This is a genomic window from Methylobacterium sp. 1030, assembly GCF_040544715.1.
In the GTDB taxonomy this organism is placed as follows: Bacteria; Pseudomonadota; Alphaproteobacteria; order Rhizobiales; family Beijerinckiaceae; genus Methylobacterium.
The window spans coordinates 112,809-220,325 of record NZ_JBEPKM010000002.1 but is presented as its reverse complement, the minus strand read 5'-3'; the positions used below and the strand labels follow the sequence as shown (position 1 = coordinate 220,325).

The window sequence follows — 107,517 nt, the reverse complement described above, 5'->3', positions numbered from 1 at the left end:
ATCGTCACCGAGCAGGGCGGACCCGGCGGCTTCGTCCGCGACCTGTTCGGCCGCGTGACGCCGGAGGATCTCGCTCCCTACGATCCCTCTGTCCTGGCGGATCTCGCCGCCCGCGCCCGCGCCTTCCTGTCCGAGCCGCGGAGGCCGGGCGACCCGGCGCGGCTGCGCCTGAGCGACAGCCAGCTGGTGCGCGACGGCCGTGCGCGCGAGACGACGGTCCTGGAGGTGATCAACGACAACCGTCCGTTCCTGCTGGACTCGACCCTGGCCGAACTGACCGAGCAGGGCCTCGCCCCGCAGCTCGTGGCGCACCCGATCCTCGGGGTGGAGCGGGACGGCGCGGGCGGGCTCATCCGGGTGGTCGGGGAGACGACCGCGGACGCGCAGGGCAGTCTCGCGCGCGAGAGCTTCATCCACATCCACCTCGACCCCGTGGCGGCCGAGACCGGCGAGCGGCTCCTGAACGCGCTCGCGACGGTCTACCGGGATGTCGCCCTGGCGAGCGACGACCACGACGCCATGCTGGCGCGCCTCACCGACCTCGCCGCCGATCTCGGGCGCGGGCCGACCCCGATGCCGGGACCGGAGACCGAGGAGGCGCGCGCCTTCCTCGAATGGCTGACCGACGGCCAGTTCCTCATCCTCGGCCTGCAGGAGCACGGCATCGCCGGCGACGCTCACCCGCTGGTCGAGGGGTCGAGCCTCGGCGTGCTCCGCGATCCCGGCGCGACGCCCCTGCGCCGTGGCCGGACGCCGGTGGACTACACGCCGGAGATCCTCGCCTTCCTGGAAGAGCCGCAGCCGCTGATCATCACCAAGGCCAGCGTGAAGTCCCGAGTCCACCGCTCGGCCTACCTGGACTATATCGGCGTCAAGCTGTTCTCCGGCCTCGGCAAGCTGTCGGGCGAGGTGCGGATCGTCGGCCTGTTCACCGCCTCGGCCTACACGAGCCCGGCCCGCGAGGTTCCGGTCCTACGCCGGAAGGTCGAGGCCGTCGTCCAGCGCGCCGGCCTCGACCCGACGAGCCATGCCGGCCGCAGCCTCCTCGCCGTGCTGGAGAGCTACCCGCGGGACGAACTCTTCCAGATCGACGGCGAGCGGCTCTACCGGTTCACCCTGGCCATCGCCGCCCTGGCCGACCGCCCGCGGGTCCGCGTGCTGTCCCGGCCCGACCGGTTCGGCCGCTTCGTGTCGCTGCTCGTCTACGTCCCGAAGGACCGCTACGATTCCGCGATCCGGGGACGGATCGGCAGCTACCTCGCCGAGACCTACGGCGGGCGGCTCAGCGCGTCCTACCCCGACTACCCGGAAGGCTCGCTCGCCCGGATCCACTACATCATCGGCCTGCCCGATCAGGGCAGCCCCGAGCACGATCCCGCCTCCCTGGAGGCCGGGATCGTCGCCCTGGTCCGGACCTGGGGCGACGCGCTGCGGGCGGCGCTGGCCGAATCCCAGGGGGGCGACCGCGCGCGGCAACTCGCCGCCCGCTACGGCGACGCGTTCTCGGCCGCCTATCGGGACAATTTCCAGCCTGAGGTCGCCGTCGCCGACGTGACGATCCTCGACAGCCTCGGCGAGACTCAGCCGCGGGCCGTCCATCTCGATCGGCGGCCCAGCGACCCCGAGGCGCAGGTCCGCCTGAAGGCGTTCTCGCGCGGCACGGCGATCGCGCTGTCCGACCGGGTCCCGGCGCTCGAGAATCTCGGCTTCCGCGTCATCAACGAGCGCACGTACCAGATCGCGCCGGCCGGGACGGACGAGGCCGCGCGGGTCTGGCTGCACGACATGCTGATCGAGCGGGCCACCGGCGCCCCGATCGACCTCGCGGCGCTGGAACGCCCGCTGGAGGCCGCGATGCTCGCCATCGCGGACGGCATCGCCGAGTCCGACGGGTACAACCGGCTCGTCCTTGAGGCAGCCCTCCCCTGGCGGGAGGCGGCCCTGCTGCGGGCCCTGGGCCGCTACCTGCGCCAGCTGCGTATCCGCTACGGGCAGGACTACCTCGCGGGCACGCTGAGCCGCCACGCCGGGATCGCGCGCGCGATCGTGGCGCTGTTCCGCGCCCGGTTCGACCCGGCGCTCACCGGTGACCGGACCGCGCAGGAGGCCGAGGTACGCGCCGAGATCGAGACGGCGCTCGCCGAGGTCACGAGCCTCGACGACGACCGGATCCTCCGCCGGTTCGTCAACCTCGTCGAGGCGGCGGTGCGGACGAACTTCTACCAGACAGGCGCCGACGGGCAGCCGCGAGAGACGATCAGCTTCAAGTTCGCCTGCGCCAAGGTGACGGCGATGCCGCTGCCGCGGCCGTTCTTCGAGATCTTCGTCTACTCGCCCCGCGTCGAAGGCGTGCACCTCCGCTTCGGCTACGTGGCCCGCGGCGGCCTGCGCTGGTCCGACCGGCCGGAGGATTTCCGCACCGAGATCCTCGGCCTCGTGAAGGCCCAGCAGGTGAAGAACGCCGTGATCGTGCCGGTGGGCGCCAAGGGCGGCTTCTTTCCGAAGCGGCTGCCGCCGGCCTCCGACCGCGCCGCCTGGATGCAGGAGGGGACCGAGAGCTACCGGATCTTCATCCGCACGCTGCTCGAACTGACCGACAACATCGTCGACAACGCCATCGTGCCGCCGCCCGACACGGTGCGGCACGATCCCGACGACGCCTACCTGGTGGTCGCCGCCGACAAGGGCACCGCCACCTTCTCGGACATCGCCAACGCCCTCTCGCTGGAGAAGGGCCACTGGCTCGGCGACGCCTTCGCGTCCGGCGGCAGCCAGGGCTACGACCACAAGGGCATGGGCATCACCGCCCGCGGCGCCTGGGAGGCGGTGCGCCGGCATTTCCGCGAGATCGACGTGGACGTGCAGACCGACCCAATCACCACGGTCGGCGTCGGCGACATGTCGGGCGACGTCTTCGGCAACGGCATGCTCCTCTCCGAGAGCATCCGCCTGATCGCGGCCTTCGACCACCGCGACATCTTCCTCGACCCGAACCCGGACGCCGCGGCGAGCTTCGCCGAGCGGCGGCGCCTGTTCGATCTGGGGCGGTCCTCCTGGGCGGATTACGACAAGAGCCAGATCTCGGAGGGCGGCGGCGTGTTCCCGCGCAGCCTGAAGACCGTGCCGCTCTCGGAGGCGATCCGGTCGGCGCTGGGCTTCGACCGGTCCGAGGCGACGCCCACCGAGCTGATGCAGGCGATCCTGAAGGCGCCGGCCGACCTGCTCTGGTTCGGCGGAATCGGCACCTATGTCCGGGCCACCACCGAGACCGACGAAGATGCCGGCGACCGCGCGAACGACGCCCTGCGCATCACTGGGCCGGAGCTGCGCGCGAAGGTCGTCGGCGAGGGCGCCAATCTCGGCCTGACGCAGCGCGGGCGCATCGAGGCGGCGCGCGCGGGCGTCCGCCTCAACACCGACGCGATCGACAACTCGGCCGGCGTGAACACGTCGGATGTCGAGGTGAACATCAAGATCGCGCTGATGACGCCGGAGCGGGACGGCAGGCTCAGCTACGAGGCGCGCAACACCCTGCTCGCCGACATGACCGACGAGGTCGGGCGCCTCGTGCTGCGCAACAACGAGTTGCAGACGCTCGCCCTGTCCCTTGCCCAGCGCGGAGGGCTGGGGGAAACCGGTTTCGCCATGCGGACGATGCAGGCACTGGAGGCGGAGGGCCGGCTCGACCGGGCGGTGGAGTTCCTGCCGGACGACGGCACGCTCGCCGAGCGCATGCGGCGGAACGAGGGGCTGACCCGCCCGGAATACGCCGTGCTGCTCGCCTACGCGAAGCTGTCGCTGCACGACGCGATCCTCGAGAGCGCCGTGCCGAACGACCCGTACTTCGACCGGGAGCTGCAGCGCTACTTCCCGAAGGCCCTGCGCGAACGCTTCCCCGACGCCGTCAAGGGACACCGCCTGCGCCGCGAGATCATCGCCACGGCGCTCGCCAACATCATCGTCAATCGCGGCGGCCCGTCGCTGGTGACGCGCCTCGTCGACGGCACCGGCGCGGACGCCGCGACCATCGCCAAGGCCTACGCGGTGACCCGCGACGCCTTCGGCCTGATGGAGCTGAACCTCGCCATCGACGGCCTCGCCGGTCGGGTTCCCGGCCAGGGCCAGCTCGACCTCTACGCCGAGGTGCAGGATCTGCTGACGAACCGGATCGTCTGGTTCATCCGCAACCTCGACCTGGGCGGCGGCCTCGCCCCGGTGGTCGCCCGCTACCGGGACGGCATCGCCGCCGTGGAGGCCGCCCTACCCAACGTGCTCGGCGACGAGGCGCTGGCGACGATCGGCGCCCGCGCGGCGGAGCTGACCGGGCACGGCATGGCCCCGGCCCAGGCGCGGCGCCTGGCCTCGCTCAGCGCGCTGGTCTCCGCCCCCGACATCGTCCGGGTCGCGGAGGCCAGCGGCCGGCCGGTCGAGGAGGTCGCGGCCACGCATTTCGCCCTGGAGCACGCCTTCCGCCTGGACGACCTCGCCGCCGCGGCGCGGACCGTCCCGGTGGCCGACACGTTCGACCGCGTGGCCCTGGAGCGCGCGGGCGCCGGCATTGCTGCCGCGCACCGCAAGTTGACGGCCGAGGTCGTGGCGGATCTCGGCGCCGGGCCGGAGGCGGTGGAGGCCTGGATCCGGGCGCGCGGCACCTCGCTCGCCCGGATCCGCGAGGCCGTGGACGCGATCAGCGCCTCCGGCCTCACGGTCTCCAAGGCGACGGTGGCGGCGAGCCTGCTCGGCGACCTCGTCCGGGCCGACTGATCGATCAGGCCCCGGGCGCGGATGCCGGTATGACGCTCCGGCGTCCGCGGCCGACCGCGGTGAGCACCAGTCCGAGCCCGGCGAGCGACACCGCGGCGGCGATCAGCGGGAGCTGGCCGTAGCCGGCCCCGAGGGTCAGCGCCGTGCCCCCGATCCAGGCGCCGGTGGCGTTGCCGAGGTTGAACGCGCCCTGGTTCAGCGTGGAGGCAAGGTTCGGCGCGTCGCTCGCCGCCTCCACGACCCAGATCTGGAGGGGCGAGACCAGGGCGAAGACCAGGCCCGACCAGAGCACCACGACCGCCACCGTGAGCGCCGGATGGTGCGCGACCGCGGCGAGCACCAGCAGGGCCGCCACGATGCCCAGGAAGCTGCCGACGATGGTGGCCATCGGGCCCCGGTCGGCCAGATGCCCACCGAGGAGATTGCCGACGGTCAGGCCCGTGCCGGCGGCGAACAGCACGCCGGTCACGCCCTGCGGCGTGAAGCCGGTCACGCCGGTCAGGAACGGCGTGATGTAGGTGAACACCGTGAAGAAGCTCACCGAGGACAGCGTCGAGATCAGCATCGGCCGCAGCACCGGCCAGCGCCCGAGCGCGCGAAACTCGCTGACGAGCCGGCCGCGGGTCCCGGGAAGCCCGTCCGGCACGCAGAGCTGGATCGCGAGCCCGGCCGCGAGCCCAATCACGACCACCGCCCAGAAGGTCGAGCGCCAGCCCGCCTCCTGCCCGAGGGCGGTGCCCAGCGGCACGCCGAGCACGTTGGCGAGGGTGAGGCCCGCGAACATCAGCGAGACCGCCTGCGTGCGCTTCTCCCGCGGCACGAGATCCCGCGCCACAACGGCGCCGATGCCGAAGAACGCGCCGTGCGCGAAGGCCGTCAGGATCCGCGCGGCCATGAGCAGGGCGTAGCTCGGCGCCAGCGCGCAACCGAGATTGCCGGCCAGGAACACCGCCATCAGCGCCAGCAGCGCGGTCTTGCGCGGCAGGCCCGCGGTCGCGATCGCCACGATCGGCGCGCCCACGACCACGCCCATGGCGTAGCCCGAGACGAGGTAGCCGGCCTGGGGAATGGTGACGCCGAAGCTCTGCGCCACCTCCGGGAGCAGGCCCATGATGACGAATTCGGTCGTGCCGATCCCGAACGAGGCGACGGCGAGGGCGAGGATCGGCAGGGGCGGCACGGGGACGTCCTTCGGCGCGGGCTGAGCTCGATGGTGCAGAGCAGCATCGCAGCGCGTTCGCCGATGGATAGCGTCGGAGGCGCGGCGCACAGTTGCGCGGCGCGCAAGGGCCGCGTCGCGGATACGACGCGGCTTAGCCCCGGCTCGGACCTCTCACTCAGCCGGTACCTTCTTCCGTCTCCGCGCCTTCGCAGTCGGCGCAGGGGGCGCCTCGATGGCGGCCGCGGCCCCTCCGCGGGTCTTCCGGCGCTGCTGTCCGAGCCCGAGGGCGCGTGCCAGCTCAGATCGCTGCGCCGAATAGCTCGCCGCGGTCATCGGATAGTCCCGGGGCAGGCCCCACTTCTCCCGGTAGGCTTCGGGCGTCAGGCCGCGCAGCGTCAGGTGACGCCGGAGCGTCTTGTACGGCTTCCCGTCCTCGAAGCTGACGATGTGATCATTCGTGACCGATTTGCGGATCTGCGACGGACTGAGCTTCTCGACGCTCGAGTTCGCGGCGCGACCTTGAGTTGTCAAACTGTTCAGCGCCGCGTGGATACCGCCGATCAATCCGGGAAGTTCGGAGACCGGAACGGAGTTGTTCGACACGTAAGCGGCGACGATATCGACCGCGAGCCCGATCGCCGGGCTGAGCTCACTGCCTGCGTTCTCACTCACGGCAAACCTCAAGAGTTACAATCATTCAGGCCGATCAATTCCTCTCGGAGTCGATCGAAGTCTGCACCTATGTAGCATAGTGCACGAATTAGCTCAAACGTATTCGTGATCGACAGGTGAGATCGGATCGATGGGCCGCAAACCTTCCGCCCCACCGCCGTTGACGGGGCATTAACCACGTCGCCGCTAGGGTTCGTTAACCATACCGGCACTGTTCCGGGGTGGTGTGACCTGCAATCTCCGCGCTCTGGTGCCGGGGACTTTGGCGGAGACCGGGATCAGGTGCGGACGGCGGCTGACCGGTGGGAACGGCGGAGGATGCGGCTCGCCGCCGCGGCGCTCGGCGTCACGCTCGCGGCACCGGCGGCAGCCCAGCGGTTCGACGCGACCAGCCCGGTTACCGGCCAGCCCGACAATCCCGGCATCGGCCAGGACACGGGCCCGAATGGCCTGCCCACACTCAAGCGCACGATCCCGGACGGCCTGAGCCGCGACCAGAATCGCGGGGCGCTCGGCGGCGACGCGGCGGGCGGCGAGCAGACCGGCGGTGACAGCCTTCGGTCGCCGCTCTCGCCCCCCGCGCAGACGCAGATCCCGGGTCAGCCCGGCGTGTCCCAGCTCAGCACCCGCGTCACCACAGGGGGACGGCGCACCGGCGGATCTTCGACGGCACCGGCCAATCTCGCGCCGTCGACTCTCCTGCGCACGCGCGCCGCTCCGCCGCGGCGGATCGGCTCGGCGACGCGGCGGGTCACTCAGGACGTCACGCAGATCCCGCCGCCGGCGCTGCGGCTGACGCCGGTGGTCCAGCAGGCGGTCGTCGGGGTCCCGAACCCGCAGGTCGTGACGCCGATCCGGCCGATCCTCCCGTTCCAGTCGATCGCGCCGGCCCTCGGCCTCCTGACCCCGGGCTTCATCCTCGGCACCGACCTAGCGCGCGCGATCCCCACCGATCCGGCCTACGCGCCGATCGGCTATCAGGTCGGCACCTTCACGGTCCTGCCCACCTTCGCCCAGAGCGTCGGCTACGATTCGAACCCGGACCAGACCACCCGCCAGATCGCCAAGGGCTCGGTCGCGCTGCGCACCGACGCCACGGTCGACTTCCGGAGCAACTGGTCCTCCAGCTCGCTGCAGGGCTCGCTCCGGGGCTCGTACCTCGAGACCCCGCAGAACGAGGCCGCGAGCCGCCCCGCGGCAGACGGCGTGGTCCGGCTGCGCATCGACGCCAACCGGGACCTGCGCATCGACGCGGAGGGGCGGTTCTTGGTGGACACGCAGCGCACGTCGAGCGCCAACCTCCAGGCTGCCACCGCCACGACACGGCCGCTCCTGGCCGTCTACGGCGGTTCGCTCGGGGCGACGGAGACGTTCAACCGCCTGTCGGTCACCCTGCGCGGGTCCGTCGACCGCTCCGAGTTCGACAATGCGCGTTTGGCGGACGGGACGATCGTCAATCAATCCGACCGCAACCTGAACCAGTACAGCCTGCAGCTGCGCACGGCCTACGAGATCAACCCGGATTTCAGCCCGTTCATCGACCTGCTCGGCGACACGCGCGTCTACGACCGCCGCTTCGACGCGACGGGCGTCCGGCGCGACTCGGACGGCATCGCGGTCGCCTTCGGGACGAGCATCGGCCTCGCGCGCTCGGTGACGGGCGAGATCTCCGCCGGCATCCAGCATCGGACCTACGTCGATCCGAGCCTGCGCGACATCAACGCGCCGTTGCTCAACGCGGCCCTGGTCTGGGCGGCGAGTCCGCTCACGACCGTCCGTCTCACCGCCGCGACCGGCGTCACCGAGACGACGATCCCGGGCTCCAGCGGCGTGCTCACCGAGGTCGCGACGCTCGAGGTGCAGCACGACCTGCTGCGCAACCTCTCGATCGTCCTCGGCGGATCGTATCTCCGGAACGACTACCAGAGCAGCAGCATCCGTGAGAACGGGTTCTCGGCGACCGCGCGGCTCGACTACCACTTCACCCGCTGGCTGACCCTGCGCGGCACGTACATCTATCAGAAGTTCGACAGCACGGTCGCCGGGTCCAGCTTCCGGGAGAACACCTTCCTACTCGGCCTGCGCGTGAATCCCTGAGGCGGCCTCAGAACCGCTCCGTCCAGGGACGCAGTTCCAGTTCGGAGGTCCAGGCGCTACGATCCTGGCGCAGGAGGTCGCGATAGGCCCTGGCGATGGCGTCGGGATCGAGATGGCTGTCGGGGGCCTCCGGCGGCTCGCCGCCGCGGGCCGGATTGCGGATGGCGCCGTCGATCACGATGTGCGCGACGTGGATCCCGTGGGGCTGCAATTCCCGGGCGAGGCTCTGACCCAGTCCTCGCAGCGCGAACTTCCCCATCGCGAACGGGGCCGATCCCGCGAAGCCCTTCACGCTCGCCGAGGCGCCGGTGAGCAGGATCGCGCCGTGGCGATGCGGCAGCATGCGGCGCGCCGCGGCCTGCGCCACGAGGAAACCACCGTACGCGGACACCATCAGCGCCTGGGCGACCGCGTCCGGGTCGAGATCGGCGACCGGGCCGCGGAGACGACCGCTCGCGTTGTAGACGACGACGTCCGGCGGACCGCCGAGCGCCGGCTCCAGGCGGGCGAACAGCGCTTCGACCTCAGCGGGCTGGCTGGCGTCGCAGGCATGGACAGCCGCGCCCGTCTCCGCCGCCAGTGCGGCGAGCTTGTCGACGTTCCGGGCGGCGAGGCCGATCGTCATGCCGTCGGCGGCGAGCAGGCGCGCGAGCGATGCGCTGAGGCCGGCGCCCGCCCCGACGATCAGGGCTCTGGAATAGGTCGGGATCATCCTCTCCTCCTCTGCTGACCCGCCCAGGGCCGATGGGAACCTGTACGCCCGCCCCGCGTCAGTCGCGGCGCTGCGCGAAGAACGCCCGGAGCAGATCGGCCGCCTCGCGCTCGCGGAACCCGCCGTAGACCTCCGGCACGTGGTGGCAGGTCGGCTGATCGAAGACGCGCGGCCCGTGCTCGACCCCACCCCCCTTCGGATCGGCCGCGCCGTAGTAGAGTCGCCGGATGCGCGCGAAGGATATCGCGCCCGCGCACATCGGGCACGGCTCCAGGGTGACGTAGAGATCGCAGCCGACGAGGCGCTCGGTGCCGAGGGCCGCGCAGGCCGCGCGGATCGCCAGGATCTCGGCGTGCGCCGTCGGGTCGTGCAATTCGCGCGGCCGATTATGCGCCACCGCCAGGATGACCCCGTCCCGGACAACCGCGGCGCCGACCGGGACCTCCCCGGCAGCGGCCGCGGCGCGGGCGGCCGCGAAAGCGTGATCGAGCGCGGTCAGCGGTCCGGACGTTTCCGCTCGCGCCGGATGGATCGGATCGGCAGCCAAGCTGTTCTCATCCCACTGACGCGACGGACCCGGGGCGGCGGGCTGGCCTGACCCAAGTCAATGTTAAGGCCTGGAACATTCCGCCGACCGTGACCGTTTCAGGAACCAGTGCGGCGCCGCCGCAGATCGAACAAGAGGACAACGCCATGAGCAGCACCACCGACAAGATCAAGGGCGTCGCCAACGAGGCCGTCGGCAAGGCCAAGCAGGGCATCGGCGACGTGACCGGTAACGACAAGCTCAAGGCCGAAGGTGCCGCCCAGGAACTCAAGGGCAAGGCCCAGGGCACCGTCGGCGACGCCAAAAGCGCGGTGAAGTCCGCCACCGACAAGCTCTGATCGTCGAGCGCGACCGGAACGGAACCCGCCTCGGGCAGGTTCCAGAACTGAACCGACCCGAATAACGCGAGGATGCCATGATCGGCTGGGCTGTCACGTTTCTCGTCGTCGCTCTTGTGGCGGCGCTCCTCGGTTTCGGCGGCATCGCCGGCACGGCGATGGAGGCGGCCAAGATCGTCTTCTTCGTGGCGATCGCTCTGTTCCTGATCTCCGCCGTGTTCGGCGTGATGCGCGGGCGCTCGCCGAGACTCTGACGAACGCGGGTCTTCGACCCGCCATCCAAGTCTTCGAGGCGGTCCCGACGGGCCGCCTCTTCGCGTTGAGGCGACTCGCACCGGTGCACAACCCGTCTCGCCTGTCGGAACCGGCTCTGATAAGCGGCAGGCATGAGCGACTTGCCGAACGACGATAAGCCGGAGGGGACCGCCCGTCCGGCCCCAGAGTCAGCGCGCACCGAGAGCTGGGCACCGCCCACCGATGCGGGCCGTGCCGATGCCGACACCGAGCGGCCTGCCAGTTCTGCCGCGAAGAAGACGGCGCGGAAGGCCAAGCCGCAGCCCGCCCCGCAGGCGGAGCCTCTGCCAGAGCCGCAGCCGGAGCCAGGCCCCGAAGCGTCCGCGGACGCCGAAGCCCTGATCGAGACGCCGCCCGGCGAGCGCATCGCGAAGGCGATGGCACGGGCCGGCGTCGCCTCGCGGCGCGACGCCGAGACGATGATCCTGGCCGGACGCGTGAGCGTCAACGGCGAGACGCTGACATCCCCGGCCCGCAATGTCACTGAGAACGACCGGATCCTGATCGACGGCGAGCCGATGCCGTCGCGGGAGCGCAGCCGCCTGTGGATCTTCCACAAGCCGCGGGGCGTGGTGACGACCGCCCGGGACCCGGAGGGCCGCCAGACGGTGTTCGACGTGCTCCCGGAGGATCTGCCCCGGGTCGTGGCGGTCGGACGGCTCGACATCAACACCGAGGGGCTGCTGCTGCTCACCAATGACGGCGGGCTCGCCAAGGTGATCGCGCATCCCGACACGGGCTGGCTGCGCCGCTACCGAGTCCGCGCCCACGGCGACACCGATCAGGCGCAACTCGACCGGCTGTCCAAGGGCGTCGCCATCGACGGGATGGAGTACGGCCCCGTCGAGGCGACCCTCGACCGCGTCCAGGGCGACAACGTCTGGCTGACGCTCGGCCTGCGCGAGGGCAAGAATCGCGAGGTCAAGCGCATCCTCGAGCATCTCGGACTGTCGGTGAACCGGCTGATCCGGCTCTCCTTCGGGCCCTTCCAGCTCGGCGACCTGGAGGTCGGCCTGGTCGAGGAGGTGCGGACCCGCGTCCTCAAGGATCAGCTCGGCAAGAGCCTCGCCGAGCAGGCCGGCGTGGATTTCGACAGTCCGGTCCGCGAGCCGATCTCGCCGTTCGGTGGCACCCGCCCGGCGGATCGGGACGCCCAATCGGCGCAGCCGGCATCTTCCCGGCGCAATGCCGCGCGTCCCGCGCCGGCGCCGCGCGTCTCGACCGGGGGCACCGGTCCCGGACCGCGCAACTCCGCGTGGCGCGACGAGGACGCGGCCAAGCCGCGGGGGACGCGCATTCCCCGGCGCGGCGCGGATCCCCGGGCCGCGCAGGCGGCCGCGGCAGAACGCGGCCGCGAGCGCGTCGGCTCGATCCGGGCCGGCGACCGCCGGGTCGTCGTCGAGCGCCTGTCCGCAACGCCGGCGGAGCCCGAGCCCGTCGCCAAGCCGAAGCGCCGCTTCGCCGACCGGGGGATGCCGGAGCGGCAGGAGCGCCCCGCCGGTCGGCGCGATGAGCGCCGCGGCGATGAGCGCCCTCGCCGCGAGAGCGCGCGGAGCGAGGCTCCGCGGGACGAGCGGCGATTCGACGAGCGCGGGGGCAAGCCCGGGGGCCGGCGCGACCGACCGTTCGACGCCGGGCCGGCGGAGGGCGCGTCGCGGAAGCCAGGCAGCTTCCGCGGCCAGAAGCCCGCTGCCGCCGGGGGCAAGCCCGCGTTCGGTGGCCCGAAGACCGGGGGTGCGCGTCCCGGCGGAAGCCGCCCCGGTGGCAAGCCCGGCGGTTTCGCCGGCAAGGGGGCTGGCCAGGGTCGGCGCAACGGACCCGCGGGCGGGTCGGACACGGGCGGTCGTCCTGGTGCTCGTCCCGGTGCGCCGCGCGGGGGCGCCAAGCCCGGCGGCGGCCGGCCGCCGCGCGGGACGCGGTGAGGATCGTCGGCGGCGCGTGGCGGGGCCGCAGGCTCGCCACGCCGCGCACCGACGCCATTCGGCCGACATCGGACCGCCTGCGGGAATCGTTGTTCAACGTGCTCGCCCACGCCTACGACGACGCCGTCGCCGGCGCCCGGGTCCTCGACCTGTTCGCCGGTACGGGTGCCCTCGGCTTCGAGGCGCTCTCGCGGGGCGCCGCCTACGCCCTCCTCGTCGACGAGGGCGCCGAGGCGCGCGCGGTGATCCGCGAGAACATCGAGGCCCTGGGTGCCGAAGGCGTGACGCGCCTGTTTCGGCGGGACGCGACCCGTCTCGGCCCGGCCTCCACGGCGGGCACCTTCTCGCTGGTCTTCTGCGATCCGCCCTACGGCCGTGATCTCGCGCCGCGCGCCCTGAAAAGCGCCGCCGAGGGCGCCTGGCTGGCGCCCGGGGCTCTCATCGTCGTCGAGGAGGTCGAGGCCGCGCAGGTCGTCTGGCCGGCCGGCTTCGCGGAACTGGAGCGGCGCGTCTACGGGGATACGGCCGTGGCGATCGCCCGATTCGCCGCCTGAATCGTGCTTAGTCCCGATCGCGCGAAGCCGGATCCGTAGCGCCGACCTGAGACCCGAAATGGATCGCCAGCCAGACGGTGGGTGAGTCGGTCCACTCCACCCGGTGCCGACGATGCGGCGCGATCAGCATGGCGTCGCCCGCGACGAGGCGACGGGCCTCCGCCTCGTCGGCGAACCGAAGGTCGGCCGCGCCCGTCAGGACGGCGACCCACTCGGTATCCGGCTGGTCGTAGTAGAATCCCGGCGGGCTCGCCTGACCGGTCGAGACGATGCGCTCCACCCGCAGGCCCGGCTCGGAGACCAGGACCGACACGATCTCGTCGTCCGCCCGGAGCGGCAGGTCGGCGAGCAGGTGGGTCACACGCGTCGGGAGAGAGTCCATGATCCCGCCTGCATGGACCGCACGGCGCCGGATCGGCGCCGGGCAAGGCCCGGATGTCAGGAGTTGCGCGGAGCGCCGCCCGCCTGCGGTGCCGCGCCGTCCGACGTCTTGGTCTGACCGATCCGCGCCGCGGATTTGACGAGGGAGAGCACGTCGCGGCGCATCTGATCGTCGGCGATCTGATTGTAGGCCCGGAGCAGTTCGACGGCGCCGGCGACGCGCAGCAGCGCGGGACCGCTATCCGTCGTCGCCTCGGGCTCGGGCTCGAAGAAGCTCGAGACCGGAACGCCGAGCCGCTCGGCGATCGCCTGCAGGCGGCCGGCACCGACACGGTTCTTGCCGGTCTCGTACTTCTGGACCTGCTGGAAGCTGACGCCCAGCGCGCTGGCCAGCGCGGACTGGCTCAGTCCATTCGCCGCCCGAAGGAACGCGATGCGGCTGCCGACCCCGTGATCGATGGCTGTGGTCTGCTTCGGCTTGGGGGTTGGGTTCGCCATAGTGGGTAGTCCGGATGTTCTTGCTGTCTGCAGGCTTGCTCGCCCGGATCCAGGGCGCCAATCACAACCGACAGGTGCAACATTGCGCGGCCAAGATCCAGACCTGACATCTGTTAGTGCCACAGGTCAGCCGCGCGTGCAACGAATGGTTACGCTCTCGAAATCTTAGGTCCGGAAGACCGCAATTTGGGCCCTCCAGTGCCCGCCGCGAGAACAACTCAAATACCGGGCCCGATCAAATATAAGTGAGCGAGATCAGCTAAAAATTCACTCTCGAACACTGCCGGGCGATATCGGGTTGCCTGCGCCGCGTTGGGCCCGCCGGGCCGATCCCAGCGAAATCCGTACGACAGCAAACGGTCGACTCAGGGCTCGATGGCGCGCGCCGGCGACGGAATCACGCCGCCGGGCCGAGCCAATCGAGGACGATTCGCAACTGGTCGTCGTCGAGCAACGCGGGCGCGTGGCCGCAATCGGGAATCTCGACGCGGCGCGTCGGCGGTCCCCGGCGCGTCATCTCGTCGGCCGTCGAGGCGAGGAGGAGTTCCGAGTGCTCGCCGCGGAGCAGCAGGACCGGACAGGTGATCGCGTCCCAGTCGCGCCACATGCTCACGCTGTAGACGCGGCCCGGTCGGAAGGCGTCTCCGATGCCGGGATCGTAGTGGGGCCGCCAGCCGCCGTTGGGCTCCTGGAAGAAGCTGTGCTTGGCGATGTGGCGCCACTGCTCGTCGGTGAGCGGGCCGAACGCGCCCAGCACCGTGCGCAGACGCGATTCGCCCGAGGCGAGGTTATGGTGCAGCCGGGGCGCGTCCCGCAGGCGCGACCCGATCTCGCGGATGGGCGCCCAGGGCAGGAACGGGCCGATATCGTTGATCACCATCCGGCGGATCGGGGTGCGGGCGGCCGCGGCCAGGACCATGCCGGTCAGGCCGCCGAGAGACGTGCCCACCCAGTCGATCTTCCCGGGGACCCGGAGATGGGCGATGAGCGCGGCCATGTCGGCGGCGTATTGTGGCAGGCCGTAGAGTTCCGGGTCCTTCAGCCATCCGCTGAGGCCGCGCCCAGGCAGGTCCGGGCAGATCACCCGGTACCCGAGCTTCGCGAGGCGATAGCCGAGGGCGTCGAAATCGCGGCCCTGGCGGCTGAGACCGTGGACGCAGACGACGACGTGCGGGCTGTCCGGGTCACCCCATTCCACGTAGGCGATGCGGTGGAAGTCGTGGGGCGCGTAGGCCAGGAAATGGCCGGTCCGGAACGGCACGTCGGCGCGGCTCAGGTCGTCGAGCCGCGGCGTCGCCTCAGGTCCGGGAGCGGGCGCCGCGGTGCCGGCCGTCACGGGGTCTCCGTGCGCGCGGCGGCCTCGCGGGCGAGACGGCCGGTCGTCTGATGGAGGTCGACCATCTGGTCGGTCAGCCGGCGCGCCTGCTCCTGCAGGAACGCGATGTTCAGCGCCGCGACCTCGCGGGCATCTGCCGCCTTGGCGACGCGGTCCGCGAAGTCGAGGCTCGCGCGGACATTGGTGTCGGAGGCCACGAGCATCCGGTGGCCGATCTCGCGCATTGCCGCCATGGCGTGAACCGCGTTGTCCTCGAAGGCGTTGTAGAGGCGGGCGCCGGCGGCGTCCCACTGCTCGCGCACCCGGCGGGCGCCGGCCACGTTGCTGTCGGTGAGTTGGTGCGCGGTCTCGCGGCTGGAGCCCATCACCGCGCGCCAGCCCTCGAAGCTCTGCGCCATCGAGGCCTCGAAGGCGTTCAGCGCCATCTCGCCCGCCTCGGCGAAGCGCTCGTACGCCTCGCGCGCCCGGGCGACGCCGCCCTGGACCGCGGCGCGGCCGGTCTCCCCGGAGATCGCCGGCAGGTTGTCGTTCCCCACAGTCGTCTCCCGCAGATGGGCCGGTCGCACGCGGTCCCGACGGCGCGTGGCTGGAATACGGGCATCCGCCAGGGGCGATCTCGCGTCAACAGGGCCCTGTAACAGAATCCGCGCGCGGCCCACATTGTCACGGCGGCCGCGATTGACAGGCACGACGGCCGCGAAATCTTCGTCGCGCGGAGCGCACGCCACGCCCGCCGCCCGATCAGAAGGCTGCACGATGACGGACATCCGTCCGACCCAGACCGAGGTCCGCGAGACGGGCTCTCATCCGTTCGAGGCCGGGCTCGCGCGCCGGCCGGCCAACTACATCCCGCTGACCCCCGCCAGCCTGCTGGCGCGGGCCGCCGCCGCGGCGGGCGGGCGGATCGCCGTGATCGACGGTCACCGCCGCCTCACCTACGCGGACCTCTACGCGCGCTGCCGGCGCCTCGCCGCGGGCCTCGCGGCCCGGGGGGTCGGGCCACTCGACACCGTGGCGATCCTGGCGCCGAACGTCCCGGAGATGATCGAGGCGCACTTCGCCGTGCCGATGCTCGGCGCGGTGCTGAACCCGTTGAATACGCGCCTCGACGCGGCGACGATCGCGTTCTCGCTGCGGCACGGGGGCGCCCGCGCGCTCCTCGTCGAGGCCGAGTACGCCGCGCTGGCCGCGCGGGCGCTCGCGGAACTCGCCGAGCCGGTCCTCGTCGTGGCGATCGGCGCGACCGGGATCGACGGGGCCCTGCCCTACGAGGATCTGCTGGCCGAGGGCGATCCCGACTACGCCTGGCACGGCCCGGAGGACGAGTGGCAGTCGCTCTGCCTGCTCTACACGTCGGGGACGACCGGCGATCCCAAAGGCGCCGTCTACAGCCATCGCGGCGGCTATCTCCAGGCGCTCGGCAACGCCGTCACGTTCGGCCTGACCGGCGAGAGCGTGTATCTCTGGACGCTGCCGATGTTCCACTGCAGCGGCTGGTCCTACCCATGGGCGAGTGTCGCCGCCTGCGCCACGCAGGTCTGCCTGCGCAAGGTCGAGCCGGCGGCGATCTTCAGGCTGATCGCCGAGCACGGGGTGACGCATCTGTGCGGCGCCCCGATCGTCCTCTCGATGATCGCTCACGCGCCGGCGCAGGACCGTGTGCCGTTCCCCCAGCGCGTGCGCTGCGCGGTCGGCGGCGCGGCGCCGTCCTCGACGATCATCCGCACCATGGAGGAGCTCGGCTTCCAGGTGACGCATCTCTACGGCGCCACCGAGAGCTACGGCCCCGCGACGGTCTGTCTGGCGCAGCCGGACTGGACCGCTCTCCCCGACACCGAGCGACACGCCCGCATGGCCCGCCAGGGCGTGCCGCTGGCCACGCTCGAGGCGGTGAGCGTCGCCGACGTCGCGAGCGACGCGCCGGTGCCGCGGGACGGCACGACGGTCGGCGAGATCCGCCTGCGCGGAAACACGGTGATGAAGGGCTACCTCGGCAACCCGGGCGCGACCGAGGAGGCCCTCGCTGGCGGCTGGTACCGGACCGGCGACCTCGCGGTCTGGCATCCCGACGGGTCGGTGGAGATCAAGGACCGGGCGAAGGACATCATCATCTCGGGCGGCGAGAACATCTCCAGCCTGGAGGTGGAGGAGGTGCTGATGCGCCATCCCGCCGTGATGCTGGCGGCCGTCGTGGCGCGGCCAGATCCGACCTGGGGCGAGAGCCCCTGCGCGTTCCTGGAGGTGAAGCCCGGCGCAGCGGTGCCGAGCGACCAGGAGTTGATCGCGTTCTGTCGCGAGCGCATGGCGCGGTTCAAGGTGCCGAAGACGGTGGTGTTCGGGCCGCTGCCGAAGACCTCGACCGGCAAGATCCAGAAATTCGTCCTGCGCGAGCAGGCGCGGACCCTCTGACCCGCGCCCGCCCCGCGAAGGGAGCCGTCCGGGGCGATCGCTACAGGCCGGAGACCAGGTGACCGCCGTCGACCGCCAGGACGCTGCCGGTCATGTAGGCGCCGGCCTCCGAGGCCAGGAGCAGGAGCGGCCCGTCGAGTTCGGCGGCCTCGCCCAGCCGGCGCTGCGGGATGCGCCTGATCAGCGCCCGGCCGGCATCGGACTCGAAGAAGGCGTCGTTGAGCTCGGTCTTGATGTAGCCCGGCGCTAGGGCATTCACGCGGATCCCGTAGCGGGCCCACTCGAGCGCGAGGCTCTTGGTAAGCTGGACGACCGCCGCCTTCGAGGTGGCGTAGGGCGCGAGCCCGCCGGTGACCCGCAGCCCGAGGATCGACGCGATGTTGACGATGCTGCCGCCCGCCCCGTGCCGGACCATGCGCCGGCCGGTGGCCTGGGCGACCTGCCAGACGCCCTTGAGATTGGTGTCGAGCACCGCGTCCCAGTCGGATTCCGCGAGGTCGAGCGCCGGCTTCGTCGCCGTCACGCCGGCGTTGTTCACCAGCACCGCCACCGGTCCGAAGCGCTCTTCGGCGGCGTCGAGCGCCCGCTCAACGCTCGCGGCGTCGGTGACGTCCATGACGACGGCGTGGGCCTCACCGCCCGCCGCCGCGACGCGATCGACGGTCTCGGCGAGAGCGTCGGCCCGGCGGGCGCCGAGCGACAGGCGCGCGCCGGCGCGGGCCAGGGTCCCGGCGAAATGGCGACCGAGACCGCTGGAGGCCCCGGTGACGAGGACGTGGCGGCCGGCGAGGTCGAACGGAGCGGCCATCTCAGCGCACCGCGGCGACGGCCGAGGCGTGGCTCCTCGGAGCGGCCCGGCACGGGCCGGTGACGACGGGATCGGTCATGGCTCTGCGCCTCCCCTGCGCGCGCCGCCGGTCTTCGGGCCGCGGCGCCGACGTCCGTTGTGGACCGGCTCCGCCGGGGCCGCCAGCCGGCAAGGAGCCCCTGCCCGCTCATCGGCGGCCGAACAGCCGCTCGATGTCAGCGAGCTTCAGTTCGATCGAGGTCGGGCGACCGTGGTTGCACTGTCCGGAATTGGGCGTCGCCTCCATCTCGCGCAGCAGGGCATTCATCTCCTCCGGCCGCAGGCGTCGCCCGGCCCGGATCGAGCCGTGGCAGCTCATGCGCGACAGGACCGCGTCGAGGCGCCGCCCGAGCGGGCCGCCCTCGGTCGCCGGCTCTCCGCCCTCCTCGTCGCCGCTGGCCTCCAGGGCGTCGAGGATGTCGGTGACGAGCTTGCGCGTCGAGGCGCCGATCAGCGCGGCCGGCACCTCGCGCACGAGCACCGCCCCCGGCCCGAACGCCTCGATGGACAGTCCCAGCCGGTCGAGGTCCGGGGCGGCCGCGACCAGCCGGTCGGCCTCCTCGGGGCTCATCTCGACGACGTCCGGGATCAGGAGACCCTGGCGGGCGATGCCGCCTGCCTCCCGCTCGGTCTTCATCCGCTCGTAGACGAGGCGCTCGTGGGCGGCGTGCTGGTCGACGATCACAAGGCCGTCGCGGGTCTGGGCGAGAATGTAGGTCTCGTGGATCTGCGCGCGGGCGGCCCCCAGCGGATGATCGAGCGCCTCCACAACGTCGGCGGCAACGCGGGTGTCGGCCTGGGGCGGGGCCGCCACGGCTTCGGGCTCGGGCCCGGCCCAGACGGCCTGAGCGGCCTCGCCGAAACCGGTCGGCTCGACCCGCGCCGGCTGCGGCGCCGGCCTCCACGCCGCCGAGGAACGGTAGCCGGGCGGCGCTGCCACCGAGGGTGCACCGCTCGGGAAGGGGCCCGGCCGCGTCGGCCGGAACAGGCTCGGCGCGGTGGCGCCGCTGTGGGTGGCGAGCGGCGCCCCGGCCGGGCGCAGGGCGTTGAGGGTCCGCGCGGCGCCGGTGGTGGCCGAGCGGGCGCCGCCGCGGCGCAGGGCGTCGTGGATCGCGCTCACGATCAGCGCCCGCACGAGGCCCGGCTCGCGGAAGCGCACCTCGGTCTTGGCCGGGTGGACGTTGACGTCGACGAGGCCGGGGTCGCACGCGACGGCGAGGCCGAGCACCGGGTGCCGGTCGGAGGCCAGCGTGTCGGCGTAGGCGCCGCGGATCGCCCCGAGCAGGAGCCGGTCGCGCACGGGGCGGCCGTTGACCGCGAGGTGGATGTGCGTCGCCGCACCGCGATGGTAGGTCGGCAGGCCGACATGACCGGCCACCGCGAAGCCCTCCCGGGCCAGGGAGACCGGCAGGGCGTTGGCGAGGAAGTCCTGCCCCAGCACCGCCGCGAGCCGGCGCAGCTCCGCCTCGGCCCCGGTCTCGGCCGGCAGGACCAGGGGCTGCCCGGCATCGGCCCGCAGGGTGAAGCGGATCCCGGGCTGCGTCGCGGCGAGGCGGCGCAGCGTCTCGGCGATCGCGGCGTTCTCGGCCCGGTCCGACTTCAGGAACTTGAGCCGCGCCGGCGTGGCGGCGAAGAGCTCGGTCACCTCGATCCGGGTGCCGCGCTGGGCCGGGGCCGGGCGGACCTGACCCTTCAGCCCCGCCTCGACCGTAAGACTCGCCCCCGCCTCGGCCTCGGGCGTGCGGGTGACGATGGCGAGGCGCGACACCGCGCCGATCGACGGCAGGGCCTCGCCGCGGAAGCCGAGGGTGTCGATCGCCGTGAGGTCGCCGCCTGGCAGCTTGGAGGTGGCGTGCCGCTCGACCGCGAGGTCGAGATCGTCCGGCGTCATGCCGCGGCCGTCGTCGACGACCCGGATCAGTCGGCGCCCCCCGGCCTCGACGGTGACCTCGATCGCCCGGGCCCCGGCATCGATCGCGTTCTCGACCAGCTCCTTCACGGCCGAGGCCGGGCGCTCGACCACCTCGCCCGCGGCGATGCGATCGACGAGGACGGGGTCGAGGCGGCGGACGGACGGCGCGGACAGGGAGGACATCGGCGCGCAGGATAGTCCCTGCGCGGCGGCGATCCAATCGGCCGGTCGTGCCGACCCGTCAGGCGCGGCGCTTCGACCCGCCCAGGGAGATGCGGCCGGCGCCCCCGCGCGGTCCGTGGCTCGCCGCCGCCACGGGACGGCGGGACAGGTCGTAGAGGACGTTCCCGACGAGGCCCGCGGTCCGCCGGAGGGTCGGGCCCTCGCAGGTCGCCGCGACGCGGACGCCGATCGCGTGGGTGTGACTGCGGCCGTAGAGCCAGACGGCGAGCCGGGCGCGCGTCGCCTCCGGGATCCCGTCGAGCAGAAGCGCGGCCCCGTCCGGGTCGGCCTTGATCAGGCGGCCGACCACGTCCGGTGCGACCGGGCAGTCGAGGGCCGGGTCGTCGATGCTGAGCGTTCGGTCCTGGGTCATGGTGGCCCTGACAGCGTGGAGCCGTCAGCGTGGGCAGTCTTGGTTAACGAAAGCTCACCACAAGTCGCAGCCCCGATCCGCCATTGCAGGTCGCGACGGGGGCGTTGCCGCGCTGCAACCGCCACCCGCCCCGGATCCCGCGTCCTAGAGCGGCCGTCGGATCAGCCGGGCGATCAGGCCGACGATGCCCTCTCGGAACAGCAGCACGCAGAGCACGAAGACGCAGCCCTGGATGATCGTCACCCAGGCACCGAACTGCGCCAGGTAGGTCTCCATCGTGACGATCACCAGCGCGCCGACGATCGGCCCGAACACCGTCCCCATGCCGCCGACGAGCGTCATCAGCACCACCTCGCCGGACATCGACCAGTGCACGTCGGTGAGCGAGGCGAGCTGGAACACGATCGCCTTGGTGGAGCCCGCGAGGCCGGCCAGCGTCGCCGAGAGCACGAACACCGCGAGCTTGTACTGGCTGGCGCGGTAGCCGAGCGAGATCGCCCTCGGCTCGTTGTCGCGGATCGCCTTCAGCACCTGCCCGAAGGGCGAGTGGATGATCCGGTAGATCAGCAGCATCCCGGCCATGAACACGACGGCCACGACGGCGTACATCACCCGGTCGTCCGCGAGGCTGATCGCGCCGAACAGGTTGCCGCGCGGCACCGCCTGGATGCCGTCCTCGCCGCCGGTGAACTTCGCCTGCAGGGAGAAGAAGAACACCATCTGGGCAAGTGCCAGGGTGATCATCGAGAAGTAGATGCCCTGCCGGCGGATCGCCAGGGCGCCGAAGACCAGACCCAGCAGGGCGGCCGTGACCGTGCCGGCGAGGATCGCGAGCTCGGGCGTGAAGCCCAGGCTCTTGGCCGTGTACGCGCAGAGGTAGCTCGCCATGCCGAAATAGGCGGCGTGGCCGAAGGAGAGCAGGCCGCCGTAGCCGAGCAGGAGGTTGAAGGCGAGCGCGAACAGCGCGAAGCACAGCACCTTCATCAGGTAGACGGGGTACAGGACGAGCGGTGCCACGACGAGCAGCACCGCGATGCCCACGAAGATGAGGCGGTGGAGCGCCTTGTCGTCCCGACTCGTCGGCACGGCGGCGGCGATCGGGGCGGCGTCGAGGGCGGCGGTGTCGGCCATGGGGGTGCCTCAGATCGCGATCAGGCCGTGCGCCCGAACAGGCCGGCGGGTTTGACGAGCAGCACCAGCACCATGATCACGAAGATCACGGTGGCGGACGCCTCCGGATAGAACACCTTGGTCAGTCCCTCGACGAGGCCCAGGGCGAAGCCCGTGATCACCGAGCCGATGATCGAGCCCATGCCGCCGATCACCACCACAGCGAAGACCACGATGATGATGTCGGCGCCCATGTTGGGATTGACCGAGTAGATCGGCGCAGCGAGCACCCCGGCGAAACCCGCGAGCGCGACGCCGAACCCGTAGGTCAGCGTCAGGAACAGCGGCACGTTGACCCCGAACGCCTGGACCAGGGTCGGGTTCTCGGTTGCGGCGCGCAGATAGGCGCCGAGCTTGGTCTTCTCGATCACGAGCCACGTCGCGATGCAGACGGTCAGCGAGGCGACCACCACCCAAGCGCGGTAGTTCGGCAGGAACATGAAGGGCAGGCGCTGGCCGCCGGACAGCTCGGCCGGGATCGCGTAGGGCAGACCCGACACGCCGTACTGGTTGCGGAACAGGCCCTGGATGATCAGCGCGAGACCGAAGGTCAGCAGCAGGCCGTAGAGGTGGTCGAGCTTGTAGAGCCGGGCGATGAGCACCCGCTCCAGCACGATGCCGAAGGCGCCCACCACGAGCGGTGCGAGCCCCAGCGCCCACCAGTAGCCGAGACCGACATAGGTGAGCAGCATCCAGGCCACGAACGCGCCCATCATGTAGAGCGCGCCGTGGGCGAAGTTGATGATGTTCAGGAGCCCGAAGATGATCGCGAGCCCGAGCGACAGGATCGCGTAGAACGAGCCGTTGATCAGGCCCAGCAGGAGCTGACCGAACAGGGCCTGCGTTGGCACACCGAAGATCGTGGTCATGGCCGGTCTCCGCGCCCCGAACCCACCGTCAGCCCTTCACCAGGGGGCAGTTGCCCTCGTTGAGCGGCCGGAAGACCTGGTCGCCCGGGATGGTCTCGAGCTTCTTGTAAAGATCCCACTCGCCCTTCGACTCGGCGGGCTTCTTGACCTCGAACAGGTACATGTCGTGGATCTTGCGGCCGTCCGCGCGGATCACGCCCTTGCCGAACAGCGGGTCATCCGTCGGCATCGCCTTCATCTTGGCGACCGTGGCGGCGCCGTCGGCGGTCGACTTCGTCTCGGCCACAGCCTTCAGGTAGTGGAGCACGTCCGAGTAGACGCCCGCATGGTTCGCGGTCGGCTTCGAGCCGTTCTTCATCTGCTTGGCGAACCGGTCCGAGAAGGCGCGGGTCTGGTCGTTCAGGTCCCAGTAGAACGGCTCGGTCAGCACCAGCCCCTGCGCCACCTTGGTGCCGAGCGAGTGCACGTCCGACGAGAAGACCAAGAGACCGGCGAGCGCCTGCCCGCCCTCGGTGATGCCGAACTCGCCCGCCTGCTTGATCGCGTTGATCGTGTCGGTGCCGGCATTGGCGAGCCCGATCACCTTGGCGCCCGAGCCCTGCGCCTGCAGCAGGAAGGACGAGAAGTCGGAGGTCGGGAACGGGGTCTTCACCGAGCCGACGACCTTGCCGCCGTTCTTGTTGATGACCGCGCTGGTGTCGCGCTGCAGGGTCTGGCCGAACACGTAGTCGGCCGTGAGGAAGAACCACGTGTTGCCGCCGCGCTTGACCATCGCGCCGCCGGTGCCGTTGGCGAGCGCCACCGTGTCGTAGACCCAGTGGATGGTGTTCGGCGTGCATTGCGGGCCGGTGAGGTCGGCGGTGCCGGCGCCGGTATCGATGAAGACCTTGTTCTTCTCCTTGGTGACTTGGCTGATGGCCAGCGCCACCGAGGAGGTCACGCCGTCGGTGATCATGTCGACGGCGTCGCGGTCGTACCATTGCCGGGCGATGGCCGCGCCGACATCCGGCTTGTTCTGGTGGTCGGCCGAGACGATCTCGACCTTCAGCCCGTGCTGCTCGGGCTTGAAATCCTCGACCGCGAGCTTGGCGGCCACGACCGAGCCCTCGCCACTGATGTCCGAGTAGGCGCCCGAGCGGTCGCCCAGGATGCCGATCTTCACGTTCGTCTGCGCGGCTGCGGTGCCCATCATCAGGGCGCCGGCGAGGGCGGCGAGGGTCACGGGCCGGGCGATGCGTCCGAGCATTTTCGTTTCCATCCTCCAGCGGCGCGGCGGATCTCCGCCGGCCGAATATCGAGTCGCCGTTTTCTGGCGCTTCTACGGTTTTCGCGTGCGAGATTCAGACGCCGAGATAGGCGTGCAGCTTGTCGATATTGGCGTCAAGCTCGGCATTGGGGATCATGTCGACCACCCGCCCCTGCTCGATCACGAAGTGCCGGTCCGCCAAAGTCTGGGCGAAGCGGAAATTCTGCTCCACCAGGACGATGGTGTAGCCCTGAGTCTTCAATTGCTGGATCGTCCGGCCGATCTGCTGGACGATGACCGGCGCGAGACCTTCCGTGGGCTCGTCGAGCAGGATCAGCTTGGCGCCGGTGCGCAGGATGCGCCCGATCGCCAGCATCTGCTGCTCGCCGCCCGAGAGCTTGGTGCCCTGGCTGCCGGCGCGTTCCTTGAGGTTCGGGAACAGCGTGTGGATGTCTGCCACTGACATGCCGCCGGGCTTCACCCGCGGCGGCAGCATCAGGTTCTCGTGGACCGTCAGGCTCGCGAAGATGCCGCGCTCCTCCGGCACGTAGCCGATCCCGAGCCGGGCGATGTTCCGCGACGCCATCCGGACCGTCTCGACGCCGTCGTAGACGATCGAGCCCGAGCGCTTGCCGAGGATCCCGATGATCGCCCGGAGGGTCGTGGTCTTGCCCGCGCCGTTGCGGCCGAGCAGCGTGATCACCTCGCCCGCGCGCACGTCGATGTCGATGCCGTGGAGGACGTGGCTCTCGCCGTACCAGCCCTCGAGGCCGCGGACGGTCAGCAGCGCGTCGGTCGCGGCCGCCGGAGGTGTCTTCAGAGCCGCCTCAGGCATGTCCCGCCCCGATATACGCTTCGACCACGCGCGGATCCTTCGAGACCGTGGCGTAGTCGCCCTCGGCCAGCACCTGCCCGCGGGCCAGCACGGTGATCCGGTCCGACAGGGAGGCGACCACGGAGAGGTTGTGCTCCACCATCAGGATGGTGCGGTCCTTCGAGACCCGGCGGATGAGTTGCGCCGTGCGCTCGACGTCCTCGTGACCCATGCCGGCCATCGGCTCGTCGAGGAGCAGCATCTCCGGATCGAGGGCGAGGGTCGTGGCGATCTCGAGCGCGCGCTTGCGCCCGTAGGACAACTCGACCGCGAGCACGTCGGCGAAGTCGGAGAGGCCCACCGCCTCGACGAGGGCGAGCGCCTCGCCGTTCAGCGCGCGCAGGACCCGCTCGGGCCGCCAGAAGTCGAAGGAATCGCCGCGCCGGCGCCGCTGGAGGGCGATGCGGACATTCTCCATCACCGTGAGGTGCGGGAACACGGCCGAGATCTGGAACGAGCGTACGAGCCCGAGGCGGGCGACGTCCGCCGCCTTCAGGCCGGTGATGTCGCGGTCCTTGTAGCGGATCGTTCCCGCGGTCGGGATCAGGAACTTCGTCAGGAGGTTGAAGCAGGTGGTCTTGCCGGCTCCGTTCGGCCCGATGAGGGCGTGGATGGTGCCGCGCTCGACCTGCAACGCCACGCCGTTGACGGCCCGGAATCCGCGGAATTCCATCGTCAGGCCATCGGTCGCCAGGATTACATCCCGTGCCAAGCGTGTCCCTCCCGGGTTCGATTTCTTGCCGCCATATCGCCGATCCCAAGCCGCGCAGTCCATCGCAAACGCTCGTGGCGGCGCGACAATCCCCCGGGAGTGATATCAGTGGCCCTCCGTGTCACGACGGCCGCCGGACTGAACTTGACCGCGCCGCGCGCCGCACTTAACTCAGACAATTCGTCGAGTGGCTTTTCTGAGAGGTTTCGGCATGGGCGATCGCCCGGCCTACATCGCCGTCGACTGGGGCACGACGAACCGGCGGGCCTTCGCCGTCTCGGAAGCGGGCGTCATTCTCGACAGCCTGCACGACGAGCGTGGCGTCCTCGCCCTGTCGCCCGACGCCTATCCGGCGGAGATCGCGGCCCTGCGCGCGCGACTGGGCGCTGACCTCATCGTCGCCGTCGGCATGATCGGCTCCAACCGGGGCTGGCAGGCGGCGCCCTACGTGGCCGCGCCGGCCACCCTCACCGCCCTGGCCGAAGCCTGCCTCGAGCCCGCCCCGGGCGTCCGGATCGTCCCCGGCGTCGCTCTGCGGGGCGGTGGTCGCCCCGACGTGATGCGGGGCGAGGAGATCCAAGTCTTCGGGGCGATCGGAGCGGGCGTGGTGCCGGCGACGGCCCTGTTCTGCCAGCCCGGTACGCACAACAAGTGGATCGAGACCTTCGACGGGGCCATCACGGACTTCACCACCGTGATGACCGGGGAATTCTTCGCCCTCCTGCGGGCACACGGGATCCTGGCCGGGACGCTCGACGGCGCGATCGGGGATGGGGCCCCCTTCCGCGCGGGTGTCCGGCGCGGCCTCGCGTCCCGCAACCTCGCCGCCACCCTGTTCGAGGTTCGCTCCGGCCTCCTGCTCGACCGGCTCGCCCCGGAGGACGCGGCGGCCCATGCCAGCGGGATCCTGATCGGCGCCGATATCGGCACCCGGGACGACCTCCGGCGGCGCCCGGTCCATCTCCTCGGCGGCGGCCGCCTCGGGGCACTCTACGCCGCCGCCATCACCGAAGCGGGCGGGGATCCGGTGATCGTGCCGGACGGTTCAACCACGGCCGGTATCCACGCCATCTGGAGTCTGCGGGCATGACCATCCTCGACCGGTTCGAGGCGGCCTTCGCGGCCTGCCCCCTCGTCGCCATCCTGCGGGGGCTCACGCCGGACGAGGCACTCGCCGTGGGGGAGGCGCTGGTCGGAGCCGGGTTCACCCTCGTCGAGGTGCCCCTCAACTCGCCGGACCCGCTCCGGAGCATCGCGACGCTCGCCGAGCGCCTCGCCGGGCGGGCGCTGGTCGGGGCCGGCACGGTCCTGACGCCGACTCAGGTCGGCGAGGTCGCCGCTGCTGGCGGAACCCTCGTGGTATCGCCAAACGGCGATCCGGCCGTCATCGGTGCCACCGTCGCGGCGGGCCTTGTCTCCCTTCCGGGCTATCAGACGCCCACGGAGGCTTTCGCGTGCCTGGCGGCGGGAGCAACTGCGCTGAAGCTGTTCCCGGCGGATGTCGCGACGCCCCTGGCGCTCCGGGCGCATCGCGCGGTCCTTCCGCCGGACACGCGGGTTCTGGCCGTCGGCGGAGTCTTGCCCGAGACCATCGCGGGCTGGCGGCAGGCGGGCGCCGATGGATTCGGTCTCGGGTCCAATCTTTACCGGCCCGGGAAGGCGGCGGCCGACGTCGCCCGCGACGCCGCGGCCTACGTGGCGGCGTTCGAGCGCTCGGCCTGAAGACACCGACGGCGGGCCGTCCGGTCGGGCCGAGCAGACACGGCAGAGCGTGTCGGCCGCGCCCCCTGACCTTCGCGCGATGCGCGCCTCCGCAGGCGGCCTGACCGCGCCTTTGCGACCGGTTCACAGCGCGATCGCCGCCGCGTCGTCGCGGTCGGCCACTTCACCGGCGAGGCCCGACCGCGGGTCGCAGGCTGGCGGGGTGTCGCGCTATCGGCGGTTCGCGATCTCGCGGGCCGGCCGGTCGGATCGGTCGACCACCGTCCGGCACGCGCCGCTCAGCGACACCCGCTTCTCGCGGAGGCAGAGTGTGATCGCCCCCGCGTTCGGGATCTGGGCAGCGCACAGGCGCATCACGTCCGGCGTGCAGGCGGCCCGGTCCGCGCCGGTCTCCGCGAGCGCGGGCGCCGTGCCGACCAGGACCGCGAGGAGGGCGAAAGTGGCGGACTTCATCAAGGATGTCTCCTGAGCGGATCGGGGCCGCGAGCGGCCAAGCCTCGGCGTCCGGCGAGAACGCCGAGGCCGGAAAAGATATCCCGTCGTGCTTGTTTCAATCTGACGCAGGTTCGCGGCCGCGGAGCGAAAGGCCGCTGACGTCACGGACGTATCGCCGGTGCGATCGCACCGGTCGTCGCAGGCTCGACCAGAGCCGCGCCGACGACCGGTTGTGATCTCTGGCGATCGAGCTTGTCCGCCGAGACGAGGGCGGCGGCGATCAGGGCCGACACCGCCAGCGTCGCCTTCACCACGTCCCAGACCCGCGCGAGCATGGTCGATCTCCAACGGCGTCATCGAGTGCGAGCAGCGGATCCGCCTCATCAATCCGCCTGCCCCGCATCCTCGACCGGAGCCCTTCCCAAAACCTTTCCCGTGAACCCGAGGACTGCATATCGACCGTCGCGTGATGCAATCCGGTCTCACCCCGAGAACTCGCGCAGATTTCCCGCGCAGCATCTCACGCGAGCGTCGATCCCGCGGCCGCCTCGGCGGCCAGCGCCTCGAAGACCAGGGCGTGACGGCGCGCCAGGGCCTCGACATCGTGCGTGTACCCGCCGCCAATCACCGCGGCGAGCGCGATCCCACGGGCGCGGGCCTGCGCCACGACGTAGCGATCGCGGGCGAGCAGTCCGTCATCGGTGAGGCAGAGACGGCCGAGACGGTCGTCCCGATGGGGATCGACGCCCGCGTTATAGAAGACGAGATCCGGCGCGAACGCGTCGAGGAGCGGCGGCAGGCGGGCGCGCAGGACATCGAGATAGGCGGCGTCGTCGAGCCGGTCGGGCAGGCCGATGTCGAGGTCGCCGGCGATCTTCTGGGCCGGGTAGTTGTTCTCGCAATGGATCGAGAGCGTGAACAGGTCGGGACTGAGGGCGAGGCAGTCCGCGGTCCCGTCGCCCTGATGCACGTCGAGGTCGACCACGAGGACGCGCCGGACCAGACCTTCGGCCTGGAGGGTGCGGGCCGCCACCGCGACATCGTTCAGCACGCAGAAACCGGCGCCCTGCCGGCGCCGCGCGTGGTGGCTGCCGCCGGCGGCGCTGCCCGCGAGGCCTTCCGCGAGGGCGAGGCGCCCGGCCAAGAGGGTGCCGCCCACCGAGGCGCGGGAGCGGCGGACAAGGGCGGCGTCGACCGGCAAGCCGATCGCCCGCTCGATGCCCCGGCCGACATCGCAGGCGAGCACCGCGTCCACGTAGGCCGGATCGTGGGCGCGTAGCAGGATCTCGGCACTGGCGGGCTCCGGCGTGACGAAGCCTAGGGGCGCCAGACCCTTGGCGACCAAGGTCTCGGCGAGCAGGCCGTACTTGCGCATCGGGAACCGGTGGCCTGACGGGAGCGGCGCCTCGTAGGCCGGATGGAAGGCAATCGGCGGGATCACGCGGGCCGGCCCAGATCAGCCAGGAGGCACCGGGCCAGTGCCTGACCGCTGTCGTAGGCCGCCTCGATCCGGGCGCCGAGGCACCAATCCCCGCCTGCCCCGAGACGCAGGTCCGGATCGTACAGGCAGGGTTGCTCCAGGGCGGTCTCGACCTGGGCGTAGCGCCAGCGATGTGCCTCCGCGTGGGACGGCCGGAGCGTGGCGCCGAGGACGTCCTCGGCCGCTCCGAGAAGCGCGGCAATGACCGCCTCGCGCGGGGCCTCGAGATGTCCGCGGGACCAGGCGGGCGTCGCGTGCACCGTGAGCCGCGAGCCGGCAGGCCTCCCGGGCTTCGCGGAATCGTGCGCGATCAGGCCGATCGGATCGGTCCGAGGCTGGACGAGGACATCCCGCGGTCGCGTCTCCGTCGTCACCATGAGCGACCAGCACGGCGCATAGGTGGCGCGCCGGACACCGGGCAACGCGACGCCCGATGCCTCGAGCAGCGTCGTGACCTGAGGGGCCGGGAAGGTGATCGCGACGGCGTCGAACGGGCCGTGCACGGTGCCGGCCGCGTCCTCGAGGTGCCAGCGCGCTCCCTGCCGTCGAAGCCGCACGACGGTCGTCGCGCTCGATACCGGAAGGTCCGAGAGCAGGGCGCGGACGGGCTCCGTCATGCCCGGCACGCCGACATGGCGGTCGGAGCCGGCCCAGGGCGCGACGATGCCCAGCCGCGTCCACCGGCCGAGCTCGGCCGCGAAGGCGGGCCCGCGCGCGCGCATGAATTGCGCGCCGTGGTCGAACTGCATCTCACCGACCCGCCGGGTCGCCATGCGTCCCCCGACCCCGCGCCCCTTGTCGAAGACCCGGACGCGGAGGCCCGCCTCGGCCAGCCGGCGCGCGGCGGCCGCGCCTGCCATGCCGGCTCCGAGGACCGCGACAATTCCGTGCTCGTTCACGCCCCTGCCCCGTCTGAACGACCGGCCCCGCCGCCGCGTGAGGGCGAAGATAGGGGCCGAGCCACGCGGCGTCAGAGCGACGGAATCGCGCTCGTCATGGACGGGACCTGTGTTCGCGGCGCGGATACGGTCCGGCTGTCCAGCGAAGTCCCGCGGCGATGGGTGGCGCCGTGGTGCGGGTAGAGGGAATCCGCACCTTCGCGCGATTTTGCCGCTAACGTGTTGTGAAATAACGATATTGACTGCCACTAACTCTGTCACTAAGTGGGGTGGAGGTCCGGTGTCACTAACCCGGATTCGAGGCGGCGGATTCGGTGATGGAAAGTTTCACTCTCGGGCTCGGGGCGGGGCGGCCGGATGAGCCACCTCGATGCATGATCGGTAATGATCGTTTGGAAGCGATCTATATGGACGTTCAAATGGGCCGCCTTCCGCGGGATCACCCATTTGAGCAGTGTTTCTGGCACATCAATGCGCACCCGTCTGAGGTGCGGTCGTGGTTGGCTGAGCGAGGAATCCAAAGCCGCAAGATCGGCCGTAAAGCTTGCACGTTCGATCTCGACGATCACATGTGGATCGAATTCAAGCTCCGGTGGCTCTGATGGCCCGCCGACAGGTCGACTACCTCTACCGCCGCGGCGCCACGTGGTGGCTGCGCCTCCAGCCTCCCGGCGAGCCCGTCTACTGCCGAAGCCTCGGCACCACCGACCGGCTCCAGGCCGAGGTGCTGGCCGGGCCGGCGATCCAGGCGCACAAGCGCAAGCGCCTCGAAGCCGCCGGCCGCCGAGGAGGCCGCCTCGTCGTCCCGGAGATCGACTGGGAGTACCCGCTCGGACTCAGCGTGCGCGACGACGGCACGCACATCCGGGCAGACACGCAGGTCGCGACGTTGACGGCGCCGGACGGCCGGGTCTGGCAGGACCAGAACTCGCAGATCGTGCGGATCACGGCCTACCACGTGCGGCCGAACGACCCCGCTGCGCCGATCCCCCTCCCCGCTCCGAAACCGGCCGCCCCTGATCCCTCGGCGGACCTCGCGCTTCTGGAGACCTATCTCGCGAAGCAGACCCGGCCGGAGCACTACGTGCGCGACGCGCGCCGCTCGTGGGCTCGGTGGCTGGAGTTCGTCGAGAACCGACCGCTATCCCGGTGCACCCGCGCGGACGGTCACGCCTTTGTCGCGCACCTTCGCGCGATGACGCCGCCCCCGGCTCCGGTAACGGTCCGCAAGTGGCTCAGCCACATCAAGGCGCCGATCGCGGACGGCCTGCCCAAGCACGACCCGCGTCAGGATATCTTCCATAACGTCTTGGGAACGGTGGAGGTGCAGACCAAGCGCCTGCCCCTGTCCGAGGCCGACATGACGCTATTCCGCGAGACGGCTCTGCCCAAGCTCGCCGACGAGGAGCGGCTGCTCTGGCTCCTAATGGCGACCACAGGCATGCGGCCCTCCGAGTGCGCGGCCGTAACCGAGGAGTTCGAGGAGGGCGGCGTCCGCTACATCATGATCGGAGTGACCCGGTCCGGGAAGACGGCGACCTCGGCGCGGCGTATCCCGATCCCCGACGCGGTGATCCGGGATCCGGCGATGCCCGCGCGAATCGCTGGGCCGCTGTTCGGGAAGAACCACGTGATCACGGGCAAGAACCTGCTCCGCGCCATGCGCCGGATCGGCATCACGGACCCGCGAAAGGTGGTCTACTCACTGCGACACCGGGCCCACGATCGCTTGCGCGCCGCGAGGTGCCCGCGCGAGGTCGCCCTCCAGATTGTCGGGCACGACGAGGTCACGGTCCACGATGGGTATGGCTCGGGGCATCCTGTGGCCGAGCTTAAGGAGTGGATTGAGCGGATCGGGTACTAAGGCGCGGAAGCGAAGGGCCGCAGTCAGCGGGGCCTTGGGTAGGGCGCGACAATCTGGCGCCTGACTCCGCAGGCATGGGCTTTTATTGCATGCCCTCCGCCACTGGGAGAGGTACTGTTATGCAGTTTTTTTCGCCAGCTATCACCTCGACTTCGCGCGCCCGCGCGCCCGGCGACTTTGTTCTGATCGACGGCGGTGACGGCGTTCACCCGGCTGTATTCGTTCATAACGGACAGAGCATGTACGTACTAGACTTCATGTCCGTACATCCGGAAGGTGACACGCGCTTCGCGATTCACACGATCGATTCGTTCAACTATGATACGTTGCTCCACGTGCCGAATGCTCGAATCGTTCCGACTATCGTGCCAGAGAAACTTGTGAGAGGCCGACCGGAAGGCTTTGGTCGCAGCAAGGTCTTGTACCTTTCAGAGAGCGGCCCTTTGGTCTACGCTCACTTTATGCGGAGCAGCGCCTGCATCAACTTGAGCACTGGAGTTATTGCGAACGTCGATACAGCCTACGAGCTACACACGACACAATGGCGCATCGAAGTTGGTGTAGGGGACGGTCATTATCAGACGCTTGCGGATTTTACGGCCTAAGCTTTGCAGCGACATCGGTCGACGTAGAGCACCGCTGTTGCCCGCTCGCTGCTCGTTGCACACACCAAACTAACGGACGCCACCGCATCCTCGATCTATGGCTTCGCCGGCATCGGCGAGGCCGTTTTTGTCTCCGCTTCCGGTGGGCCGGCGACTGCCGCCTCCCGAATCCTGATGCGTTCGCGACGCTTCAGCTCGCGCTTCGCCGCATCTCGCATGAATTCGGAAACGCCGCGATGACCGGCTTCGGCCACGATCTGCGCGATTAGAGGCGGATCAAGCCAGATAGTCTGCTTGGCCATCTTCTGGCCTGCGGTGATTGGCGGACGCCCCATTATCGAGGTGATAAACGACTGCGTTTTCCTCGTCAAAAAGCACCGCGGTGGCATAGCTGCCCGTTGACGCATAAACGACGGCGTTTATGGTGTCTTGCGACCAGCTGGCTCCAGGGATCGTTAATCGGTCGCACGCATTTTGCTGCCTACAACTCCGCGAACTCGCAAGCGCGCCTCCTGTGGAAATGTTAGTCACACGAACCTCGGATAGGTATGCCGGATGACCGCTCGTCGACCGCTGACCGTCGTAGACCTTTTCTCCGGCGCCGGTGGCATGTCGGCCGGCTTCGCGCGTCGCGAGGGTTTCCGAGTTGTCGGTGCCGTTGATATCGAGCAAGGTAAGCCCTGCGAAGGCGCCGGCGCGACCGCTTGCAACAGCAGCTACGCTCTGAACACCGGCATCGATCCGGTAGCGGAGGATCTCTTCGCCCTTACGCCGGAGGCGCTGCGAACCGAGATACGTCGTCGGACCGGCTTCGATCTCAAGCCGGGCACCTTAGGCGTCCTTTCAGCCTGCCCTCCCTGCACAGATTTTTCGCGCGCCAAGCCGACGAATCACGTGTCTGACGGCGGCCGAAACGCGCTGACCGGCAGAGTCGGCGAGTTCGTCGACTACTTCAGGCCGCGCCATATCGTCATGGAGAACGCCCGCGAGTTTCTGCAGGGCAAGTTCGCCCATCATGCGGAAGCCCTGTGCGCCAGTCTCCGCCGCTCCGGGTACGACGTGAAGGCCGACATCAGATTTCTGACCGATTATGGGCTACCGCAGATTCGCGAGCGTGCGCTGATTGTCGCGTCGAGGGTCGGAGAGGCTCGCAGCCTCGACGACCTTTGGGCTGGCTTATCTGTGAAGGCCGAGGCGCTGACCGTGCGTTCCGCGCTGGCACGCCTCGCCGTGTGGCAGGGACAGCGGGAAGGTGCCGACCCTGCGGACATGGCACCCGGCCTCCGGCCGGATGTCGCTCGCCGACTGCATGCAGTCCCGCACGACGGCGGCTCTTGGATGGACGTCGCTCGCATCCCCGGCGGGCTTGAATTACTGACACCCGCAATCCGACATCGGTGGGCAATCAAGGATCTTGGATCGCACCCGGACGTCTATGGTCGGATGTGGTGGGACCGGCCCGCGCCGACCATCAAGCGCGAGTGTTCGCACGTCGGAAATGGCCGATACGTACACCCGACCGCTGACCGCCTTCTAACATTGCGAGAGATGGCGAGCTTGAACGGCTTCCCGTTCGACTACCGCTTTGCCGGAGCACTCGCGTCCCGATATCGTCAGGTCGGTGATGCTGTGCCCCCGGTCATATCGTATCAGGTGTCGGCGCTGGTCCAGTGGATGGAAACTGGCGTGCGACCGGGCCCGGAAAAATTCGTCCTCGCTAATTCTGTCCTTGCCGCGTCAGACATATCAAAAGCACAGAGGCAATCCGTCCGTCGCGGGCGCCGTGTCGCGCCAGACGCTCCGCTGTTGCCTCATGTGGCCGCGGAGTAATCAGAGGCCGCACCAAACCTTCACGCGCGCCTTGAAGTTGTTCCAGTGCTCGGGATGTCGGGTCCGACCGCCATCCCAGCCCCACGCGAAGTGAAGGTTGAAAACGTCACTGAATCTCTCGACGTCGCGATTCTCCAGCGTCCGTCCGGACTGCTTTCCGGAGCCGCCTCGCAGAATCTCTTTTGTCAGAACCGACATCATCAGGAAGCGATCGGTTCGCACCTCATTTCGCGTTTCACGAGAGCCCAGAGCCAGCCGCTCGTGCAAATTGGCTGGGTCAGTTGCGGTCTTCACCTCGCCAACGACGAACTCGTGGATTCGCTGCCGTCGCAGGGCCGGCTGCCTGCGCACGGCATCGTAGGCGGCGTAAGCATCGGCAGCAGTTTTATATGGTTTTCCGTCGATTGAGGTGAAAATGGCGACATCGGGATCGCTCGGGAACGCCACGGCTCGCCCGTTCGAGAGCAGAGCAGCGCGGGGCACTTTCCCGCCCGCATCGATCCACGCGAGAATCCGTTCCGGCGATCGTGTTTCAGCGTCCACATGAACACCATCCATGTTAACGACTGAGCCAGGGGCAATTTCATCTAAAGCATCGAGGAAAGCGCATACTGCCCCCACGTGCCCCACAGCACCTGAGACGTTTTGCGTATTGCCGTGAGTTTTAAGATTCTTATGATAATCAACAAACCGAGTAGGGTCGAATTTCTGATTTCGCACCCAATGAAGCCACCCATTGAGTTCGCGCACCTCTCTTTTCACTGCACTAGCGTTTCCAGCTGCACGCCTAACAGTCGAGGACGAAAGGAGGGGAAAAATTGCTCGGCTTTGCTTGTCGGAAACCCCTGTCATCGTGACGTACCGATCAACGAGTTTTTGATCAGGCCCGAGCGCTATATCGATATGAAGCCAACGTTTCCACGGCTCATGATTATTTAATTTACCGAGCCCGCTAGCCCTCAGCTTGGACTCGTCGGTCCAGTCGACGGTAGGCACCATAGGCCACGTGTCGCCAGCAGGAGGTTCTGAAAGGTTTACGATACGGCGTATGCGGACCCTGGCGAAGGCAGCGATGAATGCGTTGATCTCGTCTTGCGATTCGACGCAATGCTCAAGCTGCTGCGCAAATTCCTCGAACGTTGCCATGCCTGTCGCGCGTTCCCTGTCCCCGAGCCCAGATACAGCCATGACGACCAATCCGCCAAGGCAGATTCCGAGCGACGCTAAATCGCGCAACATGGCAGCCGTACGCTCGAAGGACACGAAGCCCGAGATGCTCGTGCGACGCCTCGCACATAAGCTCGGTTACAGGTATCGCCTTCATTGTCGCGACCTCCCGGGAAAACCTGATTTAGTTTTCCCGCGTCGACGCGCGGTGATTTTTGTCCACGGCTGCTTCTGGCATGATCATCATTGCCCCAAAGGCAGAAAGCGACCGGTGGCCAATGCCGAATGGTGGGACCGCAAGCTTAAGTTGAACCGCCTTCGCGATGAGGCGGCTGTGATCGCTCTCGAGAACGCAGGATGGCGGGTACTAGTTCTCTGGGAGTGCGAGCTGCGTGCACGAAATGATCTTACGGATAAACTTCGTACTCTCCTGGGATAGAGCGCCGAAGAATTTGAAAAATTCCTTAATCGGGCCCACAGGTACTTGTTCGATCCAGTTCCCGGACAGCTCTCGCTATATATAACGCTTGATCTAGACACTCCTCGTAAGCGTGCTGGAGCCAATCCCGGAGACCCAGGTCGGTCCGGTCCAGGGTCGTCCCGTACTTCACGAGACCAGCCTGTGAGCGCCGGAGTAGGTCGGCACGAACGGCCTCGACGATCGGGTCCGTCATGCTCAGACCTCCCCCGCAGATTCAGCCGGAACCACGTTCACCTTCACGCGGCCGGTCTCGCCATGCTCGCGGTGGTAGGTAATCGCGGTCATCGAGCGGCCGGCGCCGTAGCCCATCTCGTGATGCCACGCGTCGGCCGGGGCCGGCGTCTGTAGACTCTCCACGGTCACGCCCGACAACTCGATCGCGGTCTTGGTGTGGATGTGGCCGGTCAGGATGTGCCGGAACCGCGATTGCCCCCAGGCCGCGGACGCGCGCGTCGCCATGACCAACGGCATCGTGGCCATCTTGGCCGCGTCGCCGTGAGTGGCGCCCAGGAGCGTCGAGCCCCAGCTCCAAAACCAGAAATATCCGGGATCGTCGTCGACCGTGACGCGCGGGTCGTTCGCATAATAGAGCGACAGGCCCAGGGCCACCGCGATTGCGGACTCCCGATCGTGGTTGCCGCGCAGGATGCGGACCAGCACCCGCTCGTGCTTGCTCAACGCGGCGTCCACTGTGTCGATGATGAGATGCGTCGCGGCCCGGAGGATCTTCGGGTAGCGGCCGTCCACGTCGAGGACGTTCTTCGATCGCGGCGTGCAGTTGTCGTACCCGTCCGCGTGGAGCAGATCGCCGAGCCCGAGAACGACAGCCTGCTCCGAGGCCGGCGCCGCTGCGACGAGCCGGGTCACGGTCTGCCGGATCGTCATCTGGGCGATGTTGAGGTCCCAGTTCGTCCCGGTCTCGCGCTTCCACGTCAGCAAGCCGATGTGCGCGTCCGCGATCGGGTAGACAGTCGCCGTGTCCGCATCAGTGAGCGCAGGCGCCGGCACCGGCGTCGCGCGCGCCTCGAAACCCTCGAAGGCGTCCCGAATGGTGCCGACCATCTCGCCCGGCGACATGCCGGGTTGTGTGCGGATCCAGCTACGCTCGATGCGACCGTCCGCCCGCGCCGCGATGGTCTGCTTGGTCATGACGTGGCCGGGTGGGACCTCGAATCGTCCGCCGGCCGCGGGGGCCTGAACGATCGTCTCGCCGGCTACCTCGCCATCCTTGTTGAGCTTGGTCGAGACCCGCTTCATCTCCCAGCCGGGCAGGACGGGCTTCGTGCCCAGTTCACCTCGCCCCGCCGCAATGCCCCAGTCCGGAGCGATGCCGAAGCGAGTGTGATGCGACCCGGGCTCCTCGGGGGTGCCGACGCGGACCGCGAAGGCCACGCGCCCGACGCCGAGTTGGTCCGACGCCGCGCGGATCGCCGAACGGTTGGTGTTCTGCCCCGGAATGGACCGGATCGGGTAGCCTGCGGCCAGGGCCTCGTTGACCGCGGCGATCTCGCGTTCCGCCGCTGCGCGATCCATGGTCACTTGGCCGAGACCTTCGTGGTGAATTGACCGGTCGGCGTTCGATGCAGGATCTGTGTCCGAACCTTTGGCATCAGCGCGCGCGGCCACTCAGCCTCCCACAGAGCCTTGGCGTTCATGAAGGGGTCGTCGGACACCTTGACGAGTCCGCGATCAATGACGGCCTGCGTGCGGCGATAGCCGTGGAGCGCCGTCGTGTGATCGCGTCCGCCGAGGCGCTTGCCGATCTGGGGGAAGCTGGCACCCGCATATTGTTTGCCGAGCCAGGAGCAGATCTGGCGCGCCTTGGTCAGGTTAGCCCGACGCCGCGGCCCGGCCAGTTCGGTCATGGTGATGTCGGCGACCAGTCCGACCATCCGGATACATTCGGTCAGCGAGACCGTCGCCTGCCCCATGGCCTGAGCGGTGGTGGTCACGACGACCTCTTCCCGGAGCATGACCGAAGGGGCGGTCCAGGGCCGTTTCGGCGCGGGCGGCGGAAGCGCCAACATGGGCGGGGACGCCGGCTTGCGCACCGCCGGCGCGAAGCACCGCTGCCGGACAGCCGCGTAGTGGGCCTTCATCTCCTCGGCGGACGCGAATTCGCGGACCGGGACCAGACTCCCCATCAGGTCTCTCCTGTTGTTGTGGTTTCGCAAGCCGCGATGCGCGCACGGGCGGCGGCGGCCATCGCGAGGGCGCGCGCGCCGAGGTGCTCCAGTTCGTCGGGCTCCAGCGGCAAGGGCAGCGCGTAGACGACGGCCCCGGTCTCCGTCTCGTCCAGGACGACCATCGGTCCCGAGCGCCGCACCCCCGATGCGTTCGGCGTCGTCAAGGTCGTCGAACCAAGACTTGACGAATTAGCGGATTGTAGAACTTGAGGCATGTGCAGGATATGCACACTCGACGATTCCACGGATTCAGATCTCCTACGTACAAGCCCCGTTGACCGGCGCGCGAACATCTAATATCGACGCTGGCTCACCAGGGCAAGAGGCGGTACAACGCGGGATGTCAAGAGCACGGATTCCAAACCGCCGCGGAACACTGCACTACGATTACGAGTGCGACCGGCTCCATTACACGGCGTCCGCGTCGTGGGTGGACGGGCGCCTCGCCGAGATCTTCCTGGCCGGCGCGAAGCTCGACAGCACGGCCGATGTGGCCGCGCGAGACCTTGGGATCGCCGCGAGCCTCGCCCTCCAGGCCGGCATCGACCCGGCTGAGCTGCGGGCCGCCCTGACGCGGACCACCGAGGGCAAGCGGGCCGGCGCGCTCGGCGTCGCCCTGGACCTCGCCCTTGACGACATCAGCCTGGAGGACTGGGCGTGACGGAACCCCAACCCTGCATCGCGGCGATCGACCCCGGCCTGACCGGAGCGATTGCGTTTCTCTTCCCTGGCGAGGTCGGTCAGGTCACGGTCGAGGACATGCCCCTCGCGGGCGGGGAGATCGACAGCGGGCGCCTCCGGCGACGCATCGTCCAGATGGCGCCGACCATCGTGGTGATCGAGCAGGTTCATGCGATGCCCAAGAACGGGTCCATCGCCTCGTTCAAGCTCGGGATGGCCTACGGCGCGGCCCGCGCGGCGATCGAGGCGGCCGGGGTCCCGACGCACCTCGTCACCCCGAACACCTGGAAGAAGCACCACAAGGTCCCAGGCAAGACGGCCGGTGGCGAAGAGGCCGCGCGTGCTTTGGCGATCCGGCTCTTCCCGGGCAGCGCCGACAGCTTCGGCCGTGTGAAAGACCACAACCGCGCCGATGCCGCGCTGATCGCGGCCTACGCGGCCAACAAGCTCCTGCGCACGGGTGAGGCGTGATCGACGCCGACCGCGACGTCCGCATGGTGCTCTGGCTCGGACGCGATCTCTACGCGCGCCTCACCGGCCACGCCGCAGCCTGCGGCGAGCCGCTCCCTGAATTCCTGCGGCACCGGCTGACCGACAGCCTGCCGCTCGACACTGTTCCCCATGCCGCGCCGCGGCGGGGATGCGCCGGCAAGGGGGAGGTCGTCCGCGCGGCCTCCCCTGCGCTGTCGAAGCGTGACCGCAAATAATTTGCGGATTTTTCAGAAATCGTCCGATTGTACATCAAACCGAAAATAAGTGGAATTGTCAGCGCCCGGCGTTGTCCGTAGCTATTGGTCGTCGACCGCGATGAGGAAGGGGACCATGAATGTGAATCACAACGTCGGCGAGAACGATCTTGTGCGAGAAGATAGCCTTTTGATCCGCTACGGAGGCATTAGTCGGAGGACTTTAGGTCGCTGGATGGCGACCAAGGGATTCCCGCGCCCCGTGAAGGTTGGGAACTCTGTTTCCTGGTACCTGCGCGAGATTGAAGAATACGAAGAGGCGCATCGAAAGAGAGGCTGAACCATGAATGACGTTTTGGAACGACTGAAGACCAAGACGCGGCCGATGCTGCCGGTGCTCCTGAATTGGGGTCGCGAGCGCGCCGGCCGGACGACGTTCGCATCCTTCCAGCGCGAGGCGCTCCAGCGCGAGGCGATCTTGGCTGACATCGATCGCACGGATACCGCGCTCCGGCTCCTGAACACGCGCTTTCGGCGGATCGACCAGCGGGGAGGCTGAACCATGTCCGACATCTGGAACCGACTGAAGCAGAAGAAGCGGCCCATGCTGCCGCTGGAGTTGATCTACGGGCCTGAGAAGGCCGGCAAGTCGACCTTGGCGTCCGAGCACCCGAACCCGGTTTTCATCCAGGCTGAGGACGGCACCGGAGCCCTCGACGTCGCCGGAACTGGCAAGCTCAACAGCTTCGAGGACGTCATGGCGACGATCGGCATGCTCTACGAGAAGGAGCACGACTTCCAGACCGTGGTGGTCGATTCGGTCACCGCCCTGCAGCCGCTGATCTGGGCCGAGACGGGTCAGCGCGGCGACGAGAAGGGCGTCAAAAAGAACCGGATCGAGGACTTCGGCTATGGCAAAGGTTACGCCTACGCCCTGGCCGTCTGGCAGGAAGTCCTCGACGGGTTGAACGCCCTGCGCCGCGACCGCGGCATGGGCATCGTCTTGATCGCGCACAGCAAGATCGAGCGCTTCGAGGACCCGGAGACTAGCTCGTACTCCCGGTATGACATCGACCTGCACGAAAAAGCGCGGGATCTGCTGAAGCGCGAGTCCGACGTCATCCTGCTGCTCAAGCCCGACGTCGTGATCAAGACCGAGGACGTCGGATTCAACAAGCAGCGCGCCCGCGCCGATGGTGGCCGATCGGTCTGGATGCACCTGACGTCGCGCCCGGCCTACGCGGCCGGCAACCGGTACGGGATGCCCGAGCGCATCTTGTACGAGCGCGGCAAGGGCTACGCGGCCCTCGCCCCGTACTTCCCGGCCACCCCCGAGACCGCGTCGAACGCGGCGTAAAGAGAAGGCAACAACCCATGGCTCACCTCGGTACGACTTTTGACCCCGCGGCGGTTCAGTCGGATAGCGGCGGCTTTGAACCTTTGCCGGCCGGCACCTACGACCTTCACGTGATCGACAGTGAGATGAAGCAGACCCAGACCGGTGGCGACATGCTGGTCCTCACCTGCGAGGTCATCACGGGTCCGTTGACCGGACGGCAGGTCCGTCTTCGGCTCAACATCCGAAACGACAACACCCAGACCCAGGAGATCGCGCATCGTGAATTGGGCAAGCTCTGCACGGCCACGGGCACGGGTGCGATCTCTGACTCGGTCGACCTGCACTTTAAACCGTTCCGTGCCGACGTGATCATCACCCCGGCCCGCAACGGCTACGGGCCCGGGAACGACCTCCGGAACTGTAAGCCCCCGGGCACGACCGCGGCTCCGGCGCCGACCGTGCGCCCTCAGGCGTCCCGTCCGACCGCCGTGCCGTCGCCCGCGGCGCCTACTGCTCCGTCGCGCCCTGCGCGTCCGTGGGGCAACGGCGGCGGCACCCAGGCCCGCGCAGTCGAGAACGACCCGCCCTTCTAAGGCTGCCGGGCGGCCGGCACCGTCCCTGAGAAGTCGAGCCGGCCGCCCTTCCACCCCGAACACGATTCACATCGCGCGAGGTCCGCGTCCGATGGACGATACCGCTTTGCCTGACAAGGGCGCCCCCTGATGGTGGCGATCCCTCAACCTCTCCCTTCGACCATCACCGCGATCGACGCCGCTTTCGTCCGTGCCGCTCGCAAGGGCGACAGCCTGGGCGTGTCGATCTCGCAGGTGATCAACCCCTGTGATCGCGCCCTGTGGTTCGCGTTCCGCTGGGCCGCCGCGCCGGAACCTGCTGAGGGCCGCCGGCAGCGGATCTTTCAGACCGGCGAGATCTACGAGACCCGGCTTCTCGACATGCTGGAGATGATCGGCGCCCGCGTTGAGCGCGTCGATCCGGCCACCGGCAAGCAGTACCGGGTCGAGCTGGCCCACGGGCAGCTGCGCGGCAAGCTCGACGCCATCGCTGTCGGTCTGCCGGAGGCACCGGACGAGACGCACGCGGTCGAGTGCAAGTCGGCCAACGACAAGAACTTCAAGGCGATCACCAAGGGCAAGATCCGGGACACCAAGCCCGAGCACTTCGCCCAGACCCAGCTGTATTTGCACGCGCTCGGCCTGCGGCACGGCCTCTACATGGTCGCGAACAAGAACGACGACGCGATCCACGTCGAGCGCGTGGCCTACGACCCGGCCTTCTGCGTCGGCATCATCGCCCGGATCGAGCGGATCGTGGATCTCGACGCGCCCCCGGCTCGGCTTCACGAGAACCCGGACAGCAAGGGGGCGATCGAGTGCCGCTGGTGCCCGGCGCGGGCGATCTGCCACGAGGGTGCGCCTGCACGACGCAACTGCCGCACGTGTCTGCACAGCGTCCTCAACGATGGCGCACGGTGGACCTGCACCCGCCACGCCCAGGTGCGCGGCTACGACGACCAGCAGGCCGGCTGCCCGAGCCACCGCTACCTGCCGGGCTTCGTGCCCGGCGAGCAGGTCGACGCGGACCCTGAGGCCGAGACCGTCACCTATGCGATGCCGGACGGCGCCCTCTGGATCGACGGGGGCGCGGCATGATCGCGCTGCGCGACTATCAGCGCGAAGCCATCGACACGGTCTTGGCGTCCTGGGCCGACGAGGGCTCGACGCCGCTCCATCCTCTGATCGAGGCCGCCACGGGGACTGGCAAATCGGTGATGATCGCGGCGCTGATCCGCGAGGTGCTGACGACCTGGGCCGACCTCAACCTGCGCGTGCTCGTGCTGACCCACGTGAAGGAGCTGGTCGAGCAGAACGCCAAGGAGTTGCTGGGGATATGGCCGGCGGCGCCGGTCGGCATCAACGCGGCCGGGCTCGGGCGCCGGGACTGGCACAATCAAATCGTCTTCGCCTCGATCCAGTCGGTCCACCGGCACGCGCAGCGGCTCGGTCGCCGCGACCTTGTGATCATCGACGAGGCGCATCTCGTGCCGCGGTCCGGCGAGGGCATGTATCGGGCCTTGCTCGATGACCTCGGGGCGATGGCGGACGTGCGCGTGGCCGGGTTCACGGCGACGCCGTATCGGCTCGACAGCGGGCGGCTCGACGAGGGCGACGGACGGCTGTTCTCGCGGGTGGTCTACGCCTACGGGATCGGACGCGGCATCGCGGACGGGCACCTCGCCCCGTTGGTCAGCCGAGCCACCCAGACTGTGCTCGACGTCTCCGGCGTGGATCGCCGCGGCGGTGAGTTCGTCGCGGGCAGCCTGGAGGCGGCGGTCGACCGCGATGACGTGACCGAGTCCGCGGTCGAGGAACTGGTCCGGCTCGGCGCGGATCGCCGGTCCTGGCTGTTGTTCGGCTCCGGCGTCCGACACGCCCGGAACCTGCGCGACGCGGTCCGGCGGTACGGGATCCCGTGCGAGATGGTGTCGGGCGAGACGCCGGTCGGGGAGCGCGATCGGATCGTGGCGGACTTTCGCGAGGGGCGCCTGCGGTGCCTCACGAACTGCTCGGTGCTGACCACGGGCTTCAACGCCCGCGGCGTCGATCTGATCGGCATGCTCCGTCCGACCCTGAGCCCGGGGCTGTACACCCAGATCGTCGGGCGGGGCACCCGCACGGCCGCGGGCAAGAGCGACTGCCTCGTGCTGGATTACGCCGGCAACGTCCGCCGTCACGGACCGGTCGACGCCCTTGTGATCCCGTGTCGAAAGCCGGGGCTGCGCGGCGCGCGCGGTGCCGCCGAAACCGATCAGGTCCGGGCGAAGACTTGCCCGATCTGCCAGACCCTCGTCGCCCTGGCGGCCGAGAGTTGCGATCGGTGCGGGCACGAATGGATCGTCGAGGCGAAGCACGACGCGCGCGCCGATACGCACCACGACATCATCTCGGGCGGCGCGGTCCCTGAGCCGGTGTGGCTCGACGTGACCGAGGTGACCTACCGCCGGCACAAGAAGGATGGCGCGCCCGACTCCCTGCGGGTCGAGTTCCGATGCGGGATCACGGTGCATCGCACCTGGGTGCATCTGGAACGCAGCGGACCGATGCTCGGACAGGCCGTGCGGTGGTGGCGCCGCATGGGTGGGGGCGATGACCCGCCCGCGTCGGTGACGGAGGCCCTAGAGCGGGCCGACACGGATCTCGTCTGGCCGCACGCGATCCAGCTGCGCAAGCGCGACCAGTACTTCGATGTCGTCGACTACCGGTTCGCCGCGGACGGGGAGTGGTCCCCGCACGCCATTCGACATGCCGAAGCTGCTTAGGGGGTGTCGAATGCGCCCCTTCAACGACCCCGAACAATGCTTCGTCTGTCGCCGCCGAGCCTGTGGGCTCGGGGTCGGTCAGGGCCGCCGCATCGGCTGGACCTGCCAGATCTGCGCAGACGAGGGCCTCGGAAAGAAGGCTATCAAAATGAGCGACTTCGACTTCGACGTCTACGAGCAGGCCGCCCTCGTGTTGGCCGGCAACGCGGCGGGGGCGTATCTCGACCGGTTGGGCCGGACCGATCTCGCGGCGCTCCACCCGGGTGAATGGCAGGAGTTCTGCCGCCTCCTCGTCACAGGATTCGGCCACGCGATCCAGGATCAGATCCGGATGTCGCGTCCGGCCATGGGAGGTCGGTGATGGCCAGCTTCGGATTCACGTTCGACCCCGCCAAGATCCTGCCGCGCAGCGGCTACGCGGATCTGCCCGACCTTTCGGCGATCACCCAGATCAAGGCCATGCGGCAGTGGGTCTGTTGGCGCTACGAGGGTCGCGGCGGCGCGAAGCCGACCAAGGTGCCCTACCAGCCGCGCAACGGGTTCAAAGCGTCCGCGTCCAGTCCCGCGCACTGGGGCACCTACGCTGAGGCGGTGGCGCGGGCCCAACGCGGACACACGGATGGCGGGCCGTTCAACGGGGTCGGCTTCTGCCTGTCCGAGAACGACGACCTCACGGGGATCGACCTCGACGGGTGCCGTGATCCGAACACCGGCGACCTGTCCCCGCTGGCGCAGACGCTCGTCGACCTGCGCGAGAGCTACTGTGAGGTCACCCCGTCCGAGACCGGCCTGCGCGTCCTGGCGCTCGGCAAGATCGACAAGGCGCTTAAGCGCGACGGTGTCGGCGTCGAGATGTACGGCCGCGGTCGCTACCTCACGATCACCGGTTGGCACCTGCCGGGCGCGCCCGATCGGATCGGTCCGGCGCCGCGCACCATCGCGCTGCTGCAGACGGCCGTGGCGGAACACGATGCTGAGGTCGCCGCGGCGAAACCTGTTCCCGCAACCGCTGCAGGAAACCACGCCGGGTCCGCCCCGTCGCGCGCGCCCGCGGGTGAGGGCTCGCCGTTCTTCCGGGCCGTCAATTCCGCCGCCCTCGCGGCCCTGCACGAATGGGTCCCGGCCATCTTCGGATCGGCCGCGCGGTTTCAGGCGGGCACCGGCGCGTTCCGGGTGTCGTCGCGGTCGCTCGGACGCGATCTGGAGGAAGATCTGTCGATCGCCCCGAACGGGATCCGGGACTGGGGCGTCGGCGATATGGGTGATCCGCGCGAGGGCGCGCGCACGCCGATCGACCTCGTCCTGGCATTCGGGTTTGAGCAGGACCCGCTTTCGGCCGCCCGCTGGCTGTGCCAGCAGATGGGCCGGGACATCGAAGACCTCGGGTGGAACGACGGCGGCGCGATCGGCGCCGAGATCGCGGCCCGGATCCTGGGCGCGCGCACGGTGGTCGAGACGGCGGACGGGGCCGTGGCGGACCCCGAGACCGGTGAGATCCTGCCGCCGCCGGACGCTACGGCGGGCGAACTGCCCCCGGACCTGATGAACCCGCCGGGACTCCTCGGCGAGTTGACCGACTGGATCTGCGACACGGCGCGGCGGCCCCAGCGCGCCCTCTCGATCGGCGCGGCCCTCACGGTGATCGGTACCCTGGCCGGGCGCCACATCGCCGGGCCGACCGGATCTGGCACGCACCTCTACGTGGTCGGTCTCGCCCCCACCGGCGCGGGCAAGGACCACCCCCTGCAGCAGACCATGGCGGCGCTGTCGACGATCGGTGCGCCGCATCTGATCGGGCCGGGCCAGTTCATCTCGATGCCCTCGGTGATCAACTTCATGGCGCGGGCGCCGCTCAGCGTCTGCCCGTTCGACGAGTTCGGCTCGTTCCTCAAACGGATCAACTCGCGCAAGGCATCAGGCTTCGAGGGTGCGATCTCGGGGATGCTCCGCACGGCCTGGGGCTCGTCGTTCAAGCCGATGCCGACGCCGGAATGGGCCGGACGCACCGCGCAGCTGATCCACGCCCCGGCGCTGTCGATCTTCGGCGTCTCGACCGTCGAGGAGTTCTACGGGGCCCTGGAGGGCGGGGATGCCTCGAACGGCGTCCTGAACCGGTTGCTCGTCGTGGAGACCCGCAAGCGGCCCAAGGATCGATCCCCGACCGTCACGGCGATGCCGGAGCCCCTGGTCGCGGGCCTGAAGGCGATCCTGCACCGCGGAGGCCCGCTCGTGTTCTCGCAGCTTCAGATCCCGAGCCAGACGCCCCCCGTGTATCGGATGGCGTGGGGCCCGGGGGCCGAGGCGGCGTTCGCCGATCTGGTCGAGGAGATCAACGACCTGTGTGACGGGGATGCCCTGGCGCAGGCGTTCTACGCCCGCACGGCCGAGACTGCGATCCGCCTCGCCTCGATTCTGGCGGTGGGCCAGAACCCGATCCGTCCGACCGTGACGCTGGAAGCCTTCCGGTGGGGCCGGGGATTCGCGATGTGGTGCGCCCGGAATCTGCAGCGCGGCGGCACCGAGTACATCGCCGACACCGAGAACCAGACGATCGCCAACGTCGTGCGCCGCGCGATCCGCGAGGCCGGGGGCCGTATGAAGCACCGCGACCTGCTGCGCCGCCTGAACCACCGGGTGAAGAACCGAGACCTCATCGACGTGGTGAAGGCGCTGGCCGAGGCCGAGCATATCCGCGTCGACAAGGTCGTGCCGGAGCGCGGGGGCACGCCGACCGTCTGGTACCAGATCCTGTGACGAAGCCTGGACTAAACCGGGTGTCAGGAAGAGATCCGACAAGCGGCCGGTTGTCATCTGACACCCGGTTTCGGGGCTGCCACTGTCAGGGACAACCGACCCGGTTGGCAGCGCCTTCCTGACACCGCTAAGTCGCTGATACGTATATATTATCTGTGCAGTCGTCAGTTGTCAGTTAGAATGACATAGAAGATTTAAAGGGGAGGAATTCTGGCATTCGGGGCTTAATACGCGCGCGCCTGACAGCCGACCGGTTCGCGCTCGGAAGCGGAGGCACACGATGACCGTGCAGGACTATCTCGATGGCCCGTCCGGACCGTTCGAGGCTTGGGTTTACGAGCACCCTGCGGACACGCTCGTTGCGGTAACGTGCGACGATGGCGATGTCCTGGTGAAGGTTGCGCGCTTCACCTTCGGCGAGCAGGTGGTGTTCGAGACGACCCACCTCGCCCACCGTGAGCCCGTCTTGCCCCCGGGCACGATCGCCGACTGGGCCGCCCTCAACGGCGTCCCGTGTGTGGCCTGTCCGACTGGCGGGGCCTTCGCGCTGATGCCCGAGACGGATGCGCAGCGGCTCGTTGAGAAGATGCGGTGGCGGTGATCGGCGGCAGCTCGCAAGTGGATTGGCATTTGCTCACGATTCGCCTTCCGTAAGGACCGCGTCGATGAACGCCCTGATCCTCTTATCAATCCACGAGGGATCCATATCGGCGAAATCGACAACGGCATGCTCGCCTGTCGCCGGGTCGTGGACCCTTGCTGTGCCACGGTCATAACCCGCTACCGTCATCCGACGGTGCCCAACATGTCGACCGTCGAGCGTGACTTTAAGGATGGCGGTGCTCAGCGTTTCACCCCTGACCGTTCTGACGAGACGGTTGCCGGAAGGTCTAGTCCGGTTAAGTCGTTCGCGCTGCGCGTTCGGTCCATCCCATCTCAGTTCGATTTGTGTGCCCGTCTTGCTTAGTTCGTCGTTGATCGCCCTAACGACGGAACCGAGGTCACGGCCGATGTCTCCCCAACGAGGACCTGCCGCCTCTTTCTGGGCGGCTACGGCCTGGGCTGAAACAGCTCGTGCCGAAGCTTCGGCATCATGCTTAGCTTTGAACGCCAAGGCCTTCTTGGCCAGCGCAGAGCGGGGCGTATCACTGGCCATTACCGGGCCTCCCGTTACCAAGGGTTGCTGACCTAAGCTCAGATGCCTTTTCGGCAAGCTTGTGCAGTTCCACGAGTTCTCTGGCCAGCACACGTGGGACGGAATCCCACAAAGCCCTGGACCCGGATTTGGTCGGTCCGGTATAAGGATCCGGCGTATCCCCGATCGTGACCGCGGCGACCCTGAGAGGCCGCCGAGGATGACCAACAAGCAACGCCGTTCCCTGCGCCGAGAGCGGGAGCGCGAGCGCCGTCGCCATCGTGCGATCCGGCAGACCGTGGCCGTGCACATGAATTCCGTCCGCTCGGGCGCCTACGCCGGGGCTCGCGAGGAGCAGGACCGGTTCGTCGTGGACCTGTCGAGGACGTGGTACGTCGTGCGGACGCTGCCTCGGTGGGCCACGCGGGCGGCCGAGCAGATCCGCGAGAGCGGCACGCCGGTCTTCGAGGCCCGCGAGGCCATCCGGCTGGTCAGCGACATCGGCAAGCAGCGCCTCGCCCTGATCCCGATCCTGCGCCGGATGATCTTCGTCGGCGTGACCGATTGGCGGGAGTTGCGCCACGTGGAGAGCCATCCCGGGATTCGGGACGACCTCACGGGGTTCGGGCGGTCCGGCGTGGTGCAGATGCCCGGCGGCGGCCCGATGGTGATCGATCCCCGGGAGCTGCAGAACTTCGCCGACGCCATCACTGGATGGGGCGGTGATGTGGAGCGCGCCCGCAAGCTCTTGTTCGATGTCGGCGACCTCGTCCGCGTCGTGGATGGCCCGTTCGAGGGATATTCCGGCACCGTCGAGGCTACGGATTCAGAGGAATCACGCGTGAAAGTCGGGATCGATATCTTCGGTCGGACGACCAACGCAGAATTTGACGCGGACCAGCTCGAAAAAGTTTGACACAGCCGGATCGGGCCGTGTATTGGCCATTCTTGACGTTGGTGCCACCAGCCCACCGTCACTGGCTCGGTTCTCCCTTGGACTACCGCTCCGCGGAGCGAATGCGCCATAACCGAGGCGAAGCTTCGTCCGGGTCTTTCAAAGGACCCCAGCGAGGCGACGGGCTTATTGCGTCCGAAATCCTGAGACCATTTTAGCCCCGCCTTTTCGGTCTCGTTTTCCCCTTCGTCCGTGGTTCTCCCTTCTCGCTACCTGCCCCGGGCGCCTCACCGCGTTCCGGGGCATTTTGTTGTGGGCCATTGTCTGCGGCGTGGAGCAGCTCGGTCAGCTCGTCAGGCTCATAACCTGAAGGTCGCCGGTTCAAATCCGGCCGCCGCACCCAGTCCATTTGAGGCCCTCGCGATGTCAGACGAAGCCGATCGCCAAGACCTGCGCCGCTTCGCCATCGAGACCGCGACGAGCACCGTGCTGTGCGAAGATCTCGAAGGCTTCACCCAGGTGGTGATGGCCGCCGCGATCATCGAGAATTATGTCCTCCACGGCATCGCAGGCTTCAAGGCCGCCGACGAGGACGCAACCGAGTCGTATTCGGGACGCCACTGACCGGTGCCCGCGTCGGAACCTGCGCTCAGCGCCTTTCGACCGCGGCACCCCCGGAGCGCACCCCTCGACGTGGTGCTGTCCGAAGACTTCGATGACCTGATGCCGACCGAGATCGATCAGGCATGGATCCGCCCGGCTCTCGACTGCACACCCCCGCCCTGGACCGGACAGGTCCGCGATGCGGCCGATCGCGTGAGACCCGACTGATGGATCGCACCGAAGCCGGGATCATCTGGCTCTGGCTGCCCGCCCACTTCACCCTCGCGTGGCTCGTTGCCGGCCTGGATCTCTTCGTCGGAGCCCCGCGATGAGCCTCGTCACGATCCTTCTGGTCGTCCTTATCGTCCTCGCCCTCGGCGGTGGCGTGTATGGCGGACCGAACTTCGGCGGGTATGGCAGCGGCTACGGCTTCGGCCTGGGCGGCGTGCTCGTCCTGGTGCTGATCATCCTCCTGATCACTGGCCGATTGTGATGGCCCGCCCGATCCAGATGACCCTGCGTCCCGGCTCTCAGCCGACCGCGCAGACTGATCGTCAGCACCTCGCCCGCTTGGCCCAGGCCGATCGCTGGGCGGTGCTGCATCAACCCGAATCCCCCGTCGCTCAGACCGTGCCCTTGTGGCGGGTTCGCGCGGCTGCCGGCCTGCGTGGCCGCTGAGCCATGTTCGATCACCTCGTCGCCGAGCTGCGCGCCGAGCTGAAGGAGCTGCGCACTGCGCTCCATCGCCGGCACGACCGCTTCACCGATCAGATCCACGAAATCTACATCCACCTGCACCGCCAGGAGTCCCGCATGTCCGCCGCCTCTGACGCCCTGATGAAGGCCCTCACCGATCTGTCCGCGAAGCTCGCCCCGGCGATCTCGGACATCAAGGCGCAGAACGCCGCCGCCGTGGCCGCTCAGGCCGCGCAGGACGATGTCGCGTTCAAGCAGGCCACCGACACCGTGAACGCCATGCTGGATCAGCTCGTCCCGCACACCGACGCGGTGGTGCAGCTCGCTGGCGCCGTGGCGGATGGCTCGGGCACCGCGAAGCCAGTCGCGACCCCGGTTGCCGATGTGGCCGATCCCGTTCCCGCCGCGCCCAGCACCTCTGCCGAGGCTGCCGCGGCTGCCCCTGCCTCATCCAGCGACAGCCCCGCCTCGAACGAGGTGACGGGCGATCACGCTGACGCCGATCACTGATCCGGAGATCACCATGTCCGAAGACCTGAAGCCCGCCGGCACCGGCGCCGTGGACAGCCCGCTCCACCCGGCCGCCCCGCACAACGTGTCCGAAACGGCGACCAGCGACCCGACCGGCCGTCTGGCTGGAGGCGTTGCTCCCGCGGTGAACATGCCTGATGGCGCCATGTCGACGGCGGCCCCGGGCGAGGCTCCCGAGCCGCTCCTGCAGGCTGAGGCCGGCCATCCGATCGTCGAGGACGATGCGGCCGAGCACCCGCCCGTGGACGAGCGCAAGGCGGACTGACCGCTGAACTTATTCAGCCTTAATAAGGACGACGATCATGGCCGGCGGCGGTAGGCGTCCGGGCGCTGGCCGCAAGCCGGGCTCTGCCACAACGAAGACCCGCGAGATCGCGGAGCGCGCCATCGCCGAGGGGATCACGCCCTTGGAGGTGATGCTCACCGCGATGCGTCATCACGCGGATGCGTCCCGGTGGGACGAGGCGGCTGGCGTCGCCAAGGACTGCGCCCCGTACATCCACCCCCGTCTCGCGGCCGTGGAGCACAAGGGGCCGGACGATGGTCCGATCCGCATCTCGATCAACGGGACGGACGCGGACCTCTAAGCGGATCGCCATGATACGGTGGCGGTCTGTTCCTGCACGATCCGGTAGAGCGACGCCCGGCTGATCTTCAGCTCTTTCATCACCTGAGCCTTCGGCATCCCGGTCGCCAGGAGCTGCATCACCCGCTCGCTCTGGCGCCGCGCAGTCGGCACCCGGCCCTTGAATTTCTTGGCGTCACGCGCGGCAGCGATGCCGATCTGCTGGCGCTCCAGCATCATCTCCCGCTCGAACTGAGCGATGGCGCCCACGACGTTCAGCATCAGCTTCCCGGTGGCTGTCGTCGAATCGATGCCCATCGCGACGATCCGAATCCCGACCCCCTTGGCCTCCAGCGCCTCGATGATCCGGCACAGGTGCGGGACCGAGCGCGCGAGCCGGTCGAGCTTGGTCACCACGAGCACATCGCCCTTGCGTGCGAACCGGATCGCCTCGTCGAGCTTCTCGCGCTGATCCACCGACGACACCTGCTCGGTGAAGATCTCGTCGCAGCCGAGGGCCTTCAGTTCCTCGATCTGCCCATTCAGCCCGGCCTTCTGCTCCTGCGTGCTCGTGCGCGCGTACCCGATCAGCATCGTCGTTCTCCGTCTCTGTGAGACGACTATGTGAGACGACCGATTCGCCGGTCAAGAGACTCTACGTGTGAGACGCTTTCAAGCGCTCCGTAGCGGTCACGCATCCCCAGGGTCGTGTGAGACGGCCGATCGCCCTGAGCCGATCCGGTGATCCAGCCGACTTTCGCACTCACCGAGAAGCAGACCGAGGCCAACGCCATCCTGGCCAGCCCCGCCCGGCACATCCTGCTGCGCGGTGGGTCGCGGTCTGGCAAGACGTTCCTCATTTGCCGTGCCCTGCTCATCCGGGCGCTGAAGGCTAAGGGATCGACCCACGCGGTCCTGCGCCAGCACTTCAATCACCTGAAGTTCTCGGTGATCTTCGACACGATGCCCAAGGTGGCGCGGCTCTGCTATCCGGGCCTCGATCTGCACCTGGACAAGACGGACTGGTTCCACGAGCTGCCCAATGGCTCGCGGATCATCTACGGCGGCCTCGACGATAAGGAACGCGCCGACAAGATCCTGGGCCAGGAGCACTCATCGATCTTCCTCAACGAGGCGAGCCAGATCAGCTACGGCGCCCGCAACAAGGCGGTCACCCGTCTGGCTCAGACGTCCGGCCTCGCCCTCAAAGAGTACGTGGACTGCAACCCGCCCTCCGTGAGCCATTGGACGTACCGGCTCTGGTACCAGAAGGTCGAGCCGAACGGCGGTGAAGAGCTTGCGGATCCGGAAGCCTACGCCTCGATCCAGATGAACCCGGCGGACAACCTCGCCAACCTGCCGGATACCTACCTCACGCAGCTGCAGTCCCTGCCCGAGAAGGATCGGAAGCGCTTCCTTCACGGCGAGTTCCTCGCGCAGGTCGACAACGCGCTTTGGTCTCTCGACATCCTCGACCGGAAGCGGGAACGGCGCTGGGGCAGCGAATCCGAGCGGCAGGCGCTCATCGAGCGGATGCAGCGGATCGTCGTAGCGATCGACCCTTCGGGGTGTGCGGGCGTCGAGGATCAGCGGTCGGACGAGATCGGTCTCGTGGTCTGCGGGGTCGACTTCGCCGGCCAGGGTTACATCCTGGAGGATCTCAGCGGCCGGTACTCGCCCGAGGGCTGGGCCCGCGTCGCCATCAGCGCCTTCGAGAGCTGGCGCGCCGACACGATCATCGCCGAACGCAACTTCGGCGGCGCGATGGTCGAGAGCACGATCCGCACCGCATCGCAGTATGCGCCGGTGAAACTCGTCACGGCGAGCCGAGGAAAGAAGGTCCGGGCCGAGCCCGTGGCCGCGCTCTACGAACAGGGGAAGATCACCCACGTCGGGGCCTTCCCTGAGATCGAAGAGCAGTACCTGAACTTCTCCACCGCCGGCTATCAGGGCGGCCGTTCGCCTGACCGGGCAGACGCGGCTGTCTGGGGCCTCACCGAGCTGATCGTCGAGCAGGTCTCGCTGATCGAACTCTACTCAAGGCTCGCGGGCTGACAGCATGGCCGACACATCCGCGCCCGCGCGGGCCCGGATTCGCGTGCCTGCAGGCTCGCAGCCGTCGACCTACACCGCGGACACCTACCAGAACGTCGTGGCCCGTCTGGGCATCGGCACCGGAAACCTCCAGAGCGCCTCGACCTACGGCTACAACCCGATCTCCCGCAACCGCATGTTGCTGGACTTCATGTATCGGGGCAGCTGGATCGTCGGCAAAGTCGTCGATGTTGTCGCCGAGGACATGACCCGGGCCGGGGTGAAGATCACCTCGACTCTCGACCCGGCCGATATCGCCGCGATCCACGACGGCGCTCGCAACTGGGGCGTCTGGGACGGTATCGCGGACGGCATCAAGTGGTCGCGGCTCTACGGCGGCGCGATCCTCGTCATCCTGATCGATGGCCAGGACCCCGCGACGCCCCTGAACACCAGCACGGTGGGTCGCGGCCAGTTCCGAGGCCTACTGCCCCTGGATCGCTGGATGATCCAGCCGTCATTCACCGAGACGGTGCGCGATCTCGGGCCTGATCTCGGTAAGCCTGTCTTCTACGACGTGACCGCCTCCGCTCCGGCCTTCCAGGGCGAGCGCGTCCACTACAGCCGTGTGATCCGCCTGGAAGGGATCAAGCTGCCGTACTGGCAGAGCCAGACCGAGCAATTCTGGGGCATGTCGGTGATCGAGCGGCTCTACGACCGCCTCGTCGCCTTCGACAGCACCACGGCCGGCGCGGCGCAGTTGGTCTTCAAGGCTTATCTTCGCACTTACAAGGTCGAGGGCCTGCGCCAGATCCTGGGCGGTCCCGAAGCCGCGCAGAAGGGCCTGATGGCCCAGCTGGATGCCATCCGCGCCTATCAGTCCACCGAGGGTCTCACCCTCATGGACGCGAAGGACGAGATGACGGCGCTGACCTACTCGTTCGGCGGTCTGTCGGACGTGCTGGCGCGCTTCGAGGAACAGATTGCGGGCGCGGCCGACATCCCGTTGGTTCGCATGTTTGGCCAATCGCCTGCTGGCTTCTCGACCGGCGAGGCCGACCTTCGCACCCACTACGACGGCATCAATGCCCAACAGAACGCCCGCCTGCGCCCCGGCGTGAAGCGGGTCTACGAGCTTCTGTGCCGGTCCGAGCTGGGTATCGAGCCCCCGGACGGCTACGCCATCGCGTTCGAGCCTCTCTGGCAGTTGTCGGCGACCGAGCGCGCCACGATCGCCAAGACCAACACCGATACGATCCTCGCGGCCGAGGTGCAGGGCACGATCTCGCACGCGGTCGCGCTGAAGGAACTGAAGGGCCAGTCTGAGGAGACGGGCATCTTCACCAACATCACCGACGCGGACATCGCCGAGGCCGAAGCCGAGCCGCCCGCGCCTGACGAGACCGCCGTGAATCCGCCGGGGCCCGACGAGATCGATGCTGACGCCCCAGCCAGTCCCGTCGCGCCCGTACCGCCTGTCGACGGCTCACGCCTGCCCGGCCTGTCTCCGGCCGCGTAGCCTGACCGCCGACGAGGCGCGGCCCATCGGAGCCCGGTCCGCGTTCATCCGCGCGCAGAAGGTCGAGCGCACCTACGTCACCCAGCTTCGGAAGATCGCGCGCCACGTCGGCGACATCGTCCGGGGCTTCGATGTCCAGGATCTGCCCGGCGCCCAGCGCGTGCAAGCCCTCCTGGACCGCTATGCCACGACGCTCGGCCCTTGGGCTGAGGCCGTGGGTAGCCGGATGGTCACCGAGGTCGCGGCCCGGGACGAAAGGGCTTGGTTTCGGGTCGCTCAGATGATGGGCACCGGCCTGAAGCGGGAGATCACCCAGGCGCCGACCGGCACGGTGATGCGCGCCCGCATGGCCGAGCAGGTCACGCTGATCACCAGCCTGCCGACCGAAGCCGGCCAGCGGGTCCACGATCTCACGATCGCCGGGATCAGCGAGGGCCGCCGCGCCGCCGACATCGCGGCCGAGATTCAGCGGACCGGCGAGGTCACCGAGAGCAGGGCGATGCTGATCGCCCGGACCGAGGTCTCGCGGACCGCGACCGAACTGACCAAGGCCCGCGCCGAGCACATCGGCTCGACGCACTTCATCTGGCGGACGGCCGGGGATTCCGATGTTCGGGCTACCCACAAGGCCCTGAACGGCCAGTCGTTCCGATGGGACGAACCACCGGAATGCGATCCCGGTCACCACGCCCTACCCGGCGGTATCTTCAACTGCAGGTGCTATCCTGAGCCGGTGATCCCGAATCTCTGAGACGACGACGGCCCGTCCGTTTAGCCCGACCCCGCGTGCTGGGCGGCTCCTACCCGTAAGGATGGAGCGAGGCGGGCCGTCGTCTACCTAAGAATCTGGGGCATTTAACGCCCCCACTGGCCCCAGAGATCTGACATCTTCGATTCGAGGTTCTTGTAGATCCCTTTGTTGCCCTCGTGCAGGACCAGGACGAGCACCAACGAAGCGACCAGGAAGGTGCCCAAGATCCACTTCATGGTGCGCCCGACACTGTCTGCGCTCTTGTTATCGTTATCGGCCATCGCGTCCTCCTAACCGCCAAATGGGGGCAGGAGGGTCGCGCGGAAGGGGTCATGCCACCCGGGTCGCAAAGAATCTTGGCCTTAGCCAGCTACGCTGGATGCTGCGCCATGAAGAACGTGATCGACTCGATCATCAACTGCACCTGTGGCGCCGCGTACTTCTCGTACTCGCCATGCGCCGCTGCGTTCCGCAGGCCGAGCCAGTGCGTGATCTGTTTCTGTTCGACGCTCGTGATGGCGCCGTCCTTCGCGAGGTCCTGATTTAGCAGCTCAGCCTTTTTCCACTTTACGCCGTCCGGCTGTTTCGTCGGGATCGAGCGCAAATTGCAGAGCGCGCGCAAGTGCTGCTCAACCACTGTCCCAGCGATCACGGCCGCCGCATCCTTGTAACCCTCATTGAGCAGGTGTTCCGACATCGAAAGGAAGTCCGTGAACGTGTCCGCCCGAATCAAGCTTTCGATGCGGGTGAGCTGATCCGCTGCAATCGCATCGCGCAGCGATTTCACGAGCCCGGTCAGCGGCTGGATGACGGCGCCAACGAACATTTTTGTATCTTGGTCCCGAAGTCGATCGGCCTTGACCCGAAAAGAGCTGCTCGACGGCGCGAAGCGGTCAACGATATTAAACAATTTCTCGATCATGCGGACCGTATTGGCAGATCCGACCGACTTCAATGCCGGTAGATTTGCAACGTCTTGGATCGCCTGATCCATCTCTTTAAGTATTTGTTCTTTCGTCATCTGCGTCCTCGGCTGTCACTGTGAAGCATAGCAACAGGCCCTGATCTCGCAACCTGTGGTGGGTCCGCCATCCCCACACCGACCCCTGATCTGTGAGGAGGCGCCCATGAGCGTTCTCGGCGTCGTCGGGGTCGTCCTCGGCACCCTCTTTGTCCTCGGCAGCCTCGCCGTAGGCGGCCTGTTTCTCGCGTACCTCTACGCGGACGGCTTCCGGCACTGACCGCCGTGACAACCCCGTTCCTCGACCTTCTGCCTGAGCCGCCACGGCTGAACTTCCTGGCGCCGGCCAGCTTCGGCAGCAAGCGCGAGCGCACTCCCGCAGGCTACCTGCTGATCCGGGATGTCGCCATCGCCCGGACTGGTCCGCAGGACTACCGCGCGGACGAGATCCCGATCGAGCCCGGACCGATGGGCTACATCGTCATCGAGCGCCAGCCCGAGGACGTCTTCGACCCCGCAACCCTCGCATCATTCGAGGGCGTGCCGATCACTGACGATCACCCGACGATGATGGTCGGGCCCGAGAATTACCGAGACCACCTCGTCGGCGTGATCAACAACGTCCGTCGCGGTGACGGCTCACAGTCTCACCTGATGCTCGCAGACGCGCTGATCTACTGCGCGAACGCCATCGACAAGATCGAGCAGGGCAAGCGCCAAGTCTCGTGCGGCTACGAGGCCGATTACGTCCGCCTCGAAGCCGGCCGCGGCAAGCAGATCAACATCACCGGTAATCACCTCGCCATCGTCGACCGCGGCCGTTGCGGGCCGGTCTGCGCCTTCGGCGATTCCCATTCGGAGCCCCCCATGAAGAACACCGCCACGGCCACCGCGATCCCCGGCCGCGTTCCCTCTGTCCGCGCCCGCGGCCTGGATCGCAAGGCCCGCGCCTTCGACCGCGCCTTCCGCGCCTTCCGTGATGACGATGTCGATGCGTTCGTCGAGGAGATGACCGAGGCCGTCACCCAGGCGGTCGAGCAGGCTGTCGAAGAGACGGTCGCCGAGAACGTCGTCGAGGCGCCCGCGGCGCAGACCGACGAGGATGCCCCGGACGCCAACGCGACCGTCGAGGCGCTGACCGCTCGGCTGCAGGCCCTGGAGGCCAAGGTCGAGGAACTCTGCGCCCAGCGTAAGGACGAGCCGGCGGCCGAGGAAGCTAAGACCGAAGACGCTGATCCGGCCGAGGGCGAGACCGGCGAGGAAGACCCGACCGTTGTCGCGGCCCCCGAGCCCGAGATGGTCAACGATGCGGCCTTCCGCGACACGGCGGCCCGCGCTGAGATCCTGTCCCCGGGCCTGCGCATGCCGACCACCGATGGCCTGCGCGACGCCGCAGCCCGGGGTGGTGCCATCCTGGCCCACAAGCGCCGGGCGCTGACCAACTACTTCGCGGCCCATGCCGACATGGCGTCGAGCCTTCTCGGCACCAAGACCGTCCCGGACTTCGCGAAGATGGCCCCGGCGTCGGTGCACCTCGCCTTCGTCGGAGCCTCGAACGCGGTCCGCACGGCCAACAACAGCCGCGTCACCAACCGCATCCTCGTCGGCGACTCGAAGCCCGAGGGCCGCATGACGGCCGCCGAGCGCAACCGGCTCAACCGCGAGTTTTGGGCGTCGAAGGGCGCCTGATCCCCCACACAGCCACGTGGCCCGCCGTGATGGCGCGCTAGGCCCCTCGAAGGAATTCATTCATGGTTGCTTACACTTACCGGATGCCTGCGGGCATCGCCGGCACGGTTCACCGCATCGAAGCCGCGACGATCGAGCCGCAGGAGACGGATCCCACGAATCCGCCGACCGCCTATGGCGTGCCGGTGAAGATCGTCGCGGGCCGCATGCAGCCGCTCGCGTCCGGTGACGCGCTCGGCGTGATCTACGGCTTCAACGTCCGCGATTTCCCGGGCGTCGCCAGCCAGGATCCGCTCGGCACCTCCACCCCGCCGACCAAGGGCGGCATGTCCGTGCTGAAGCGGGGCTACATGAACGTCACGCTGAACGGCACGACCGCGGCGGTGAAGGGCGGACCCATCTACGTCCGCGTCGCCACGCCCGCCGCTGGCAAGCCGATCGGTGGCGTCGAGGCTGCGGCTGACGGCGCGAACACCGTCGTCCTGCCGAGCAACTCGTACTTCATGGGTCCGGCGGATGCCTACGGCAACACGGAAATTGCCTTCAACATCTGATAAACGCACGCGTTACTATTGAGGCGGACGAACTTCGATGCTCGTCCGCCCCGATTGCCACAGGCTTCATCTTAGTGGGCGTTCAACACAAAGGAAAGAACGCCAACCGATATCAGAGCAAGGCCTTTCGTGGCTGATATGTAAAGATGAGCAACGTGCAAAGCGTTAGGTGTTTTTTCTAAAGACGCTGAATGGGCTATAGCAGCCTCAGCACAGTAAATACATCCGAGAAGTGTCTCCGAGATCGCCAAGATCACTGTCGACTGCTGCATGTTGGACCTCCCGCGCCCAGATCAGCACCTGCTGACCCTCGATGGCGGCGCCGGCCCCGTGATCAGAGCGACTTGCTCGATCGTCGGTCGCGGCGAGCGCCAGGGCGTTGAGTCCAATCAATCTCATGTGCATGGAAAATCTCCCTAGTATAAGGGGGATGAGACACGGGCGGCTTTCGCCCGCAAAACTATAATCGTCTAATATTGGCAGATTGCAATAGCGCGTCCGCTAAAACGAACGATTTATCAAAAAATCTCTCGATCGAAGTAAATCTAGCTCGTCGACTAACCGATTTAGGGAGACGCGCCCCGTCGCGCAGCCCTTCGCCCTGTAAAGCCACCTGGGCAGTGGCCTTGGCCCGCAGTGATTGCGCGCCCGTCCCCCTGATGGAGCCTCCTCTAATGCAGACGTACGACCAGTACACCATCGACTCGACTGGCAATTTCCTCATCGGTCAGCTCGAAAAGCTGGATCCGAAGCTCAACAAGCCACTGATGACCTTCACGTGGTCGCGCGACGTTGACCTCCGCGAGGATATCACGATCGCGAACGACACCGCGTCGTTCCTCTTGGCCGGCTACGCCGAGACCGGCGGCATGTCCCCGAACGGAATCTCCTGGATCAGCCAGGGCACCGACGCCATCAGCGGCGTCGCGGTCGATGTCGGCAAGACCCCGCAGCCCCTGCACCTGTGGGGCAAAGAGTTGAAGTGGACCGTCATCGATCTCGCCAAGTCTCAGGCGCTCGGGGAGGGTATCGACGTCACCTACTACGACGTCATGCAGAAGGCGTACAACCAGAACGTCGATCAGGTTGTCTACACCGGCGACACCCTGAAGGGTTTCACGGGTCTCGCCAACAGCTCTTACGTGTCAAATATCGCCAACGTGGCGACTGCCGGCTCGCAGAGCCCGACCAGCAACAACTCCTCGACCAAATTCGCGGACAAGCTCCCCGTCCAGGTCCTGGCGGACATCAACGAGATCCTGAACTCGGCATGGCAGGCGTCCGCCTGGGCCGTATTCCCGAACCGCCTGCTCGTTCCCCCGGGCACGATGGCCTACCTCACCTCCACCATTATCTCGGTGAACGGCAACGCCGGTGGCATCTCGCTGATGCAGTTCATCCGCGAGAACAACATCGCGGTGGCCCAGGGCGAAGAGCTTCAGATCCTCCCCTGCAAGTGGCTCAACGGTCGCGGCACGGGCGGCACCGCCGGTGACCCGACAACGGTCAACCGTATGGTCGCCTACCACAAGTCCCCGGACTATGTCCGCTACCCGCTGACCGATCTTCAGCGTACCCCGCTGGAATACAAGTCGATCTATCAGGCCACGACCTACTACGGTCGTCTCGGCCAGATGGAGTTCATCTACCCGGAGACCTTCGCGTACCGCGACGGCATCTGAGCAAGACGCCGGGCTGGCCTTCTGCCGCCCGGCCGTAACGGCAATCCCCCTCGAACATCTTAGGCGGCCCGCATGCCCACACTCCACGTGGTCAAGCCTTTTAACCTGCTGCTCAACCCTGAGGAGCAGAAGGCGATCGGCGCGGCCGGCCCGATGGTGCGCTTCGGCGTCGGTCGGCACGATGACGTGCATGATCTGATCGCCGCGCATCCCTACGCGCAGCTGCATCTCGGTGACGAGAACGCCGCGGCGACCTCGGCGACGCCGGTGAGCGGGAATCCGCTAGCGGTCGAGCTGGACGCTGCGGTTCGGCGCGCGGAGGCGGCCGAGAAGGCTCTGGAGGACGAGCGCGCCGCGCACGCCGAGACCCGGGCTCAGCTCGCCGAGGCGCACGAGATCACGGCCGCCGCGAGCGATGCGTCGTCCTCGGACGGTGACGATGCCGACGACGATCACGCCGAGATCTCGATCCGCCACAAGGGACGCGGCCTGTTCGCGGTCTATCGGGGCGAAGAGCAGATCACCGAGCCGATGCCGAAAGTCGAGGCGAACCAGCGCAAGGCCGAGATCCTGGCGGCCGGCGAGCAGTGACCGTCACCCTGGCGAGCTTCCGGGCGGCGTTTCCCGAGTTCGCCGCGTATCCGGACACCGCTGTCACCTACAACCTCGGACTGGCCAGCCGTCTGCTGAGCCCCGCTCGCTGGGGTGAGCTGTACGACGACGGCGTCCAGTTCGTCACCGCGCACAACCTCGCCCTGTCCCCCAATTCGGCAACTGTTGCTGGGTCCGGCGGTGGCGCCGCGATCGGCGTGCCCACGGGCATCGTCTCGGCCAAGTCGGTCGGCCCGATCTCGAAGACGATCGACACCTCGATCGGCCTCGAAGACGGCGCCGGCCTCTACGGCGCGACCTCGTATGGCCGGCGCTACTATCAGCTCCTGACCCTGATCGGGGCCGGGGGCATCCAGCTCTGATGGCCGTCACCAAGACGGTCGACCGCACCGCTGAGTTGCTCAGCCGGACCAACGCGCTGACCCGAACCAAGGTCTACGTCGGGATCCCGGAGGGCTCGTCTCGCCAGGAAGACGACGGCGACGCCCCGCCCAGCAACGCTGCCCTGGGTTACTGGATGGAGACCGGCGACCCGGCCCAGAATCGGCCTGCGCGGCCGTTCCTGCATCCCGGGATCGAGGCGGCCATGCCGCAGATCCTGCCCCGCCTGAAGGCGATGGGTGCCGCGGCCCTGAAGGGCGACTACGCGGCGATCCAGACCGGCTTCGATGCGATCGGCCTCATCGGTCAGAACGCCGTCCGCGCTCAGATCACCGATGGCCAGCACGCGCCGCTCGCCCCGCGCACGATCAAGGCCCGGCTGCACCGGGGCCGGACCGGCACGAAGCCCCTGATCGATACCGGTCAGCTCCGGCAGAGCGTCACCTACGTGGTGAAGTAATGGCCCTTCAGAACGTCGCCGATGTCCTCGATGACCCGGACTTCTGGTCCGAGGCCGTGTTGATCCAGTCGATCGTTGCGGTGAGCAGCATCGGCCTCGCCCGCGCCCTGGAGAAGGGCACGCGCATCCGCGGCGTCATCTTCCCGGGCAACGGCAAGGGCCTCGTCCAGGTCGGGGACGGTGACTTCGTCGAGGGCGACCTCGCCGTGATCACCCGCTTCCCGATCGACACCGGCACCCGAGAGGTCGCGGCCGACGCGATCGTCTTCGCCGGCCTCCCCTACACGATCAGCAACGCGCAGCTGTGGCCGTTCGGCGAGGGGTTCACCCAGGCCTTTTGCAAGCTCGCGGTCGTGAACCCAGCCCAGACGGGGGCACGATCCGATGCCGGTTTCCTCGGCTAACACGAGCGCGACCGGCGGCCCTCTCGCCCCGACCTCCGCGCCGCCCCTCGACGATCTCGATCTCGACACGGCCATCGGCGGCCTCGTCGCCGGGGTCACTGGATTGCCCGGGGATCTCGTCCGCCCGCGCTGGCAGCCCACGCAGCCCCGGGTCCCCGAGATCGACACGACCTGGGTCGCGGTCGGTGTCACCGGTACCATGCCGGACGACACCCCGGCGCAGATCCATCACCCCGATGGGGCCGGTTACACCGTGCTGCGCACCGTCTACCGGCTCGACATCCTGGCGAGCTTTTACGGTCCCCGGAGCGACGCCTACGCGAAGCTCCTCAGGGACGGATTCTACGTCGCGCAGAACCGCGAGGCCATGCGGGCGCTCGGCCTCAACCTTATCGGCTTCGATACCATCCGGCGCGTGCCGGAGATAGTGGCCGCGCAGAGCCGTCGCCGCTCTGACCTGTCGTTTCGTCTGACCCAGACGATCGAGCGCACCTACCCGATCCAGAACGTCCTCCAGACCATCGGCGCCATCCAGGCGACCGCCGGCAACGTCGCCGGCCCGACGCAGATCCTCGCACCGATCGCGTCCCCCCTGCCGCCGGCCTGAGCCGCGGCCAAGCCCCCACCCCTCCGAAGATCTCACACTAGGGACGCCGAGACTTCGGCGGCTTTGCCATGGCTGTTGGCCTGAACGTCGCTGATTTCGTCAGCGTCTCCGTTACCATTGAGCCAAAGGCGGCGCAGTATCGTTCCTTCGGGACCGGTCTGATCCTCGGCTCGACCCCGGGCGTGATCGATACCGCCGAGCGTCTGCGTCTTTACACGACGCTATCCGGGATCACGCAGGACTTCGGCACGACGGCGCCCGAGTACCTCGCGGCGAAAGATTACTTCAGCCAGTCTCCTCAGCCGGCGCAGGTCTACGTCGGCCGCTGGGCTCAGACCGCCACGAAGGGGCACATCCGCGGCGCGTCGCTGTCCCCGGCGCAGCGCCTCCTGTCGAACTTGACCGGTGTCACGGCCGGGTCGCTCAGCATCGCGATCGATGGGACGGCCCGGAACATCACCGGAATCAATCTGTCCGGCGCGCTGAACCTGAACGGCGTCGCGACGCTGATCCAGGCGGCGCTCGCAGCCGTCGTGCCCGGCGCAGTCGTCACGTACGACGGCGTTTACAACCGGTTCGACGTGTCCTCGCCGACCACCGGCGCGACGTCGTCGGTCGGCTACGCGACGGCGGCTCCGTCCGGAATCGATCTCGGCCCACTCCTGCACCTGACCGGCCTGGACGCCTCCGCGCCGGTCCCGGGTGCCCCGGCCGAGAGCCTCGTCTCGGCGGTGGCCACGCTCGCTGATATGTCGGGCGCTTGGTACTCGCTGCAGGTCGCCGCGGTGACCCCGCCGGCCGACGCCGACCACCTCGCGGTGGCCGCTCTCGTCGAGGGCCTGAGCACCAGTCAGAGCCGGATCTACGGCGCGACGCTCCAGAACGCCAACGTTCTCGACAGCACCACGTCCGCGGACCTCGCGTCCCAGCTCATGGTCGGCAACTACAGCCGCACCTACACCCAGTTCTCCCGGAACGACCCCTACGCGGCCGAGTCCCTGTTCGGCCGGTTCGCGACCGTCGATTTCGAGGGTTCGAATACCACGATCACCGCCGCCTACAAGCAGGAACCCGGTGTCGCGGCAGAGGTTCTCACCGAGAGCCAGTTCGGGCAGATAAACGCGAAGAACACCAACGTCTTCGTCGCGGTCCAGAACGGTACGAATATCATCTTCCCCGGCCAGATGGCCAACGGGGACTACATCGACGAGCGGATCGGTGCGGACTGGCTTCAGAACCGCATTCAGACCGACTGCTACAACCTGCTCTACACCACGGCGACCAAGGTCCCGCAGACCGACGCTGGCATGAGCCTGATCAAGTCTGTGATCGCCGCGGCCTGCACGGTGGCGGTCGGCAACGGATTCCTGGCTCCCGGCGTCTGGCTCGGCCCGAACGTCGGCATGCTGAAGACCTACGACGTCCTGACCTCCGGCTTTTACATCTTCGCGCCGCCGGTCTCGACGCAGTCCCAGGCCGATCGCGCGGCCCGTAAGTCCGTGCCGTTCCAAGTCTGCTGCAAGCTGGCCGGCGCCATCCACATCATCTCGATTTCGGTTCTGCTCGACCGCTAACGGTCCGGGCGCCGCCCCATCCCATCACATCTTGAGGTAACCCTATGGCGGCTGCGCCCATTACCTACAGCTTCGCGGACGTTGTTTGCTCCCTGACGGGCCCTGGCGGTTCGTTCACGATCTCCGAGGGCGGTCTCGCCGACGAGGGCATCACCCTCTCTATGACCGACGACAAGACCTCGATGGTCACCGGCGCCGATGGTTACGGCATGCACTCCCTGCACGCCGCCAAGGCCGGCCGCGTCACGATCCGGCTCCTGAAGAACAGCCCGATCAACCGGATGCTGCAGGACCTCTACAACTATCAGCAGACCTCCAGCGCCTACACCGGGCAGAACACGTTGGTGCTGTCGAATCCCGTCTGGGGTGACGACCATCAGTGCTCGGCCGGCGCCTTCGTAAAGCTGCCCGACAACGTGAACGCCAAGGACGGCGGCACGATGGAGTGGCCGATGAACTTCATCTTCATCGACAACAAACTCGGCGACGGCTCGCTGGCGCTGTGAGGTGAACCGTGGCGGAATTCGAAATCAAGGGCGTCGGTTACCGCTCGGGTAAGATGCCCGGCCGGACCCAGGTCCACGTCCTGCGCCGCGCGGCTCCGATCATCCAGCCACTTTTCGCCAGCTTGGCGTCCGGGCTCACGCCCGCGGTGGCCGGTCAGGTCATCGAGGGCTTGGGCGCGCTCGACGACGATAAGCTCGACTACATCCTGGACGCGGCCCTCGCCGTCGTGCAGCGCAAGGAGAGCGGCGGCTGGGCGCCGATCATGTCGAGCGCCGGTTTGCGGCTGATGTTCCAGGACATCGACACCGACGCCGGCCTGCAACTCGCGATTGCGACCCAGGTCCTCTACGACAACTACATGCCGCTTTTTCGAGACGCCCCGTCCCTTTTCAGCGGCGGGGCTCTCCCTCTGTCGAGCTAGTCGAGCTACCGGACGGGGCGGACTTCTACATGGGTCCCATCCCGCTCGGCTACTACCGCTTCACCGACCTGCTGAACGGCTCGATTCATATTGAGCACATCGCCGAGTGTAACGACGCGATGCGTGTCGAGGCCGAGAATCGCGCCCGGCTGAACCCGACGAGCTGATCGCATGGCCGATGACGTTCTCGCCTCCTTCATGGTGGCGCTCGGCTTCAAGGTCGACGCCGCCTCGCAGACCGCTGCCAAGAAGTCGGTCGCCGACTATGAGAAGGCCGTCAAAGAGGCCGAGAAGCGGATCGAGGACGCGAAGTGGGCTGGTGCGAAGAGCGGCGAAGAGATCGCCAAGCTCACGCGCGAGACCAACCTAAAAGAGGCTCGCGCGGCGCTCGAACGCGCCAAGGATACCGAGAAGCAGGAAAAGACGGCCGCCGAGAAGCGCAAGGAGCGGACCAAGGAGTTCATCTCCGGCCTTGAGAAGATGGCGTTGTCGGCTGCCGCCGCGGCCACCGCGATCAGCTACGCCGTGGCCAAGGTGGCCGGTTCCTTCGACAACCTCTACTTCCAGGCCCAGCGTAGCGGCACGTCCGTCCAGAGCCTGAAGGCGCTCGGCTACGCGTTCAGCCAGACTGGCGGCTCGGCCCAGCAGGCCACGGCCTCCGTCGACAGTTTCACCACGGCGCTCCGCAACAACCCCGGCTTGCGCAAGTTCGTGCAAGACCTTGGGGTCAGCGACAAGCTTCAGGGTGTCGACAAGTATCTGGCCACGCTCGAAGCGCTCCGCAAAGAGCCCTACGTCATCGGTGTGCAACACGCCGAGATGCTGGGGATCTCGGAGGAGAGCTTCAACCAGTATGTTCGGCAGGCGGACGCGATCAAGCGCTACCGGGCCGAATACGACGAGATGGCCAAACGGTTTGGCCTCAACTCGGATCAGGCCGCGGCCGGCTCAACGGCGTTTCAGCGGGCGCTGACGCGGCTTCAGGCGACGATCGGTGTCCTCACCGAGAAGATGATGGCGTCGCTGGCCCCGGCGATCCAGCGGATCATCGATCGGTTTCAGGCTTGGGTTGATACGCATCCCGGTGAACTCGACCGGATCCTCAACGACATCTCGAACGCGATCGTCGCAGTCGCGGAAGGCATCGCCAAGTTCATCGGTTCGATCGCGGATGAGGACGGCGACAAGTTCATCAAGAAGTGGGACGCGTTCGTCGGTCGGGCCAAGACGTTCGCGGCGACCGTCGAGCGCATCGTGCTCGCCCTCGAAAAGGTCCTGAAGTTCTGGGGCCTAATCAGCACCACCAAAACCGTCCTGGGCGATAGTGATCGGACGGTTGCCGCGTTGAACGCGATCTCAGGCGGATCAGCCTCGCCGGACGGTCCGGGCGGGGCAAACACCGGCAACGCAGTTCCGCCGGACAACCGCACCCTTCTCCAGAAGATCTTGCCCAAGTCGATGGGCGGTCAAGACGCGCCGAAGGCCGGCGACGGTTCGCGCGCATGGCGCAACAACAACCCCGGGAATATTAAGTACGGCCCCCTCGCCCAGCGCATGGGCGCGACCGGAGCAGATTCCGGTGGCTTCGCGCGCTTTCCCTCGTACGAGGCCGGTCGCAAGGCCCAGGAAGAGCTGCTCTTCAACACGGCCGGGTACAAGGACAAGACGATCGCCGAGGCGATCAAGCGCTGGGCCCCCGCGAGCGACGGGAACGATCCGACCGGCTACGCCGCGCAGCTCGCCAAAGCGGCTGGCGTCGGTGTCGATACGCCCCTCGCCGCGCTGACCCCGGAGCAGCGCAGTAAGCTCCTGGACGCCCAGCAGGCGAAGGAAGGCTGGATTCCTGGTCGCGCTTCGATCGCGGCCGGCGTTCAGCGAGGTGGCGAAAGTGCCCCGTACCTCTCCGGCTCGATCTCGCTGGACGGCGAGAGCTACGACTACGGCTCCGGGAACGGGACCGGCAAGAATTCGATCCCGATCGGAACGTACCCGATCACCCCAGGCACGATCGGGCCTTGGGGTCGGGCCAACAACGCGCTCGGCATCAACAACAACCAGATCTGGGACAAGACCCTGAACCGCATGCGCGACGGGATCGAGTTTCACGCCGCCTCAAACGCCAACAAGCTCTCGGCCGGTTGCATCGCGATTGCGAAGGAGCGGTACGAGAAGTTCCGGGCGCACGTTCTCCAGTTCATCGAGAAGAACGGCGCAGCCTACCTGACGGTCGGACCGGATGGCTCGGCCTCGATCACCGCGACGCCGCCCGCCAAGGCTGAGGACGGCGCAAGAACCTCACAGATCGGCGTCCCCAAGCCGAAAATGGGTGCCAACCCCGGCGTCAATGCGAACGGGGTCAACCCCGCGGAGGCCACGAGGCCCGCTGCACCACTGGGCGCCAATTCGGTGACGAACTCGTCCTCGAACGACAATCGTGCCGTTCACCAGACGATCAACAACACCACTACGATCCACGGGGCCAAGGACCCCAAGGACGCGGCCCGGACCATCGAAAGCTCCTTGACCCGGGTCCACGGCCTCGCCCTGGCCAACGCCCAGTCGGCGGTCGCTTAAGGCCGCCGGCCGGCTCAGTGCGACGCCGCCTCGACATCCTGCGCGATCTCGGCGTCGCGCATGAAGGATTCGAGGTAGCTCGACAGCGACGTGTAGTACGAACTGGTCTCCGCGTACTGTTGGGCATACCGCACGCTCTCGCGCCGCGCCCATGCCGTCGCATTGGGCCACAGCAGGGTGATCAGTCCGAGATTGGCCTGTTCCCCCTTGATGCAGGCGGCGCGAGCGCGCGGGTCGGCACCATTGTGTGCGATGGCATCGCCCATATCGTGACGAACGATCACCTTGCTGCAGTAACCGATGATATCGTGGTTCGGGATCTCAATTCCGGTCGCGGACGCGGTCGATCCACCCTGCGCGAAAACAGGCGACGGGACAGTCAGGGCGAGAGCAAGCAACAGACGACGCATCTTAGAACCTCGTGAACTCTTCGTGAGACGAGGATTCTCGCTCTACGCCCTAACGCACGTCGAGCCGACTTGATTCGTCATGCGTGTGGGCAAACTACGTAGCTCTGCGGAGCCGACGATGACGACGATCTCCGTCCGCTGCACAGCCATCATTGGCGGGACCTTGGTCCTGGAGGAAGCGGCGCCGTCGCCAGCACCTCGGCGAGTGACCGTGCGGATTCTGCCGCTATCGCGAGATGGAACGTCAGCCCCTCCGGCGTCTCGCACTTCAAGACGATGGACCCGTCCGGCGCGACGGCTGTCTCTGAGATCTGCACGGGATGCGGTGTCGCGCGCCGCTCGTCGGGTCCGAGCGTGGTGGCCGGGTCGGCTTTAGCCTCCGCCTCCGCCGCGTGATGCAGCAGCACGAACCCGAGCCGAGCCGCCCCGGCTGACGAGAAATCCAGCGTCGCGTCTCCCTTATCTGTCGGCAAAGCGATCTGAACGCGTCCCGGCGTCGTCGCGAGCTTGATGTCCATGCGGCCTCTCCCTGAGCGCTGCAGCCTAACCCATCGCCGGGATTCCTCGCATGGCCCTTCTCGGCGAACTCCCCTACGCGCTGATCCAGCCCAGCGCCCGCGCGATCGGCCAGATCTACGCCGATGTCACCGTCGAGGAGGGACATCGTGATGAGGTGATCATCACCCAGCACCCGGTCGAGGGTGGTGGGGTGATCACGGATCACGCCTACAAACGTCCCGCCGAGCTTGAGATCAAGTGCGGCTTCTCAAACTCGTCCGCCGGGCGCGTCGGCTACGTTCAGCAGCAATACCAAGCTCTGCTGGCGCTCCAGCTCGCCCGGAAGCCGTTCAACGTCTACACCGGCAAGCGCCGGTATCAGAATATGCTCGTCCGCGGCCTTCAGGTCGTCACGGATCCGCACTCCGAGAACATCCTCCTGGTCTCCGTGGCTTTGCAGGAGGTCATTCTCGTCTCAGTGCAGACGACGACCGCCGGGCAAGGTGGAACGGGAACAAATACAGCTGCCGCCGGGTCCTCGCCGTCCGACCAAGCCAACCCCGCCTCCACAGGAGCCGTGCAGAACAACGGTAACGTCGAGGCGCAGGGCGTCGGCTCGCAGGCGTTCGCCGGTTCGTTCTCCCCGGGCTCTGTCGGAACCCCCGACGCGGGGCTGAACCCGTCCGGCCTTGGCGCCGGTGCCGGGACCACCCCGATTGATCCAGGCTTTACCGGCGGCGTCATCCAGCCGACCACCCCCATCACGGGCGGCGTCCCCGAGCTTCCCGAGGGCATCCCCGCGAACCTATCCGGGATCAGTCCACCTGCGCCCGTGACCATGTCGATCCCGGACGCACCGACGATCGGTGGCCTTCAGGGCGCGGGTCCTGATCAGTACAATATGTTTGGTGGTGGCCCGTGAACACGATCACCGAGATCCCGCTCACGCCGTCTCAGGCGTGTCGCTTCACGGTCACCCTGGCGGGTGCGCTTTACTACATGCGTCTGACCTACGACATCGCGCAGGCCGGCTGCTGGATCCTCGATATTGGCGACGCGGATCAGACGCCGCTCGTCGCCGGCATCCCCTTGGTCAGCGGTGTCGATCTGCTCGCCCAGTACAAATACCTCGGTTTCGGCGGCGCCCTGATCGTCACCACCGATCGTGGGGCCGGCGAGGTTCCGACCTTCGACGGCCTCGGCGTTACGGCACACCTCTACTTCGTGGCGGCCTGACACTGATGGCCCAGCAGTATCTTCGCAACGTCCGCGTTCAGATCGCGGACGGGCCGACGTTCGATTACGACGGCGAGAAGAATGGCGGCCAGGGCCTGCGCATTCGGTTCGGCGTCCGGCAAAAAGACGTCTCGACCCCGAACAACGCCGACGCGATCATCACCAACCTGAGGGACTCCACGACACAGCCAGCGTTCTTCACGGGTAAGCAAATCACGATCTCGGTTGGCTACGGATCGAATCTACAGACGATCTTTCAGGGGCAGATCAAGCAAGCGCGCAACCTGCGCGAGGACGTCACCGATAAGATCCTCAGCATCCTGGCCACGGACAGCGGCGACGCCCGAAACTTCGCCGTGGTCAACAAGACGCTGAACGCCGGCCACACGCATATGGACCGAGCCCAGGTGGCGATCGACGCGCTGAAGCAACTAGGCGTCGGTCAGGGCTACATCGACACGGACGCACTGTCGAAAATCAAGTTTCCGCGCGGGTTCGCGGCTTTCGGCAACGCCAAGGATCTGCTCCGGCAGATCTGTGGCGCGACCGGCACCTCGTGGTCGATTCAGAACGGCAAGGTTCAGATCCTTGGCAACGACAAGGCCCTGCCGGGCGGCACCATCGTGTTGAACGGCAAGTCCGGCTTGGTCGGCCTGCCGGTTCAGACGATCCAGGGCATCGAGGGCGTGTGCCTGTGCAACCCGGCGATCAAGGTCGGCGGTCTGGTCCAGATCGATCAGAAGAGCATCCAGCAGGCCCAACAGCAGGTCGGCTATCAGAGCGAAGCGCAGAACAACCTGTTGCCTGAGATCGCGACGGACGGAGTCTACAAGATTTACGTCGTCGAGCACGAAGGCGATACGCGCGGCAACGAATACTACACGAAATTCGTCGGCATCAAGAATGGCTCGCTGCCGACCCCCGCGCTGAAAACGCGCCTCATCGCGATGCCGGACCAAGCCGCTGCCGGCACCGGCGCGGGCACAGGCGGCACAGCGCCCACCACGACGCCGAGCGCCACGGCGCCAACCACCCCACAATAAGGACAGCGATGGCCGACCATGCCTTCGACATCCGCGAGCGGTTCGACGACGTCACGGAGCTACTCGAAACCGTTGCCGATGCGGTGGTCGCACGTCTGCCCAAAGGCGGCCCGGTCACCCTAACCGAGGACAGCGAGGACGGGCACACCGCGAAGCTCCAACCGACCGCGAAGGCCGTGATCCGCAAGATCGACGGCTCGACCGAATTGGTCACGCTGCCGGTTCTGCCGGATATCCCGGTTCACTTCATGGGCGGCGGCGGCATCACCACGACGCACGCGCTGAAGAAGGGCGATGAGGGCCTGACTGTCCAGGCGGCTCTGGGAATCGACGGCTGGCATCAGCAGGGCGGCATCCAGTCCCCCGGTGACACGCGCCAGCACGCCCCGGCCGATGCCTTCCTCATCCCGGGCGTGCGCTCGGATCCGCGCAAGCTCAAGGGCGTCTCAAAGAACTCGTCGCAGACCCGGACCGACGACAAGCAGACCGTCCACGACGTGTCGCACACGGCGGTGACCAGCGTCCGGGAGGATGCCGCACATCAGGTTAACGGGATGGCCGTCCAGTCTGAGAAGGGCGGCGCGCGGCACGTGGTCGATGCGATGACGATCCAAAACGTCGCCGGCAAGATCCTCTTGAACTGCTGATGGCTGGCGGGATCGTACTGCCCCAGGCGCTGCAGTTGATCGGCGGCGTGCCGCTGATGAAGGTCGGTTCGGTCTTCGCGGAGAAGCTGTCGATCACCAAGCGGCTCGACGGCGGCGCGGGCGTCCAGCAGCTGATGTCGAAGGTCCTGAGCGACGGCAACCTGTCGTCGATCATGCAGAACCCGATGGCCGCCCTGACCCAGGGCATCCAGGGCCAGCTCGGTGGCCTCACGAGCCAACTTCAAAATGTCACGAATGCGTCCGGGCTGATCTCAGCCCTGACTGGCAGTTCCGGGCTCGGGAACGCGCTCGGCGTGCTGCAGGCGTCGGGGGACAACCTCGCCGGCCTGACCAACGGTGCGTCCGGGTTCTTCTCGATGCTCGGCCACGCCAGCACGGTCGATATGGCCGGCTCGGCGCTTCCCCCCGGCGCCGGCATGGATGTCGTCACGGGCCCGCTGACCGCCGGGGGGCTCTTGAATTCCATCGGGGCGACGCTTCCGACCGTGGTCTCGCAGGTCGTCTCGGGCGGCATGGATCCCGTCGCTGCGACGAACTGGGTCCAGGGCCAGATCGCTACGATCGGCGGCCTCGTGGCCGGCTCGGCCGCGGCCCTGGCCTACGGCCAGCAGGTTCACCCTCTCGTCGCCAGCGTGTCCTCGGTCGCCGGAGCGCTGGTCGTCCCGCCCGTTTTCGACGCCAGCGGCAATCGCCAGGACGGCGTCGCCACCGGCTTCCAGGGCGTCCTGAACTCCCTCGTCCAACCCGGTGCAGCGGCGACCATCGCTGCATCCGCTGCCGCGCAGATCAGCCACGTCGTCCACGACGCGATCGATGTCGCCGGGATGACCTCTCTGGAGGATTGACCCATGGCCCGCTGCTTCGATTGCGAGCACTTCGCACCGCATCCCGAGCTGGATCGCGGTGACTGCCAGATCATCTCGAAGAATGAATACGCGCCCAAGATCCCGGCCCCGTACATCGTCAGCGATGACGATCGGCCGTTTCTGATGGTGCCGATGGACTTCGGGTGTGTGCTGTTCGAGCAGGCGATGCCTGAGCGGGACGACTGATCCCGTGCGCGTTCGTGCCGTCGATGCGACCGGCGACGCCTTGTTCGGCGGGGATCAGGCCACGATCCTCCGCGACAGCCCCGACGCGGTCGGTCAGATCGTCACGAGCCGCCTGAACCTCTGGCAGGGCCAGTGGTACTTGGACGCCCTGGAAGGCACGCCCTACGAGCAGGAGGTGCTCGGCCGGCGCACCGAGGGTCTTCGTGATCCCGCCCTTCAGGCGCGCATCCTCGACACGCCCGGCGTCGTCGAGATCGAGGCTTACAACAGCGTCCTCGACCGCCAGACGCGGGCTCTCGCGGTCTCGGCCACCGTTCAGACGGTCTACTCGCGCGATTACCTCGCCGGCCCAGCCGCAAACGCCGCCAACATTACCGTCAAGGTCGAGAACGGACGCTGACCATGGGCACCACCCCTGTCTGCCGGATCACGGCAGCCGGCATCATCCGGCCGACCTTCGCCGACTGCCTGAGCTACGAGCAGACCCAGATCCGCGCGATCTACGGGGCTGATCTCTACCTTGGTGCGGACTCGCAGGATGGGCAGCTCGTGGCCTTGCGTGCCAACGCGTACCACGACGCCAACGGCGAGACCGTCGCGACCTACAACAGCTTCAGCCCCGCGACCGCGCAGGGCGTCGGCCTGGATCGCGTCGTCAAGATCAACGGCATCCGCCGGAAGCGGCCGACCTACTCGACGGCGCCGTTCCGTATCGTCGGACAGGCCGGGATCGAGATCGACGGCGGCCTCGTCACCGACGCGGCCAATAACGATTGGGCCCTGCCTGCGGTCGTGCTGATCCCGGACGCGGGCGAGATCATCGTCACCGCCACGTGCCAGACGATCGGCGCGATCAGCCTCCCGGTGGGGGCGATCGACACCGCCAACGGCTACGGCTCGATCAAGACGGTCACCCGCGGATGGCAATCGGCCAACAACATCGCAGCAGCCTCGGTCGGGCAGCCGGTCGAGAGCGACAGTGCGCTGCGCCAGCGGCAGTCCCTGTCGACGGCCCTGCCGTCCCTGCGGCTCGATGATGGCCTCGCGGGCGCGCTCGCGGCGATCTCCGGCGTCAACCGGCTCAAGGTCTACGACAACCCCAAGCCCTACCGGGACGGGAACGGGATTCCCGCGCATGCCATCTCCGTCGTGGTGGATGGTGGCGACGCCGCGACCGTGGCCGGCGTCATCGGGCTGAAGAAGGGCCCCGGGGTGAGCACCTACGGCTCGACGATCCAGACCGTGACCCCGGCGACCGGGCCACAGCAGCAGATCGCCTTCCTGTACCTCTCCGGCGTGCCGGCCTCGTACACCGTCACGGTCCAAAATTTGGGCGGCTACACCCAGACGATCGAGAACACCTGGAAGGCGTCGCTCGCAGCCTTCGTGAACGGGCTCGACATCGGCGAGGACGTGGAGCGCGATCAGGCGTTCGCCGCCGCCAAGCTCTACGACGGGGTGGGCTCAAAGACGTTCAAGATCGTGTCGTTCGCGCAGGGCCGGGGCGGTGCCACGCCGACCGCCGTCGACCTGCCCATCGCGTTCAACGAGGCGGCGACCTGCGATCCGGCGAATATCGCGGTGACCGTACTGCCGCAGGCCGCGTGACGTGACGGTCTACAATCTCACCGCGGACAGCACATTCTACACGGCGGACACCACCACCTACACCGCGGACCTCAACATCCACGCGTTGCCGCTGCCGGTCACGCGCTCGGTCGACGACTATTCCGGGCTGATCACGCCCTGGCAGTCGACCAAGGCCCGCTTCGTGGCCACGGTGCGGGCCAGCGTCGCGCCGTTCTGCGACGCGCAGGCGGTGGTCGCCAGCCTGCCCCAGGCTTTCGACCTCGACGAGGCGATCGGCGTCCAGCTCGACATCGTGGGCCAATGGATCGGCCGGACGCGCAACGTCCCGACGCCGGTCCCGAACACGCTCTTCAGCTTCGACACAATCGGCCTCGGTTTCGACCAAGGGTATTGGTCGGGCCCGTACGACGGCACCGCCGGCATCTCGCAGCTCCCGGACGACGCCTACCGCCGTCTGCTCTACGCGAAGGTGATGGCGAACAGTTGGGACGGCACGGCAGCCGGCGCTTTGTCGGTCCTGGATGCCTACTTCGTCGATCCCACGAGCCTCGTCTTCATCGACGATCGGGCCATCGCGATTCCGTACGCGCCCCCGAGCGCACTTTTCAGCTTCGACATCCCCGCGATCGGTTTCGATCAGGGTCAGTGGGCCGGTCCGTTCGACGAACTCAAGGTCCCGGACGTCGCCCCGATGGCCTATTCGGTCTGCATCGCCGGCAAAATCCCCTCAAAGATTGACCTGTACGTCCTGGGCAACGACCTGATCCCCGTCAAAGCGATGGGTGTGGACGTGGATTACAGCGTCACCACCGTCGATGGCACAGCCCTCTTCGGCTTTGACATGGCCGACAGCCGCGTGGCCGGCTTCGATTCCGGGGCCTGGGGCGCTGATCCCCTGACCGTCGCCGCCCTCACCTAACCGACCCCACCCCCTCCGAACCGATCGACGCGCTCCGGGCCGCCCGGCGGCGCGCGCTCGCGCGCCTGTAGGACGCCGATGGCCAACAATCTGATCTATCCCTTCGCGACGGGAGCCGGCGCGAACGTTCCGAACGACGCCGCTTGGGCTGTCTACGCTGCGCTTGCGCAGGGCTTTCAGGCTGGCGTCGCCCCCTCCGCGGGCGTGAACAAGGCGCTGCGTCAGAGCACGGCTGTCGCCTCGGGCTTGGGGCAGTTCGTCGCCGACTACAGCGCGCAGGACTTCTCGGACAGCCTGTCGCCCGGGACGATGGAGACCAACCTCCGGATCGCCATCGCGGCTGCCCAAGCGGGCGCCTATTTCGCGCCGGACACGAGCAGCACACCGAACAGCGTCGTCCTCGCGCTGAACCCGGTGCCGGTCACCCTCAACTCGTTCATCGCGATCTACTTCAAGGTCGCCAATACCAATACCAGCGCTTGCACGCTGACGCTGAACGGATTCCCGTCTCGTTCGCTCCTGCGCCGGGACGGTACGTCGTTGCAGGCCGGCGACCTCGTGGCCGGCCGCTTCGCGCACGTCCTGTACGATGCGTCCCTCGGTGCGTTCCGCATGGTCGGCGCGGTCGCCAGCGATACGCCCGCGCCCAGCGGTGGCACCGGCGACATCGGCCCCGGTCTCACGAACTATCGCGTCCCCACAAACTTCCGGCGCGTCACGAACAACACGCGTTCGGCTTTGTCCGGTCAGGGCGTGAACAACTTCGTCACCGCGATGACGGTGCCAGCGTATTCCAAGATCGGCGCTTCGAACGCGACCAATCTCATGGTCATCGCAGAGATCGGTGGCTACGTCGCGGTCCAGGGCGGCGCTGGCGCAACATTTCAGCAGCTTACGGACGGCAACGGGCACGTCGATCAGAAGTACCTTGCCATGGACATCAACTTGTCCGGCGTCGGCGCGGTCGCGATCAAAGATACATCTGTCTTTTATCTGACCGGCGTGTCGGCGGGTACCGTCAATCTTACTCTTCAGTGGGCGCGCCAGGACACGACATCCTGGACTTCGATCGCCAATCCGGACGGCGTCGACTTCGGCGGTAGCGGATCGCACACGGGCGTCGGCGCGACTTCGACCTTCAACATCATGGAGGTGCCAGTCTAATGGCCACCGAACTCGAAACACCCCAAGCCATCGACGCGATGTACGACGGAGCCGTCTTGCAGGCGCTGTCTGCCGCGCAGAACGGCGGCGCCGCGCGGATCGATACCGTCGCGACTGAGGCGACCCCAAGGGCCGGGTGGATTAGCCACTACGCGATCGACATGGCCGATTATGCGGTCACGCTGGTCAAGACCAAGACCCCGGCGATCATCGCCGCGGCTTCGGCGGCTTGCGATTTCGTCACCGTGCAGGTGATCCCGGACGCAACGCATCAAACATCGTACACGAACGCGGCCACCATCGTCTGGGCCAGCGGCGGCAAGGCGCCGACCACCGACCCGGCCAAGACGATCTTCGCGGCCCAGGGCGCGACGGTCGGCATCACGAACCCGGACACCTTCGCTCAGGTGGTCATCGCGGTGTCGCTGGCTTCGATGCAGCTTGCCACGATCCTCGGGACGTTGAAGGCCGCCACCGATACCGCGAAGTCGGCCTCTGACCTGTCCTCGGCGATCTCGACCTTTGAGGCCGAGCTGGGGAGCTTCGTCTCCGGCCTGAACAGCTCGGGATTGACGGTGACGGTGAAGGCGCCCGATCCGATCGTGATCGCTGGCGTGAACGCGTGATCCAGAAGACTGGAGCCGCGCGATGACCCAGACGCCCGTCAATGTCGGCGCATCGCCGAATGATCGCACCGGCGACGACTTCCGCGATGCCTTCATCAAACTGAACAACAACGATGCGGACCTCGACGGTCGCGTAACGCTACTGTCGCGTCTACTCAGCAACACGAATCCCAGCTACGCCACCGTCACGATCAGCGGCTACACCATCAAGGGTGTCGGGACCGCTGCCGGCCTCGTCGCGGCCGGCAACGACCCGCGCATCGTCGGCGCCCTCCAGGCGGCCAACAACCTCTCAGACGTGGCCAGCCCGAGCACGGCGCGCGCGAGCCTGGGGCTCGGTTCCCTTGCTCTCCAGAACGCGTCCGGCGCGGCGATCACCGGCGGCACGATCGACGGGGCGCAGATCGGCAGCACGACGCCGGCCGCAGTCACAGGAACGACGATCACCGGCACGAGCTTCGTCGGTCCGATTGTGCGCACCGATGTGGCTCAAAATCTGACTCTTACGCAGAAAATCCAGGCAAAACGGAACGTTGGCGTCGGCTGCATTGGCCGCCGATACTACATCGGTCAGCCGGTCACTCTCTCGCAAGCCGATATCGGTGGCCTGATTTACTGCGAGGCGAACGTTGGAACATTGACGGTTCCCCTCGCTGCAAACTTTACGGACGGGGATACGTTCTGGATCTACGCGCGCGGCGTGTTGACCGTGCAGGCGACGGCGGGCGACCCCTACACATTCGGTTTCGCTGACGCCAACCGGGCCAGCTTCGTCATGCAGCCGGGGGACCGGTGCCAGATCATCTTGGGGCAGGACGCCTGGGATGTTCTCTCTTACTCCACGGCACACGGCCAAGCGCTTCTCGCTGATCGCGCCCAGTCGTTCACGGCGGCTCAGAAGGCCCAGCTCCAAGCCAATCTGGGGTCGGCCGCCGTCACAGCCCCTCCTGAAGGCCAATGCCGCCTCATCTATACGAACAGCACGACCCTTACACTGATCCCCTGGAATGGGAATCAGATCTGGATCAACGGTGCATTCCAGGCGATCCCGTCCTCTGGCGTAACCGTTTCGAACTCTGGCCTAAGCGCCGGTACGTTGTACTACATGTACGCGTACTGGACTGGATCGGCGATCAGTCTGATCTTCAACACCAGCGGATACACGACCGACCCTTTGTACGGCATCCGGGTCTTCGGTGCCGGCAGTAGCGATGCCGCCAATCGCCTCTACACATACGTCGGCATGGTCTACACGGATGCCGGTTCCCCCGGCGTCTTCGCAGACGCGCCGGGCAAGCGCTGGGTCTGCTCCTGGTTCAATCCGGTCCGCAAAGCGCTCCTGGGCGTAGCTGGCGGATACAGCACGTCATCGAGTTCGGTCGTCGAGCTGTCCACTGGTGCTCGCGCGAGCTTCCTGACTCACGCCGCGCAGAGCGTCGAGGCCGGCATCTCCGGTCAGGGCGGTGGCGGATCATCTTCGGTCGGCTACGGCATGTTCTGTCGCGTCAGCCTGAACAACGATGATGCTGCGCCCTATGGCTTCGGCGGTCAGGCGGCCTACGGCAACTGTACGATCGCCAGCGCGTACGCATGGGCGGCCCCCGAGGGCCTGAACTTCGTGACGATCCGCGGACAATCACAGGCTTCCGGCACGACCACCACCTTCAACGGTGCGGTCGCCGGCTCGGTGTTGGGATGACAGCCATGGACACCGACCTAGACCTCGGACCGTCGTTCCCGAGCGAGCTGGCCGCTGCCGGTCTTCTCGGCAAGCCGTTCGCATTCGGTCTCGGCTCGACCGGCTACGTTCTGCCCGACCCGTCGATGGCGTCGGCTGATCTCGCGACCCTGAAGAAGGTCATGGCCGCCCATGACCCGAGCAAGCCTGCGCCGGTCATCGCGCCGGACTGCCTCTCGCTCCCGTGGTGGCGCACGGCTCTGAAGCTCTGGATCCCCACGGACTCTTCTGGCGCTCAGGTCGCGCGCTACGCGGATGTCGATGCGGCGATCAAGGTCCTGGAGACCGCCAGTGATGTCCCGACGCAACGTGCCGGCATCCTGGCGCGCGAGCAATTCGAGTACGCGAGCACCGTGTTGCGCGACGACCTGCTGAAGCTCGCGCCGGCCTTCAAGTTCACCCCAGCCGATGTCGACGAGAGCCTCTGGCGCGCCGACCGAGTCCGTCAGGGTGACCTCACAGGTGTTTGGCCGCTCTCGGCCACCTGACGCCGAAACCACTCAAACAATCCGACGACCCCCTCCTACGACTGGAGTTTCAAGTCATGCCTAAGAGCACGACGATCTCGACCAATATCCTGAAGCTGATCTATCAGGCCGTCGGGATCTCTGGCATCGCGGATAACACCGCGACTTCGCCACTGACGAACCTTTACGTCAGTTTGCACACTGCCAACCCGGGCACCGGCGGCGCGCAGACTACGTCCGAGGCCGCGTACCCCGGTTATGCGCGCGTCGCCATTGCGCGCTCGACCAGCGGCTGGACCTCCGGGACCGGTACGGTGAACCCCGCCGCAACGATCAGCTTCCCGGCGTCGACCGGCACCACCTCCGAGACGGAGACATACTTCTCCATTGGCACGGCTCAGACAGGCGCGGGTCTGGTGATCCACCAAGGCACGCTCAACCCGAGCATCGCCATGGCGCAGAACGTGACGCCCCAGCTCTCGACGGCCACGACGATCTCGGAGGCGTAGGCATGGCCGACGCGCAGAACACGGTGATCGTCTCGACCGGCATCGCGGTAACCGCGGCCGCGGACGACGAGCGCGGCCAGCGTGTTGAGGCCGCTATGGTTCAGGCAATCCGGCAGTGTCTCGACGAGGGCATCATCGATCCGGACGTGCAGCGCGAACGCATCCTCGCGGCCCGGGACGCCGTCCTAAACGGCTAATCCGCCCGCCAGCATGGCCGTAGCCCCGTGAGCGGCGGCCTGTCCTCAATGCCGTCGACCATGTCAGCGGTGATGAGGTCGCTGGTCGGATCCTCTTCGCAGCAGGTTCCCGTGACCGTCATCTTCCTCACGACGACGGGGGCCGGGACCTGGACCGCCCCGGCCGACTGCGTCTCTCTCGATTCGGTCGAGGTGCTCGGAGGCGGCGGCGCCGGTGGTGGTGGCGGCGGATCCGGTGGCGCGGGTGGCGCCTATGCCTCGATCGCCAACGTCGCGGTCAGCCCAGGGGCGGGCTACAACTTCAGTGTCGGCGTCGGCGGCACAGGCGGAACCGGCACGGGCGGGACCGGCGGCGACTCTTGGTTTCTCTCGACGACCACGGTGCTCGCCAAGGGCGGCACCGCAGGCAAAACCAGCCAGAAGACCGCGACCGCCGCGCCCGCGTCGACCTCCAGCGTCGGCACCACCGTCTACGCGGGCGGCAACGGTGCGGCGACAGATTCCGGGAGCAACTCCGGCGGCGGCGGTGGTGGCGCAGCGGGTCCGAATGGTGTCGGTGCGGCCGGCGGCGCTCCGTTTCATTCGTCGAGCGTCGACGGCGGCGGTGGCGGCGGTGGTGCCAATGGCGGCGCGGCCGGCGGCGCAGCGACCTCAACGGCCGGCGGCAAGGGCGGCAACGGGCGTAGCGGATCGGGCGGCGGCGCCGGGGCCACGAACACGGTTGCCGCGGGCGCAGGGTCGAACGGCGGCGGTGGTGGTGGTGCCTACTACGGTTCTGGTAGTCCTCGCCTGTCCGCGGCCGGCGGCCTCGATCCGGTCTGGGACAGCACCCACGGCCCGGGCGGCGGCGGCGGCGGTGCGTCATACTTCGGATCTGGAGCCAGCCAAGCGGGCGCGGGCGGTGGCTACGGCGCGGGCGGTGGCGGCGGCGCCTACTTCAGCGGCAAGGCCGGTAACGGCTCTCAGGGCCTCGTCGTCCTCACCTATACCCCTGGCAGCTTCGCCGCGGGGACCTCGACCGTCACCGGCGTCGGTGCGGCCCTCAGGACTGCGAGCGGCGTTGCGTCCAGCTCCAGCGCCGCGACAGGCGCGAGCGGCGCGCTCAAGGTCTCCGCCGGTGTGGCATCCGGCACTAGTCCGGTCACAGGCGCGAGCCTCCGCGCCATTGTCGCGACGGGCACCGCCAGCGGATCTGGCGACGCCTCTGGCGTAGCGCAGGGCGACACGGCCGCGCCAAGCATCGTTTCGGCCGACGGCGCAGCCTCCGGTACCGGCGATGCTGTCGGTGTTGGCGCTACCACCGTCACTGCGATCGGCGCCGCCTCGGGTGCCGGTGCCGCCACCGCATCCGGTGTCGCGCAGGTCGTCGCTATCGGCACGGCCGGCGGGGCTGGTACAGCGGCGGCAAGTGCCGGCTCGATCGCGCGTGCGATCGGCGTTGCGTCCGGAACGGGTGCTGCGTCCGGATCGGCCTCATCTCGGACATCCTCGACCGGCGTTGCCACGGGGATCGCGGGTGCCTCAGGCATCGGTGCCGCCCTCGCGCCTTCGACCGGTGCGGCATCCGGCGCCGGCACCGCCACCGCCACGGGCGCCTCCGTAGCTTCGGCGTCCGGTACGGCCGCAGGTTCGTCGCCCGCCTCGGGCTCGGGCCAGTCCGTCGCGTCCTCGATCGGTACGGCCAGCGGCTCCTCGGCCACCTATGCGACGGCCAGCGGCTCTGGCAGCACGATCGGCGCGGCGTCTGGAAGCAGCTCGGCCAGCGCCGTCGGCAACTCGACGATCACTGCGACGGGCGCCGCATCGGGTTCGGGACAGGCTTCGGCCCCCGGCCTGACGATCGCCCGCGCGACCGGCATTGCGTCCGGCACCAGTTCGACGAGCGCACCCGGTAGCGCCCGCGTCGCTGTTACGGGCGTGGCCTTCGGCGTTGGGACGGCGCAGGCTGTCGCGGCCGCAAACAGCAACATCGTCGGCGCAGCCGGTGGTGTCGGGTCCGCCCTGGCGGCCAGCGCCGCCGCTTCCTTCGCGACCGGCATCGCGGCGGGTGCAGGGGCGGGATTTGCTCCCGCGTCTGCCACAGCGACCGCGACCGGCTCCGCGGCCGGTTCAGGCGACGCCCAGGCTGAAGGTCAGGGCGTATCCGCGGCGACGGGTGTCGCGAGCGGGAGCAGCACGGGCGATGCCCCCTGCCGCGATGGCTCGATCATCCTCAGTGTCACGGTCGGTACGGCCAACGGCACCGCGACGGTCTCGGGCCAAGGCGCCTTCACCATCGAGACGGCGCAGATCGCGCTGGTCGGCGCGGTGTCGCGCCCGATCGCACGCACCGGCTCCTATGCCCCGACGATCGCGGTGAGCGGTATCCCGCCGGTAGCCACCGAGCGGATCGGAACACTCAACGACAACATCAGCGCGACCGGGACCATTGGCGGCAACGTCGCCCGTGTCGGTCGGTACGTTCGGGGATCGGTATGACGAATTTCTGGTCGACCCCGGATACCGGAGGAGAGCCGGCTGCCGTGCAGCTGCCGTGCGGCGACGCGATGACCTGGAGCGTAACGCTACCGGGCGTGAGCCTCCCCGGTTACACCGCGCTTTGGTTGCTCGGGACACCGCCGCAGCCGGCTCTTCTCGGACTGCCCGCTGCCCCCGTCACCGCACCGGCCGTCCTGGTGACGAAGACGCCAGCACTGCTTGTGATCGGCAGCGACACGCAGTTGCGCTTCTCGATCGCCGCGACGGACACGGCATCCATCGCCCCCGGCCTGTTTTGGCAGCAGGCCCAGGTCATCGATCCGCAGGGCAACCCGTACACGGTCGACGAAGGTCCCGTACTCCTGACGCCGAGCCTCGCCGCGATCCGGCTGACGGCCGCCGCCTAATCCCCTCACAATCGAGCTTCCCATGACCGCACCGATCCTGCGGCCGGTGTTCTTCGCGCGCGTGCGCGCGAGCGGACTCCTCGGCACCAGCCTGTCTCAAACCGAGGTCGATGGCCTCGGCGGCATCTTGGACGCTTGGGAGCAACAGGGCTGGCCGGCCGACATCCGGTTCGTCGCCTACACCATGGCGACGGCGTGGCACGAATGCCGGCTCGATCTCGGAATCAGTGAAGTCGGTCGAGGTCGTGGGAAAGCGTACGGCGGCGCCCAGCCCAATGGACAAACCTACTACGGCCGCGGCGCTTCACAGCTAACGTGGTTGGCCAACTACCAGAAATTTAGTCGTCTTCTCGGCGTGGACTTGGTAAAAGATCCGGATCTCGCACTGGTGCCAACCACGAGTGCTGCGATCCTCATCATCGGGTGCCGGGACGGTCTCTTTCGAGCGGGTAGAACGCTCGCGCGATACTTTAACGATCGGAAGGACGACCCGGTCGGTGCACGAGACATCGTCAACGGCGACACGGTCAAAAACGGCGCACGGATCGCCGCATACCACCGGGTCTTCCTGGCCTGCCTGGAGGCCGCGTTGCTGCCCGCGGGCTCGCCCGTGCCGGTCGGACCGGTCACCACGACGCCGCTGCCCCCGCCGGCCATCACCGCGAAGCCCGGCTTCGGCGCTCGGCTCGTCGGCCTCCTGATGAAGCCCTGGCTCGGCTGACCCTCCCCCTCAAGCAAGGAACCCTGCCATGGACCTGAAGAGCACCGAAGCCCGCGCCACGACGATCGCCGGCAACGCCGCCAAGTCGGCGCTCCGTTACGCCTGGACCTGGACCGCCGTCCATCCGCGCACCGCCTGCCTGATCACGCTCGGCCTGACCGCTGCGGCGTTCGTGGGCGGTCTCCTCGTCGGCGCGCGGTAACGGGCCATGACGACGCTCCCGCCCGTCACCCTGGCGACGCCCGCCCCCCGGTCGACGGTGACCGTGCAGGTCCACCGGAGCTGGAAGGCCCGCGGTCTGATCGCCGCGAACGCGATTTTCTCATTCCTGCTGGCCCTGCTCGGCTACCTCGGCACGATCAACCTCGCCAACTTTGGGCTGACCGCCGACCGGGCCTTGTTCTGGGCCTCGGTCATCGGCCTCGCCCAGTTCATCCTTCTGCAGATCCGGCCTTTCCGCGGCTTCGACGCCCACGTCCGGCCGGGCGAGGATGAGGGGCACCGCGAATGCTGATGACCCTGCTCGGGACGATCTTCGGCCACATCGGCTCGGGGCTCGTCAGCGCGTTCGGCAACAGCGTGCTCGCGCCGATCCTGAACACGGTTCAAAACGGCCAGAACGCGAATCGTGACGTTGCGGTCAGCACGCTCTCTGCCGAGGTCGCGGCGAACAATGCCCGGACGATCATCGCGCCGAGCTTCAAGGGCCTCATCTACCTCACGGCGATTCCGGCCATTATTCACTGGGCTGCGATCATCGCGGACAGCCTGCCGTATCTGCCGACCTTCGGCGCCTACTGGCTGCCGGCGGGCCTCGCCGAGCACTCGGTTGGCTCCTGGCGCGTGGGCGCCCTCCCCCCGGCCTACCAGACGATTGAGGGCACAATCCTCGTCGCGTTCTTCGTCTCCAGCCCCCTGACCACACTTGCAAAGGCCGGCGCGGCGGCCCTGATCAAGCGTTGACGCCATGTCGCCTCCCCCTCCGAACGCGCGCCGCACGGCCGAAGCGAAAGACACGGTCCGGATGACGCTGAAAGCCGATGACGGTGCCGACGCGACCATCCTGAGCAACGTCAACCTGCTCAACTACCGCGTCGAGTCGCTTGAAAAGAAGCTCGATCAGTTCCTCGTCAAGATCGAGAGCAACTACACAACCAAGTCCGAGCTGAAAGAGGTCCGGGACGATCTCGAAAAGCTCTCCGCTCACCTCAGCTGGATCGTGAAGATCATCATCGGCGCCGTTGTCGTGGCCCTTCTGGGCGTCGTGATCGTCAAGGGGGGAGTGCCGCACTGATGAAGCCAGACACTGCCGAGGTCTCCGAGGCGGCGGTTCGGCGTGCGGTCGAGGTTGCGCAACTTCCGGAACTGGATCGCACGGACGCGATCTACGCGCGCGCCTTCGAACTGGCACAGGGACCGTCCCGGCGCCCCGCCCGCGGGCAATTCGTCCTCAACATTCTCTACTACGGCCTGCTCCTCACCGCGTTCGCTTGGGTCTTCTCGATGACCATCGACCGCGACCTGCCCGTTCATCAGATCTCACGCGAGATCGTGAATCCGAACCGTCAGGTCCGGGTCGGCGACCGGCTGGCCATCAAGGGTGTGCGGGATCGCGTCCGTCAGTGCGAACTGACGCGCCGGTACTGGCTGGTCGACGGCAGTGGGCGGCGGCTCGATTACGAGGTTGAGCATTTCGACGCGTACGGTCAACTTGGCCGCGAGAACGAGATCGTTGGGCCGACAATCCCGCTCGACGCGACGCCCGGTCGTGGACGCGTTTTCGTTAGCTTGGCTTACGACTGCAATGCCCTTCAGCGAGCCTTGGGTTGGTCGATCACCACGGTTCTGCCGCCGCTCGAATTCGAGATCCTGCCGAGGGCGACCCCGTAATGCGGTGCGCCGCCGACGCCCAGGATCTTGTGTTGATCTACGCGATGCTCGCGTTCGCGGTCGGCCTGATCGTCGGGCGGTTCATCCCGCGCGACCCACCGCATCGTTAGGAGGAGAGCGGGCCCCGGCCAGTCCAAAATTTGGACTAGGGACCCGGTCGATGCCTTACTCGACCCGATCCTCAACACACCTCAAATGCAAAATTCGTCAAGTCAGTCCTTATCCCACATGTCTCGGCGGCCTTAACGCTATTTTTCGCGGGAACCTGATTTTTTGCGCACCTACCATTGACGAGCCAGCGCGCCGCTGCCAGCTTTTGCCTCGACGCAAGCCTTCGGCCTCGACCGAGACATGCCGGAGGAACGAAAACCATGATGAAATTGAGCCGTACCGACGTCGTTCGCGTCCGAAACCGGGCCTACCGCCACGGCTTCGTAGCGCGGAAGGGTCGCGAACGCCGAGTTCATCCCCGCCACCACGGCGGGATCCAGATCAGCGATGCGAAGACCGGGCTCATCCTGGCCGGTGACGGCTACACCCTCGGGACGGATGAGGCGGACAAGGCGATCGATGACCTGCTCGACCGGGGATACGGGCACAGCGTGAAGTGAGTTGAAGGAGAGCGATGATGGCGCGGGCGAAGAAGCGGTTTGATGTGGGCGGAAGCGGGCTGACGGAAGACAACGAGCGTGAGCTGGACACCCTCGCGGCGGCCATTAAAGAGCACGACCAGAATAGCGATTTGGCTTGGTATCGCATTGGCAAATGTATGCTCGATGCGGAACGCATCATTGGCAACGCTCTCCCCGGCTGGGTGCGCTCGAAGACGAGCGTGAGCAAGAGTTGCGCCTACAACTACATGAATGCGGCTCGGATTCTGCAGGGGCGTGTGTTTCACGAGGCTGATCTCCACAATAAGAAGACGCTGATCTATCGCCTCGCGGAAGAGGGCACCCCGCAGTGCGTCCGAGATGAGTGGATTCCGCGCATCTTGCGTGGCATCCCGGTGAAGAAGGCCGAAATCGAACACGACCGTCGCGAGGCGCGTGCAGCGGAAGGGTTTGCGGATGAGCCCGCGACCGTGCGAGCGCGCCGGCCGTCGAAGGCCGAGGCCGATCTCCAGTCGCGAGCCGACGAGTTGGAGAAGGAGAACACCGGTCTTAAGCGACAGCTGGACGAAGCCCGCGACCGCGAATGGCGGACCGACGCGGGTCCCGCCCCGACGCCCGATTTTGCCACCCTTATCGACGAGCTTCGCGCCGAGATTGCTGATCTGAAGAACAAGCTCACCGCGCGGGACACCATCCTCGGTCAGACCACCTCGGCGGAACGCCAGACCGTCAATGACGAGGGCACCGTTGTCCCCGAGCCGCAGGAGGCGAGCGACCCCACCGAGCAGGCGCATGAGCACGATGATGCCGCCGGGCCGGAGGACATCACCGCGGCGGCGACCCCCGATCCTGCCGAGGCCGAACTCGCGCGCATCGAAGATGCGAAGGACAAGAACTGGAAGGATGTGCTCGGTTTCGGTTTTGGCCGCATACAGATCCTGGATCCGATTGCGCGGCAGCCGCAGATTCGAGAGGAGTACCACCGCCTCGTCAAGATTTGCCACCCGGCTGGGGCTCTGACGGCGGAGCATCAGCCGCGCCGCGAGGATGCCTTGAAGGCGCTGAACTGTGCGCGGGATACTGGACTTGCTGAAGCCCGGGAGATGGCTGGTGGGCGTCGGGCCGCCTGATGCCCCGCACCGGCATCCTCGCCGTCGCCGCGACGCTTCACCACGACTGGCTCGTGGCTGACGCGGCTCGGCGGGGCCTGCCCTACACAGTGATCTCGCGGCACGCGCCGAGCACCGTTGCCGCCTGGATCGCCGACAACGTCACCGGCGGCCGGCGCCTGCTGACGCACCCGCGCACGGGCCAGACGACCTACTGCTTCAGCAGCCACGTCGATGCCGTGGCCTTCAAAATGCGATTCGGGTGAACGCGGGCGACCCCGATGACTATGGCAGGCAGCACCGCGCCGCCGAGTACCGCCGGCTCGGGTGCAAGTTCCTGATCTGCCCGACCCGCCGCTTTCGGCACGACGACGCCGTCGAGTGGCTCATCGCAAACGTGGCCGGCGGCTGGCGATCGTACCGGTGCGGCAGCATCGTCGAGTACGCGTTCGGCGATGCCGACGAGGCGTTTCTCTTCAAGATGAGATGGGCTTGATTCCAGCGACATCGGCGGCCGGCCTCACGCATTTCGTTGCGATCAAGATCGCCCTCTCGATCCCAGCGATGGTCTGGTGCGACGAGCACTTTGCGCCGAACCATTGGATCATCGCCGGTTACGTCGGCGACGGCACGGACGAGCTGTCCGTCTGGGCCTTCGCTGATCCGCACGAAGCCTTCGCCTTCAAGCTCCAGTTCGGCTGACCAAGGAGCCTCTCATGACCAAGATGCAGGCCGCGATGAACGCTGCCGCCGTCCTGGCGCGCCAGCGAACCATGCCGCAGTTCCTCACGTTCTTCCGGCACGGCGGTCTGGTGCACATCGTCGATCAGCGCGTCGGGGCCCCCGATGACGCCATCACCTGGGTCTCCGAGAATGTCGCCGGGCGCTACGGCTACACTCCGACCGACATCGTGTGGCTCGGCGCGCCGATCTGGGCGTTCGAGGATCCCTACGAAGCCCTCGCGTTCAAGATGCGGTGGGGCTGAGGATGCCGACGCACGACCTCCTCGACGTACTCGTACCCCACCGGGTCAGCGTCTGCCTGCGCTGGCAGCTGGCCGCTTACCTTTGGTGCTGCGAACACGCCCATGGTCCGTACGTGATCGTCGAGGGCGGCGTGACCGACACCGCGACCTGGATCCAGCTGCGCGACGACGCTGAGGTCGTCTTCGGTTTCTCGGACCAGAATGACGCGTTCGCGTTCAAGATGCGGTGGGGCTGATGGATCCCCGGCCCTTCCCGCACACGCTGACCCTCGTCGTCCACCACACCCTCTCGGAGGGCGCGCTTACCCGCCGGGGCTACGCGCACCTCGTGAAGGCACCGAATGTGGACCGAGCGGCGGTCGCCGAATGGCTCGCCGACAATCTGACCGGCCGGCACATGCACGCCGAACCGTTCTGGGGCTTCACCGACCCGAACGATGCCCTGTCCTTCAAGATGAGATTCGGATGATGCGTGACGACCACTTCACCAACGAGCCCGTGGACGCGGGGCTCTGGCCTCATGCCGCAGAGATGAACCCGCGGTACCTTCGGCTGTCGCCGCAAGACGACGACGTTCCGGCGACGGAGGTGACGGACTGGCTACGGGAGCATGCCGATTTAGACGGCTGGCGACTGTACCGACGCGGCGAATGGGGCTCGGGGTCCGGCCTGCATAGCCTCTCGATCGTCTACCACCGTGAAGTCCATTTTGCGGATCCCGATACGGCCTTGGCCTTCAAACTGCGATTCGGCTGATGCGCTGCCGCCCGCGCCGGTTCGCGATCTACGAGGAGGATCTGGCCTTCCCATGGCGCTGGTCCCACCGCGTCCGGCCCCGGGCTGAATGCGCCACGCGGGGTCCCATGCCGACGCAGGCCGATGTGCTGGTCCCAGAGATCGTCGTCTGGCTCCGCGAGAACGCGACCACGCGCGATGGCTGGCGCTTCGTCATCGTCCCGATCACGACGTGGGTGCAGCACTTCCGGAGCGACGCTCTCGGCTACCCACGGGCCGTCACCGTTAAAACCGAGGATATCGCCTTCGAGGTCTGGTTCGCCCGGCCCAACGACGCCTTGGCGTTCCGAATGCGGTGGGGGTGAACCCTGGCCCCGCCATGCTCTTGTAGCAGGGAACGATCGCAACCACGTAGCGCCGATCGGAGGTTGGCATGGCTCAGCGCAATACCGTCCATAGCATCACGGTGCGAGTTCCGGCAGATACGGTCGACCTTGGCAATGGGTTCTTCCTGCCCGCGGGCGACTATCCATGTGTCGCGACCGTCATGCATATTCCCATGCGAGGGCGGGAAGAAACTCATTTGAGCCGGGCCATGATCAACTTGACAGAGGAATTTCTTGTCGGCGTCGTCGGGATGCCCCCAGCGAGCGGCGATCTGCTTTCTGTCGAGTTCGACGTGGCAAGGTACCTCGTGAATGGCTCGGTCAAGGAGGTCTGACGTGTCAGTCAGCGGTCGTCGCTCTCACTGATGTAGTCCGCCCAGATCGGCGACTTGAGCGTGCCCACGAACGCCGCATGCTGCGCCCGCTCGGCATCAGTAAGCCGGGACTTGAAGACGCGCGGCGCCGCCGAGCGGGCGGCCTCTTCCGCGACGTGAGCCGGCGTCGCGGCGACCGGTCCGAGGTCGAACCCCGTCTGCTTCCCACCGAGCAGCTCAACGTAGACCTCGGCCAGGATCTGCGCGTCGAGCAGCGCCCCGTGCTTGGTCCTCCGGCTCCGGTCGATCCCGTAGCGGGTGCACAGCGCGTCGAGGTTGTTGGCCGCGCCCGCGTGCTTGCGCCGGGCGAGCAGGAGCGTGTCGACCACGTCGTCCAGCACGATCGGCGCCGGCTGTGGCGCGGGCAGCCGCGCGTACTCAGCGTTCAGGAAGCCCACGTCGAAGGGCGCGTTGTGGATCACCAGCGTCGCGCCATCGATGAAGGCGAGCAGGTCGGCGGCGATCTCGGCGAACAGCGGCTTGTCGGCGAGGAAGCTGTCCGACAGCCCGTGCACCGCCAGGGCGTCCGGGTGCACCGCCCGCTGCGGATTGCAGTAGCGGTGGAAGGTCCGCCCGGTCTGGGTGTGGTTGATCAGCTCGACGCAGCCGACCTCGATGATCCGCTCGACCTTCGGGTCGGTGGAGGTGGTCTCGGTGTCAAGGACGATTTCGCGCATGCGACCGACCTTACGGAACGACGCGACGGGCCTCAATCGGCCGCGACAGCTGGGTAAGGCGTTACGCTTGTCCGAACGGCTTCCGCCCCCGGCTCAGATCGATGCTCACTTTAAGCGTGCCTATCGATCCCGGTGCGCTGGGCACTTGGATGACCGCTTGAATGTGGCCGGCGTACGACTGCGTGGTGGTAGACCCAGGCGCGACGGGCGCACGGATTTCCACCTCCTCGCCAGCCGCGGGGGGCACGCCGAAGTGGTAGCGTCCCACGTGGCGCGGACCGCTGTCCTCTTCGAGGTACACCTCAGCCCAGACGCCGGGCGGATACGAGGGAGAGGACATCGACATGCGCGCAACCTTCCTCCGCAGCGAACCAGCGGCCATGCCCATATAGGGCGCCCGCGGGACTCTGGGGATAACCGCGCCGAATCACACGATATGGCTTGTTCCCGCCCCTCGGGATCTCATCGACAGGCCGCGCTCGCTGTACCACTCGCCTGTCACTAACGACCCGAAAACACCCGCTAAGTCATTGAAAAATAAGGCTGGTGCGGGTAGAGGGAATCGAACCCCCACGCCTTGCGGCTGGCGATTTTGAGTCGCCCGCGTCTACCAATTCCGCCATACCCGCGTGCCAGCGCTCTTCGCATAGGTCGGCGGCTCCGGCCAAGTGTTGTTTTGCGTCGATCGGCGATCTGGCCAAGGCGGGGCGCCTATGCTCAAAGGGCGGCCGATCTCATAATCCGGGACCTTGAATGCTCCGCCGGCTCTATGCGTGGATCCTGGCCCTCAGTGACCGGCCATCCGCGCCCTACGCGCTCGGTGCTGTGGCCTTCGCCGAAAGCTCCTTCTTTCCGGTTCCACCGGACGTGATGCTCGTCCCGATGGCGGTCGCCCGGCCGGACCGGGTCTGGTTCTACGCCACGATCACGACGGTCGCCTCGGTCCTCGGCGGTCTGGTCGGCTACGCCATCGGAGCCCTGCTGTTCGACTCCGTCGGTGAGTGGCTCATCCGCCTCTACGGCTTGCAGAACTCGGCCGCCACCTTCCAGGACTCCTACGCGCGCTACGGCCACTGGGTGATCCTGCTGAAGGGGCTCACGCCGATCCCCTACAAGCTCGTGACGATCACGTCGGGTTTCGCGCATTACAGCCTGTTCTGGTTCACGATCCTGTCGATCGTGACCCGCGGCGCCCGCTTCTTCATTCTCGCCGGACTGCTCGGCCGCTACGGTGTCCAGATCCGCGGCGTGCTCGACCGGCACCTGAACGCGGTCGCGGCGATCTCCGTCGCCGTCATCGTCCTCGGCTTCCTGCTCTTCAAGGTGATCCTGTAGCGATGAACACGGCGGCTGCCCTGCGCCTCAAGACCGCTGGCCTCTGGCTCGCGATCGCCTCCGCCCTCACCGTCGGGGCCGCGCTCGTCCTCCAGTACGGATACGGCTACGCGCCGTGCAAGCTCTGCCTGACCGAGCGGCTGCCCTACTACGCCGCCGTGCCGCTGGGTCTGCTGGCCCTGTTCCTGCCGGAGCGCTTGGCGCGGATCGCCCTCGGGCTCGCGGCCCTCGGCCTGCTCTACGGGGCCGGGATCGGGGTCTACCACGCCGGCGCGGAATGGAGATTCTGGCCGGGACCTGCCGATTGCGGCGGCGGCAACGGCGCCAATCCGGGCCAGGTCGGCGACTTCCTCAACAGCCTGCAGACCACGAAGGTGGTCGACTGCTCGGTGGCCGCGCTCCGGGTGCTGGGCGTGTCGCTCGCCGGCTGGAGCGCCGCGATCTCGGCCGTGCTGGCCTCCTTCGCGGGGACCGCCGCGCTGCGTCCCTGACGCGCGCGGACCGGCGAGGCCGGTCAGTTCCGGTCGTCGGGCAGGACCGGAATCGCCGCCACCTCGATGCCCTCGTCGATCAGGGCTCGCGCCACCGCGGGGCTCGCCTCACCGTAGATCGAACGCCCTTCCGCCTCGCCGTAGTGGATCTTGCGCGCCTCCTCGGGGAAGCGCGCCCCGACATGCTCGGCATTCGCCACGACGTGCTCCCGGAGCGCGCGCAGCATCGCCCGCACCTGACGTTCCGGCTCGGCGATCATGGTCACCGGCGCGTCCGCCTTCGGGATCGGCGGCGGCGCGCGCTCCCGATCCGTGCGGGCGACGCTCGGCACCATCAGGGCCTTGCTGACCTTGGCGCTGTCGCAGACCGGGCACGTCACGAGGCCGCGCGTGACCTGCGTGTCGTAGGAATCGGAGGATTGGAACCAGCTCTCGAAGCCGTGCCCGGCATCGCAGACCAGACTGTACCGGATCATTCTGTTGCTTGCTGTGGTGACTACTGCGCGGCCCGAGTCCGCGGACCGACGCGCTCGACGGTGAAGGGCCGGCCGTGCTGCAGCGAGGGGATGCGGGCCCGGGCCTCCGCGACCTGCGCGAGGTCGATCTCCGCCAGGATGATCCCCGGCTCGTCCCCTCCGGCATCGGCCAGGACCCGGCCCCAGGGATCGACGATCAGCGAGTGGCCGTAGGTCTCGCGCCCGTCCTCGTGCCGACCGCCCTGCGCCGCCGAGATCACGAAGGCGCCGGTCTCGATGGCCCGAGCCCGCTGCAGGACGTGCCAGTGGGCCTCGCCGGTCTGCCGGGTGAAGCAGGCGGGGGCCGTCAGCACGTCAGCGCCCGCCTCGGCGAGGGCGCGGTACAGCGCGGGGAAGCGGATGTCGTAGCAGATCGTCAGGCCGAGCGTGGCCCACGGCGTCTCGGCGAGCACCGCGCAGGCCCCCCCGGAATAGGTCGCGGATTCCCGCCAGCGCTCGCCGCTCGGGAGGTCGACGTCGAAGAGATGCAGCTTGTCGTAGGAGGCCAGGATCTCCCCGTCGGTGCCGATCAGGTAGGCGCGGTTGGCGATCTTGTCGCCGGCCCTGACCGCGATCGAGCCGATCTGGACGACCGTTCCGGTCTGACGCGCGGCCTCGCGGAGCGCCGCCAGGGTCGGGTCCTGCTCCTCGGTGGTGACGTGGGCGAACAGACGCTCGCGGCTCCGCTCCACCAGGGACGTCATCTCGGGAGTCTGCACGTAGGCCGCGCCCCGCGCCGACGCCTCGCGCACGCCCGCCACGGCCGCGTCGCGATTGGCGGCAGGGTCGCGCCCCGACCGCATCTGCACGCAGGCAGCCGTGAAGCGGGGCTCAGGCATCGGCCGTGTCCTTGAGCAGCGGGTCGAGCTTGCCGGCGCGATCGAGGGCGTACAGGTCGTCGCAGCCGCCGACATGCGTGGCGCCCACGAAGATCTGGGGAACGCTGGTGCGGCCGCCGGCGCGCTCGACCATGGTGGACCGGGCGCCCTGCACGCGCTCGACGTCGATCTCCTGGAAGGCGACGCCCTTCTCCTTCAGCAGGCTCTTGGCCGCCGAGCAGTAAGGACACCAAGCCGTGGTGTAGATTGTGACCGGCTGCATCGCGATCGTCGTCCCGCGCGTGAACTCGGGACATATAGGAGCGCGGGGCGCGCCTTGCCTATGCCCGTGTGGTCACAGGGCAACGCGCGCGCGCCGTCGACGAAGCACCGGCAGGATCAGGCGGCCAGGAGCTTCTCGACCTCGTTGACGAGGTCGCGGAGGTGGAAGGGCTTCGACAGGACCTTGGCGTCCTTCGGGGCCTTCGAATCCGGGTTGAGGGCGACCGCCGCGAAGCCGGTGATGAACATCACCTTGATGTCGGGATCGAGCTCGGTGGCGCGGCGGGCCAGCTCGATGCCGTCCATCTCGGGCATCACGATGTCGGTCAGCAGCAGCTCGAACGGCTCCTCGCGCAGCCGGTTGTAGGCGGAGAGGCCGTTGTCGAAGGACAGGACATCGTAGCCCGCGTTCTGCAGCGCCTTGGCCAGAAACCGGCGCATGTCGTTGTCGTCTTCCGCCAGCAGGATTTTCATCGGCCGGATCCGAGCCTTCGAGTCGAGAAGTTGATCCCATAAAGGGAGGCGATGGTAAACAAGGTGTTAGGATGGAGCGCGCAGCCGCCGCCGCGTGTCTCCCGGGCGACTGCGTCGGCCGCCGGTGCGGAGTGGACAGGCGATCGATCGCACACCACAGTGAGCGCCTGCCGTCCTCGTTCAACCGCCGGGGTGTCCACCAGCCGATGACTGCAACCGAACCGGTACAGCCAGACGCCTTCGGATTTGCCCCGGCCTTCGTGGTCGACGAGCCCGCGGCGCACACCCTGCCTTTCGTCTTCAATACCGGTCATTCCGGGGCCGTCTACCCCCCCGACTTCATCGCGGCCTCGCGGCTCGACGCGCTGACCCTGCGCCGCTCCGAGGATGCCCACGTCGACCGCCTGTTCGGATCGGTCGTCGGACTGGGCGCGCCGCTCCTGCGGGCCAACTTCCCCCGCGCCTTCCTCGACGTGAACCGGGAGCCCTACGAACTCGACCCGCGCATGTTCGAGGGGCGCCTGCCGCCCTTCGCCAACACCCGGTCGATGCGCGTCGCGGGCGGTCTCGGGACCGTGCCCCGGGTCGTCGCCGACGGCCAGGAGATCTACGCCCGGCGCCTGCCGGTCGCCGAGGCGACCGCCCGGATCGAGAGCCTGTACAAGCCGTATCATCGCGCGCTGCGCGGACTGGTCCAGCGCACGGCGCGCACCCACGGCCACTGCATGCTCGTCGATTGCCACTCGATGCCGTCCTCGAGCCTCGGCCGCGATCCGGACATGAAAGCCGACGTGGTGCTGGGCGACCGCTACGGCACGGCGTGCGCACCCGTCCTGATCGACGGATTCGAGGCCGCGTTCCGGGCCCGGGGTTTCCGCGTGGTCCGCAACAAGCCCTACGCCGGCGGCTTCATCACGGAGCATTACGGCGAGCCGAACCTCGACCGCCACGCGCTCCAGATCGAGCTGAACCGGGGTCTCTACATGAACGAGGCCAGCCTCGCGATGACGGCGGGCTTCCCGGCACTGGTCGAGGCGCTGCGCGGCGTCGTCGCCGATGTCGCCAAGGACCTCGACGATCTCGTCCCCCGCCGGATGGCCGCGGAATAGGGGCGCTGTCCCGACCGTTCACGAAGAAGAGCGGCGGTATACCGGAAAGAAAAAAGGCCACTCCCGAAGGAGCGGCCCGAAGTCTAGGGAGGAAACGCCCAAGAAGGGCAGCGAGACCGCGACGCCATCGCGATCTCGCAACGCACAAACTAAAGTGCGCCGCACAAGAAGCAAGCGCAATTCGCCCGCCGCGGCCGCTCTGCGCGCATACCTGAAGCGCGTTCTCTGGCCGCCGCGCGTCGCCGCGTGCAGGCGTAGCTCGGACGAGAGCGAGAACCGATGCGGTCACACGTGTCGCCTAGCGGGGCGCGGTGATCGGATCCGCGCCCGCAGCGCCGTTCAGCCCTGGCTCTTGAGCAGCTTCTCGATCTCGGCCCGCAGGGGTCCTGCGAGATCGTTCCGCTCAAGGGCGTAGGCGAGATTCGCCGTGAGGAAGCCGAGCTTCGAGCCGGTATCGTAGGTCCGGCCCTCGTAGCGCATGCCGTAGAACGCCTGCTTCTCCATCAGGTCGATCATGGCGTCCGTGAGCTGGATCTCGCCGCCCGCGCCCTTCTTGCCGTGCTCGAGGATCCCGAAGATCTCGGGCTGGAGGATGTAGCGCCCGGAGATGATGAAGTTCGACGGCGCCGTGCCCTGCTTGGGCTTCTCGACCATCCCGGTGATCTGGAAGGACTGGCCGTAGGTCTCGCCCACGCTGACGATGCCGTACTGGTGCGTCTCCTCGGGCGCCACCTCCTCGACGGCGATGATGTTGCCGCCGTGGCGATCGTAGGCGGCCAGCATCTGCTGCATACAGCCGCGGCTCAGCATGTCGGGGAGCAGCACCGCGAAGGGCTCGTCGCCGACGATCTCGCGGGCGCACCACACCGCGTGGCCGAGGCCGAGTGGCGCCTGCTGGCGGGTAAAGCTGGTCTGGCCGGCCTTCGGCAGGTCCTTCTTCAGCTCTTCATAGGCGGCCGTCTTCCCGCGCTCCTGAAGGGTGTGGTCGAGCTCGAACGCGATGTCGAAATGGTCCTCGATCACCGCTTTGCCGCGGCCGGTGACGAAGATGAAGTGCTCGATCCCGGCCGCGCGCGCCTCGTCGACGACGTGCTGCACCACTGGCCGGTCGACGACCGTGAGCATCTCCTTCGGGACCGCCTTCGTGGCGGGCAGGAAGCGCGTGCCGAGGCCCGCGACGGGGAGGACGGCCTTGCGGATCGGTTTCATCGAGCGGTAACCCCGGAACTGGATGGAACGACGTGGTCAGCTGTGCGGTCAGTGAGATAGCTTAACGCGAGCCGTCGCAAGCATGTACATCGTTAGTATGAGGCGGCGGGGCGTAAATTTCCCGTCTGCAAAGGCGTAAGCAGTTGCCGGGATGGCGGCAGTGAGGGCGAGATGGCGGTTCTGGTGACGGGGGGTGCCGGCTACATCGGCAGCCACATGGTGCTGGCGCTCCTCGACGCCGGCCATGAGGAGGTCGTCGTCCTCGACGATCTCTCCACCGGCTTCGACTGGGCGGTCCCAGAGGGTGTGAAGCTCGTCGTCGGCGACGTGGCCGACCAGGCCCTCGTGACACAGACCATCCTGCAGCACCGCATCGATGCCCTGGCCCACTTCGCCGCCAAGATCGTCGTGCCCGAATCCGTAGCCGACCCCCTGGGCTACTACCTCGCCAACACGGTGAAGACCCGCGCGCTGATCGAGGCGTCGGTGCGTGCCGGCGTCAAGAATGTCATCTTCTCCTCGACCGCGGCCGTCTACGGTGAGCCCGAGGCCTCGCCGGTTCCCGAGGACCTGCCGCTGAAGCCGATCAATCCCTACGGCCGCTCGAAGCTGATGAGCGAGTGGATGATCGCCGACGCCGCCGCGGCGCACGGCTTCTCCTACGTGGTCCTGCGCTACTTCAACGTCGCCGGCGCGGATCCGGAGGGACGGTCCGGCCAGTCGACGCCCAACGCCACGCACCTGATCAAGGTGGCCACACAGGCAGCGCTCGGCCAGCGCGCCCGGCTCGACGTCTTCGGGACCGACTACCCGACCCCGGACGGGTCGTGCCTGCGCGACTACATCCAGGTCTCGGACCTCGCGGAGGCGCATCGCCTCGCCCTCGACCATCTGCGCTCCGGTGGCGAGAGCCTGACGCTGAACTGCGGCTACGGGCGCGGTTATTCGGTCCTCGAGGTCGTCGAGGTCGTGAAGCGGATCTCGGGCCGCGACTTCGAAGTGCGGCTGTGCCCGCGCCGGCCCGGCGATCCGGCCCAAATCGTCGCCGAGGCGGCGCGCATCCGCGATCGCCTGGGCTGGCAGCCCCGGCACGACGACCTCGACGCCATCGTCGGCCAAGCCCTCGCCTGGGAAGAACGCCTGGAGAAGCGCAATCGGATCTGACCGGATGCATTCCCGTCGATGGATCCTGGCCGCGGCGGCGTGCCTCGCGACCGGCCCGGCCCGCGCCGAGGACGCCTTCCGGGCGTTCGTCGAGGCCCTGCGTCCGGACGCGGCGGCGCGGGGCGTCTCCGCCGCGACCTTCGACGCGGCGTTCCGCGGGATCACAGGACCTGATCCCGGTATCCTGGCGCGAACCCGCCGCCAGAGCGAGTTCAGCCGGCCTGTCTGGGAGTACCTCGTCGGCGCGGTCTCGGCCGGCCGCATCGCGCGCGGTCGCGACCGCGCCGCCACCCTCGCGTCGACCCTGACGGCGATCGAGGCCCGCTACGGCGTTCCGGGTCCGGTGGTGATGGCGTTCTGGGGCGTCGAGTCGGATTTCGGAGCGAGTGCGGGCAGCGTCCCGACCGTCCGGGCGCTGGCGACGCTCGCCGAGGCGCGGCACCGCGGCAGCCTGTTCCGCGACGAGCTCCTCGCCGCCCTCACGATCCTGCAGCGCGGCGACATCGCGCCCGACCGGATGAGCGGCAGCTGGGCTGGCGCGATGGGTCAGGTGCAATTCCTGCCCTCCACCTACCTGGCCCACGCGGTCGACTTCGACGGCGACGGCCGGCGCGACATCTGGACCAGCGCGGCGGATTCGCTGGCCTCGATCGCCGCCTATCTCAAGGATCTCGGCTGGAATCCGACCTTTTCCTGGGGCTACGAGGTGCGCCTGCCGAAGGAGTTCGACCTGAGCCGCTACGCGGGCGATCTCGCGAGCTTCGCCGAGCGCGGCGTTCGCCGCACCGACGGGCAGCCGCTGCCGGGGGCCGGGCGCGCCAGCCTGTTCCTGCCCGGAGGCCTCGGCGGGCCGGTCTTCCTGATCACCGATAATTTCGAGGTGGTCCGGGGCTACAACACATCGGATTCCTACGCGCTGGCAGTGGGTCACCTTGCCGACCGCCTCGCCGGCGGTCCGCCGCTGGCCGCGCCGTGGCCCGCCGGAGCCCGCCTCGACGGGCCGGGCCTCCGCGCCCTGCAGACCGGCCTCGCGGCTTCCGGCTTCTACGACGGGCCGACGGATGGACGCGCGGGCCCGAAGCTGCGCGAGGCGGTGCGGCGCTATCAGATCAGCGTCGGATTGCCGGCCGACGGGTACGCGACGCCGGCCCTGCTCGCCCGCGTGGCCGGGAAGGCAGCGCCGCGACGCTGAGCCCGGCGAGAGGTTTAGACCCGCGCGCGGCTTCCACCTATAGTGGCCGCGGTCCGAACGGGCCCGGTTCGGCGTAAAGCGTACGGGATGCGCATGGTCCTCGCTCGTCGGCGTCCTTCGGAACGCCCCCTCATCCTCGGGCTCTCGGTCCTGTTGGGGCTCGCGGAGGTGTCGACCTTCGGGGGCGGTCCGGCCTGCGCGCAGTGGGGCGACAGCTACCAGCAGCAGCAGGGCGGCACCTATTACCAGGCGCCGCCGCGCCGGCGGCCGCGGGACGCCTATTACCGCGACGACGGGACGTCCGGGCGCCAGCCCCGCTACGCACCGCAGCAGGAGGCGCCGCGCCAGTTCTACTGGCCCTGGGAGGACAGGCCGCAGCCGGTGGCGCCGCAGCCGGAGCGCACCTACCGGGCCCCGCGCCAGCGAACCAATCCCTACGCGACCGGAGAGGCGCAGCGTCCGCCTCCCGCGGTGAAGCGGCGGGTCCGTCCGGCCCGGGCGCCGACACCGCCGAAGCCCGCGGTCGCCAAGACCGAGCCGAACGTCCAGATCGCCGTCTTTGGCGATTCCCTCGCCGACCATCTCGCCAAGGGCCTCGACGACGTGTTCGAGGACAATGCCGACGTCGCCGTGATCGACCGCGCGAAGGGCGACAGCGGTCTGGTGCGCAAGGACGTGGTCGACTGGCCGAAGGTCGCGCAGGACTACCTCCAGAGCAACGCGAAGGTGCGCTACGCCCTGGTGATGTTGGGCGCCAACGATCGGCAGCCGATCCGCGAGGGCGACGAGACGGCCGATCCCCTCACGGACCGCTGGCGCGCCCTCTACCGCGCCCGGGTGGAGGCGCTGGCGAAAGTCTTCACCGACCGCAAGATCCCGCTGATCTGGGTCGGGCTGCCGCCGGTCCAGAGCGAGTCCCTGAGCCGGGACCTCGCTTCCCTGAACGACATCGTCCGGGACACCGTTACCAAGGCCGGCGGGACCTACGTCGATATCTGGCCGGGCTTCGTCGACGACCGGGACCGGTACGCCGCGTCGGGCCCGGATCCGGAAGGCCAGATCGCCAAGCTCCGTACCGCGGACGGTGTCCATTTCACCAAGGCGGGCGATCGGAAGCTGGCCCACTTCGCCGATGTCGAGCTGAAGCGGCTGATGGGCGCGGTGCCGGGCACGGCCGAGCCGTCGCCGACCGCGACCGTGGCGCCGACCGCACCGCCCGCGACACCCGGGCCGAGCCTCGACGGTACCGCGCCGGCCACCGATACCGCAGCGATCGATCGTCAGATCACCGCGATGCTGCCGAGCCTGCCGGAGCCGCCCGGCGTGCCGGCGCTCCCGGTGAAGCCCGCGGCCGGCCCCGTGGTACCGTTGAGCCGGAGCGAGGTGTCGCCCGGCGGCGCGCTGCTGAATGGGCGTCCGCGCGATCCGGACAATTCCGGGACCGTGGAGCGGACGCTGCTGCGCGGCAACGCGCCGATGCCGCAGCCCGGCCGAGCCGACGATTTCCGCTGGCCGCCGGGCTGAGCCGGGCGGGCCCTTCGCGCGCGCTCAGCAGGCCGTCAGCGCGGCAGGACGCTCGCACCCATCAGCATCTCGTCGATGGCGCGCGCCGCCTGACGGCCCTCGCGGATCGCCCAGACCACCAGGGACTGGCCGCGCCGCATGTCGCCGGCGGCCCAGATCTTCGCGTCCGACGTGCGGTAGTCGTCCTCGTTCGCCTCGACATTGCCACGCTTGTCGACGCCGACCCCGGACTGCTCCAGCAGACCCTTCTGGACCGAGCCCGCGAAGCCGATCGCCATGAAGACGAGGTCGGCCGGCAGCACGAACTCGGTGCCGGCGATCGGCTGGCGCTTGGCATCGACGCGGGCGCAGACCACGCCGGTGAGCTGGCCCTTCTTGTTCCCCTCGAGCCGCAGGGTCGCGGCCTGGAACTCGCGCTCCGCGCCCTCCGCCTGGCTGGACGAGGTCCGCATCTTGGTCGGCCAGTAGGGCCACACGGTGAGCTTGTCCTCCCGCTCCGGCGGGCGCGGGCGGATGTCGAGCTGCGTCACCGACAGGGCCCCCTGGCGGAACGCGGTGCCGACGCAGTCGGAGGCGGTGTCGCCGCCGCCGATGACCACCACGTTCTTGCCGGCGGCCAGGATCGGCTGCTCGCCGTTGCCGCGCATCGGCTCGGCGCTCACGCGCCGGTTCGACTGGACGAGGTAGGGCATCGCGTAGTGGACGCCCTCGAGGTCCTGGCCGGGAAGCTGCGGGTTGCGCGGATCCTCGGCGCCACCGCAGAACATCACGGCGTCGAACTCGGCCTTGAGCTCGTCGACCGACTTCGTCACACCGATGTTCTGGTTGTAGTGGAAGACGACGCCCTCGGCCTCCATCTGGCGCACGCGCCGGTCGATGTGGCGCTTCTCCATCTTGAAGTCCGGGATGCCGTAGCGGAGAAGGCCACCCGCCTTCGGCTCGCGCTCGAACACGTGGACGTCGTGCCCGACGCGGGCGAGCTGCTGCGCCGCCGCCATACCGGCCGGTCCGGAGCCCACGATCGCGACGCGCTTGCCGGTGCGGGTCTGCGCCGGCTCGGGCTTCACCCAGCCCATGTTCCAGGCGCGGTCGGCGATCGCCTGCTCGATCGTCTTGATGGCGACCGGCTGGTTCTCGAGGTTGAGCGTGCACGCCTCCTCGCAGGGCGCGGGGCAGACGCGGCCGGTAAACTCCGGGAAATTGTTCGTCGAGTGGAGGTTGCGGGACGCCTCCTCCCAATCCGACTGGAAGACGAGGTCGTTCCAGTCCGGGATCTGGTTGTGGACCGGGCAGCCCGTCGGCCCATGGCAGAACGGGATGCCGCAATCCATGCAGCGCGCGGCCTGTTTCGTCAGGTCGTGCTCGTCGAGCGGGAGCGTGAACTCGCGGAAGTGCCGGACTCGGTCGGCGGCGAGCTGGTACTTCTGCTCCTGCCGGTCGAACTCGAGGAAGCCTGTGATCTTGCCCATTGGTCAGCCCCTGGGCCGGCCAGTCTCTGACTGCGCTGCCCTCGTCGTCGTCTCGTGTGGGTGCGTGACCGGGCGGGAGCCCGCCCGGTCTCAGGAAGCCGCCTACTCGGCGGCCACCGGCATCCGCGCCATCTCCATCTCGCGCAGCGCCCGGCGGTACTCCACCGGCATCACCTTCACGAACTTGGTGCGGTAGCCGCTCCAGTCGTCGAGGATCGCCTTGGCGCGGGGGCTGCCCGTGTACTTGAGATGGTTGGTGATAAGCTGCGTCAGCCGCTCCTCGTCGTGCCCGGACATGTCGGCCAGGATGTCGACCCGCCCCTTGGTCTCCAGGTCGCCGTCCTGATGGAAGCGACGCATCAGGTCGTCCTCCTCCTCGACCGGCTCCAGGTCGACCATCGACAGGTTGCAGCGCGCCGAGAAGGAGCCGTCCTCATCGAGCACGTAGGCGATGCCGCCCGACATGCCGGCCGCGAAGTTGCGCCCGGTCTCGCCGATCGACACGACCACGCCGCCGGTCATGTACTCGCAGCCGTGGTCGCCCATGCCCTCGACCACCGTGATCGCGCCGGAGTTCCTGACCGCGAAGCGCTCGCCCGCGGAGCCGCGGATGTAGCACTCGCCCGCGATCGCCCCGTACAGCACGGTGTTGCCGACCATGATGGTCCGGTCCTGCGGCGACTTCAGCGCGTCGCTCGGCCGGATGATCAGCTTGCCGCCCGACAGGCCCTTGCCGACGTAGTCGTTGCCGTGGCCGGTCAGCTCGACGGTCACGCCGGCCGCCACCCAGGCGCCGAAGCTCTGGCCCGCCGTGCCGGCGAGCTTCACCACGATCGTGTCGTCCGGCAGGCCCTCGTGGCCGTGCGCCTTGGCGACCATGCCGGAGAGCATCGCGCCCGCCGCCCGGTCCGAGTTCCGGATGGTGTCGGTGATGACCACCGGCTCGCCGGTCTCGATCGCGTGCTGCGCCTTCTCGATCAGGCGCCGGTCGAGGACCGTGTCGATCGGGTGGTGCTGCACCTCCACGTGGCGGATCGCCGTGCCCTCGGCCACCTTCGGCCGGTGGAACAGCTTGGTGAAGTCGAGCCCGCGCGCCTTCCAGTGAGCGATGGCCTCGACCTTGTCGAGCACGTCGGAGCGGCCGACCGCCTCCTCCAGCTTCGTGAAGCCGAGCGAGGCGAGGATCTCCCGCACCTCCTCGGCCACGAAGAAGAAGTAGTTCACCACGTGCTCCGGCGTGCCCTTGAAGCGCTTGCGCAGCACCGGGTCCTGGGTGGCGACGCCCACCGGGCAGGTGTTCAGGTGGCACTTGCGCATCATGATGCACCCGGCCGCGATCAGCGGGGCGGTCGAGAAGCCCATCTGATCGGCGCCGAGGAGCGCCGCGATGATCACGTCGCGCCCCGTCCGGATGCCGCCGTCGGCCTGCAGGGCGACGCGCCCGCGCAGGTTGTTGAGCACCAGCGTCTGCTGGGTCTCGGCCAGCCCGGTCTCCCAGGGTCCGCCCGCGTGCTTGAGCGAGGTCAGCGGCGCCGCACCGGTGCCGCCGTCGAAGCCCGAGATCGTGATGTGGTCGGCGCGCGCCTTGGCGACACCGGCCGCGACCGTGCCGACGCCGACCTCGGAGACGAGCTTCACCGACACGTCCGCCGACGGGTTCACGTTCTTCAGGTCGAAGATCAGCTGGGCCAGATCCTCGATCGAGTAGATGTCGTGGTGCGGCGGCGGCGAGATCAGGCCCACGCCCGGGGTGGCGTAGCGGACCTTGGCGATCTTGGCGTCGACCTTGTGGCCGGGCAACTGGCCGCCCTCGCCGGGCTTGGCGCCCTGCGCGACCTTGATCTGCATCATGTCGGAATTGACGAGGTACTCCGTCGTGACGCCGAAGCGCCCGGAGGCGACCTGCTTGATCGCGGACCGGCGCGAGCGCCCGTCCGGCAGCGGCTTGAACCGCTCGACCTCCTCGCCGCCCTCGCCCGAGTTCGAGCGGCCGCCGAACGAGTTCAGCGCGATGGCGAGCGTCTCGTGCGCCTCCTTGGAGATGGAGCCGTACGACATGGCGCCCGTGGCGAAGCGCTTGACGATCTCGGAGGCCGGCTCGACCGAGTCCAGCGGGACCGGCGCGCGACCGAGCTCGGCGGCGGACTTGATGCGGAACAGGCCGCGGAGCGTCTTAAGCTGGTGCTCCTGGCGGTTCACCAGCTCGGCGTATTCGCGGTAGCGCTCCGGCACGTTGAGGCGCACCGCGTGCTGCAGCGTCGCCACCGTGTCGGGCGTCCAGGTGTGGGTCTCGCCGCGCAGGCGGTAGGCGTACTCGCCGCCAACATCCAGGGCGTTCCGGTAGACCGGCGCGTCGCCGAAGGCGTCGCGGTGTCGGCGCGCGGTCTCCTCGGCGATCTCCGCCATGCCGACGCCCTCGATGGTCGTCGCCGTGCCGAAGAAGTCGCGGCCGACGAAGGTCGAGTTCAGGCCGACCGCGTCGAAGATCTGCGCGCCGCAATAGGACTGGTAGGTGGAGATGCCCATCTTGGACATCACCTTCAGCAGGCCCTTATCGATCGCCTTGATGTAGCGGTAGATGATCTCGTCGTCGGTGAGGTCCGGCGGGAACTCGTCCTTCATGTCGAGCAGCGTCTCGAAGGCGAGGTACGGGTTCACCGCTTCGGCGCCGTAGCCGGCGAGACAGGCGAAGTGGTGCACCTCGCGCGGCTCGCCCGACTCGACCACGAGGCCGACCGAGGTCCGGAGCCCCTTGCGGATCAGGTAATTGTGCACGGACGCCGTGGCCAGCAGCGCCGGGATCGGGATCCGATCCGGCCCGACCGCCCGGTCGGTGAGCACGATGATGTTGTAGCCGCCGCGCACCGCCGCCTCGGCGCGGTCGCAGAGGCGGTCGAGCGCCCCGTCCATGGCCGCCGCGCCGGTCTCGGCCGGGTAGGTCATGTCGAGGGTCTTGGTGTCGAACCGATCCTCGAAATGGCCGATCGAGCGGATCTTCTCCAGATCGGCGTTGGTGAGGATCGGCTGGCGGACCTCCAGGCGCTTGCGCCGGGACGCACCCTCCATGTCGAGCAGGTTCGGCCGCGGCCCGATGAACGAGACGAGGCTCATCACGGCCTCCTCGCGGATCGGGTCGATCGGTGGGTTCGTGACCTGCGCGAAGTTCTGCTTGAAGTAGGTGTAGAGGAGCTTCGACTTCTCGGAGAGGGCCGAGAGCGGCGTGTCCGTGCCCATGGAGCCGACCGCCTCCTGGCCGGTGACGGCCATGGGCTGCATCAGCAGCTTGAGATCCTCCTGCGTGTAGCCGAAGGCCTGCTGGCGATCGAGCAGGCTCACGTCGCCGCGGGACTCGCGCGGCTGAACCGGTCGCAGGTCCTCCAGGACGATCTGGGTGTTCTTCACCCACTCGGCGTAGGGATGCGCGGCGGCGAGCTCGCCCTTGATCTCCTCGTCGGAGACGATGCGGCCCTTCTGCAGGTCGATCAGCAGCATGCGGCCCGGCTGCAGGCGCCAGGACTGGACGATCTTCTCGTCCGGGATCGGCAGGGTGCCCATCTCGGAGGCGAGCACCACGAGGCCGTCGTCGGTGACGATGTAGCGCGCCGGGCGCAGGCCGTTGCGGTCGAGGGTGGCGCCGATCTGGCGGCCGTCGGTGAAGGCCACGGCGGCGGGACCGTCCCACGGCTCCATCAGGGCGGCGTGGTACTCGTAGAAGGCGCGCCGCTCCTCGCTCATGAGCGGGTTGCCGGCCCAGGCCTCCGGGATGAGCATCATCATCGCGTGGGCCAGCGGGTAGCCGCCCTGCACGAGGAACTCGAGAGCGTTGTCGAAGCAGGCCGTGTCGGATTGGCCCTCGTAGGAGATCGGCCACAGCTTCGAGATGTCGTTGCCGAACAGGTCGGAATCGACGCTCGCCTGGCGGGCCGCCATCCAGTTGACGTTGCCGCGCAGCGTGTTGATCTCGCCGTTATGCGCGACCATCCGGTAGGGGTGCGAGAGCCGCCAAGTCGGGAAGGTGTTGGTGGCGAAGCGCTGGTGGACGAGGGCGATCGCCGAGACGAAGCGGTCGTCCTTCAGGTCCAGGAAGTAGCCGCCGAGCTGCGTGACCAGCACCATGCCCTTGTAGACGATGGTCCGGGTCGAAACGGAGACCGGGTAGAACTCCTTCACCCGCGGGTCGTCGAGGCCGTAGACCTTGTTGGAGATCACCTTGCGGGCGACGTAGACCCGGCGCTCGAACGCGTCCTGGTCGGTGACCGAGGCGGGCCGGCCGATGAAGACCTGACGGTGGTGCGGCTCGGTCGCCTTCACGGCGTCGCCGAGATCCTCCGGATCCACCGGCACGTCGCGCCAGCCGAGGAGCGGCAGGCCCTCGGCGGCCAGGGACGATTCGACGATCTCCTGGATGATCGCCCGCGGCTCCTCCGCCTTCGGCATGAAGAACTGTCCGATGGCGTACGAGCCCGCCGGCGGCAGCTCGAAGCCGAGGCGCGAGCACTCCTCGGCGAAGAAGCCGTGCGGGATCTGCGTGAGGATGCCGCAGCCGTCGCCCATCTTGGGATCGGCGCCCACCGCGCCGCGATGATCGAGGTTCTCCAGGATCTTCAGACCCTGCTCGACGATCGCGTGGGTCCGGCGGTCGTGCATGTCGGCGATGAAGCCGACGCCGCAGGCGTCGCGCTCGTGGGCCGGATCGTAGGAACCCTGGGCTTTCGGGAGGGCGGGGTCGCGCACGATGAGCGGCATCGCGCCGCCGCGCGGGGCGGCAGCCTGGGCCGTGGACGCAGCAAACTCTTCGGCGGGTCTGCGTTGTGACATGCTTCGTCTCGTCCTTCCCTCGAACCCGTCCGCAGCCAAGAACCCGCGAGCATGTTTCATGCCCGCAAGCCGTCGGCGCCACGCGCCCGGCCTC

At 68.1% G+C, this 107,517-nt stretch carries 128 protein-coding genes and 2 tRNA genes (1 of these 130 cut by a window edge); 89 read left to right on the top strand and 41 right to left on the bottom strand.

Annotation, left to right across the window (positions count from 1 at the left end; genetic code table 11):
* Positions 1-4,764, top strand: partial view of an NAD-glutamate dehydrogenase gene (locus ABIC30_RS03395; RefSeq protein WP_020091454.1) — the 3' portion only. 81 nt of this gene lie to the left of the window's left edge; 4,764 of the gene's 4,845 nt are visible here — the last part of the coding sequence; the start codon falls outside the window, past its left edge; its stop codon occupies positions 4,762-4,764.
* A gap of 4 nt (positions 4,765-4,768) precedes the next feature.
* Here ABIC30_RS03395 and ABIC30_RS03390 read toward each other — a convergent pair whose 3' ends face one another.
* Both ABIC30_RS03390 and ABIC30_RS03385 read right to left on the bottom strand, forming a co-directional pair.
* Positions 4,769-5,944 carry an MFS transporter gene (locus tag ABIC30_RS03390; RefSeq protein ID WP_020091453.1) on the bottom strand — a complete coding sequence of 392 codons (1,176 nt, stop codon included), beginning with the start codon at positions 5,942-5,944 and terminating at the stop codon, positions 4,769-4,771.
* A gap of 153 nt (positions 5,945-6,097) precedes the next feature.
* Positions 6,098-6,598, bottom strand: coding sequence for a Ros/MucR family transcriptional regulator (locus ABIC30_RS03385; protein ID WP_020091452.1), 501 nt, complete (start codon positions 6,596-6,598; stop codon positions 6,098-6,100).
* Positions 6,599-6,916: 318 nt separating this feature from the next.
* Here ABIC30_RS03385 and ABIC30_RS03380 point away from each other — a divergent pair, with 318 nt between their 5' ends.
* A complete protein-coding gene (locus ABIC30_RS03380; protein WP_020091451.1) occupies positions 6,917-8,695 on the top strand; it encodes an outer membrane beta-barrel protein in 1,779 nt (592 codons plus the stop codon).
* Between the two features lie 7 nt (positions 8,696-8,702).
* On the opposite strand, the gene ABIC30_RS03375 is transcribed toward ABIC30_RS03380, so the two are convergent.
* Both ABIC30_RS03375 and ABIC30_RS03370 read right to left on the bottom strand, forming a co-directional pair.
* The gene (locus ABIC30_RS03375) at positions 8,703-9,407 is read right to left on the bottom strand and encodes an SDR family NAD(P)-dependent oxidoreductase (protein ID WP_020091450.1); all 705 of its coding nucleotides are present in this window, start codon (positions 9,405-9,407) and stop codon (positions 8,703-8,705) included.
* 58 nt (positions 9,408-9,465) lie between these two features.
* On the bottom strand, positions 9,466-9,954 hold the full coding sequence (locus ABIC30_RS03370; protein ID WP_020091449.1) for a nucleoside deaminase: 489 nt from the start codon (positions 9,952-9,954) through the stop codon (positions 9,466-9,468).
* A 146-nt stretch (positions 9,955-10,100) separates the two neighbouring features.
* Between ABIC30_RS03370 and ABIC30_RS03365 the strand changes: the two genes are divergently transcribed.
* The 4 genes from ABIC30_RS03365 (at position 10,101) to rsmD (ending at position 13,062) form a co-directional block, all read left to right on the top strand.
* Entirely contained in the window at positions 10,101-10,292 is a 192-nt protein-coding gene (locus ABIC30_RS03365; protein WP_020091448.1) for a CsbD family protein, read from the top strand.
* 77 nt (positions 10,293-10,369) lie between these two features.
* Entirely contained in the window at positions 10,370-10,546 is a 177-nt protein-coding gene (locus ABIC30_RS03360) for a DUF1328 domain-containing protein (protein WP_012317097.1), read from the top strand.
* A gap of 132 nt (positions 10,547-10,678) precedes the next feature.
* Positions 10,679-12,508, top strand: a complete 1,830-nt coding sequence (locus ABIC30_RS03355) for a pseudouridine synthase (protein ID WP_354454062.1) — start codon at positions 10,679-10,681, stop codon at positions 12,506-12,508.
* Positions 12,505-13,062 carry a 16S rRNA (guanine(966)-N(2))-methyltransferase RsmD gene (rsmD, locus tag ABIC30_RS03350; protein ID WP_091978370.1) on the top strand — a complete coding sequence of 186 codons (558 nt, stop codon included), beginning with the start codon at positions 12,505-12,507 and terminating at the stop codon, positions 13,060-13,062. Before ABIC30_RS03355 ends, rsmD begins: the two co-directional genes overlap by 4 nt.
* Before the next feature lie 7 nt (positions 13,063-13,069).
* On the opposite strand, the gene ABIC30_RS03345 is transcribed toward rsmD, so the two are convergent.
* From ABIC30_RS03345 to ABIC30_RS03330, 4 genes are all read right to left on the bottom strand, one after another.
* A complete protein-coding gene (locus ABIC30_RS03345) occupies positions 13,070-13,444 on the bottom strand; it encodes a cupin domain-containing protein (RefSeq protein WP_354454059.1) in 375 nt (124 codons plus the stop codon).
* A 56-nt stretch (positions 13,445-13,500) separates the two neighbouring features.
* A complete protein-coding gene (locus ABIC30_RS03340; protein ID WP_056521969.1) occupies positions 13,501-13,941 on the bottom strand; it encodes a helix-turn-helix domain-containing protein in 441 nt (146 codons plus the stop codon).
* A 397-nt stretch (positions 13,942-14,338) separates the two neighbouring features.
* Entirely contained in the window at positions 14,339-15,277 is a 939-nt protein-coding gene (locus tag ABIC30_RS03335; protein WP_354454057.1) for an alpha/beta fold hydrolase, read from the bottom strand.
* Complete coding sequence (locus ABIC30_RS03330) at positions 15,274-15,813, bottom strand: phasin family protein (RefSeq protein ID WP_354454055.1); 540 nt, start codon at positions 15,811-15,813, stop codon at positions 15,274-15,276. The genes ABIC30_RS03335 and ABIC30_RS03330 overlap by 4 nt, the downstream gene beginning before the upstream one ends.
* A 220-nt stretch (positions 15,814-16,033) precedes the next feature.
* Between ABIC30_RS03330 and ABIC30_RS03325 the strand changes: the two genes are divergently transcribed.
* A complete protein-coding gene (locus ABIC30_RS03325) occupies positions 16,034-17,686 on the top strand; it encodes an AMP-binding protein (RefSeq protein ID WP_354454053.1) in 1,653 nt (550 codons plus the stop codon).
* A 40-nt stretch (positions 17,687-17,726) separates the two neighbouring features.
* Here the strand turns inward: ABIC30_RS03325 and ABIC30_RS03320 are convergent, their stop codons facing one another.
* The 8 genes from ABIC30_RS03320 to ABIC30_RS03285 form a co-directional block, all read right to left on the bottom strand.
* Entirely contained in the window at positions 17,727-18,494 is a 768-nt protein-coding gene (locus ABIC30_RS03320; protein WP_354454051.1) for an SDR family NAD(P)-dependent oxidoreductase, read from the bottom strand.
* 187 nt (positions 18,495-18,681) lie between these two features.
* A complete protein-coding gene (mutL, locus tag ABIC30_RS03315) occupies positions 18,682-20,628 on the bottom strand; it encodes a DNA mismatch repair endonuclease MutL (protein ID WP_354454049.1) in 1,947 nt (648 codons plus the stop codon).
* Between the two features lie 58 nt (positions 20,629-20,686).
* Complete coding sequence (locus tag ABIC30_RS03310; protein ID WP_020091438.1) at positions 20,687-21,040, bottom strand: hypothetical protein; 354 nt, start codon at positions 21,038-21,040, stop codon at positions 20,687-20,689.
* Positions 21,041-21,184: 144 nt separating this feature from the next.
* The gene (locus tag ABIC30_RS03305; RefSeq protein WP_020091437.1) at positions 21,185-22,171 is read right to left on the bottom strand and encodes a branched-chain amino acid ABC transporter permease; all 987 of its coding nucleotides are present in this window, start codon (positions 22,169-22,171) and stop codon (positions 21,185-21,187) included.
* A 20-nt stretch (positions 22,172-22,191) separates the two neighbouring features.
* Positions 22,192-23,079 (bottom strand): branched-chain amino acid ABC transporter permease, encoded by an 888-nt coding sequence (locus tag ABIC30_RS03300; protein ID WP_043380394.1) that lies wholly within the window; start codon positions 23,077-23,079, stop codon positions 22,192-22,194.
* Between the two features lie 28 nt (positions 23,080-23,107).
* Complete coding sequence (locus tag ABIC30_RS03295; protein ID WP_132366179.1) at positions 23,108-24,325, bottom strand: ABC transporter substrate-binding protein; 1,218 nt, start codon at positions 24,323-24,325, stop codon at positions 23,108-23,110.
* Positions 24,326-24,419: 94 nt separating this feature from the next.
* On the bottom strand, positions 24,420-25,160 hold the full coding sequence (locus tag ABIC30_RS03290) for an ABC transporter ATP-binding protein (RefSeq protein WP_042674624.1): 741 nt from the start codon (positions 25,158-25,160) through the stop codon (positions 24,420-24,422).
* Positions 25,153-25,911, bottom strand: a complete 759-nt coding sequence (locus ABIC30_RS03285; RefSeq protein WP_026604669.1) for an ABC transporter ATP-binding protein — start codon at positions 25,909-25,911, stop codon at positions 25,153-25,155. The genes ABIC30_RS03290 and ABIC30_RS03285 overlap by 8 nt, the downstream gene beginning before the upstream one ends.
* Positions 25,912-26,122: 211 nt before the next feature.
* On the opposite strand from ABIC30_RS03285, the gene ABIC30_RS03280 reads away from it, so the two are divergent.
* Positions 26,123-27,001, top strand: a complete 879-nt coding sequence (locus tag ABIC30_RS03280; protein WP_020091432.1) for a 2-dehydro-3-deoxygalactonokinase — start codon at positions 26,123-26,125, stop codon at positions 26,999-27,001.
* Positions 26,998-27,633: a 2-dehydro-3-deoxy-6-phosphogalactonate aldolase gene (locus ABIC30_RS03275; RefSeq protein ID WP_331327073.1), complete on the top strand. Its 636-nt coding sequence runs from the start codon at positions 26,998-27,000 to the stop codon at positions 27,631-27,633. The genes ABIC30_RS03280 and ABIC30_RS03275 overlap by 4 nt, the downstream gene beginning before the upstream one ends.
* 210 nt (positions 27,634-27,843) lie before the next feature.
* On the opposite strand, the gene ABIC30_RS03270 is transcribed toward ABIC30_RS03275, so the two are convergent.
* From ABIC30_RS03270 to ABIC30_RS03255, 4 genes are all read right to left on the bottom strand, one after another.
* The gene (locus tag ABIC30_RS03270; protein ID WP_020091430.1) at positions 27,844-28,086 is read right to left on the bottom strand and encodes a hypothetical protein; all 243 of its coding nucleotides are present in this window, start codon (positions 28,084-28,086) and stop codon (positions 27,844-27,846) included.
* A gap of 143 nt (positions 28,087-28,229) precedes the next feature.
* A complete protein-coding gene (locus ABIC30_RS03265; RefSeq protein WP_020091429.1) occupies positions 28,230-28,403 on the bottom strand; it encodes a hypothetical protein in 174 nt (57 codons plus the stop codon).
* A 185-nt stretch (positions 28,404-28,588) separates the two neighbouring features.
* Positions 28,589-29,509 (bottom strand): histone deacetylase family protein, encoded by a 921-nt coding sequence (locus ABIC30_RS03260; protein WP_020091428.1) that lies wholly within the window; start codon positions 29,507-29,509, stop codon positions 28,589-28,591.
* The gene (locus ABIC30_RS03255; RefSeq protein ID WP_103984716.1) at positions 29,506-30,447 is read right to left on the bottom strand and encodes an NAD(P)/FAD-dependent oxidoreductase; all 942 of its coding nucleotides are present in this window, start codon (positions 30,445-30,447) and stop codon (positions 29,506-29,508) included. Before ABIC30_RS03255 ends, ABIC30_RS03260 begins: the two co-directional genes overlap by 4 nt.
* 317 nt (positions 30,448-30,764) lie before the next feature.
* Here ABIC30_RS03255 and ABIC30_RS03250 point away from each other — a divergent pair, with 317 nt between their 5' ends.
* From ABIC30_RS03250 to ABIC30_RS03240, 3 genes are all read left to right on the top strand, one after another.
* Positions 30,765-31,049 carry a hypothetical protein gene (locus ABIC30_RS03250; RefSeq protein ID WP_354454043.1) on the top strand — a complete coding sequence of 95 codons (285 nt, stop codon included), beginning with the start codon at positions 30,765-30,767 and terminating at the stop codon, positions 31,047-31,049.
* Complete coding sequence (locus tag ABIC30_RS03245) at positions 31,049-32,311, top strand: site-specific integrase (protein ID WP_354454041.1); 1,263 nt, start codon at positions 31,049-31,051, stop codon at positions 32,309-32,311. The genes ABIC30_RS03250 and ABIC30_RS03245 overlap by 1 nt, the downstream gene beginning before the upstream one ends.
* A 119-nt stretch (positions 32,312-32,430) precedes the next feature.
* Positions 32,431-32,916 (top strand): hypothetical protein, encoded by a 486-nt coding sequence (locus ABIC30_RS03240; protein ID WP_354454039.1) that lies wholly within the window; start codon positions 32,431-32,433, stop codon positions 32,914-32,916.
* A 95-nt stretch (positions 32,917-33,011) separates the two neighbouring features.
* On the opposite strand, the gene ABIC30_RS03235 is transcribed toward ABIC30_RS03240, so the two are convergent.
* Positions 33,012-33,218 carry a ribbon-helix-helix domain-containing protein gene (locus tag ABIC30_RS03235; RefSeq protein ID WP_354454037.1) on the bottom strand — a complete coding sequence of 69 codons (207 nt, stop codon included), beginning with the start codon at positions 33,216-33,218 and terminating at the stop codon, positions 33,012-33,014.
* 253 nt (positions 33,219-33,471) lie between these two features.
* Here ABIC30_RS03235 and ABIC30_RS03230 point away from each other — a divergent pair, with 253 nt between their 5' ends.
* A complete protein-coding gene (locus tag ABIC30_RS03230; protein ID WP_354454035.1) occupies positions 33,472-34,746 on the top strand; it encodes a DNA cytosine methyltransferase in 1,275 nt (424 codons plus the stop codon).
* Here ABIC30_RS03230 and ABIC30_RS03225 read toward each other — a convergent pair whose 3' ends face one another.
* Positions 34,747-35,892, bottom strand: coding sequence for a hypothetical protein (locus tag ABIC30_RS03225; RefSeq protein WP_354454218.1), 1,146 nt, complete (start codon positions 35,890-35,892; stop codon positions 34,747-34,749). It abuts the gene before it with no gap.
* Here ABIC30_RS03225 and ABIC30_RS03220 point away from each other — a divergent pair.
* Positions 35,795-36,352, top strand: a complete 558-nt coding sequence (locus ABIC30_RS03220) for a very short patch repair endonuclease (protein WP_354454033.1) — start codon at positions 35,795-35,797, stop codon at positions 36,350-36,352. The two genes, ABIC30_RS03225 and ABIC30_RS03220, sit on opposite strands and share 98 nt — an antisense overlap.
* A 237-nt stretch (positions 36,353-36,589) precedes the next feature.
* Here ABIC30_RS03220 and ABIC30_RS03215 read toward each other — a convergent pair whose 3' ends face one another.
* From ABIC30_RS03215 to ABIC30_RS03205, 3 genes are read right to left on the bottom strand one after another with little or no spacing between them, the layout of a single operon-like run.
* Positions 36,590-38,020, bottom strand: coding sequence for a hypothetical protein (locus tag ABIC30_RS03215; protein WP_354454031.1), 1,431 nt, complete (start codon positions 38,018-38,020; stop codon positions 36,590-36,592).
* Positions 37,930-38,538: a helix-turn-helix domain-containing protein gene (locus ABIC30_RS03210; RefSeq protein WP_354454029.1), complete on the bottom strand. Its 609-nt coding sequence runs from the start codon at positions 38,536-38,538 to the stop codon at positions 37,930-37,932. Before ABIC30_RS03210 ends, ABIC30_RS03215 begins: the two co-directional genes overlap by 91 nt.
* Entirely contained in the window at positions 38,538-38,702 is a 165-nt protein-coding gene (locus ABIC30_RS03205; RefSeq protein ID WP_354454027.1) for a hypothetical protein, read from the bottom strand. Before ABIC30_RS03205 ends, ABIC30_RS03210 begins: the two co-directional genes overlap by 1 nt.
* A gap of 308 nt (positions 38,703-39,010) precedes the next feature.
* Between ABIC30_RS03205 and ABIC30_RS03200 the strand changes: the two genes are divergently transcribed.
* From ABIC30_RS03200 to ABIC30_RS03145, 12 genes are all read left to right on the top strand, one after another.
* Entirely contained in the window at positions 39,011-39,241 is a 231-nt protein-coding gene (locus ABIC30_RS03200) for a hypothetical protein (protein ID WP_354454025.1), read from the top strand.
* Positions 39,238-39,732, top strand: coding sequence for a RuvC family protein (locus tag ABIC30_RS03195; RefSeq protein ID WP_354454023.1), 495 nt, complete (start codon positions 39,238-39,240; stop codon positions 39,730-39,732). The genes ABIC30_RS03200 and ABIC30_RS03195 overlap by 4 nt, the downstream gene beginning before the upstream one ends.
* Positions 39,729-39,968, top strand: coding sequence for a hypothetical protein (locus ABIC30_RS03190; RefSeq protein WP_354454021.1), 240 nt, complete (start codon positions 39,729-39,731; stop codon positions 39,966-39,968). The genes ABIC30_RS03195 and ABIC30_RS03190 overlap by 4 nt, the downstream gene beginning before the upstream one ends.
* Positions 39,969-40,083: 115 nt before the next feature.
* Positions 40,084-40,287 carry a helix-turn-helix transcriptional regulator gene (locus tag ABIC30_RS03185; RefSeq protein ID WP_354454019.1) on the top strand — a complete coding sequence of 68 codons (204 nt, stop codon included), beginning with the start codon at positions 40,084-40,086 and terminating at the stop codon, positions 40,285-40,287.
* A gap of 45 nt (positions 40,288-40,332) precedes the next feature.
* Positions 40,333-40,506 (top strand): hypothetical protein, encoded by a 174-nt coding sequence (locus ABIC30_RS03180; RefSeq protein ID WP_354454017.1) that lies wholly within the window; start codon positions 40,333-40,335, stop codon positions 40,504-40,506.
* A 3-nt stretch (positions 40,507-40,509) separates the two neighbouring features.
* Positions 40,510-41,304: an ATP-binding protein gene (locus ABIC30_RS03175; RefSeq protein ID WP_354454015.1), complete on the top strand. Its 795-nt coding sequence runs from the start codon at positions 40,510-40,512 to the stop codon at positions 41,302-41,304.
* A 17-nt stretch (positions 41,305-41,321) separates the two neighbouring features.
* Entirely contained in the window at positions 41,322-41,879 is a 558-nt protein-coding gene (locus tag ABIC30_RS03170; RefSeq protein ID WP_354454013.1) for a DUF669 domain-containing protein, read from the top strand.
* Positions 41,880-42,008: 129 nt separating this feature from the next.
* Positions 42,009-42,956, top strand: a complete 948-nt coding sequence (locus ABIC30_RS03165; RefSeq protein ID WP_354454011.1) for a PD-(D/E)XK nuclease family protein — start codon at positions 42,009-42,011, stop codon at positions 42,954-42,956.
* Positions 42,953-44,623 carry a DEAD/DEAH box helicase gene (locus tag ABIC30_RS03160; protein ID WP_354454009.1) on the top strand — a complete coding sequence of 557 codons (1,671 nt, stop codon included), beginning with the start codon at positions 42,953-42,955 and terminating at the stop codon, positions 44,621-44,623. Before ABIC30_RS03165 ends, ABIC30_RS03160 begins: the two co-directional genes overlap by 4 nt.
* Positions 44,624-44,771: 148 nt before the next feature.
* Positions 44,772-44,984 (top strand): DUF6511 domain-containing protein, encoded by a 213-nt coding sequence (locus tag ABIC30_RS03155; RefSeq protein WP_354454007.1) that lies wholly within the window; start codon positions 44,772-44,774, stop codon positions 44,982-44,984.
* On the top strand, positions 44,984-47,377 hold the full coding sequence (locus ABIC30_RS03150; RefSeq protein WP_354454005.1) for a hypothetical protein: 2,394 nt from the start codon (positions 44,984-44,986) through the stop codon (positions 47,375-47,377). The genes ABIC30_RS03155 and ABIC30_RS03150 overlap by 1 nt, the downstream gene beginning before the upstream one ends.
* A 280-nt stretch (positions 47,378-47,657) precedes the next feature.
* Complete coding sequence (locus ABIC30_RS03145; protein ID WP_354454003.1) at positions 47,658-47,978, top strand: hypothetical protein; 321 nt, start codon at positions 47,658-47,660, stop codon at positions 47,976-47,978.
* Between the two features lie 33 nt (positions 47,979-48,011).
* Here the strand turns inward: ABIC30_RS03145 and ABIC30_RS03140 are convergent, their stop codons facing one another.
* A complete protein-coding gene (locus ABIC30_RS03140) occupies positions 48,012-48,533 on the bottom strand; it encodes a hypothetical protein (protein ID WP_354454001.1) in 522 nt (173 codons plus the stop codon).
* Between the two features lie 61 nt (positions 48,534-48,594).
* Here ABIC30_RS03140 and nusG point away from each other — a divergent pair, with 61 nt between their 5' ends.
* From nusG to ABIC30_RS03105, 7 genes are all read left to right on the top strand, one after another.
* The gene (gene nusG / locus ABIC30_RS03135) at positions 48,595-49,428 is read left to right on the top strand and encodes a transcription termination/antitermination protein NusG (RefSeq protein ID WP_354453999.1); all 834 of its coding nucleotides are present in this window, start codon (positions 48,595-48,597) and stop codon (positions 49,426-49,428) included.
* Positions 49,429-49,732: 304 nt separating this feature from the next.
* Positions 49,733-49,810, top strand: a tRNA-Met gene (locus ABIC30_RS03130).
* Between the two features lie 20 nt (positions 49,811-49,830).
* Positions 49,831-50,031, top strand: coding sequence for a hypothetical protein (locus ABIC30_RS03125; protein WP_354453997.1), 201 nt, complete (start codon positions 49,831-49,833; stop codon positions 50,029-50,031).
* A 307-nt stretch (positions 50,032-50,338) separates the two neighbouring features.
* Positions 50,339-50,503, top strand: a complete 165-nt coding sequence (locus ABIC30_RS03120) for a DUF3309 domain-containing protein (protein WP_354453995.1) — start codon at positions 50,339-50,341, stop codon at positions 50,501-50,503.
* A 188-nt stretch (positions 50,504-50,691) separates the two neighbouring features.
* On the top strand, positions 50,692-51,216 hold the full coding sequence (locus ABIC30_RS03115; protein ID WP_354453993.1) for a hypothetical protein: 525 nt from the start codon (positions 50,692-50,694) through the stop codon (positions 51,214-51,216).
* Between the two features lie 13 nt (positions 51,217-51,229).
* Entirely contained in the window at positions 51,230-51,502 is a 273-nt protein-coding gene (locus tag ABIC30_RS03110) for a hypothetical protein (protein WP_354453991.1), read from the top strand.
* A 37-nt stretch (positions 51,503-51,539) separates the two neighbouring features.
* Positions 51,540-51,824 carry a hypothetical protein gene (locus ABIC30_RS03105; RefSeq protein WP_354453989.1) on the top strand — a complete coding sequence of 95 codons (285 nt, stop codon included), beginning with the start codon at positions 51,540-51,542 and terminating at the stop codon, positions 51,822-51,824.
* On the opposite strand, the gene ABIC30_RS03100 is transcribed toward ABIC30_RS03105, so the two are convergent.
* The gene (locus tag ABIC30_RS03100; protein WP_354453987.1) at positions 51,821-52,396 is read right to left on the bottom strand and encodes a recombinase family protein; all 576 of its coding nucleotides are present in this window, start codon (positions 52,394-52,396) and stop codon (positions 51,821-51,823) included. The two genes, ABIC30_RS03105 and ABIC30_RS03100, sit on opposite strands and share 4 nt — an antisense overlap.
* 147 nt (positions 52,397-52,543) lie before the next feature.
* On the opposite strand from ABIC30_RS03100, the gene ABIC30_RS03095 reads away from it, so the two are divergent.
* The 3 genes from ABIC30_RS03095 to ABIC30_RS03085 are packed head-to-tail and all read left to right on the top strand — an operon-like array spanning position 52,544 to position 56,106.
* The gene (locus ABIC30_RS03095; RefSeq protein WP_354453985.1) at positions 52,544-53,857 is read left to right on the top strand and encodes a phage terminase large subunit; all 1,314 of its coding nucleotides are present in this window, start codon (positions 52,544-52,546) and stop codon (positions 53,855-53,857) included.
* Between the two features lie 4 nt (positions 53,858-53,861).
* Positions 53,862-55,355 (top strand): DUF1073 domain-containing protein, encoded by a 1,494-nt coding sequence (locus ABIC30_RS03090; protein ID WP_354453983.1) that lies wholly within the window; start codon positions 53,862-53,864, stop codon positions 55,353-55,355.
* Entirely contained in the window at positions 55,273-56,106 is an 834-nt protein-coding gene (locus tag ABIC30_RS03085) for a phage head morphogenesis protein (RefSeq protein ID WP_354453981.1), read from the top strand. The genes ABIC30_RS03090 and ABIC30_RS03085 overlap by 83 nt, the downstream gene beginning before the upstream one ends.
* A gap of 104 nt (positions 56,107-56,210) precedes the next feature.
* Here the strand turns inward: ABIC30_RS03085 and ABIC30_RS03080 are convergent, their stop codons facing one another.
* Entirely contained in the window at positions 56,211-56,387 is a 177-nt protein-coding gene (locus ABIC30_RS03080; protein WP_354453979.1) for a hypothetical protein, read from the bottom strand.
* An 89-nt stretch (positions 56,388-56,476) separates the two neighbouring features.
* Positions 56,477-57,127, bottom strand: a complete 651-nt coding sequence (locus ABIC30_RS03075; RefSeq protein WP_354453977.1) for a hypothetical protein — start codon at positions 57,125-57,127, stop codon at positions 56,477-56,479.
* Between the two features lie 225 nt (positions 57,128-57,352).
* On the opposite strand from ABIC30_RS03075, the gene ABIC30_RS03070 reads away from it, so the two are divergent.
* Both ABIC30_RS03070 and ABIC30_RS03065 read left to right on the top strand, forming a co-directional pair.
* Positions 57,353-58,756, top strand: a complete 1,404-nt coding sequence (locus tag ABIC30_RS03070; RefSeq protein ID WP_354453975.1) for a DUF2213 domain-containing protein — start codon at positions 57,353-57,355, stop codon at positions 58,754-58,756.
* A gap of 62 nt (positions 58,757-58,818) precedes the next feature.
* Complete coding sequence (locus ABIC30_RS03065; protein ID WP_502915793.1) at positions 58,819-59,310, top strand: structural cement protein Gp24; 492 nt, start codon at positions 58,819-58,821, stop codon at positions 59,308-59,310.
* Positions 59,311-59,517: 207 nt separating this feature from the next.
* Here the strand turns inward: ABIC30_RS03065 and ABIC30_RS03060 are convergent, their stop codons facing one another.
* Positions 59,518-59,715: a hypothetical protein gene (locus ABIC30_RS03060; RefSeq protein ID WP_354453971.1), complete on the bottom strand. Its 198-nt coding sequence runs from the start codon at positions 59,713-59,715 to the stop codon at positions 59,518-59,520.
* Between the two features lie 269 nt (positions 59,716-59,984).
* Between ABIC30_RS03060 and ABIC30_RS03055 the strand changes: the two genes are divergently transcribed.
* The 11 genes from ABIC30_RS03055 (at position 59,985) to ABIC30_RS03005 (ending at position 68,532) form a co-directional block, all read left to right on the top strand.
* Entirely contained in the window at positions 59,985-60,992 is a 1,008-nt protein-coding gene (locus ABIC30_RS03055; protein ID WP_354453969.1) for a DUF2184 domain-containing protein, read from the top strand.
* 153 nt (positions 60,993-61,145) lie between these two features.
* On the top strand, positions 61,146-61,583 hold the full coding sequence (locus ABIC30_RS03050; RefSeq protein ID WP_354453967.1) for a hypothetical protein: 438 nt from the start codon (positions 61,146-61,148) through the stop codon (positions 61,581-61,583).
* Positions 61,580-61,966, top strand: a complete 387-nt coding sequence (locus tag ABIC30_RS03045; protein ID WP_354453965.1) for a DUF4054 domain-containing protein — start codon at positions 61,580-61,582, stop codon at positions 61,964-61,966. Before ABIC30_RS03050 ends, ABIC30_RS03045 begins: the two co-directional genes overlap by 4 nt.
* A complete protein-coding gene (locus ABIC30_RS03040) occupies positions 61,966-62,445 on the top strand; it encodes a hypothetical protein (protein ID WP_354453963.1) in 480 nt (159 codons plus the stop codon). The genes ABIC30_RS03045 and ABIC30_RS03040 overlap by 1 nt, the downstream gene beginning before the upstream one ends.
* Positions 62,445-62,849: a hypothetical protein gene (locus ABIC30_RS03035; RefSeq protein WP_354453961.1), complete on the top strand. Its 405-nt coding sequence runs from the start codon at positions 62,445-62,447 to the stop codon at positions 62,847-62,849. Before ABIC30_RS03040 ends, ABIC30_RS03035 begins: the two co-directional genes overlap by 1 nt.
* Positions 62,830-63,456 carry a phage neck terminator protein gene (locus tag ABIC30_RS03030; RefSeq protein ID WP_354453959.1) on the top strand — a complete coding sequence of 209 codons (627 nt, stop codon included), beginning with the start codon at positions 62,830-62,832 and terminating at the stop codon, positions 63,454-63,456. The genes ABIC30_RS03035 and ABIC30_RS03030 overlap by 20 nt, the downstream gene beginning before the upstream one ends.
* Before the next feature lie 68 nt (positions 63,457-63,524).
* Positions 63,525-65,030: a DUF3383 domain-containing protein gene (locus tag ABIC30_RS03025; protein ID WP_354453957.1), complete on the top strand. Its 1,506-nt coding sequence runs from the start codon at positions 63,525-63,527 to the stop codon at positions 65,028-65,030.
* A 44-nt stretch (positions 65,031-65,074) separates the two neighbouring features.
* A complete protein-coding gene (locus ABIC30_RS03020) occupies positions 65,075-65,536 on the top strand; it encodes a tail tube family protein (RefSeq protein WP_058606708.1) in 462 nt (153 codons plus the stop codon).
* An 8-nt stretch (positions 65,537-65,544) separates the two neighbouring features.
* Complete coding sequence (locus ABIC30_RS03015) at positions 65,545-65,958, top strand: phage tail assembly chaperone (RefSeq protein ID WP_354453955.1); 414 nt, start codon at positions 65,545-65,547, stop codon at positions 65,956-65,958.
* A 29-nt stretch (positions 65,959-65,987) separates the two neighbouring features.
* Positions 65,988-66,125, top strand: coding sequence for a DUF6889 family protein (locus ABIC30_RS03010; protein WP_354453953.1), 138 nt, complete (start codon positions 65,988-65,990; stop codon positions 66,123-66,125).
* A gap of 4 nt (positions 66,126-66,129) precedes the next feature.
* On the top strand, positions 66,130-68,532 hold the full coding sequence (locus tag ABIC30_RS03005; protein ID WP_354453951.1) for a hypothetical protein: 2,403 nt from the start codon (positions 66,130-66,132) through the stop codon (positions 68,530-68,532).
* A 14-nt stretch (positions 68,533-68,546) separates the two neighbouring features.
* On the opposite strand, the gene ABIC30_RS03000 is transcribed toward ABIC30_RS03005, so the two are convergent.
* Together ABIC30_RS03000 and ABIC30_RS02995 are read right to left on the bottom strand one after the other, a co-directional pair.
* Positions 68,547-68,942, bottom strand: coding sequence for a hypothetical protein (locus ABIC30_RS03000; protein ID WP_354453949.1), 396 nt, complete (start codon positions 68,940-68,942; stop codon positions 68,547-68,549).
* Between the two features lie 149 nt (positions 68,943-69,091).
* Positions 69,092-69,460, bottom strand: a complete 369-nt coding sequence (locus ABIC30_RS02995; protein WP_354453947.1) for a hypothetical protein — start codon at positions 69,458-69,460, stop codon at positions 69,092-69,094.
* Positions 69,461-69,510: 50 nt separating this feature from the next.
* Here ABIC30_RS02995 and ABIC30_RS02990 point away from each other — a divergent pair, with 50 nt between their 5' ends.
* The 34 genes from ABIC30_RS02990 (at position 69,511) to ABIC30_RS02825 (ending at position 90,307) form a co-directional block, all read left to right on the top strand.
* Positions 69,511-70,362: a phage baseplate protein gene (locus tag ABIC30_RS02990; protein ID WP_354453945.1), complete on the top strand. Its 852-nt coding sequence runs from the start codon at positions 69,511-69,513 to the stop codon at positions 70,360-70,362.
* Positions 70,359-70,676 carry a phage baseplate plug family protein gene (locus tag ABIC30_RS02985; RefSeq protein WP_354453944.1) on the top strand — a complete coding sequence of 106 codons (318 nt, stop codon included), beginning with the start codon at positions 70,359-70,361 and terminating at the stop codon, positions 70,674-70,676. Before ABIC30_RS02990 ends, ABIC30_RS02985 begins: the two co-directional genes overlap by 4 nt.
* 5 nt (positions 70,677-70,681) lie before the next feature.
* Entirely contained in the window at positions 70,682-71,719 is a 1,038-nt protein-coding gene (locus ABIC30_RS02980) for a phage protein (RefSeq protein ID WP_354453942.1), read from the top strand.
* Between the two features lie 8 nt (positions 71,720-71,727).
* Complete coding sequence (locus tag ABIC30_RS02975) at positions 71,728-72,366, top strand: Gp138 family membrane-puncturing spike protein (RefSeq protein WP_354453940.1); 639 nt, start codon at positions 71,728-71,730, stop codon at positions 72,364-72,366.
* On the top strand, positions 72,366-73,232 hold the full coding sequence (locus ABIC30_RS02970) for a hypothetical protein (RefSeq protein ID WP_354453938.1): 867 nt from the start codon (positions 72,366-72,368) through the stop codon (positions 73,230-73,232). Before ABIC30_RS02975 ends, ABIC30_RS02970 begins: the two co-directional genes overlap by 1 nt.
* A 3-nt stretch (positions 73,233-73,235) precedes the next feature.
* The gene (locus ABIC30_RS02965) at positions 73,236-73,439 is read left to right on the top strand and encodes a hypothetical protein (RefSeq protein WP_354453936.1); all 204 of its coding nucleotides are present in this window, start codon (positions 73,236-73,238) and stop codon (positions 73,437-73,439) included.
* A 4-nt stretch (positions 73,440-73,443) separates the two neighbouring features.
* Entirely contained in the window at positions 73,444-73,839 is a 396-nt protein-coding gene (locus tag ABIC30_RS02960) for a contractile injection system sheath initiator (protein WP_354453934.1), read from the top strand.
* 2 nt (positions 73,840-73,841) lie between these two features.
* Positions 73,842-75,047: a baseplate J/gp47 family protein gene (locus tag ABIC30_RS02955; protein WP_354453933.1), complete on the top strand. Its 1,206-nt coding sequence runs from the start codon at positions 73,842-73,844 to the stop codon at positions 75,045-75,047.
* 1 nt (position 75,048) lies between these two features.
* Positions 75,049-75,948, top strand: a complete 900-nt coding sequence (locus tag ABIC30_RS02950; RefSeq protein ID WP_354453931.1) for a baseplate wedge 1 family protein — start codon at positions 75,049-75,051, stop codon at positions 75,946-75,948.
* Positions 75,949-76,026: 78 nt separating this feature from the next.
* Complete coding sequence (locus ABIC30_RS02945; protein ID WP_354453929.1) at positions 76,027-77,112, top strand: hypothetical protein; 1,086 nt, start codon at positions 76,027-76,029, stop codon at positions 77,110-77,112.
* Entirely contained in the window at positions 77,112-77,738 is a 627-nt protein-coding gene (locus ABIC30_RS02940) for a hypothetical protein (protein WP_354453927.1), read from the top strand. Before ABIC30_RS02945 ends, ABIC30_RS02940 begins: the two co-directional genes overlap by 1 nt.
* 22 nt (positions 77,739-77,760) lie before the next feature.
* A complete protein-coding gene (locus ABIC30_RS02935; protein ID WP_354453925.1) occupies positions 77,761-79,437 on the top strand; it encodes a hypothetical protein in 1,677 nt (558 codons plus the stop codon).
* A 5-nt stretch (positions 79,438-79,442) separates the two neighbouring features.
* The gene (locus ABIC30_RS02930; protein WP_354453923.1) at positions 79,443-79,964 is read left to right on the top strand and encodes a hypothetical protein; all 522 of its coding nucleotides are present in this window, start codon (positions 79,443-79,445) and stop codon (positions 79,962-79,964) included.
* 56 nt (positions 79,965-80,020) lie between these two features.
* Complete coding sequence (locus ABIC30_RS02925; protein WP_354453921.1) at positions 80,021-80,452, top strand: phage tail fiber protein; 432 nt, start codon at positions 80,021-80,023, stop codon at positions 80,450-80,452.
* 2 nt (positions 80,453-80,454) lie between these two features.
* Entirely contained in the window at positions 80,455-80,649 is a 195-nt protein-coding gene (locus ABIC30_RS02920) for a hypothetical protein (RefSeq protein WP_354453919.1), read from the top strand.
* A gap of 111 nt (positions 80,650-80,760) precedes the next feature.
* Entirely contained in the window at positions 80,761-83,127 is a 2,367-nt protein-coding gene (locus ABIC30_RS02915; protein ID WP_354453917.1) for a beta strand repeat-containing protein, read from the top strand.
* Positions 83,124-83,534, top strand: coding sequence for a hypothetical protein (locus tag ABIC30_RS02910; protein ID WP_354453915.1), 411 nt, complete (start codon positions 83,124-83,126; stop codon positions 83,532-83,534). The genes ABIC30_RS02915 and ABIC30_RS02910 overlap by 4 nt, the downstream gene beginning before the upstream one ends.
* A gap of 22 nt (positions 83,535-83,556) precedes the next feature.
* A complete protein-coding gene (locus ABIC30_RS02905) occupies positions 83,557-84,255 on the top strand; it encodes a glycoside hydrolase family 19 protein (RefSeq protein ID WP_354453913.1) in 699 nt (232 codons plus the stop codon).
* Positions 84,256-84,283: 28 nt separating this feature from the next.
* Positions 84,284-84,457: a hypothetical protein gene (locus tag ABIC30_RS02900; protein ID WP_354453912.1), complete on the top strand. Its 174-nt coding sequence runs from the start codon at positions 84,284-84,286 to the stop codon at positions 84,455-84,457.
* A 6-nt stretch (positions 84,458-84,463) separates the two neighbouring features.
* Positions 84,464-84,769 carry a hypothetical protein gene (locus ABIC30_RS02895; protein ID WP_354453910.1) on the top strand — a complete coding sequence of 102 codons (306 nt, stop codon included), beginning with the start codon at positions 84,464-84,466 and terminating at the stop codon, positions 84,767-84,769.
* Complete coding sequence (locus tag ABIC30_RS02890; protein WP_354453908.1) at positions 84,763-85,218, top strand: hypothetical protein; 456 nt, start codon at positions 84,763-84,765, stop codon at positions 85,216-85,218. The genes ABIC30_RS02895 and ABIC30_RS02890 overlap by 7 nt, the downstream gene beginning before the upstream one ends.
* A gap of 61 nt (positions 85,219-85,279) precedes the next feature.
* Positions 85,280-85,549: a hypothetical protein gene (locus ABIC30_RS02885; RefSeq protein ID WP_354453906.1), complete on the top strand. Its 270-nt coding sequence runs from the start codon at positions 85,280-85,282 to the stop codon at positions 85,547-85,549.
* Positions 85,549-86,145, top strand: a complete 597-nt coding sequence (locus ABIC30_RS02880) for a hypothetical protein (RefSeq protein ID WP_354453904.1) — start codon at positions 85,549-85,551, stop codon at positions 86,143-86,145. Before ABIC30_RS02885 ends, ABIC30_RS02880 begins: the two co-directional genes overlap by 1 nt.
* A gap of 371 nt (positions 86,146-86,516) precedes the next feature.
* Positions 86,517-86,756, top strand: a complete 240-nt coding sequence (locus ABIC30_RS02875; protein ID WP_354453902.1) for a hypothetical protein — start codon at positions 86,517-86,519, stop codon at positions 86,754-86,756.
* Positions 86,757-86,770: 14 nt separating this feature from the next.
* Complete coding sequence (locus ABIC30_RS02870) at positions 86,771-87,886, top strand: hypothetical protein (RefSeq protein WP_354453900.1); 1,116 nt, start codon at positions 86,771-86,773, stop codon at positions 87,884-87,886.
* Positions 87,886-88,131, top strand: coding sequence for a hypothetical protein (locus ABIC30_RS02865; RefSeq protein ID WP_354453898.1), 246 nt, complete (start codon positions 87,886-87,888; stop codon positions 88,129-88,131). Before ABIC30_RS02870 ends, ABIC30_RS02865 begins: the two co-directional genes overlap by 1 nt.
* Positions 88,128-88,361: a hypothetical protein gene (locus ABIC30_RS02860; protein WP_354453896.1), complete on the top strand. Its 234-nt coding sequence runs from the start codon at positions 88,128-88,130 to the stop codon at positions 88,359-88,361. The genes ABIC30_RS02865 and ABIC30_RS02860 overlap by 4 nt, the downstream gene beginning before the upstream one ends.
* Positions 88,358-88,567 carry a hypothetical protein gene (locus tag ABIC30_RS02855; RefSeq protein WP_354453894.1) on the top strand — a complete coding sequence of 70 codons (210 nt, stop codon included), beginning with the start codon at positions 88,358-88,360 and terminating at the stop codon, positions 88,565-88,567. The genes ABIC30_RS02860 and ABIC30_RS02855 overlap by 4 nt, the downstream gene beginning before the upstream one ends.
* Before the next feature lie 14 nt (positions 88,568-88,581).
* Positions 88,582-88,851: a hypothetical protein gene (locus ABIC30_RS02850; protein ID WP_354453892.1), complete on the top strand. Its 270-nt coding sequence runs from the start codon at positions 88,582-88,584 to the stop codon at positions 88,849-88,851.
* Between the two features lie 2 nt (positions 88,852-88,853).
* Positions 88,854-89,087 (top strand): hypothetical protein, encoded by a 234-nt coding sequence (locus ABIC30_RS02845; protein ID WP_354453890.1) that lies wholly within the window; start codon positions 88,854-88,856, stop codon positions 89,085-89,087.
* Complete coding sequence (locus tag ABIC30_RS02840; RefSeq protein WP_354453889.1) at positions 89,087-89,320, top strand: hypothetical protein; 234 nt, start codon at positions 89,087-89,089, stop codon at positions 89,318-89,320. The genes ABIC30_RS02845 and ABIC30_RS02840 overlap by 1 nt, the downstream gene beginning before the upstream one ends.
* Entirely contained in the window at positions 89,317-89,607 is a 291-nt protein-coding gene (locus ABIC30_RS02835) for a hypothetical protein (protein WP_354453887.1), read from the top strand. Before ABIC30_RS02840 ends, ABIC30_RS02835 begins: the two co-directional genes overlap by 4 nt.
* A 107-nt stretch (positions 89,608-89,714) precedes the next feature.
* Entirely contained in the window at positions 89,715-89,951 is a 237-nt protein-coding gene (locus ABIC30_RS02830) for a hypothetical protein (RefSeq protein ID WP_354453885.1), read from the top strand.
* A 68-nt stretch (positions 89,952-90,019) separates the two neighbouring features.
* Positions 90,020-90,307 carry a hypothetical protein gene (locus ABIC30_RS02825; protein ID WP_354453883.1) on the top strand — a complete coding sequence of 96 codons (288 nt, stop codon included), beginning with the start codon at positions 90,020-90,022 and terminating at the stop codon, positions 90,305-90,307.
* 8 nt (positions 90,308-90,315) lie between these two features.
* Here the strand turns inward: ABIC30_RS02825 and dnaQ are convergent, their stop codons facing one another.
* Positions 90,316-91,023 carry a DNA polymerase III subunit epsilon gene (gene dnaQ, locus ABIC30_RS02820; protein ID WP_354453881.1) on the bottom strand — a complete coding sequence of 236 codons (708 nt, stop codon included), beginning with the start codon at positions 91,021-91,023 and terminating at the stop codon, positions 90,316-90,318.
* 544 nt (positions 91,024-91,567) lie between these two features.
* A tRNA-Leu gene (locus ABIC30_RS02815) sits at positions 91,568-91,652 on the bottom strand.
* A gap of 124 nt (positions 91,653-91,776) precedes the next feature.
* On the opposite strand from ABIC30_RS02815, the gene ABIC30_RS02810 reads away from it, so the two are divergent.
* Complete coding sequence (locus ABIC30_RS02810; protein WP_056522002.1) at positions 91,777-92,358, top strand: YqaA family protein; 582 nt, start codon at positions 91,777-91,779, stop codon at positions 92,356-92,358.
* A 2-nt stretch (positions 92,359-92,360) separates the two neighbouring features.
* Positions 92,361-92,849: a disulfide bond formation protein B gene (locus tag ABIC30_RS02805; protein ID WP_354453879.1), complete on the top strand. Its 489-nt coding sequence runs from the start codon at positions 92,361-92,363 to the stop codon at positions 92,847-92,849.
* 23 nt (positions 92,850-92,872) lie between these two features.
* On the opposite strand, the gene ABIC30_RS02800 is transcribed toward ABIC30_RS02805, so the two are convergent.
* From ABIC30_RS02800 to cpdR, 4 genes are all read right to left on the bottom strand, one after another.
* Positions 92,873-93,325: a DUF1178 family protein gene (locus tag ABIC30_RS02800; protein ID WP_354453877.1), complete on the bottom strand. Its 453-nt coding sequence runs from the start codon at positions 93,323-93,325 to the stop codon at positions 92,873-92,875.
* 20 nt (positions 93,326-93,345) lie between these two features.
* Positions 93,346-94,203: a carbon-nitrogen hydrolase family protein gene (locus ABIC30_RS02795; protein ID WP_354453875.1), complete on the bottom strand. Its 858-nt coding sequence runs from the start codon at positions 94,201-94,203 to the stop codon at positions 93,346-93,348.
* Complete coding sequence (gene grxC / locus ABIC30_RS02790) at positions 94,196-94,465, bottom strand: glutaredoxin 3 (RefSeq protein ID WP_020091422.1); 270 nt, start codon at positions 94,463-94,465, stop codon at positions 94,196-94,198. The genes ABIC30_RS02795 and grxC overlap by 8 nt, the downstream gene beginning before the upstream one ends.
* 116 nt (positions 94,466-94,581) lie before the next feature.
* On the bottom strand, positions 94,582-94,938 hold the full coding sequence (cpdR, locus tag ABIC30_RS02785; protein WP_003603128.1) for a cell cycle two-component system response regulator CpdR: 357 nt from the start codon (positions 94,936-94,938) through the stop codon (positions 94,582-94,584).
* 206 nt (positions 94,939-95,144) lie between these two features.
* Here cpdR and ABIC30_RS02780 point away from each other — a divergent pair, with 206 nt between their 5' ends.
* The gene (locus ABIC30_RS02780) at positions 95,145-96,047 is read left to right on the top strand and encodes an N-formylglutamate amidohydrolase (protein WP_026604666.1); all 903 of its coding nucleotides are present in this window, start codon (positions 95,145-95,147) and stop codon (positions 96,045-96,047) included.
* Between the two features lie 339 nt (positions 96,048-96,386).
* Here the strand turns inward: ABIC30_RS02780 and galU are convergent, their stop codons facing one another.
* Positions 96,387-97,256 (bottom strand): UTP--glucose-1-phosphate uridylyltransferase GalU, encoded by an 870-nt coding sequence (gene galU / locus ABIC30_RS02775; RefSeq protein ID WP_020091420.1) that lies wholly within the window; start codon positions 97,254-97,256, stop codon positions 96,387-96,389.
* A gap of 171 nt (positions 97,257-97,427) precedes the next feature.
* Here galU and galE point away from each other — a divergent pair, with 171 nt between their 5' ends.
* The 3 genes from galE (at position 97,428) to ABIC30_RS02760 (ending at position 101,136) form a co-directional block, all read left to right on the top strand.
* Entirely contained in the window at positions 97,428-98,420 is a 993-nt protein-coding gene (galE, locus tag ABIC30_RS02770; protein ID WP_020091419.1) for a UDP-glucose 4-epimerase GalE, read from the top strand.
* Between the two features lie 4 nt (positions 98,421-98,424).
* Complete coding sequence (locus ABIC30_RS02765) at positions 98,425-99,612, top strand: lytic murein transglycosylase (RefSeq protein ID WP_020091418.1); 1,188 nt, start codon at positions 98,425-98,427, stop codon at positions 99,610-99,612.
* A gap of 93 nt (positions 99,613-99,705) precedes the next feature.
* Positions 99,706-101,136: an SGNH/GDSL hydrolase family protein gene (locus ABIC30_RS02760; protein WP_051123716.1), complete on the top strand. Its 1,431-nt coding sequence runs from the start codon at positions 99,706-99,708 to the stop codon at positions 101,134-101,136.
* Positions 101,137-101,171: 35 nt separating this feature from the next.
* On the opposite strand, the gene ABIC30_RS02755 is transcribed toward ABIC30_RS02760, so the two are convergent.
* Together ABIC30_RS02755 and gltB are read right to left on the bottom strand one after the other, a co-directional pair.
* Positions 101,172-102,605: a glutamate synthase subunit beta gene (locus tag ABIC30_RS02755; protein WP_020091416.1), complete on the bottom strand. Its 1,434-nt coding sequence runs from the start codon at positions 102,603-102,605 to the stop codon at positions 101,172-101,174.
* Positions 102,606-102,707: 102 nt separating this feature from the next.
* On the bottom strand, positions 102,708-107,423 hold the full coding sequence (gltB, locus tag ABIC30_RS02750) for a glutamate synthase large subunit (protein ID WP_026604664.1): 4,716 nt from the start codon (positions 107,421-107,423) through the stop codon (positions 102,708-102,710).
* Positions 107,424-107,517: the final 94 nt, after the last annotated feature.

Excerpts from the sequence above, each read along its gene's own strand:
- ABIC30_RS03380 (WP_020091451.1), top strand. The coding sequence starts at position 6,917 with ATGCGGCTCGCCGCCGCGGCGCTCGGCGTCACGCTCGCGGCACCGGCG.
- ABIC30_RS03375 (WP_020091450.1), bottom strand. The coding sequence starts at position 9,407 with ATGATCCCGACCTATTCCAGAGCCCTGATCGTCGGGGCGGGCGCCGGC.
- ABIC30_RS03365 (WP_020091448.1), top strand. The coding sequence starts at position 10,101 with ATGAGCAGCACCACCGACAAGATCAAGGGCGTCGCCAACGAGGCCGTC.
- ABIC30_RS03360 (WP_012317097.1), top strand. The coding sequence starts at position 10,370 with ATGATCGGCTGGGCTGTCACGTTTCTCGTCGTCGCTCTTGTGGCGGCG.
- ABIC30_RS03355 (WP_354454062.1), top strand. The coding sequence starts at position 10,679 with ATGAGCGACTTGCCGAACGACGATAAGCCGGAGGGGACCGCCCGTCCG.
- ABIC30_RS03345 (WP_354454059.1), bottom strand. The coding sequence starts at position 13,444 with ATGGACTCTCTCCCGACGCGTGTGACCCACCTGCTCGCCGACCTGCCG.
- ABIC30_RS03340 (WP_056521969.1), bottom strand. The coding sequence starts at position 13,941 with ATGGCGAACCCAACCCCCAAGCCGAAGCAGACCACAGCCATCGATCAC.
- ABIC30_RS03325 (WP_354454053.1), top strand. The coding sequence starts at position 16,034 with ATGACGGACATCCGTCCGACCCAGACCGAGGTCCGCGAGACGGGCTCT.
- ABIC30_RS03320 (WP_354454051.1), bottom strand. The coding sequence starts at position 18,494 with ATGGCCGCTCCGTTCGACCTCGCCGGCCGCCACGTCCTCGTCACCGGG.
- mutL (WP_354454049.1), bottom strand. The coding sequence starts at position 20,628 with ATGTCCTCCCTGTCCGCGCCGTCCGTCCGCCGCCTCGACCCCGTCCTC.
- ABIC30_RS03310 (WP_020091438.1), bottom strand. The coding sequence starts at position 21,040 with ATGACCCAGGACCGAACGCTCAGCATCGACGACCCGGCCCTCGACTGC.
- ABIC30_RS03305 (WP_020091437.1), bottom strand. The coding sequence starts at position 22,171 with ATGGCCGACACCGCCGCCCTCGACGCCGCCCCGATCGCCGCCGCCGTG.
- ABIC30_RS03300 (WP_043380394.1), bottom strand. The coding sequence starts at position 23,079 with ATGACCACGATCTTCGGTGTGCCAACGCAGGCCCTGTTCGGTCAGCTC.
- ABIC30_RS03295 (WP_132366179.1), bottom strand. The coding sequence starts at position 24,325 with ATGCTCGGACGCATCGCCCGGCCCGTGACCCTCGCCGCCCTCGCCGGC.
- ABIC30_RS03290 (WP_042674624.1), bottom strand. The coding sequence starts at position 25,160 with ATGCCTGAGGCGGCTCTGAAGACACCTCCGGCGGCCGCGACCGACGCG.
- ABIC30_RS03280 (WP_020091432.1), top strand. The coding sequence starts at position 26,123 with ATGGGCGATCGCCCGGCCTACATCGCCGTCGACTGGGGCACGACGAAC.
- ABIC30_RS03275 (WP_331327073.1), top strand. The coding sequence starts at position 26,998 with ATGACCATCCTCGACCGGTTCGAGGCGGCCTTCGCGGCCTGCCCCCTC.
- ABIC30_RS03270 (WP_020091430.1), bottom strand. The coding sequence starts at position 28,086 with ATGAAGTCCGCCACTTTCGCCCTCCTCGCGGTCCTGGTCGGCACGGCG.
- ABIC30_RS03265 (WP_020091429.1), bottom strand. The coding sequence starts at position 28,403 with ATGCTCGCGCGGGTCTGGGACGTGGTGAAGGCGACGCTGGCGGTGTCG.
- ABIC30_RS03250 (WP_354454043.1), top strand. The coding sequence starts at position 30,765 with ATGGAAAGTTTCACTCTCGGGCTCGGGGCGGGGCGGCCGGATGAGCCA.
- ABIC30_RS03245 (WP_354454041.1), top strand. The coding sequence starts at position 31,049 with ATGGCCCGCCGACAGGTCGACTACCTCTACCGCCGCGGCGCCACGTGG.
- ABIC30_RS03240 (WP_354454039.1), top strand. The coding sequence starts at position 32,431 with ATGCAGTTTTTTTCGCCAGCTATCACCTCGACTTCGCGCGCCCGCGCG.
- ABIC30_RS03235 (WP_354454037.1), bottom strand. The coding sequence starts at position 33,218 with ATGGCCAAGCAGACTATCTGGCTTGATCCGCCTCTAATCGCGCAGATC.
- ABIC30_RS03230 (WP_354454035.1), top strand. The coding sequence starts at position 33,472 with ATGACCGCTCGTCGACCGCTGACCGTCGTAGACCTTTTCTCCGGCGCC.
- ABIC30_RS03220 (WP_354454033.1), top strand. The coding sequence starts at position 35,795 with ATGCGGACCCTGGCGAAGGCAGCGATGAATGCGTTGATCTCGTCTTGC.
- ABIC30_RS03225 (WP_354454218.1), bottom strand. The coding sequence starts at position 35,892 with ATGGCAACGTTCGAGGAATTTGCGCAGCAGCTTGAGCATTGCGTCGAA.
- ABIC30_RS03210 (WP_354454029.1), bottom strand. The coding sequence starts at position 38,538 with ATGGGGAGTCTGGTCCCGGTCCGCGAATTCGCGTCCGCCGAGGAGATG.
- ABIC30_RS03205 (WP_354454027.1), bottom strand. The coding sequence starts at position 38,702 with ATGGTCGTCCTGGACGAGACGGAGACCGGGGCCGTCGTCTACGCGCTG.
- ABIC30_RS03185 (WP_354454019.1), top strand. The coding sequence starts at position 40,084 with ATGAATGTGAATCACAACGTCGGCGAGAACGATCTTGTGCGAGAAGAT.
- ABIC30_RS03180 (WP_354454017.1), top strand. The coding sequence starts at position 40,333 with ATGCTGCCGGTGCTCCTGAATTGGGGTCGCGAGCGCGCCGGCCGGACG.
- ABIC30_RS03175 (WP_354454015.1), top strand. The coding sequence starts at position 40,510 with ATGTCCGACATCTGGAACCGACTGAAGCAGAAGAAGCGGCCCATGCTG.
- ABIC30_RS03170 (WP_354454013.1), top strand. The coding sequence starts at position 41,322 with ATGGCTCACCTCGGTACGACTTTTGACCCCGCGGCGGTTCAGTCGGAT.
- ABIC30_RS03165 (WP_354454011.1), top strand. The coding sequence starts at position 42,009 with ATGGTGGCGATCCCTCAACCTCTCCCTTCGACCATCACCGCGATCGAC.
- ABIC30_RS03160 (WP_354454009.1), top strand. The coding sequence starts at position 42,953 with ATGATCGCGCTGCGCGACTATCAGCGCGAAGCCATCGACACGGTCTTG.
- ABIC30_RS03155 (WP_354454007.1), top strand. The coding sequence starts at position 44,772 with ATGAGCGACTTCGACTTCGACGTCTACGAGCAGGCCGCCCTCGTGTTG.
- ABIC30_RS03150 (WP_354454005.1), top strand. The coding sequence starts at position 44,984 with ATGGCCAGCTTCGGATTCACGTTCGACCCCGCCAAGATCCTGCCGCGC.
- ABIC30_RS03145 (WP_354454003.1), top strand. The coding sequence starts at position 47,658 with ATGACCGTGCAGGACTATCTCGATGGCCCGTCCGGACCGTTCGAGGCT.
- ABIC30_RS03140 (WP_354454001.1), bottom strand. The coding sequence starts at position 48,533 with ATGGCCAGTGATACGCCCCGCTCTGCGCTGGCCAAGAAGGCCTTGGCG.
- ABIC30_RS03125 (WP_354453997.1), top strand. The coding sequence starts at position 49,831 with ATGTCAGACGAAGCCGATCGCCAAGACCTGCGCCGCTTCGCCATCGAG.
- ABIC30_RS03120 (WP_354453995.1), top strand. The coding sequence starts at position 50,339 with ATGAGCCTCGTCACGATCCTTCTGGTCGTCCTTATCGTCCTCGCCCTC.
- ABIC30_RS03115 (WP_354453993.1), top strand. The coding sequence starts at position 50,692 with ATGTTCGATCACCTCGTCGCCGAGCTGCGCGCCGAGCTGAAGGAGCTG.
- ABIC30_RS03110 (WP_354453991.1), top strand. The coding sequence starts at position 51,230 with ATGTCCGAAGACCTGAAGCCCGCCGGCACCGGCGCCGTGGACAGCCCG.
- ABIC30_RS03105 (WP_354453989.1), top strand. The coding sequence starts at position 51,540 with ATGGCCGGCGGCGGTAGGCGTCCGGGCGCTGGCCGCAAGCCGGGCTCT.
- ABIC30_RS03100 (WP_354453987.1), bottom strand. The coding sequence starts at position 52,396 with ATGCTGATCGGGTACGCGCGCACGAGCACGCAGGAGCAGAAGGCCGGG.
- ABIC30_RS03090 (WP_354453983.1), top strand. The coding sequence starts at position 53,862 with ATGGCCGACACATCCGCGCCCGCGCGGGCCCGGATTCGCGTGCCTGCA.
- ABIC30_RS03085 (WP_354453981.1), top strand. The coding sequence starts at position 55,273 with ATGCTGACGCCCCAGCCAGTCCCGTCGCGCCCGTACCGCCTGTCGACG.
- ABIC30_RS03080 (WP_354453979.1), bottom strand. The coding sequence starts at position 56,387 with ATGGCCGATAACGATAACAAGAGCGCAGACAGTGTCGGGCGCACCATG.
- ABIC30_RS03075 (WP_354453977.1), bottom strand. The coding sequence starts at position 57,127 with ATGACGAAAGAACAAATACTTAAAGAGATGGATCAGGCGATCCAAGAC.
- ABIC30_RS03065 (WP_502915793.1), top strand. The coding sequence starts at position 58,819 with ATGGTTGCTTACACTTACCGGATGCCTGCGGGCATCGCCGGCACGGTT.
- ABIC30_RS03060 (WP_354453971.1), bottom strand. The coding sequence starts at position 59,715 with ATGCACATGAGATTGATTGGACTCAACGCCCTGGCGCTCGCCGCGACC.
- ABIC30_RS03055 (WP_354453969.1), top strand. The coding sequence starts at position 59,985 with ATGCAGACGTACGACCAGTACACCATCGACTCGACTGGCAATTTCCTC.
- ABIC30_RS03050 (WP_354453967.1), top strand. The coding sequence starts at position 61,146 with ATGGTGCGCTTCGGCGTCGGTCGGCACGATGACGTGCATGATCTGATC.
- ABIC30_RS03040 (WP_354453963.1), top strand. The coding sequence starts at position 61,966 with ATGGCCGTCACCAAGACGGTCGACCGCACCGCTGAGTTGCTCAGCCGG.
- ABIC30_RS03035 (WP_354453961.1), top strand. The coding sequence starts at position 62,445 with ATGGCCCTTCAGAACGTCGCCGATGTCCTCGATGACCCGGACTTCTGG.
- ABIC30_RS03030 (WP_354453959.1), top strand. The coding sequence starts at position 62,830 with ATGCCGGTTTCCTCGGCTAACACGAGCGCGACCGGCGGCCCTCTCGCC.
- ABIC30_RS03025 (WP_354453957.1), top strand. The coding sequence starts at position 63,525 with ATGGCTGTTGGCCTGAACGTCGCTGATTTCGTCAGCGTCTCCGTTACC.
- ABIC30_RS03020 (WP_058606708.1), top strand. The coding sequence starts at position 65,075 with ATGGCGGCTGCGCCCATTACCTACAGCTTCGCGGACGTTGTTTGCTCC.
- ABIC30_RS03010 (WP_354453953.1), top strand. The coding sequence starts at position 65,988 with ATGGGTCCCATCCCGCTCGGCTACTACCGCTTCACCGACCTGCTGAAC.
- ABIC30_RS03005 (WP_354453951.1), top strand. The coding sequence starts at position 66,130 with ATGGCCGATGACGTTCTCGCCTCCTTCATGGTGGCGCTCGGCTTCAAG.
- ABIC30_RS03000 (WP_354453949.1), bottom strand. The coding sequence starts at position 68,942 with ATGCGTCGTCTGTTGCTTGCTCTCGCCCTGACTGTCCCGTCGCCTGTT.
- ABIC30_RS02995 (WP_354453947.1), bottom strand. The coding sequence starts at position 69,460 with ATGGACATCAAGCTCGCGACGACGCCGGGACGCGTTCAGATCGCTTTG.
- ABIC30_RS02990 (WP_354453945.1), top strand. The coding sequence starts at position 69,511 with ATGGCCCTTCTCGGCGAACTCCCCTACGCGCTGATCCAGCCCAGCGCC.
- ABIC30_RS02980 (WP_354453942.1), top strand. The coding sequence starts at position 70,682 with ATGGCCCAGCAGTATCTTCGCAACGTCCGCGTTCAGATCGCGGACGGG.
- ABIC30_RS02975 (WP_354453940.1), top strand. The coding sequence starts at position 71,728 with ATGGCCGACCATGCCTTCGACATCCGCGAGCGGTTCGACGACGTCACG.
- ABIC30_RS02970 (WP_354453938.1), top strand. The coding sequence starts at position 72,366 with ATGGCTGGCGGGATCGTACTGCCCCAGGCGCTGCAGTTGATCGGCGGC.
- ABIC30_RS02965 (WP_354453936.1), top strand. The coding sequence starts at position 73,236 with ATGGCCCGCTGCTTCGATTGCGAGCACTTCGCACCGCATCCCGAGCTG.
- ABIC30_RS02955 (WP_354453933.1), top strand. The coding sequence starts at position 73,842 with ATGGGCACCACCCCTGTCTGCCGGATCACGGCAGCCGGCATCATCCGG.
- ABIC30_RS02945 (WP_354453929.1), top strand. The coding sequence starts at position 76,027 with ATGGCCAACAATCTGATCTATCCCTTCGCGACGGGAGCCGGCGCGAAC.
- ABIC30_RS02940 (WP_354453927.1), top strand. The coding sequence starts at position 77,112 with ATGGCCACCGAACTCGAAACACCCCAAGCCATCGACGCGATGTACGAC.
- ABIC30_RS02935 (WP_354453925.1), top strand. The coding sequence starts at position 77,761 with ATGACCCAGACGCCCGTCAATGTCGGCGCATCGCCGAATGATCGCACC.
- ABIC30_RS02930 (WP_354453923.1), top strand. The coding sequence starts at position 79,443 with ATGGACACCGACCTAGACCTCGGACCGTCGTTCCCGAGCGAGCTGGCC.
- ABIC30_RS02925 (WP_354453921.1), top strand. The coding sequence starts at position 80,021 with ATGCCTAAGAGCACGACGATCTCGACCAATATCCTGAAGCTGATCTAT.
- ABIC30_RS02920 (WP_354453919.1), top strand. The coding sequence starts at position 80,455 with ATGGCCGACGCGCAGAACACGGTGATCGTCTCGACCGGCATCGCGGTA.
- ABIC30_RS02910 (WP_354453915.1), top strand. The coding sequence starts at position 83,124 with ATGACGAATTTCTGGTCGACCCCGGATACCGGAGGAGAGCCGGCTGCC.
- ABIC30_RS02905 (WP_354453913.1), top strand. The coding sequence starts at position 83,557 with ATGACCGCACCGATCCTGCGGCCGGTGTTCTTCGCGCGCGTGCGCGCG.
- ABIC30_RS02900 (WP_354453912.1), top strand. The coding sequence starts at position 84,284 with ATGGACCTGAAGAGCACCGAAGCCCGCGCCACGACGATCGCCGGCAAC.
- ABIC30_RS02895 (WP_354453910.1), top strand. The coding sequence starts at position 84,464 with ATGACGACGCTCCCGCCCGTCACCCTGGCGACGCCCGCCCCCCGGTCG.
- ABIC30_RS02890 (WP_354453908.1), top strand. The coding sequence starts at position 84,763 with ATGCTGATGACCCTGCTCGGGACGATCTTCGGCCACATCGGCTCGGGG.
- ABIC30_RS02885 (WP_354453906.1), top strand. The coding sequence starts at position 85,280 with ATGACGCTGAAAGCCGATGACGGTGCCGACGCGACCATCCTGAGCAAC.
- ABIC30_RS02880 (WP_354453904.1), top strand. The coding sequence starts at position 85,549 with ATGAAGCCAGACACTGCCGAGGTCTCCGAGGCGGCGGTTCGGCGTGCG.
- ABIC30_RS02875 (WP_354453902.1), top strand. The coding sequence starts at position 86,517 with ATGATGAAATTGAGCCGTACCGACGTCGTTCGCGTCCGAAACCGGGCC.
- ABIC30_RS02870 (WP_354453900.1), top strand. The coding sequence starts at position 86,771 with ATGATGGCGCGGGCGAAGAAGCGGTTTGATGTGGGCGGAAGCGGGCTG.
- ABIC30_RS02865 (WP_354453898.1), top strand. The coding sequence starts at position 87,886 with ATGCCCCGCACCGGCATCCTCGCCGTCGCCGCGACGCTTCACCACGAC.
- ABIC30_RS02850 (WP_354453892.1), top strand. The coding sequence starts at position 88,582 with ATGACCAAGATGCAGGCCGCGATGAACGCTGCCGCCGTCCTGGCGCGC.
- ABIC30_RS02845 (WP_354453890.1), top strand. The coding sequence starts at position 88,854 with ATGCCGACGCACGACCTCCTCGACGTACTCGTACCCCACCGGGTCAGC.
- ABIC30_RS02840 (WP_354453889.1), top strand. The coding sequence starts at position 89,087 with ATGGATCCCCGGCCCTTCCCGCACACGCTGACCCTCGTCGTCCACCAC.
- ABIC30_RS02835 (WP_354453887.1), top strand. The coding sequence starts at position 89,317 with ATGATGCGTGACGACCACTTCACCAACGAGCCCGTGGACGCGGGGCTC.
- ABIC30_RS02830 (WP_354453885.1), top strand. The coding sequence starts at position 89,715 with ATGCCGACGCAGGCCGATGTGCTGGTCCCAGAGATCGTCGTCTGGCTC.
- ABIC30_RS02825 (WP_354453883.1), top strand. The coding sequence starts at position 90,020 with ATGGCTCAGCGCAATACCGTCCATAGCATCACGGTGCGAGTTCCGGCA.
- dnaQ (WP_354453881.1), bottom strand. The coding sequence starts at position 91,023 with ATGCGCGAAATCGTCCTTGACACCGAGACCACCTCCACCGACCCGAAG.
- ABIC30_RS02810 (WP_056522002.1), top strand. The coding sequence starts at position 91,777 with ATGCTCCGCCGGCTCTATGCGTGGATCCTGGCCCTCAGTGACCGGCCA.
- ABIC30_RS02805 (WP_354453879.1), top strand. The coding sequence starts at position 92,361 with ATGAACACGGCGGCTGCCCTGCGCCTCAAGACCGCTGGCCTCTGGCTC.
- ABIC30_RS02800 (WP_354453877.1), bottom strand. The coding sequence starts at position 93,325 with ATGATCCGGTACAGTCTGGTCTGCGATGCCGGGCACGGCTTCGAGAGC.
- ABIC30_RS02795 (WP_354453875.1), bottom strand. The coding sequence starts at position 94,203 with ATGCCTGAGCCCCGCTTCACGGCTGCCTGCGTGCAGATGCGGTCGGGG.
- grxC (WP_020091422.1), bottom strand. The coding sequence starts at position 94,465 with ATGCAGCCGGTCACAATCTACACCACGGCTTGGTGTCCTTACTGCTCG.
- cpdR (WP_003603128.1), bottom strand. The coding sequence starts at position 94,938 with ATGAAAATCCTGCTGGCGGAAGACGACAACGACATGCGCCGGTTTCTG.
- ABIC30_RS02780 (WP_026604666.1), top strand. The coding sequence starts at position 95,145 with ATGACTGCAACCGAACCGGTACAGCCAGACGCCTTCGGATTTGCCCCG.
- galU (WP_020091420.1), bottom strand. The coding sequence starts at position 97,256 with ATGAAACCGATCCGCAAGGCCGTCCTCCCCGTCGCGGGCCTCGGCACG.
- galE (WP_020091419.1), top strand. The coding sequence starts at position 97,428 with ATGGCGGTTCTGGTGACGGGGGGTGCCGGCTACATCGGCAGCCACATG.
- ABIC30_RS02765 (WP_020091418.1), top strand. The coding sequence starts at position 98,425 with ATGCATTCCCGTCGATGGATCCTGGCCGCGGCGGCGTGCCTCGCGACC.
- ABIC30_RS02760 (WP_051123716.1), top strand. The coding sequence starts at position 99,706 with ATGGTCCTCGCTCGTCGGCGTCCTTCGGAACGCCCCCTCATCCTCGGG.
- ABIC30_RS02755 (WP_020091416.1), bottom strand. The coding sequence starts at position 102,605 with ATGGGCAAGATCACAGGCTTCCTCGAGTTCGACCGGCAGGAGCAGAAG.
- gltB (WP_026604664.1), bottom strand. The coding sequence starts at position 107,423 with ATGTCACAACGCAGACCCGCCGAAGAGTTTGCTGCGTCCACGGCCCAG.